Origin of the sequence: Duganella phyllosphaerae, from assembly GCF_001758785.1 — a bacterium.
Taxonomy (GTDB): domain Bacteria; phylum Pseudomonadota; class Gammaproteobacteria; order Burkholderiales; family Burkholderiaceae_D; genus Rugamonas; species Rugamonas phyllosphaerae.
Genome location: NZ_LROM01000072.1, coordinates 1 through 115,343, shown reverse-complemented (window position 1 = coordinate 115,343; position 115,343 = coordinate 1). Strand labels below are relative to the sequence as shown.

Sequence of the window (115,343 nt, the reverse complement as noted above, 5' to 3'; positions counted from 1 at the left end):
AAGCGCATCGCCATCGTGGCCGCTGGCCCGCTGGCCAATTTCCTGGTCGCCATCGTGCTGTTCGCCGGCCTGTACATGCATGGCGTGCAGGAGCCGGCCAGCAAGATCAGCGTGCGCGCGCCCGCCGGCCAGGACGCCGACCGCACGCCCGCCGCCATTGCCGGCCTGCGCAGCGGCGACCGCATCACGGCCGTCAACGGCGAGCCGGTTTCGGCCTGGTCCGAACTGCGCTGGAACTTGATGCAGGCGGCCGTTGACAAGCGCCAGGCCAGCCTGGCCGTGGAACGTTACGGCTATGGTCACATTACCGCCGTGGTGCCGGCTGCGACCATGGCCGCGCTCGACCTCGAAGGCGACATCGTCGGCAGCCTCGGCATCGATGTCTCGCGGCCGTCGCCGGTAGTGCAGCAAGTGCTGCCGGGCGGCGCCGCCGAGCGCGCCGGGCTGCAAGCGGGCGACCTGCTCAAAAGCGTCGATGGCGTGGCGGTGCAGGACGGTATCGCCTTCATCAACCTGGTCCGTGCGGCGCCTGGCAAGACCATGCAGGTCAATGTCGAGCGTGGCAGCGAGGTGCGCACGCTGGCGGTCACGCCGCAGGCCGAAGCACTGCAAGGCGCGGACGGCGAAAAGTCGGGTAAGCAAGCTGTAACAGTCGGTAAGATCGGCGCTTACGTTGCCTTGCAGCCGGATATGATCACCGTGCCCTCGGGCCCGGTCGCGGCGCTGGGCAAGGCGATCGAACGGGTATGGGATACCTGCGCGATGACGCTCAAGATGATCGGCAAGATGGTCACCGGCGAAGCGTCGCTCAAGAATGTCACCGGTCCGATTACAATTGCCGACTACGCCGGCCAGACTGCACGCATGGGCGTGGCCAGTTATTTAAGCTTCATTGCCTTCATCAGTATCAGCCTGGGCGTAATGAATTTGCTACCGATTCCCGTTCTAGACGGGGGGCATTTGCTGTATTATTCGCTGGAAGTTTTAACCGGGCGACCCGTGTCCGAGCGCGTGGCGGAATTTGCCCAGCGTATCGGCATCGGTTTATTGATGACATTGATGGTGCTGGCGGTATTTAACGACATCACCAGGCTCATGTAAGAATATATAAACCACCCGGTTGCAGTAATAACTAACAGTTACATGGTTACACGTAGTTCGTTGAATGAGACATTGAATAACCCCGATGAAATTATATTCTGACCGTATTACTCCATCTTCCATGCGCCGCAGTCTGATCGGCACCGCTGTATTGGCGCTTTGCGCCGGCAACGCCATGGCGATCGAACCCTTTGTGATCAAGGACATCCGCGTCGAGGGCATCCAGCGGACGGAAGCCGGTACGGTCTTCAGCTACCTGCCGGTGCGCGTGGGCGAGACCTTCAACGACGATAAGAGTATCAGCGCCATCAAGGCCCTGTATGCCACCGGTTTCTTCAAGGACGTGCGGCTGGAAGCGGACGGCCAGGTGCTGGTAGTGCTGGTCGAAGAGCGCCCGGCCATCTCCAAGGTGGAATTCACCGGTACCAAGGAATTCGAAAAGGACGTGCTGGTCAAGGCGCTGAAAGACATCGGCGTGGGCGAAGCGAAGATCTTCGACAAGGCGTCCGTGGACCGCGCCGAGCAGGAACTCAAGCGCCAGTACCTGTCGCGCGGCCTGTACGGCGTCAAGCTGGTCACCACCGTCACGCCGCTCGAACGCAATCGCGTCAACATCACGTTCGCGGTGGACGAGGGCGAAATCGCCAAGATCAAGCAGATCAACATCATCGGCAACAAGGTCTTCTCGGACAAGGAACTGCGCGAACAGCTGGCGCTCAACACCGGCGGCTGGTTCAGCTGGTACACCAAGGCCGACCAGTATTCCAAGACCAAGCTGACCGGCGATATCGAGTCGCTCAAATCGTTCTACCTCAATCGCGGCTACATCGAGATGAACATCGATTCCACCCAGGTCTCGATCACGCCCGATAAAAAAGACATCTACATCACCATCAACATCACCGAGGGTGAGAAGTACAACGTTGCCGACATCAAGTTCGAGGGCGAGACCTTCGGCCGCGAGGACGAGCTGCGTTCGCTGGTGTTGCTGCGCAAGGGCTCGGTGTATTCGGGCGAACTGCTCACCGCCACCAACAAGCTGATCTCCGATCGCCTGGGCACGTTCGGCTACGCCTTCGCCAACGTCAACGCCAACCCGGACATCAACCAGGAAAAGCGTGAAGTGAGCTTTACCTTCATGATCGATCCGGGCAAGCGTGCCTATGTGCGCCACATGAATATCGCCGGCAACACCACCTCGCGCGACGAAGTGATCCGCCGCGAGTTCCGCCAGTTCGAATCGTCCTGGTACGACGCCAACAAGATCAAGCTCTCGCGCGACCGCGTCGACCGCCTCGGCTACTTCAAGGACGTGACGATCGATACGCCGGAAGCGCAGGGCACTTCCGACCAGGTTGACGTCAACCTCACCGTGGTGGAAAAACCGACCGGTAACTTCACCATCGGCGGCGCTTTCTCGCAATCGGAAAAATTCACGTTCCAGGCGGCGATCCAGCAGGCCAACTTCGCCGGCTCGGGCACCACCGTGGGCATGGAGCTGAACACCTCCAAGTACAGCCGCACGATTTCGTTCTCGCAGTTCGACCCGTACTACACCGACGACGGCATTTCGCGTTCGTACGAGGTGTACCTGCGTACCCAGCGTCCGCCTGCGCTCAACATCGGTAGTTACACCATCAAGCAAAAGGGCGGCCGCATCAGCTATGGCGTACCGTTCTCGGAAACCGACACCGTGTTCCTCGGTATCGGCCTCGAGCGCTCGTCGATCGAAACCGACTCGACCTCGCCGACCCGGTTCCAGCAATACGTGACCGACGTCACCGGCAATCCGTCCGGCATCGGCAAGGCCGAGACCAACGCCGTGCCGCTCACGCTGGCATGGTCGCGCGACAGCCGCGACTCGGGCCTGACGCCGTCGATCGGCCGCTACCAGCGCCTGAACCTCGAACTGGACGTGATCGGCAAGCAGAAATACTACCGCGCCATCTACGAGCACCAGTACTACAAGCCGATGATCTGGAAGACCGTGCTGGCGCTCAAGGGTGAGCTCGATTACGGCCGCGGCCTCGGCGACACGCCGTACCCGGTGTTCAAGAACTTCTACGGCGGCGGTATCGGTTCGGTGCGCGGCTACGAGAGTTCGTCGCTGGGTGCGGTCGATTCCCGCTACGGCGATGCCCTGGGCGGCGCCGCGCGCGTGATCGGCAACGCCGAGCTGCAACTGCCGTTCCCCGGTTCGGGCAAGGACCGCAGCTTGCGCTGGTTCGGCTTCCTCGATGCTGGCCAGGTGTACCAGGAAGGCGAGAAGCTGCGCTACTCGCAGCTGCGCTACTCGGCCGGCCTCGGTATCAGCTGGATCTCGCCGGTGGGCCCGCTCAAGTTGAGTTATGCTAAGCCCCTGAACGCCAAGCCGACCGACCGCCTGGAACGCTTCCAGTTCCAGATGGGTAGCGGTTTCTGACCTGCACCCCGGCCCGGCACTCTATATTTAATCGGAGAATCAAGTTGAATACTGCATCCGCCACGATGACCAAATCTATTGCCGCCACGCTCGCCCTGGCGGCCATGGGCTGGTGCGCCGTCGCGCCGGCGCACGCGCAGACCTCGCTGTCGCGCATCGCCTGGCTCAGCCCGGAGCGCATCTATAACGAGTCCAAGCTGGCCAAGCTGGCCAGCGAAAAGCTGCAGGAAGAGTTCAAATCGCGCGAAAAAGCCATGTCCGAAATGGAAGGGCGCCTGAAGGCCGCTTCCGCCAAGCTGGAAAAAGACGCGCCGGCGCTGTCCGAAGCCGAACGCACGCGTCGCCAGCGCGACGTGTTCGATCTGGACAAGGAATTCCAGCGCCGCCAGCGCGAGTTCCGCGAAGACCTGAGCCAGCGCACCAACGAGGAACGCCAGGCCATTTCCGACCGCGCCACCAAGATCATCCGCCAGATGGCCGATACCGAAGGCTTCGATATCGTGCTGCAAGATGCGGTATGGGCCAGCAAGCGTATCGACATCACCGAAAAGGTGTTGGCAGCGCTCGACAAAGACAAGTAAAAAAGGACCATGATGGGCACTCGACTGGGCACATTGGTCGAACGCTTCGGTGGTGAGTTGATGGGGGACCCGGACCTGGAAGTGACCGGGATCGCTCCATTGGCCGATGCCGGCGTTTCGCACATCAGCTTTCTCAGCAATAGCAAACTGCGCGCCCAGGCGCGCGACAGCCACGCGGCGGCCCTGATCGTCGCCGCCAAGGATGACGAATTCATCGCCGCCGGTTACACCGGCGCGCGCATCGTTGTCCCCAACCCCTACGTGTATTTCGCCCGCGCGGCGCAGTATTTCGAATCGCTCACGGCCTTCGTGCCGGCCCCCGGCGTGCATCCGAGCGCGGTGGTGGCCGCTGACGCCCACGTTGCCGCCAGCGCCCACATCGGCGCGCGCGTGGTGATCGAAGCGGGCGCCGTGATCGGCGAGCACGCGGTGATCGACGCCGGCTGCTACATCGGCCGCGAAGCCGAAGTGGGCGAGGGCACGCATTTCTTTGCCAACGTCACGTTTCACGCCCATTGCATCATTGGCGCGCGCGGCATCATCCACTCGGGCGCCGTGATCGGCACCGACGGTTTCGGCTTCGCCAACGAGGCCGGCGTGTACATCAAGATCCCGCAAACCGGCCGCGTGGTGATCGGTGACGACGTCGACATCGGCGCCAACACCACCATCGACCGGGGCGCGCTGGCCGACACCATCATCGAAGACGGCGTCAAGCTCGACAACCAGATCCAGATCGGCCACAACTGCCATATCGGCGCCCACACGGCCATGGCCGGGTGCACCGGCGTGGCCGGCAGCGCCAAGATTGGCAAGTACTGCACCTTCGGCGGCGCGTCGATGGTGCTCGGCCACCTGACCATCGTCGACCGGGTGCACGTGGGCTCGGCGTCGATGGTGTCGCGCTCGATCCTGGAGCCGGGCCAGTACACGGGCTTTTATCCGCTGGCCAAAAACGCCGAATGGGAAAAGTCGGCCGCCATCGTGCGCAACCTGCCCGGCATGCGCGAGAAAATCCGCGCGCTGGAAAAAATTATCAAGACCAATAAAGAAAACGAATCATGACCACTACCCAGCCTGACACCGCCAAGACCATGGACATCTGCGAAATCAAGTCCTACCTGCCGCACCGCTACCCGATGCTGCTGGTGGACCGCGTGCTCGCGTACGAAGAAGGCAAGTCGATCACCGCGATCAAGAACGTCACCGTCAACGAAGAGTTCTTCAACGGCCACTTCCCGCACAAGCCGGTCATGCCTGGCGTGCTGATGATCGAAGCGATGGCGCAGACCGCTGCGCTGCTGTCGTTCAAGACCATGGGCATCAAGCCTGACGAAAGCTCGGTCGTGTACTTCGTCGGTATCGACGGCGCCCGCTTCAAGCGCCCGGTCGGTCCTGGCGACCAGCTGAAGATGGACGTGGAAATCCTGCGCAACGCGCGCGGCATCTGGAAATACAAGGCCGTGGGCACGGTCGATGGCCAGGTGGCCGTGGAAGCGGAACTGATGTGCACCATCCGCAGCGTTGCGGACGCCAGCCAGCCTGCGGGGCAGTAATCATGGGCACCATCCACGCCACCGCAGTCATCGATCCGAAAGCGCAGCTCGATAGCAGCGTCGACGTCGGCGCGTACACGGTCATCGGACCGCACGTGCAAATCGACGCCGGCACCGTGGTCGGTCCGCACGTGGTGATCGAAGGCCACACCACCATTGGCCGTGACAACAAGCTGTTCCAGTTCTCGTCGATCGGCGCTGCGCCGCAGGATAAAAAATGGGCGGGCGAACCCACCCGCCTGACCATCGGCGACCGCAACACGATCCGCGAATTTTGCACCTTCAACACCGGCACGGTGCAGGACAAGGGCGTCACGTCGCTGGGCAACGACAACTGGATCTCGGCGTACGTGCACCTGGCGCACGACTGCCAGGTGGGCAGCAACACCATCTTCTCGAACAATGCGCAGATCGCTGGCCACGTGGAAATCGGCGACTGGGTGATCATGAGCGGTTTCGCCAATGTCCACCAGTTCTGCAAGATCGGCGCCCATGCGTTCGTGGGCATGAGCACCAGCCTGACGCAGGACGTGCCGCCGTTCGTGCTGTTGAACGGTAACCCGGCGCAGGCGCACGGCGTCAATATCGAAGGCCTCAAGCGCCGCGGCTTTACGCGCGAAGAGATCAACGGCGTCCGCACCGCTTACAAGCTGCTGTACCGCTCGGGCCTGACGCTGGAAGAAGCCAAGGCCGCGTTGCTGGCCGAAGAGCAGGCCACGCCGGGCGCGGCAGTGCACATCCGCGCCATGCGCGAATTCCTCGATACGGCGTCCCGTGGCATCGTCCGCTGACAATCTGTCGCTGGCGATGGTCGCCGGAGAACCATCGGGCGACCTGTTGGCCGCCCGTTTGCTTTCCGGCCTCAAGCCGCACATCCCCGGCGCCCGTCTTCGCGGCATCGGCGGCGAGCATATGATCGCCCAGGGTTTCGAATCGCATGTGTCGATGGACAAGCTGACCGTGCGCGGCCTGCTGGCCGTGATACCACGGTACCGCGAGATCAAGGGTATCCAGAACCAGTTGCGCGACCAGTTGCTGGCCGACCCCCCGGCGGCCTTTATCGGCGCCGACTATCCCGGTTTTAACCTGGGGCTGGAAGAGCAGTTGAAGGCGGCGGGTATTCCCACCATCCACTACATCGGGCCGCAGATCTGGGCCTGGCGCGGTGGCCGCATCAAGAAAATCATCAGGGCCGTTTCGCACATGCTGGTGGTGTTCCCGTTCGAGGAAGAAATCTATCGCCAGGCCGGCGTGCCGGTGACTTACGTGGGCCATCCGCTGGCCGAGGTGATCCCGATGGCGCCGGACGAGGCGGGCGCGCGCGCCAAGCTCGGCTTGCCGCAGGACGCCAACGTGGTCACCATCATGCCCGGCAGCCGCATGTCCGAGCTCAAATACAATACGGTGGCCTTTGTGCAGGCGGCCAAATTGCTCAAGCAGCGCGACCGCTCGCTGCGATTTGTCGCGCCGATGGCCGGCGAACGCCAGCGCCGGTATTTCCTGGAACTGGTGGCGCAGGCGGGCTTGCAGGACGTGGAAATCGACCTGCTCGACGGCCAGTCGCACACGGCGATTGCCGCCGGCGACGCGGTGCTGGTGGCCTCCGGTACGGCGTCGCTGGAAGTGGCGCTGTTCAAGAAGCCGATGGTGATTGCCTATAAAATGATGGCGCTGGAGTGGCAGATACTGCGCCACTTCGGCTACCAGCCGTGGGTAGGGCTGCCCAACATCCTGGCGCGCGAATTCCTCGTGCCCGAGATGCTGCAGGACGCCGCCAACCCGCAAGCGCTGGCCGACGCCATGTGGCAGCAGCTGTCCGACGCGCCGCACCGGCTGCGGCTGGCGCAGCGTTTTACCGACATGCATCACAGCCTGCTGCGCAACAGCGCGGTGGAGAGTGCGGCGGCGGTGCTCAAAGTGATCGGCCGCGGCTAGCGCATTGGATTCCCGCCTGCGCGGGGATGACGGCGTTGAGGCCGCTGGCTCTGGTTCCGTCATCCCCGCGCAGCCGGGGATCTAATTTGTACGCATTAAATTGAATTAACAGTCAGAGTAAAACGTGAAAAACCCAACCCCCGGCCTGTTCGACGACATACCCGACTCCCCCGACGAAATCATCTGCGGGGTGGATGAAGCCGGCCGTGGGCCGCTGGCCGGCCCGGTGTTTGCCGCCGCCGTCATCCTCGACCCGAACCGCCCCATCCTGGGCCTGCGCGACTCCAAAAAACTCACCGAAGCCAAGCGCGATCTGCTGGCCCCGGTGATCAAGTCGCAGGCACTGGCGTGGGCGATTGCCCAGGCGTCGGAGGACGAGATCGACCAGCTCAATATTTTGCAGGCGTCGATGCTGGCCATGCGCCGCGCGGTCGAAGCGTTGTCCACTGTGCCCACGCTGGCCCTGATCGACGGCAACCGCTGCCCGGTCATGCGGATCCAGTCGATCGCCGTGATCGGCGGCGACGACAAGGTCGATGCCATCTCGGCCGCATCGATCCTGGCCAAGACCGCGCGCGACGCCGCGCTGGTGCAGCTGCACGCGCAGTATCCGCATTACTGCTTCGACCAGCACAAGGGCTACGGCACCGCGCTGCACCTGGCGCGTTTGCGTGAGCATGGCGCGTCGCCGGTGCATCGCCGCTCGTTCGCACCGGTACGCGCCGTGCTGGCCCTGCAAAGCGGCGTGACCATCCAGATCGAGGTGGGCGCATGAAGACCATCACCTCGCGCGACAATGCGCAGTACAAGGACCTGGTCAAACTGGCCGGCAGCGCCCAGGCGCGCCGCAAGTCGGGCCGCACCCTGCTCGACGGCGTGCACCTGTGCCAGTCGTACCTGCAACTGCGCGGCGCGCCCGAGCAGTGCATCGTCGGCGAAACCGCGCTGCACAACCGGGAAGTGATGGAGATCGTCGGCGCGCTGCAGGCGCAACACGCGCACGTACTGGCCTTGCCCGATGCGCTGTACAACGCGATTAGCCAGGTGGAGCACGGCGTGGGCGTGATGTTCTTGATCCCCACGCCGGAACGCGTTGTGACCGAGCCGCTCAAGGTCTCGGCGGTGCTGCTCGACGGCGTGCAGGACCCCGGCAACGTCGGCTCGATCCTGCGCAGCGCGGCAGCGGCTGGCATTACGCAAGTGTACTGCAGCGCCGGCACTGCGTTCTGCTGGTCGCCCAAGGTGCTGCGCGCGGCCATGGGCGCCCACTTCGTGCTTGATATCTTCGAGAATGTCGATCTGCCAGCGCTGGTGTCGAATTCGCAGGTGCTGTCGCTGGCCACCAGCGGCTACGCCACGCAGCGCCTGTATGATGTGAACCTGCGCCAGCCGGTGGCGTGGCTGTTCGGCCACGAAGGGCAGGGCGTGGCGCACGACCTGCTGGCGCTCGCTTCCCACCAGGTCGTGATTCCCCACGCGGGCCAGGTGGAGTCGCTCAACGTCGCCGCTTGCGCAGCAGTATGCTTTTTCGAACAACTCAGGCAGAATCAGGGCTAGGCAGTTTCCACCGGAGCAGTTATGGATATCGGGCAGTTGCATTTTCTGGTCGCTGAAGGAGACGACGCGCAGCGCCGTGTGCTGGTCGATATCCTGCAGCGCCTGGGCGCGGTCCAGATCACCGAGGCGGCCGACGGCGACACCGCGCTGCGCTGCCTGGGCCTGCGCCACCAGCCGGCCGTCAATGTCATCATCCTCGACTTGCAGGTGCCTGGTACCGACGCGCTGGAAGTCATCCGCCGCATGGGCGACCTGCAAAGCCGCTCCGGCCTGATCATCTTCGGTTCGCAAACCAATTCCGTGCTGTTCTCGATCGAGTCGATGGCCGACGCCTTCGGCCTCAATGTGCTGGGCGTGATGACCAAGCCGCTGATCGCCGGCCGCCTCGAGGCCGTAATCGCCAGCCATCTGAAACCGCCAGAAGTGCGGCCTGCGCGTACGCCCACGCTGTCGTTCGCGGAGGTGGGGCACGGCTTGAACAACAACGAGTTCGCGCCGCACTTCCAGCCCAAGATCGAACTCGAAACCGGGCGTGTGAAAGGGCTGGAGATGTTCGCGCGCTGGCGCCATTCGCGCTACGGCATTCTCGGCCCTGCGTCGTTCATGCCGGCGCTGGTGGAAAACCACCGCATCGATTTTCTGGACTGGGCGCTGATCGAAAAATCGGTGCAGGCCTGTCGCCGCCTGCACGACGACGGCATCCCGATTTCGTTCTCGGTCAACGTCGATCCCAGCACGCTGGCGCACCCGCAGTTCATGGAGCAGATCGACGCCTGCCTGGAGCGCCACCGCATCATGCCCGACTATCTCACCTTCGAGATGACGGAAAAAGCGGTGCTCACCACCACGCCGCACTTCCTGGAACGGCTGCTACGGCTGCGCATGAAGGGTTTTGGCCTGGCCATCGACGATTACGGCACCGGCCTGATCAACCTGCAACTGCTGGCGCGGGTGCCGTTCTCGGAGCTGAAAATCGATCGCAGCTTTGTCGATGGCGCGTTCCGCAAGCCGGCCATTGCCACCGTGCTGCGCTCGTGCCTGGGCCTGGCGCGCAGCCTGGAACGGCGCTCGGTGGCGGTGGGCGTTGAGACCAAGCAGGACTGGGATTTCCTGCAGGGACTGGGCTGCACGTATGCCCAGGGCTATTACATCGCCAAGCCCATGCCGGTCGAAGAATTTCCCGACTGGCTCTCCGACTGGCGCCATTTTTTCTAGTCGTTTTCCCCGGGAATTCCTGTTCTCCCCGCGCTTGACCGACATCAAGCGGCGTCAGCCTCAGAATCGCAAACTCGACCTCGGTCCTCCGTGTTGAGGGGACGCCAGACGAGGAGCGCGAGATGGCCAAACGTAAAAGCAATGGCGGCGATGTGGATGGTGCAGGCTCGGTCCTGAGCACTGTTGGCGGCCCGTCGAAGGCGCCGCGCCCGTCGCGCCTGGGACCACCCAACCCGATCGCCAGCCAGTTGATCGAGAAGGTCGTCAGCGACGCCCAGTCGGCCGCCGAGATGCCGTACAACACCACCAAGGCGCTCGAATACGGCGACGCCGCCTACGTGCCGCACGAGGGCGACACCGAAACCCCGACCTCGCCGCTGGCCACGGCCAGCACCAGCACCGAGACCGTGGCCTCGCCCAAGGTGGGCGCCGGCCAGCCCGACCTGGGCGACAATCCGCTCGACGGCCCGCTCGACCGGGTACGGGTGGACGACAGCGGCCGCATGCTCACCACCAACTTCGGCGTGCCGGTGGCGGATAACCAGCATAGTCTGAAAGCAGGCCTGCGCGGCCCGACGCTGATGGAAGACTTCATCCTGCGCGAAAAGCTCACCCACTTCGACCATGAACGGATACCCGAACGCGTGGTCCATGCGCGCGGCTCGGCGGCCCACGGCTACTTCGAGAGCTACGACGACCTGTCGGCGATCACCCGCGCCGCGCTGTTCGGCGCGCCGGGCAAGCGCACCCCGGTGTTCGTGCGGTTTTCCACGGCGGTGGGCGAGCGCGGTTCGGCCGATACCGTGCGCGACGTGCGCGGCTTTGCCGTCAAGTTTTATACGGAGCAGGGCAACTGGGACCTGGTGGGCAATAACATTCCGGTGTTCTTCATCCAGGACGCGATGAAGTTCCCGGACGTGGTGCACGCCCTGAAGCCGGAACCGCACCACGCCATGCCGCAGGCCCAGAGCGCGCACGATACCTACTGGGACTTCGCCTCGCTCAGTCCCGAAATCGCCCACATGCTGCTGTGGCAGATGTCGGACCGGGCCATCCCGCGCAGCTACCGCACCATGCAGGGCTTTGGCGTGCATACGTTCCGGCTGGTCAATGCACGTGGCGCGTCGGTGTTCTGCAAGTTCCACTGGACCCCGCTGGCCGGAACTCATTCTTTGGTGTGGGACGAGGCGTTGCGCATCGCCGGCGCCGATCCGGATTTTCACCGGCGCGACCTGTGGGAAGCGATCGACAGCGGCCAGTTCCCCGAGTGGGAGCTGGGCTTGCAGGTGTTTTCCGAAGCGCAGGCGGCGCGCCTGCCGTTCGATGTGCTCGACGCCACCAAGCTGGTGCCGGAAGAGCTGGTGCCGCTGCGCGCTGTGGGCAAGCTGGTGCTCAATCGCAACCCCGACAACTTTTTCGCCGAGACCGAGCAGGTGGCGTTTTGCGCTGCCCACGTGGTGCCGGGCATCGACTTTTCCAACGACCCGCTGCTGCAAGGCCGTCTGCACTCGTACATCGACACCCAGCTCACGCGCCTGGGTGGCCCCAACTTCCACGAGATTGCGATCAACAGCCCGGTGGCGCCCATCCACAACAACCAGCGCGAGGGTTTTCACCGCCAGCAGATCAACCGCGGCCGCGTCAACTACGACCCCAATTCTCTGGCGGGCGGCTGCCCGTTCCAGGCCGGCGCACGCGGCTTTGTCAGCGTGCCGGAAGCATCGCAGGGTAATCAGGTGCGCGGCAAGCCCGCGCTGTTCGCCGACCACTATTCACAGGCGCGCCTGTTCTGGATCAGCCAGGCGCCGGTCGAGCAGGACCACATCGTGCAGGCCTTCCGCTTCGAACTGACGCGGGTGCAGACGCCAGCGGTGCGTAAGCGGGTGCTGGCGTTGCTGGCCAGCGTGGACGAGGTGCTGGTCACGCGCGTGGCCGCCAGCCTGGGGATGGACGTCCCGGCGCCGCTGCCGCCCGCCACCGATCGCCCGCCGCATCCGTATTCGCCGTCGTCGCCGCTGTCGCTGCTCAGTCGTCCCGGCAGCGTGGGAATCGCCACGCGGCGGGTGGCGCTGCTGGTGGCGCCGGGCGTGGACGGTCCGCAAACGCGCAAGCTGTATGCGGCGCTGCTGGACCTGGGCGCGGCGCCACGGCTGGTGGGGGAACAGATCGGCAAGGTGGCCGCCAGCGACGACGCGCCGCTGGACGTGGAACTCAGTTTCGAGGCGGGACCGTCGGTGCTGTTCGATGCGGTGATCGTGCCCGATTATCCGGACGGCGAATGCACGCTATCGCGCGATGCGCGCGCGCTGGAATTTTTGAGGCTGCAGTTTCGCCACCTCAAACCCATGCTGGCGGTGGGCAGCGGCGCGGTGCTGCTGCGCACCGCGCGCATCCCGGACCGGCTGCCCGATGGTGAGGCGGATCCCGGAGTGATCGCGGCTGACAGTTGCGACCTGGCTGACGCGCTGGCGCAGTTCGTGGCTGTGCTGAGCCGCCACCGGGTTTACGTTCGCGATACCGATCCGCCGCGCTTGTAGGGAGCCCAGCCCGCGACCCCGGTAGGCCGTGCGGGTTCAATAATCGCGCCGGTCGGGCTTGATCTCCTGCAAAATCGTCGTGGAAATCTCCTCGATCGACTTGGTGGTGGACGACAGCCAGCGGATCCCCTCGCGCTTCATCATGGATTCCGCTTCGTTGACCTCGTAGCGGCAGTTCTCGATCGACGCGTACTTGCTGCCGGCGCGGCGTTCGTTGCGGATCTCGGTCAGGCGCTCCGGCGTGATGGTCAGGCCGAAAATCTTCGACTTGAATTCGTACAGCGACGACGGCAGGCGACCGCGCTCGAAGTCGTCGGGAATCAGCGGGTAATTGGCCGCCTTGATGCCGTACTGCATGGCCAGGTACAAGCTCGTTGGCGTTTTGCCCGAGCGCGACACGCCGACCAGGATGATGTCGGCCGAAGCGAGGTTCTTGTGCGACTGGCCGTCGTCGTGCGCCAGCGAGAAGTTGATCGCCTCGATGCGATTCTTGTATTCCTCGCTGTCGACGATATTGTGCGAGCGGCCGATGGTGTGGGTCGACTTGACATTCAATTCTTGCTCGAGCGGCGCCACGAAGGTCTGGAACAAGTCCATATACATGCCCTTGCAGCGGCTGATCACGTCCGACAACTCGGTTTGCACCAGCGTGGAAAAAATGATCGGGCGCTGGCCGTCGGTCACGAACGCCTCGTTGATTTTACGGGCGGCGTCGTGGGCCTTGTCGAGCGTGTCGATGAAGGGCAGGCGGATCTGGCGGAAGCGCAGCTCGAACTGGGTAAGCACCGAGTGACCAAAGGTTTCCGCCGTGATGCCGGTGCCGTCGGAAACGAAGAACACCGTGCGTGATGCTGTAGGGAAAGTTGAGCGTTGTTCTTGTGTCATGGTTTTGTATGCCTGTCTTGTTTGGGAATCGTCAATTATCGTTACAGGCTGTAGAATGGTTGCCAATAGCATGATTGTGGTGCACGACGACCAGAATAACAAGAACAAGCAAAACGGAGACGTCTGCACCCGGCTGAAAGATTTCTATCATCAAAAAGGTGTTTTTTATGTCTAACGCAGCATTGAAGGAGCAGGCTGGCGAAGCGGTTTACGTCGCATCGTTTGAAAATTTGCGCATGACCGACGTTGAGTCGGTCGGTGGCAAAAACGCGTCCCTGGGCGAAATGATCAGCCAGCTCGCTGGCGCCGGCGTGCGTGTGCCTGGCGGCTTTGCCACCACGGCGCAGGCATTCCGCGACTTCCTCACCCACAGCGTCGACGGCGGCAAGCCGCTGGCAGACCGCATCGCCGACCGCCTGGCCGACCTGAACATCGACGACGTGCGCGCGCTGGCGCAAGCGGGCTCCGAGATTCGTGGCTGGATCATCGAAACTCCGTTCCAGCCACGCCTGCAGGCCGATATCACGGCCTTCTACGAGCGCCTGGTCGCCGACTCCACCACCGAAATGTCGTTTGCCGTGCGTTCGTCGGCCACTGCCGAAGACTTGCCTGATGCGTCGTTCGCCGGTCAGCAGGAGTCGTTCCTGAACGTGGTCGGCATCGACAACGTGCTCGAAGCGATGAAGCACGTGTTCGCGTCGCTGTACAACGACCGCGCCATTTCGTACCGCGTGCACAAGGGCTTTACCCACGCCGAAGTGGCGTTGTCGGCCGGCGTGCAGCGCATGGTCCGTTCCGACCTGGGCGCCGCCGGCGTGATGTTTACCATCGATACCGAATCGGGCTTCAAGGACGTGGTGTTCGTCACCTCGAGCTATGGCCTGGGCGAGACCGTGGTGCAGGGCGCCGTCAACCCGGACGAATTCTACGTGCACAAGCCGATGCTGGAAAAAGGCAAATCGCCTGTCATCCGCCGCAACATCGGCTCCAAGCTGATCAAGATGGAATTCACCAACGAAGCCAAGGCTGGCCGCTCGGTGAAAACCGTGGACGTGCCGGTGGAACTGCGCAACCGCTACTCGCTCAACGACACCGAGGTGGTGGAGCTGGCCAAGTACGCTGTCATCATCGAAAACCACTACGGCCGTCCGATGGACATCGAGTGGGGCAAGGATGGCCGCGACGGCAAGCTGTACATCCTGCAGGCGCGTCCTGAAACCGTCAAATCGCAGCAGAAAGCGACCGACGTGCAGCAGCGCTTCAAGCTGAAATCGACCGGCACCGTGCTGACGTCCGGCCGCGCCATCGGCCAGAAGATCGGCGCCGGCCCGGTGCGCGTGATTACCGACCCGTCGGAAATGGAACGCGTGCAGCCTGGCGACGTGCTGGTGGCCGACATGACCGACCCGAACTGGGAACCGGTCATGAAGCGCGCCTCGGCGATTGTCACCAACCGTGGCGGCCGTACCTGCCACGCGGCGATCATCGCGCGCGAGCTGGGCGTGCCGGCAGTCGTCGGTTGCGGCGACGCCACCGAAGTGCTCAAGGACGGCACGTTTGTGACCGTCTCGTGCGCCGAGGGCGACGAAGGCAAGATCTACGACGGCCTGCTGGAAACCGAAATCTCGGAAGTGCAGCGCGGCGAACTGCCGAAACTGCCAACCAAGATCATGCTCAACGTCGGTAACCCGCAGTTGGCGTTCGATTTCCAGTCGGTGCCGAATGCCGGCGTGGGCCTGGCCCGCCTCGAGTTCATCATCAATAACAATATTGGTGTGCACCCGAAAGCGATCCTGGAATACCCGAACATCGACGCCGACCTGAAAAAAGCGGTGGAGTCGGTCGCGCGCGGCCACGCTTCGCCGAAAGCCTTCTACGTGGACAAGCTGGCCGAAGGTATCGCCACCATCGCTGCTGCCTTCTGGCCGAAAAAAGTCATTGTGCGCATGTCGGACTTCAAGTCCAACGAGTACAAGAAGCTGATCGGCGGTTCGCGCTACGAGCCGGACGAAGAAAACCCGATGCTGGGCTTCCGTGGCGCTGCGCGCTACCTGGCCGAAGATTTTGCCGGCGCCTTCGAGATGGAATGCCTGGCCATGAAGCGCGTGCGTAACGACATGGGCCTGACCAACGTCGAGATCATGGTGCCGTTCGTGCGCACCCTGGGCCAGGCCGAGAAGGTCGTGAACCTGCTGGCCAAGAACGGCCTGGTACGCGGCGAAAACGACCTGCGCCTGATCATGATGTGCGAAGTGCCATCGAACGCGATCCTGGCCGACCAGTTCCTCGAGTTCTTCGACGGCTTCTCGATCGGTTCCAACGACCTGACCCAGCTGACCCTGGGCCTGGACCGCGATTCGGGCATGGCGCTCTTGGCAGCCGATTTCGACGAGCGCGATCCGGCCGTCAAGGCCTTGCTGTCGCTGGCCATCAAGGCGTGCCGCGAAAAGGGCAAGTACATCGGCATCTGCGGCCAGGGTCCTTCCGACCACCCGGACTTCGCCGTGTGGCTGATGGAGCAGGGCATCGAATCGATGTCGTTGAACCCGGACTCGGTGATCGACACCTGGCAAAAGCTGGCGAGCCTGCAGCCTAAATAATGTAGCAACTAAGAGTTGACGCAAGACAAAAATGGTTTAGACTGGAGTTAATGAATTTAGTAGCTTTTTACTCCACACAAACCGCTCTTGCATCCGAGACCCTCGTGGCCCATATTGGGCTCCGGGGGTCTTTGTATTTAAAAACAGCTAACCACACGAGGAGACATCATGGCTGACTGGAGTTTCTGGCTGATCGCCGCCGGCGTCGCGGTAACCGTCGAACTGTTCATCGGGACCTTTTACCTCTTGATGATCGCCGTGGGCCTGGCGTTTGGCGCGCTGGCTGCTGCCATCGGGCTGGCGCTGCCGATCCAGACCATGCTGGCCGCCATCGTTGGCGTGGCCGCCACCATCGGCCTGCGCCGCAGCCGTTTCGGCAAGATGGGGTCGCGCACCGACGCCGAGCGCGATCCCAATGTCAACCTCGACATCGGCCAGGCCATCATCGTGCCGGCCTGGCAGGATGGCGTGGCCCGCGTGATGTATCGCGGCGCGCTGTGGGACGTGGAGCTCGACCGCGCTGCGGCTGCGGCAACGGCTACCCATGCGCCCGCACCTGGCAAGTACATCATCCGCGAAGTGCGCGGCAGCCGCTTGATCGTGACAGCGTAAATTAATTTCAAACGAAGGAGACGTAATGGATATCAGTTTCGGCAATGTGACCCTGGTGCTGTTTATATTGGCGCTGGTGTTTGTATTCAAGACCATCAACGTAGTGCCGCAGCAGCACGCGTGGGTGGTGGAGCGGCTTGGCAAATACCATGCGACGCTGGGACCGGGCCTCAATATCGTGATCCCGTTCGTCGACCGCATCGCCTACAAGCACGTATTGAAAGAGATCCCGCTCGACGTGCCGCCGCAGGTCTGCATCACGCGCGACAACACGCAGCTGCAAGTGGACGGCATCCTGTACTTCCAGGTGACCGACGCCATGCGCGCCTCGTACGGCTCGTCCAACTACATCGCCGCCATCACGCAGCTGGCGCAAACCACCCTGCGCTCGGTGATCGGCCGCATGGAACTCGACAAAACGTTTGAAGAGCGCGACCATATCAACACCACCATCGTCAACGCCATCGACGAATCGGCGTCCAACTGGGGCGTGAAGGTGTTGCGCTACGAGATCAAGGACTTGACGCCGCCAAAAGAGATCCTGCACGCGATGCAAGCGCAGATTACCGCCGAGCGCGAAAAGCGCGCGCTGATCGCTGCCTCGGAAGGCCGCAAGCAGGAGCAGATCAACATCGCCAACGGCGAACGCGAAGCGCAGATCGCCCGTTCCGAAGGCGACAAGCAGGCCGCCATCAACCGCGCCCAGGGCGAGGCGGCAGCCGTGGTGGCGCTGGCCGAAGCGAGCGCCAATGCGCTGCGCCAGGTGGGCGCCGCGATCCGCGAACCGGGCGGCGAAGACGCCGTCAACCTGAAGGTGGCCGAGCAGTACGTGGAAGCGTTCGGCAAGCTGGCCAAGACCAACAACTCGATCATCGTCCCGGCCAACCTGGGCGACATCAGCGGCTTGATCGCCACTGCGATGCAGGTCGTGAAGTCGCAAACGATGGCGCAAAAAGAGCTGCCGCTGGTCAAACCAGCGCGGCCATAAGGAGCAACGCATGGGTACCTGGGCGGTAGACGCTTTCGGCAACGACTTCGCCCAGGACTGGGCCGAGGATTTGCACGAGACAACCAATATGGACGCCATCGAGAACACGCTCGAGACGGCGCTGGCTGACGCTGGCGCCGAACTGGAAGCGCCGCTGGCGGCCGAAGCGCTGGCCGCGATCGAAGTGCTGGCGCGGCTGCAAGGCAAGGGCGGCGAGCGCACCGAGGACAGCGCGTCGGTGGACGAGTGGGTGGATGCGCGCAAGGCGGCGGCAGAGGCCAAGGCCAAGGCCAAGGGCCCAGTCAAAGCGCGCGCCGACCTGTTGGTCAAGGCGCAGCAGGCGCTGGCGCGCATCGTCTCCGAGCAATCGGAGCTGCGCCAGTTGTGGGAAGAGAGCGAGCATTATGCCGAATGGCGCGCCACCGTCGACGACCTGGCCGCGCGGCTGGCGTAAGGAACCAGGGAACATGGCGCTGCTTTGTCCCGCCGACGATACGCCGCTACAGGCGAGTGCCTCGAGTGGCTACGGCGTGCATCGGTGTCCGCAATGCCTGGGCGTGTCAGTCGCCGGCAGCGTTCTGCCGGCGGTGCGCGCTCACGCGGCGCTGACGCTGCACCAGCAGCCCGACCAGCCGGCGCGCGTGCGCCCCTGTCCCCACGACGGCAAGATGATGAAGCCTCTGCCGTACAAGGGCATCGAGATGGACGTCTGCCCCGAATGCCGGGGCCTGTGGCTGGAAGCAGGGCAGTTGCCGCGCTTGCTCGAAAAAGTGCAGATCGCCGCGCCAGTGAACCTGGGCCGCTTGGCGGATGGGACGGAAATACGGCAGGAAAAGTCGTCGCTTGACTGGCAAGACAAGGCCGAAGGGCTCTGGTTGGTGGGTGAGGTCGTCAGCGTTTTGTACAAGTTATGGAAGTGAACCTCATCATTACCATTAAAGACATCCGTTACAACAGGTAACAGCTTCCACCACAAGCTCCTGCTAATCTGCATTCATACTTTTAACGAAGAAGGATGTGGATTATGGATGCTCATCCCAGGATGTTCAAGCAAGCGGTGTCGTCGTCATTGATACTGAGCCTGCTGGTGCTGGCTGGCTGCAACAAGCCCGGCCAGCCCCCGGCACCGCAAACCGCCGCTCCCGCCGCTACTGCCGCCACGTCCCCTCAGCCGGCGCCTTACACGCCGCCGACCGCCGAGCAGTTGTCGCAGATGGTGGCGCCGATCGCGCTGTTTCCCGACAAGCTGGTGGGCCAGGTGCTGGCCGGCGCCACGTATCCCCAGCAAATCGCCGCCGCCAACCAGTGGCTGGGCCAGAATCCATCGTTAAAAGGCGACGCGCTGCAAAGTGCCGAAGCCGGCCAGCCCTGGGACGTCAGTGTCAAATCGCTGACCACGTTCCCCACCGTGCTGAACCAGATGGCCAGCAACATCGACTGGACCACGGCGCTCGGTGACGCCTACGTCAACGACCCCGCCGACGTGATGAACGCGATCCAGCTGTTGCGCTCGCGCGCCCAGCAGTCGGGCAACCTGAAAAACTCCTCGCACCTGCGGGTCTCGACCGTGGTCCATTCTTCCGCGCCTGCTTCTCCCGAACCTGCCTACGTGGCGCGGTCTTCCTCCGATCCCCTGGTGTATGACGGCCCGGCCGTGATACCGCCGCCGACCCAGACGATCGTCATCGAACCGGCCCAGCCCGACGTGGTCTATGTGCCGCAATACAATCCGACCGTGGTGTACGGCGCGCCGATGCAGGTGTATCCGGGCTGGGTCGAGCAACGGCCGGTGTATGCCACGCAAACGCTGGTGGAGACCGGCGCGCTGTCGTTCGGCATCGGTGTGCTGGTGGGGGCCGCGGTGAGCCATCACCACGACTGGGGCTGGAATTCCTGGGGCGTCAACTGGGGCGGCCCGGCGCCGCAATACGGCGGCCCTGGATATTCCGGCTACGGCGGCGGCTGGCATCGTCCGGCGGTGGTGTACAACAACACGACCTATGTGTCGAAGTCGGTTACCGTGGTCAATCGCGTCAACAATATCAACGTCACCAATAACAGCTACCGGACTGTCAACAACGTCAACAACGTGGTGAACCGGACGCAAAACTTTGCGGCTCCCAACGTCGCGCTCCGTCCGTCACCAAACTTCGCGCAGAACTTCGCTGCCAGTCCCGCCCACAACACCGCGCAGCAGCATCCAGTCGCGGCAATGACCATGCCGCATTTCACTCAGCGCGACGTGGTGCCCGGCGTGCTTCCGTTGCCGGCGACGGCATTGCAGCCGATGCATAACGCTGGCGCGCCGCAGATGCATCAATTCGCGCAAGCGCCGCACAATATGCCCGCGCCGACGTCGATGCAGCACCAGATACACCAGATGGAGCAGACGCAGCAGACGCACCAGATGCAGCAGACGCAGCAGAGGCAGCAGACTGCGCACGATCCGCTCCAGCAGCACCAGCCGTTCCAGCAGCACCAGCCGATCCAGCCGTTCCAGCAGCACCAGCCGATCCAGCCGTTCCAGCAACACCAGCCGCAGCAGGCCGAGCGTATAGTGCAAGCGTCAAGGATGGCGCCAATCGATGTCGGTCATGCAATGCATAACGAGCGCGGTGTCGACCGGGCAGCTGCCGAGGCGGAGATGGAACACCAGCATGCGGATGCCGCAGCCCAGCGCATGGCGCAGGAAAGAAACAGCGCGCCGGCGCACATGGCGCCGGTGCAGCACGTGAACCCGGTGATGCAGCCCGCACCATCGCCGCAACGCGAAGCCAATGCTGGCCATGGCCAATTTCAACCGCACCAGCAGATGATGGCCATGCACGCCGAACATGCCCACCCGGTCGAGCAACACGCGGCGCCCCATGTGGAAAGACACGAGCAGGCTGCCCATCATCGCGATGAGCATGGCAAGCACGATCCCCAGGAAAGGCATGGCTAACGAGCGGAAGCCGTCCGCTCGCCTGCCATGCCGGCCGACAGCGCCTGGAACCACCCGGCATATGGGGTATTCTTGACCATATGCCGATTCAAATCCGGCGCGCCATCGGTCCACCACACCGGCCCCCGTTCACCCAGCGCGCGCTTGGCCTGGTCTACCGCCGCCCGGGCGGCGCGCTCGCGTTGTTCGTCGCCATCCTTGAGTGCGGCGCCTACCTCGCGTCGCGCCGCCATCAGTTCCTTGACCAGCGCCTCGCGCCGGCCTGGCGCCAGGTCGGGATTACTCAGGCGCCAAAGTCTGCCTCTCACCACGAAATAACGCCCGTCGGGCGTGTGCGGATGCGGATCAGCGCCGGCCATGGCTGGACCTAGAACGCGTAACTCAGCCCCAGGCTCCACTGGCGTGGCGGATGCACCGGGTACATGGTGTAGCGGCGGCCGTCGTCCTGCACGTGTTCGCGCGCCAGTTGCAGGGTGTAGCGGCCGAACGGAATGCCGATGCCGATGCGGGCGTCGTAACGCCAGGCGTCGGGGATGCCTGGGAAGAAGCCGCCGCTGAGGTTGTGCATCAGGCCGATGTGGCCCACCAGGTTGAAGCGCGGGTGGATTGGGTAGAAGGCGTTGATTTCGCCGTACAGCACGCGCGCATCGTAGCCGAGATACCTGGGTGAATAATAAAGCCGGGCGCTGCCGCGCTCGAAACTGAGGCCGCCGTAGCATTCGCTGAAGTCGTTGTCGTGCGCCTGGGTGTAGGTGATGCGACTGCAACCGAGTTCCCAGCTGCCGCCGGAGCGCAGGCGCTGCGCATAGCCGGCATAGCCTTGCAGCTTGTAGCCTTCCAGGTCGCCGATGGTCATCGCGCTGGCGAAGGCGCCGCCATACCAGCCATGGTCGCTGTCGATGTTGACGGTAGCCTGCGGCACCGCGCTGCCCTGGCCGGGGTTCTGGCCCCGGTAGCGGTATTCCGACTGCACGGCCACGCTGCCGGTGATGTCGAGCTGGGCCAGCGCGGGCGCGGGCGCCAGCATCACGCTGAAAAATAAAAACGCTGCCCGGCGCCAGGTCACGGCACCGGTGCTGGCCGAGTGGCGGTCGCGGTTGCGGGCACGGGGCAGGTGCAACTGCATTGACGGATCAGGCGGGAAATAGTGGCGCATGCATCGATATTAGCAGTCTTGACCATGTCCGCAGGTTGCAACATGGTGCGCAATTGTGTGGGCGAGGCGTCGGGCCGCAGTTCTTCGAGCAGGGCCAGCATGCCGGAGACGTGCGCCGCCGCATACGAGCTGCCATTGACGAAGGCCCAGCGTGCGCCGGGCGAGGTGGTCGGGATGTCGTTGCCGGGGGCAAGCAGGCCGGTCGTCGCGCTATTTTTAGTCGAAGGCGCCATGCCCGGACGCGGTTGCGAGGCCACCGCCATCACGCCCCGATGGCTGGCGGGGAAGGCCGGGCCGCTGTCCTGCGGATCGACTGCGCCCACTACGCTGATGCCGCGTTCGAGCGCCACGTCGAGCAGGCGGTCGAGCAGCTTGTCCGGTGGACCCGACAGGCTCAGGTTGATGATCTTGGCGTTGTTGAGGATGGCGTAATTGAGCGCCTTCGACAGCGTGAAGCTGTTGCAGCGGGTGCGGGCGTTGTTGGTCTGCCAGCAGGCGCGCAGTCCCATCAGGCGGGCGCGCGGGGCCACGCCAACGATGCCGCCGTGGCCGCTGCGCGCGGCGATAATGCCGGCGACGGCGGTGCCGTGCAGCTCGGGCGGCGGCGGGCCGGCATCGACGAAGTTGGTGTTGACCGCGAGCTGGCCTGCCAGGTCGGGGTGTTCGCCATCGATGCCGCTATCGATCACCGCCACCCGCACTTCGCGCCCGGTGGCGTAGCGGTGCAGGTCGGCCACGTGCCAGTAGCGGGCGGCCGGCTGGACCTGGTACAGCGCATCGGCAGCGTCGGCGGCGGCCGAATCGGGCACCTGCGCCATGCCGTCGAAACGGGCCACGCTTTGCGCCCATTCCACCTGTGGATCATGGCTCAGTTGTTCGATCAGCAGCTGCGGATCGGCGTGGTCGTCGTACTGCATCACGTAGCAGTCGATGCCGAGCAGCGACATGGCCCAGCCTTCGACAACGGTCATGCCATGTTGGCGCGCCAGCGCTTCGGCGCGGCGGCGGCGCGCACCGTTGCCGTTGTCGTCCATGTACCGGCCGCCGTAGGTGGCGTCGGGACGGTAGTGGGTGGCGGGCAGGCGCAGCATGACCAGCAACTGGCGCTGGTTCGGATCGCCTGCACCATCGGCGTCCGCATGGTCGGCGCCGCCCACCGGCAGCACGCCGATGTCGTCGCCGGCCGGGGCGCCGATGGCGCTGTCCTGGACATTTTCGCGCCACGCATGGGCTGGCGCCGCCACGGTCATTGCGACCATTAACAGTGCGGCTGATGCCAGCGCTGCCAGCGAACGCGGCCAACGGCCTTGCGAGGTCTGCACCAGCGGGTGCGCTGTGGGCATTGCCAGGCCGCGCTGCCAGCGAGCGCTCATGGCGCGCCGCTGTCGTCGAGCGCTTCGGCCAGGCGCACCGCCGGGTCGTGGCGCAGCGCCTCGAGCGCGCGCTGGCGTTCGGCGTCGGGCACGCGCAGCAGGTAGGCATCGGTGACGGTGGGGCCGTCCACCACGCGCGCGCCATGGCGTTGCAGGATGCGGCGGAACTCGCGCTCCGTGGTCGCCGGTTCGAACATCACCACCAGGTTGCCGCCGGATGGCGCAGCGCCATTGCCGAGCGCATGATAGGAGGGCAGGTTGGCAGTGTCGGCCGCGTCGGGACGGGCCAGCATGGCGGCCATGCCGACGATCAGCACGCACTGGGCGGCAGCGGCCCAGCGCAGCCACGACGGCTCGTTGGCGGCCGCGCGGCGCCACCAGGGCAGCGTTGCGCGCAGCGGCGCCACGGCGGGGCTTGCGGCTGGCGGCGTTGGCCGATTGCTGTCGTCGGAATCGCTGGCATCGCCGGACTTGTCCTGTGCACCCAGTTGCGGCATCAGGCGCGCCAGCGCGGCGTCCATGTCCAGGCCCGGCGGCATGACGTCGTCGTCGTTGGCGGCGGCCAGCAGGGCGCGTTCGCGCGCCAGGTCGCGTCGGCAGGCGATGCAGTGTTGCAGGTGGCGCGCCACGCGCTGGCTTTCGTCGGTCGACAGGTTGTCCGCCGCGTACCATGGCAACAGCTCTTGCGCCGCCCGGTGTTCCGGGCCCGATCCATCGATATTGAAGACGCCCGCGTTCATCGGTTGTTCTCTCTTTCGTTCCACAACATATCCTTCAATTTCTGCCGCGCGTTGAACATGCGCGTCTTGACGGTATTGACCGGACACGCAACGATATCGGCGATGTCGCTGTAGGCCAGTTCGTGATAATACGTCAGCACCATCACCGCGCGTTGCGCTGCCGGCAACGCGTCGAGCGCGTCTGCCACGGTTTGCTGCAACTGCTGGCGGTGCATATGCTGCTCCGGTTGAAGCCCGCTTTCATCTTCGTACAGCGTGGCGTCCGATTCCAGCGGTTCGTCGCTGGCGCGCAGGCCTTTCAAGGTCTTGCGGTAGGCAATCGCAAACACCCAGGTGGACGGCTTGCAGGTGCCATCGTACGTGGCGGCCTTTTGCCATACCACCAGCATGGTGTCGTTGATTACTTCCTCGATCAGCGGCGTGCTGCGCGTCATGCGTCCGACAAACCGCGTCAGGCGAGAAAAATATATTTTATATAACTTTTCAAACGCACCTCTGTCCCCGCTGGACACCCTGGCCAGCAGGCACTTTTCGTCGTTGTCACTGTGAGAGCCCGTCGACAGGCCCAGTTGATGCTGCATCAGCGATCCTCCTTGTAACCGTTAATACCTTGCCGTTCACAAACGGTTCTACAAATCGGAAAATTCTTTTTGAACCGCGAATGGTAGCACTGTCCTTGTTCCCCGCCGGCATAACTATTAAGATGACAACATGAAAAATTTCCTGCTGCCGGCCGCCATGGCCACTTCCATCCTGTTCGCCGCGCCGGCACATGCCCAGCCGCTCGCCGGCCAGGGCGCTTTTGCTGGCCCCCAGGTGCGCGTTGACGTAGGCGGACGCAAGCTCAATATGTACTGCATGGGCAAGGGCTCGCCCACGGTGCTGTTCGAGGCTGATGCCGGTCGTGCCGGCTGGGACTGGTCGGCGGTGATGCCTCAGGTGGCCGCCCGCACCCGCGCCTGCGTCTATGACCGCGCCGGCATGGGCGCGAGCGACCCCATCATCCGTGCCGCCTCGGTCGGCAACGCCAGCCGCGACCTCGGCTTCTTGATCAAGAACGCCAGGATCGAGGCGCCGCTGGTGCTGGTGGGCGCCGGCTACGGTGCGCTGGTGGCGCAGCAGTACACCTGGCGTTCGCGCGGCGCCGTCACCGGCCTGGTGCTGATCGATGCGCTGCACGAAGACGCACTCCCGGCCGGCAACGCCGACCGCTTGCAGGCGGCGCTCGATTGCCTGGCAGCGGCCGAGTCGGGCAAAACCGGTGGCGGCTGCGCCTACTCGGCGGTGGCCTATAACGCCGAGCTTGGCCAGTCGCTGGCGGCGGCGCAGGCAGCCCAGGCGGTCAAGCCGGCCTACTGGCGCGCCCGCGCCTCCGAGCTCGACAGCCTGGAAGTGAGCGCCGGCCAGGTGCGCACCGCCCGCAAACCGTTCGGCGCCGTGCCGGTGGTGGCGGTGGAGCAGGGCGATGCCGCCGCCATCGTGGCGGCGGTACTGCAGGTGCTCGACCAGCAGTTGCCTGTTAAGTAATCTATAGCGCGCATCCTCTCGGCCGCCGTTTCAGCGGCCCGCCGTAAGTCCATTATCGGAAATAGATTATGTACAGAAAAGCAACGAACTGGCTTGTCCGCGCCCAAGCAAGCCGATCCGGGTGCTAACGCGCCGTTACCATCAGCGTCTAGCGGTCAGCCAGCGCCAGTCAAAGTGCCTGCGCTGTTGTCGATTGCCGTGCTGCTGGGGTCTCTCGCGATTGCGGCCTGGGTTGGAAGGGATCTGTATGCGATTGTTATCGAAGGCGAGATATGCAGACCTCGCTGTCAATCGTGGTCAACCAACCCGGTATCGCTAGTTGGTCAGTGCGTGGGTTGTATTGTGCTCATGACGATGTTTTTGGGTTTGGCGTACGGCGCGCTGAAATTTCTGATCGCGCCGGCAGGCGAAGATCGGGTATGACGGGTTTGCTGGGGGCCTAGCTCAGTGTACCCGTGTCCCCGACTATCAGAAACCTCCTGCTTGTTCTGCTTTTTTTGCTTGTTTTGGATGTCCGCGTTGCGATTGCCTCGGCCGCCGCTGCCCAGTGCCAGGCAGACTTGTCGAGTATTGCCCAATTCATAAAAGTGAACGATGCTGGCACTGACACGCACCTGGCCAGTCGTGGCGCGGGAATCGGCCCAGCATTGGCTCAGGCCCACGCTGCGGCTGGGCTGACGCCTGACGTGGCCGCTTGCGACCTGATTGCAGCGCTCTGTAAAGGCCTGGCAATGCATCGTCGGAACGGCGGCCCGACGCCAGCAGCCGGCCACCGCTGGGCCCCCATGGTGCTACCATAACGGCCATGAACCTCCATCCCCATCTCCCAGCTCAGATCGACCAGCTCCAGACCTTCCTGCACCAGCACCGCCGCGTGCTGGTACTGACCGGCGCCGGCCTGTCCACCGCCTCCGGCATTCCCGACTACCGCGACAAGGACGGCGTGCGTCGTGGCCGTGCGCCGATCCAGGGGCCGGACTTCCGGCGCGATGTGGCCGTGCAGCGGCGCTACTGGGCGCGCAGCATGGCCGGCTGGCCGGTGATGTCGAAGGCGGCACCCAATATCGGCCACCATGCGCTGGCCGAGCTGGAAGCGGCGGGGCGCATCGACGCCATCATCACCCAGAACGTGGACGGCCTGCACTACAAGGCGGGCAGCCAGAACGTGATCGAACTGCATGGCAATATCCACGGCGTGGTGTGCCTCGCGTGCCGCACCGTGCACCCGCGCGCCGAGATCCAGGCCTGGCTGGCGCGCGAGAATCCGCACATGGTCCATACCGGGCCGGTCGATGGCGTGGTGCCGGAGGCGCGGCCGGACGGGGACGCCGAGCTCGAACTCAATGGCCAAGATTTCCGGATGCCGGTCTGTTCGCACTGTGGCGGCGTGCTGCAGCCGGACGTGATTTTCTTCGGCGATAACATCCCCGTCGAGCGCACGGCGCGGGCATTGGCGCTGGCCGAGCAGGCCGATGCCTTGCTGGTGGTGGGGTCGTCGCTGATGGTGTTTTCAGGCTACCGCTTCTGCAAGCTGGCGGCAGCGGCCGGCAAGCCGATCGCGGCGATCAATCTGGGCAAAACCCGGGCCGATGACCTGATTGGGTTGAAGGTGGAGGCGTCGGCGATCGAGGTTTTGCCGCTGTTGTTGTGACAAACTGATCCCCGCCTGCGCAGCGGTCCGCCGGTGCGGGATGACGCAGGGATGACGCCAGGATAAACGGCGGCGAATCCTGGCCACGCACTGGATCCCCGCCCGCGTGGGGATGACGGCGCCCAGTATGGCGACCGTAATGCCGTCATTCCCGCGCAGGCGGGAAACCAATTTGAATCTAATTGCGCTGAAGCATGGAGCGCACCACCGCTTCCTTGGCCAGCACATAATCCTGCCCGGCCAGCACGAAATTGGTATTCGGCTGGATCACCTTGACGTTGATGAAGACCATGTCGCTGGTCTCGGCATACGACCCCACCACGATGGCCTGGGCGTTGTGGGCGGTGGCCACTTCGCCGATTTCGCGGGTGAGCATCAGTTCGCCCTGGTTGCGCTTGAAATACACGTTGCTGCGCAATTTCATTTCCACCATCGACAGCCCGCCCTGCGCCAGGCGCGTGGACAGCTGTTCCGAGACCAGCCGGCCGAGCGTGGTGGTCTGTTCCAGTTCGTCGATGTTGACCAGCGTGGCCATGATCAGCGGCTTGTCGCCGGCCAGTTTGCCGGTCAGCTGGCGCATCAGCGAATCGGCCGCCTTGTAGTTGGCCTCGATGAACTGGTTGGACGAGACGGTGGTGTAGTCGCGCTGCTCCTTGTCCTTGTTGGTGGCGCAGCCGGCCAGCAGCAGCGGCACGGTGAGCAGGAGGGCGCTAGCCAGTTTGGTGATCGGCATTTACAGGTCTCCGCGCACTTTGAATACGCGCGTCAGTTTGGTGTTTTCAGGTTCCGGCTCGGTGAGGCCGTACAGCGCATAGTCGGCGTCGGCGACGTAATAGGCCGACGTGCTGCGCGCCAGGTAGCGATATTGGTCCGACACCGAAATGGTGACGATGATTTCGGTGCGCGGCGTGGCGCCGGGGGCGAATTCCGAATCGAGCGGATCGAACGGTTCGTTTTCCAGGCGCGGCGCGCTCAGCTCCTTTGCCATCCACACGCCGTCGGCGAGCGGAAAGCGCTGGCCGAAGTTCTGCCGGTACTGTGGGCGATTGGCGGCAAAGGTCAGCGTTTGCACGTCGAGATCGATCTTGAGCGCGCCCGCCGGCGCGCGTGACACCGTAAAGCCGTCGTTCACCAGCGCCGTAGTGAGCTGGGTGGCCAGCGCGCGCTGGAACGGATTCGGTTCGGCAGGGGTGTTGATGAAGATTGGCCGGGTGGGCGTCTTTTTCAACGCCACCGCCAGTTGCCGCTCCACTGCATCGGCCACGATGCCCCAATGGTAGGTGGCCTGCAGCTTGGCCTGCTTGCTGGCCGGGAAATTGGCCGCCAGCGGCGCGGGCGTGTAGCGGGTTGCGCATCCGGACAGGATCACACCGGCTGCGACAGCCATTAGAAGTTTCAGCGCCATTGCTTGCCTCATCGTCAAAAAGTAGACTGTGTCATGTCTCCACGCCGCACCAGCGCAGGCCATGAATGACAAATCATCGTGACCAAGTGTAACATGGATGTTTCCGCTTAGAAATTACAAGGCAACAAAAAACCCGGCGCGGGGCCGGGTTTTGTCCTGAGGGCGCAACAGATCAGCGGTTGTGCGTCTTCATGGCGGCAGCCACTTCGCGCTTGCCGTCGCGGTCTTTTTCGGTGGCGCGCTTGTCGTGCTGCTTCTTGCCCTTGGCCAGGCCGATTTCACATTTGACGCGGCCTTCCTTGTAATGCAGGTTGAGCGGCACCAGCGTGTAGCCGGAACGCTCCACCTTGCCGATCAGCTTGTCGATCTGGGCGCGGTGCAGCAGCAGCTTGCGGGTGCGCACGGCTTCGGGGCTGATGTGGGTGGAGGCGGTGGGCAGGGCGCTGATGTGGGCGCCGAACAGGAACAGCTCGTCGCCACGGATGGTGACGTACGCTTCCTTGATCTGCACGCGGGCGTCGCGGATGGCTTTGACTTCCCAGCCTTCGAGCACGATGCCGGCCTCGAAACGGTCCTCGATGAAGTAGTCAAAAAATGCTTTTTTGTTATCAGCTATGGTCATGAATTCGGTAAATCGACGATAAACCCGTACCGGGTCGGTTAAATTTCGGTTTCGCGTATAAAATTAGGGCTTACAGCATCTTATTTCCACATCATAGCAAATGGTTAGACAATGGCAGTAGTGCACAAATCAGTTTTCCTCGGTTATAGCGCCCAGCAGATGTTCGAACTGGTCGCCCGCATCGAAGACTATCCCAAATTCCTGCCGTGGTGCGGTGGTGTTGACATCCGTGAGCGCACCGACAATCGCACCGTGGCGAGCATTGGCATCAACTACCACGGCGTCAAGCAGAGCTTCACCACGTCCAACGACAACGTGCCGTTCGAGACCATCCGCATGAAGCTCGTCGATGGTCCGTTCAAATGCCTCGATGGCGTGTGGACCTTCAAGGCCCTGCGCGAAGACGCCTGCAAGATCGAACTCGACCTGCGCTACGAATTTTCCAGCACCATCCTCGACAAGCTGGTGGGCCCGGTGTTCGGCATGATCGCCAACAGCATGGTCGATTCCTTCTGCAAGCGCGCGGAGACGGTCTATGGCAACGCACCCATCGGTGGTTGATCCGGCCGAGACTTTCGCGGTCCAGGTCTGCTACGCCAGCGACGCCGTGCAGTTCCTGCGCGTCTTGCAGGTGCCGGCGGGCACCACCATCGACCAGGCGCTGGCGCTGTCCGGCATCGCCGTCGAAGTGCCTGCAGTCGACCTGGCCGCCATGCAGACCGGCATCTACGGCAAAAAGAAGCCACGCGACACGCTGTTGCGACCCCACGACCGGGTGGAACTCTACCGCCCGCTGATCGCCGATCCCAAGAACGCGCGGCGCCGTCGCAAGAATCCTCCCCCACCTTCCGCTACCTGATGCTCGACACACAATCTGCTCCTTCCATCCTGCGCCGCGCCGGCGTGGTCCTGCTTGCGCTGTGCGCGTTCGAACTGGCCTGGATGGCCTGGCGCATCACCACCGGCGCCGACTATTCGTACAGCATGATCATCCCGGCCCTGGTCGGCGGCATCTACCTGCTGCGTGGCAGCCTGCGCGCCGCTTTCTTCTTGGTCTGGATCGCCAGCGTGTTGCTGCCGATGGCGCTGGCCATGATCGTGCTCACGCTGTTGCAGCCGTTCGACCTGACCCTCACGCAATGGCAGCTCGATCCCGGCGCGCAACTGGCGGTGCTGCTGCCGTTGCTGCTGTTCTGCGCCGTACTGCACTGGCTGCGCACCGAGCTGCTGCGCCAGCCAATACGCACCGCCATCCTGTCCGGTGGCCGGCGCGAGCCGTCTGCCCACCTGGCGCTGGGCGTGGGTATCGTCCTGGCGCTGCTGGCGCTGGGCGGTCACCAGCTGGGCCGCGATGCCGACCTGGTACGCAAGGCTGAATTTTTGGCGAAAGCCAAGCACGGCGAGGAGTATCACTACTACGCCAGCAAGATCACCGCGCGAGACGACATGGAAGGCACGTTCGTGGAAGCGAAAGTGCAGGCATGGCGCGCCGACCGGATCGACACCGTGGACGTGTTCTGGAAAGAGAAGTAATAATGACCGAGCCGGATTTCTCGAAATACAGCGCACAGCAGCTGCGCCAGGTGCTCGGACGTATCGACCGCGTGCGTTTTCCGGAACGCGTCGCCACAGTGGAGGCCTTGCTGGCGCAGCGCGAGCGCGACGGCGATCTCAATAACAATAACAATAACAGTAACAACGGCGCCGACAGTGCCGCGAAGGCACCGATGGCCGATCCTGCCAGCTACGTGCCGGTGCTACGACGCGTGGGCATGGTGCTGATTGCCGCCGGTCTGCTCCAGCTGGGCTACGGAATCTGGCAAATGCCCGCACAGGCGAATACCTTTTCGTTCAACTTCGGCGGGGCCATCATCGCGGGACTGCTGCTGTTGACCGGCAGCCTGCGGGTGGCGGCAGTGCTGCGCTGGCTGGGCTGGCTGACCTTGCCCGGCATGGTCGCCATGGGACTGGTGGCGTACGCGATACCGCTCGACCTGCTGGAAGTGGAGTTGCGGCTGGCGCCATGGCAGTTTGCCAGCGGGGTGCTGATGACATTATTCCCCATCGTCCTGGCTGCGTGGGTGCTGCGTGAGCTGGGCAGTGCGAAGATTGCAGCAGCGCGGGCGTTCGAAGGGCGACGTACCCACGACATGCGCATTGCGCTGGCGATCGGCGTGATTGGCACGCTGGTGCTGCAGGTATGGATGTTCAAAATACTCAACGGGCCCGATGCCGAGTATGCCGAGCAATTGGCCGCCGCCCAGGTGCAGGGCGCCAACAAGTACCGCGTGGTGCAGCTGAACTTCCTGAGCGGAACTTCGGGCACCCGGTACCAGGCAACGGTCCAGGTCTGGAACCATGAAGGCGTGGGCTATACGACCGTGAACTGGCAAGTGCCGAAGTAACGGCGCCAGCCGTCGCACCAGTTGCACTGGGCCGCAGCAAATGGTGCTGCGGCCCGGTCGTTACGCTTTCTTCATTGCAACTTCTTACTTGCCGTGGATGTCCATGGTTTGCGCATCGAGGCTCACCTTGACCGTGGCGGCAGGCTTGGCGCCTGCCGATTCGGCCAGCGTGACCACGTACTCGCCCGGTGCGATCTTCCAGGTCTTGCTGGCGCTGTCATACATGGCCAGCAGGCGAGGATCGACTTTGACCGTGGCCTTGCCGGTCGCGCCGGCTTTCACTTCCAGCTTGTCCCAGCCACCCAGGCGCTTCGGCGCTTCCCAGCCGCCCTTGGCCGGCGAGATGTACACCTGGCCCACCGTTTTGCCTTCACGCTTGCCGGTGTTTTTCACACTGAAGGTGACTTCGATCCCCTTGCCGGTCTTGTTGGCAGCCAGGTCCGACATGGCGAACGTGGTGTACGACAGGCCGTAACCGAACGGGAACAGCGGCTTGTGGCCTTTCAGGTCGAACCACTTGTAGCCAACCGCTGCGCCTTCGATGTTGTAGTCGGTGGTGAGCTTGTTGAGGATGTTTTCGTCCTTGGTCACGGCATCGCCATCGAGCACCGGACGCGGCAGCTGCGCCACGGAAGCAGGGAAGGTCGCCGGCAGGCGTCCGCTCGGATTGACTTCGCCGGTCAGCACGCGCGCAATGGCCGCGCCACCGTTGGTGCCCGGGTACCATGCTTCCAGCACCGCCGCGACGTTTTTCAGCCACGGCATCACGACCGGGCCGCCGGTTTGCAGCACTACCACGGTCTTGCCGTTGGCCTTGGCCACGGCGGCGATCAGGTCGTCCTGCTTGTTGGGCAGGTTCAGGTCCGGTGCGTCGATGCTCTCGGCGGTCCACTGGTTGCCGAACACGATCACCAGGTCGGAGCTCGCGGCCAGCTTGGCTGCAGCCTTGACGTCCTTGCCGTCGGCGTAGCTGATCTTGGCCTTGGTGCGCGAGGCCAGTTCCTGCATCGGCGACGAGCGGTGATAAACCATCGGGCCCGGGAAGTACTGCGGACCTTCGTTGGGCACTGGCGACAGGCCGATCGGATATACCTGGGCCGAACCGCCGCCCGACAATACGCCTACGTTGGCGTGGCCGCCGATAATCGCAATGGTGCGCACGGTGGACGCCAGCGGCAAGATGTCGCCGCTGTTCTTGAGCAGGACCATGCCTTCTTCCGAACCGGTCTGCGAGATTTTGCCATTGGCGGCGAAGTCGATGCCGGCGTCGCGGGTGGCGGCGGCTTTGACCGGGTGCTCGGCCAGGCCGTGGGCGAACATGGTGCGGGTGATGCGTTTGACCATGTCGTCGAGGCGCGACTGCGGCACGTGGCCGTTGACGACCGCTTCCTTCAGCGCTTCGTTAAAGTACGCCGACTTGTCGAACGGGTGGCCCGACTGCTGGTCCAGGCCCGCCATGGCGGCCGGAATGGTGGAGTGGGTGGCGCCCCAGTCGGACATGACGTAACCCTTGAACCCCCAGTCCTTCTTCAGCACTTCATTGAGCAGGTAGTCGCTCTCGCAGGCGTATGGGCCGTTCACGCGGTTGTACGCGCACATGACCGAGCCGGGATCGCCCACTTCGGTAGCAAACTGTAACGCCAGCAGGTCGGACATGCGGCCCGCTGCGTCGTCGATCTTGACATTGATGTGGAAACGGTTGGTTTCCTGGTCGTTGAAGGCGAAGTGCTTGAGCGTGGAAACCATGTGGTTGCTCTGGATGCCGCGAATTTGCTCGCCGACCATCACGCCGGCCAGCAGCGGGTCTTCGCCGCCGTATTCGAAATTGCGGCCGTTGCGCGGTTCGCGCATCAGGTTCACGCTACCGGCAAGCATGATGTTAAAGCCGCTCATGCGCGCTTCGCTGCCGATCATGTGGCCGCCGGCGAACGCCAGCTTGCGGTCCCAGGTGGCCGTGGTGGACAGGCCCGAGGGCAGGGAAGTGCGCTCGACCGGGCTCTTGGACGCAGCCTGCGTGGCCACGCCCATGCCGGCGTCGGCCTGCCATTGCGACGGCAGGCCAAGGCGTTCGATACCGGGCACGAAGCCGGCCGAATCCTTGCGGCCTTCTTTCGGGGCGATGTACTGCTTGGATTCGAAATCGGTGGAGAAGTAGCCGAACACGGTCTGGATCTTTTCATCCAGCGTCATCGCCTTGACCAGCTGTTCGGCGCGGGCGTCCGGCGACTGCTTGGCGTCGAGCCAGGGACGGTTGGTGTCGGCGGCGGCATGGGCCGCGCCAGTCATCATGAGGGGGTAGGCCAGGGCCAGCGACAACCAGAGACGCTTCTTCAATTTGTTTATCCTTGTAGTGTAGTTTCAGTCTTGAACGCGCTATCGTTAACGTGGAATAGTCACTTCCAGCGCGTGTACTCCACCCGCTACGATACCTGTCACTTTAGTATCAGGCAACCGTTTTCCGTCGAGTTTGACAACGATTTCATGAATATCTCCCCGTTGTATAACTACATGGAATGTCGCGCCCCGGAATTGCCGCGTTACGCGTATGCCATCCCAGTGCTTGGGTAGTTGCGGCGCGATGCGCAGGCCATCGACATCGCCCTGCAAACCGCACAGGCCTTCGACGAAGCAGCGGTACACCCACGACACGGTGCCGGTGTTGAACAACTGGCTCGAACGGCCGGCCGTGCGCGGATACTGGTGGTAGGCGCCGCGATAATAGTTGGGGATGAACACCGGCAGCTGGCCGCGCTGCAGGTAGTCTTCCTCGGTCGGACCGGGGATCATCTGGCGCAGCAGTTCGTAGGCGCGCTCGCCTTCACCGACTTGGTACAGGCTGTAGATATAAAAGATTGACGCGTGGTTGTACACCGCGCCGTTTTCCGCCGACCCCGGGTGCTTTTGCGTGACGCGGCCGACGTCGTCGCGCATGGCGCTGTACGGCGGCGCGAACATGGCCACGCCGTACGGCGTGTGCAGCTGCTGCTTCACCTGCTCGACAATCGACGCGCGCTGGCCGGCATTGGCCGCGCCGCCCAGCATGGCCCACGCTTGCGGGTTGAGGTAGATGCGGCCCTCGACATCTTTGGAGACGCCGAAGACCACGTTGTCATCGGTGATGCCGCGCGCGTACCAGTCGCCGTCCCACAGGTGTTCGTTGGCGGCGCGGTTGACTGCCTGCGCGCCGGTGCGGAAGTGCTTCGCCTTGTCGGCCAGCGCGCTGTCGCTGCGGGCGCTCTTTTCGCACATCTCGGCCCACAGGTTGAGCGCATACGCAGTGGCCACCGTCAGCCACCCCGACACGCCCTTGCCCTTGTAGCCCACCATGTTCATCGGGTCGCACCAGTCGCCCTGGGCGATGTAGCTGAGGCCACGTTCATCGCGCGCCTGCAGCAGCCAGTCCATCGCGGCGTGCATGCGTTCGGCCACGGTAAGCGTGACGCCGCTGTCTTTACCGGTGACCCGCGCGGCCAATACATCGTAGTCGCCGGTCTCGTCGAGATAGACCTTGAGCGCGATGGGCAGCCACACGCAGTGGTCGGTGTGCGGCACCTGGTTGATGTACTTGAGCTCCGCGCCCTCGACCAGCAGGATCCCGTCGGGCATGGCGCCGCTGTCTTCCTGCTGCGCCAGCGCGTGCAGCAGCGCTGCGCGCATCACGCCGGGCTTGATGAAGCTCATGCCCATATTGTCCTGCAGGTAGTTGCGGGTTTGCGGATCGGTGGACAGGCGGTTGACGTCGCCGTGGTAGAACACCTGGCGCGGTAGCCAGTGGTTGACGAAGTTGTCCAGTTCCTTGTCGGGCGTGTCGATCTGCAGGCAGCCGGCGCCGCTGGCGATGTACTGCGCGTAATCGGCGCGCGCCTTGGTAAAACCTTCGGCGTGCAGGTAGCGGGCGCGCATGGCGGCGATTTCGGCGTCGTCAAACGCGGGGCCGAAGATGAAGCGATAGTCGTGCGATTGACCGGCATCGAGCGCCAGTCGGTATTGCACCACGGCGGCGGGCGTCTCATAGCGGGCGTCGCCGTTGGCCAGGGTTTCCAGGTCGATGGCGGACGGGCGATGCAGGCCGCCTTCGCCCTCGAAGGCCTGCTGCTGCACTTCCCACGCCTGCGGCGCTTCTTCGCACAGGAAATAGGTCTTGTCCTTGAAGTCCTTTTGCTTGAAGTAGTCGGCCACCTTCTGGTACGGCGCCACGCAGCTGGCCACCACGCCGCCCAGGTCCGGCCGGTACTCGCCCGACTGGTTCATCCACGACATGTAACCGATCGGGAAGTAGGGGTACACGCTGAGCTTGCGGGCGCGGCCCGACAGGTCGGTCACGCGCAGCGACCACAGTTCCACCACGTCGGCGGTCGGAATCGAGAGCGTGAGTTCGACCCGCACGCCCAGGTGTTCGACGGTCCAGGCCAGGTCGTTCTTGCCGACCGAGAAAGCGAAACGGTCAACCGGCGCGCGCACCGGTTCGTACGGCGCCGAGAACAACTGGCCGGTTTCCTCGTCCTTGATATAGAAGAAGCGGCCCGGGTGGTGGGCATAGTAATTCTGCTCCGGCTGCATGAAGGTTTTCGCTTCGAGGTTCGGTGCATGGGCGTACTTGGCCGGTTCCGGCTGCATGAACTGGGCCACCGCGTAACCACGGCAGGTCACCTGGATCATCATCTTCTGGTTCCACAGGAAGCCGCCCGCGCGCGGCATGGCCGTGGGGCTGATCAGTTCGTAGCGGTCACCATTATCGGTAGGGCGTAACATGAAACGTGTCTCCATTTATTGAGTTTTGCGCGCTTGCAGGTCGGCCTGGATCTGCACCAGCTTGCGGTTGTCGAGGTTATAGAAAAACATGATGGCCACGGCCAGCACCGCAAAGGCGGCGGGGATGAACGACATCAGCCACACGATGCCGGCCTGCGAGCCGCTGTTCTGGGCCGAATTGGCCACGTAGCCAAGCACCGTGAACAGCCAGCCGATGACGGCCACCGCGATCGCGGTACCGAGCTTTTGCGAGAACGTGGCGGCGGCAAAGGTCATGGCGGTGGCGCGGCGGCCGGTACGCCATTCGTTGTAGTCGGCGGTGTCGGCATACATCGAAAAGGCCAGCGGCGACTTGGGACCGAGTGCCAGGCCCATGCCGATCTGCAGCGCGAACATCAGGGTGACCTGGTCGTTCGGCACGAAGAAGAAGGCCGAGGACAGCACGGCGGTGATGCTCATCAGGATGATCATCAGCTTCTTCTTGTCCACGAAACGCGTCATCAGCGGCGTGAGCGAGGCGCCGATGGCGGCCGAGATCATGTACGCCGGCACGAAACCCTGCATCAGCTCCGGGCGGCCCACCACGTACTTGAAGTAGTAGGCGGCGCTGGTGGTGCGCAGGGTGATGGTGATCATGATGATCAGCGCCAGGAAGAACAGCACCACCCATGGCCGGTTTTGCGACAGGTCGCGGATGTCCTGCATCACGTTGGACTTTTGCGACGGCGGCGGCGCGATCCGTTCGCGCGTGTTGAAGAAGGTGAGCACGAACAGCAGCGACGCGAAAATACTCCACACCAGCATGGTCAATTGCCAGCCCAGCTTGTCGTCGCCGTGGCCGAACCAGCTTACCATGGCCGGCGTGGCGGCCGTGACCAGGGTGCCGCCGGCAAACGCGAAAATGAAGCGCAGGCCGTTGACGGTGGAGCGCTCCTGCGGATCGGCCGACAGTACGCCGGACAGGGCGTTGTACGGGATGTTGATGCAGGTGTAGCACACCATCATCAGCAGGTAGGTGCCATAGGCCCAAACCAGCTTGCCGTCGTGCGACAGGTCGGGCGTGGTGTAGGTGAGGATGGCGGCGCAACCCAAAGGAATCGGCACCCACAGCAGGTAAGGGCGGAACTTGCCGAAGCGGGTGGAGGTGCGGTCGGCAGCGGCGCCAATCATGGGGTCGGTGAAGGCGTTGATGATCTTCACCGAAAACATCATCGAGGCGGCAGCGGCCGCCGAGATGCCGAACACGTCGGTATAAAAGATCAGCAGGAAGGTGGCGATATTGGTCCAATAAAAATTGAACCCCATATCGGCCACGCCGTAGCTGAATTTTTCGCGCCATGTCAGGGCAAGGGGAGGCGGGGGCGCAGTCTGGGTGGGGATCACAGTTGCCTTATCAAAAAGCGGGTTCGACATTAACCTATGTTAGCGCTAACAACAATGCTAGGCAGTGTAAGGGTTTGCCAAGATTTGTAAACAGAATTCCATGTTGCGGCGCAGCGGAGCCAACCGATATCGACGGATCCGTCATTGCCGCGCAGGCGGCAATCCCATCAGTCCAGGCTCAGGCACTCTCGCGCGCCATCAGCGTAAATCCCAGGTCGATCTGCCGCACCGCCGGCTCATCGCCCTTGATCACCGAGCGCAACAAGGTGGCCGCCTCGAAGCCGATGCGGTAGCGCGGCGTACCGATCGTGGTCAGCGACGGATTCATCCAGGCCGAGGCCGGCAAATCGTTGAAGCCGCAAACTGCCAGCTGCGCCGGCACCGCGATGCCGCGCCGCTGGCACTGGTAAATGGCGCCGTGGGCCAGGTCGTCGTTGCAGCAGAAGATGGCGTCGCAGTCGTGCGCCTGCGCCAGCATGCGGCCCACCAGCTCGGCGCCCAGGGCAAGCGTGGACGGATCGGGCACCATCACTTCCAGCCGAGGGTCGGCCAGGCCCGCTTCGTGCATGGCCTTGCGGTAGCCTTCGGCGCGGCGCAGCGTGCGCTCGTCCAGCTGCGCGCCGATGAAGCCGATGCGCTTGTGGCCCTTGTCGAGCAGGTAGCGGGTCATGGCGTGGCCGGCCTGGAATTGCGAGAAGCCCACGGTGAGCTGGGCCGGGTCGGTGGACATGTCCATCATCGACACCACCGGCACGCGCGAGGTGGTCAGTATCTGCTGCACGCGGTCGCTGTGCGACAGGCCCGAGAGCAGCATGCCGTCCGGGTTCGACTGCAAATACGTGTTGATCAGCTTTTCTTCCTCGCGGTCCGAGTAGCGGGTGTTGCCGATCAGGATCTGAAAGCCGTCGGCGTCGAGCGCATCCTGGATGCCGGCCAGCACTTCGGTAAATACCGCATTCGACAGCGACGGCACCAGCACCGCGATCACCTTCGATTGCGACGAGGCCAGCGCTCGCGCGGCGCGGTTGGGCACGTAGCCGAGTTCGAGCACCGCTTTATCAACGCGGTCGCGCAACGCCTGCGACACCATGTCGGGCTGGGTGATGGCGCGCGAAGCGGTCATCGTCGCGACGCCTGCATGCTGGGCCACCATTGCCAGAGTGATGCGCCCGCTGGCGCGGCTGCTAACCGCTTGTGATTTCGTCATTGAATATGGCTCAAGAACATTGATAGCGATATCATACGGCAGCCATGGCGAAAGTGACAGCAATCTCAACCAAAGCTATGCCTGACAGCAAGGCCGTTTTCCTGTACAATGCCGCTTTGCGCCTATAGGAAATACTATGCGTCTACTCCAAAAAGCACTCACGTTCGATGACGTGCTCCTCGTTCCAGCCTATTCCAACGTCTTGCCTGCAGATACGTCCCTCAAGACGCGCCTGACCCGCAATATCAGTCTCAACATCCCGCTGCTGTCCGCCGCGATGGATACCGTGACCGAAGGCCGCCTGGCCATCGCCATGGCACAAGAGGGCGGTATCGGCATCATCCACAAGAACCTGCGCCCGGCCGACCAGGCCCGCGAGGTTGCCAAGGTCAAGCGTTTCGAGGCTGGCGTGCTGCGCGATCCGATCACGATCCCGCCGGACATGAAAATCCGCGACGTCATCAAGCTCACCGAACTGCATGGTATTTCCGGTTTCCCTGTCGTTGAAGGCAAGGAAGTCGTCGGCATCATCACCAACCGCGACCTCCGTTTCGAGCAGGAACTGGACGCCGAAGTACGCGCCAAGATGACCCCGCGCGAAAAACTCGTCTACGTCAAGGACGACGAAGACCGCGACGAAGCCAAGCGCCTGATGAACAAGCACCGCCTCGAGCGCGTGCTGGTCGTTAACGACAGCTTCGAGCTGCGTGGCCTGATCACCGTCAAGGACATCCAGAAATCGACCGAGCACCCGAATGCGTCGAAGGACTCGCACGGCAAGCTGCTGGTCGGTGCAGCCGTCGGCGTGGGCGCCAAGGACGAAGAGCGCATCGACCTGCTGGTCGCGGCCGGCGTGGACGTGCTGGTGGTCGATACCGCCCACGGCCACTCGCAAGGCATTCTCGACCGCGTGAAGTGGATCAAGACCAAGTACCCGCACGTGGACGTTATCGGCGGCAACATCGCCACCGCCGCCGCAGCGCTGGCGCTGGTGGAATACGGCGCTGATGCGGTCAAGGTCGGCATCGGCCCGGGCTCGATCTGCACCACCCGTATCGTCGCCGGCGTCGGCGTGCCGCAAATTACCGCGATCTCCAACGTGGCCGAGGCACTGGAAGGCACGGGCGTGCCCTGCATCGCCGACGGCGGTATCCGCTTCTCGGGCGACATCTCCAAGGCGCTGGCCGCTGGCGCGTCGACCGTCATGATGGGGTCGATGTTTGCCGGTACCGAAGAAGCACCTGGCGAAGTGATCCTGTACCAGGGCCGTTCGTACAAGTCGTATCGCGGCATGGGCTCGCTGGGCGCCATGTCCGACGGTTCGGCCGACCGCTACTTCCAGGACGCTACCATGAAAGCCGACAAGTTCGTGCCTGAAGGTATCGAAGGCCGCGTTGCCTACAAGGGCTCGGTGCTGGCGATCATCTTCCAGCTGGTGGGCGGCGTGCGCCAGTCGATGGGTTACTGCGGCTGCGCCACCATCGAAGAACTGCGCAACAAGGCGGAGTTCGTCGAGATCACTTCGGCCGGCATGCGCGAATCGCACGTGCACGACGTACAAATCACCAAGGAAGCGCCGAACTACCGTTCCGGCGACTAAGTCCCTTGCAAACGCCGGCACGATGCCGGCGTTTTTCCATCCTTTAGCTCAAACACCCCATGCACTCAAAAATCCTCATTCTCGATTTCGGCTCACAGGTAACCCAGCTGATCGCGCGCCGCGTGCGCGATTCCGGCGTGTTCTCGGAAGTGTTCCCGTACGACGTCTCCGACGAGTTCGTGCGCAACTACGGCGCCGCCGGCGTGATCCTGTCGGGCAGCCACAGCTCCACCCTGGAAGGCGACGCCCCGCAGGCGCCGGCCGCCGTGTTCGAGCTGGGCGTGCCGGTACTGGGCATCTGCTACGGTATGCAAACCATGGCCGCGCAACTGGGCGGCAAGGTCGAAAACGGCCTGGTGCGTGAATTCGGCTACGCGGAAGTGCGCGCCCGCAGCCACACCAAGCTGCTCGACGGCATCAACGACTTCGTCACCGACGAAGGCCACGGCATGCTCAAGGTCTGGATGAGCCACGGCGACAAGGTGCTGGAAATGCCACCGGGCTTCGTCCTGATGGGCAACACTCCAAGCTGCCCCATCGCCGCCATGGCCAATGAAGAGAAGCATTTCTACGGCGTGCAGTGGCACCCGGAAGTGACCCACACGGTGCAGGGCAAGGCCATGCTGGGCCGCTTCGTGCACGAGATCTGCGGCTGCAAGTCCGACTGGAACATGCCCGACTACATCACCGAAGCCGTGGAAAAAATCCGCGCCCAAGTCGGTACCGATGAAGTGATCCTGGGCCTGTCCGGCGGCGTCGATTCGTCGGTCGCTGCTGCGCTGATCCACCGCGCCATCGGCGACCAGCTGACCTGCGTGTTCGTCGACCACGGCCTGCTGCGCCTGGACGAAGGCAAGATGGTCATGGACATGTTCGCCAAGAACCTGGGCGTCAAAGTCATCCGCATCGACGCCGAAGACCAGTTCATGGGCCACCTGGCCGGCGTGGCCGATCCGGAGCAGAAGCGCAAGATCATCGGCCGCGAATTCGTCGAAGTGTTCAACGCCGAATCGGGCAAGCTGGTCAATGCCAAGTGGCTGGCGCAAGGCACGATTTACCCGGACGTGATCGAGTCGGCCGGCAAGGGCAAAAAAGGTCAGACCATCAAGAGCCACCACAACGTGGGCGGCCTGCCGGAGCACATGAAGCTGTCGCTGCTCGAACCGCTGCGCGAACTGTTCAAGGACGAAGTGCGCAAGCTGGGAGTGGCCCTGGGCCTGCCGCACGACATGGTGTACCGCCACCCGTTCCCGGGCCCTGGCCTCGGTGTGCGCATCCTCGGCGAAGTGAAGAAAGACTTTGCCGACCTGCTGCGCCGCGCCGACGCGATCTTCATCGAAGAACTGCGCAACACGCCATACGAGTTCATCGCCGGCCAGGCCGTCGATTCGGACAACCTGCCGAAGAACTGGTACGAAGCGACGTCACAGGCGTTTGCGGTGTTCCTGCCGGTGAAATCGGTGGGCGTGATGGGCGACGGCCGCACCTACGAATACGTGGTGGCTTTGCGCGCGGTGCAGACGCAGGACTTCATGACGGCGCACTGGGCGCACTTGCCGCATGCGTTGCTGGGCAAGGTGTCCAACAGGATCATCAATGAAGTGCGCGGGATCAATCGCGTCGTTTATGATATTTCCGGGAAGCCGCCGGCGACGATCGAGTGGGAATGACGAGTCCGCTTAGTCAGCTATAACTAGCTGATTTTAAAGGATAAAATTTAAGGCCGTTGATGATCTGGTATAGATCATCAACGGCCTTTATTGGTTGTGTGTTGCATGGGAAGGGGCGGCATCACAGTCCACCGCTTCCGGTGATCGTTGCGCGACTGGTGCGCGGAGGCGCACTACAGGTCCAGCACCAGCAGCGCCGTCCAGGCACGCGAACAGCAGGGCGCGAACTGGTCGTTTTTCGCTTTCTCGTCGTCAGTCAGATAGACGTCGCGATGATCAGGAGTGCCCTGCAATACGCGCGTGATGCAGGTACCGCAGATGCCTTGCTCGCATGACACAGGAATATCGATGCCATGTTCCAGCAACGTCGACCAGACCGATCTATCGGCGGCAATCGTATAGCTTTTGCCACTGCTGGCAAGCTTGACCTCGAACGCTGTGTCGCCATCGGTATCCTGTGGCGCGTTGCCAAAATACTCCAGGTGGACACGGTCCGCAGGCCAGCCCCGGGCACGCGCGGTTTCCGTGACGAAACCGATGAAGCCGGATGGACCGCACACATAGATGTGGGTCCCCGGCGGCGCCGCGTCGATGATCTTGCCGAGATCCAGTCTTTCGCGCGCGGTTGCGTTATCGAAATACACATGGGACCGGGCGCTGAACTGCGAGGCGCCGATGCGATCGAGGAACGCCGCGCGCTCCGGCGACCGGGAACAGTAGTGCATGCTAAAGCTCGCGCCAACCGTCGCCAGGCGCTCGGCCATGCATAGAATCGGCGTGACGCCGATACCGCCGGCGAGCAGCAAATAATGATCAGCAGGCGTCAGGGGAAACAGATTGCGTGGCTCGCTGATCTGAACCACGTCGCCCACCTGGATCTGGTGCATCCCTGTCGAACCTCCGCGTGACTGCGGATCGCGCAGCACGGCGATCTGATAGCGATGGCGCTCCGCTGGATTGTTACACAGCGAGTACTGGCGTATCAAACCGCCTGGTACGTGGACATCGATATGGGAGCCGGCCGAAAATGGCGGGAGGGGATCGTCATCGATACTGGCTAATTCCAGGCTGACGATATCCTCCGCTTCCGTGGTTTTGTTGACGACTTTAACGACAATTGTGCTCATACTAAGCGCCTCGTACAACATTGGATACAGCCTCTGCCTCCTGCTTCACCCGCCTGCTCATCACCCGTTCGGCATGAACCACTGCCGCATCGTGCACTGTACTGATCATGGGAAGGGGTTTTCTCAGCAGGGATGCCTGTTGCGCCTCTAGGATATCTTCGTCTTCTTCGAAGGTTTTTCTCAGACCGGCGAACAGGGTCTTCGTCACCTCTGGCTCGTCCATGCGGTAACCGTGACATCCGGACCAGAAATAGAAACACGAAGTCTTTGTCTCTGGCGTGACATTATGGAACACGCGCAGCGCGAATCCACCTTGCCGCGGACCTTTCTCATACGCTTCCTCACCGACATTCAAGGCGCCGGTAAATTGCTTGACCGAGCCGGGCGCAGTGAACTCGAACTCCATCCAGCGGTCGATGCGTCCCTCGAAACCCACGGCGTCGACATACATTTGCGGAGGCTGCGTGTTCAATAACCACCGAATAAAGCTCACCCCGTTTTCGGAGGGGGATACTTCGAACTTTGCGGTGGTGTGCGCATCAGGATCCCCACCGATGGTGGACTTGTGAATGTAAGCGAGGTGGGTCAGATCCATCAGGTTCCCGATCATCAGTTTCCAGTCACACTTGACGTGCTGGGTGTGGGTCAGATGGGGCCATTCCTGATGAAATGGAAAACTGACGATCTGCGCTGGGTCGGCTTGCGCAACATCACCGGTCCAGATCCAGATCAGTTCGTCCTGTTCCACGACAGGATAACTGCGCACGGCCATCGCCGAAGGAATGCGTGCCTGGCCAGGAATCGCCACGCACTTTCCGGCGCAATTGAAGGTCGCGCCATGGTATCCGCAGACGATGTTGTTGCCTTCGATGGCGCCAAACTTCAGAGGCAGGCCGCGATGACAGCAGCGGTCTTCCAGTGCAGCGACCTTGCCGTCTTCGCCACGGAAGAAAACCACGGGCTCGCCGAGGATGGTCCTGGCAAAAGGCTGATCTTTGATATCGCTGGCCCAGGCGCCCACGTACCAGGCATTTCGAATAAACATATGAGAAGTCCTTGTTTTTAAGATGGCGTTTATTGTTTGGCGGCGTCAGAGTCAGCGCGTCCGTCTGTCACGGGCCAATGCACTTTTGGATAAATTCCCAATCGACCAAGCACATCGGCCGCAGCAATATCGACCGCAGCTTCTATTTCCTGATACAGAGCACTGTCGGTGAACTTTTTGTCCTCCATGACAATGACGCCGTTAATGACCACGGTCTGGGCATCGCTGCCGCTGCTGCCATAGACCAGGTCGGGAACCGGATTGGAGAATCGATTGGGCATCCATTGCGGACCGGAAGCGTCGAAGATAACCAGGTCGGCGGCCTTGCCCACTTCCAGCGAGCCGATACGATCGGACCAGCCCATGGCTTTGGCGCTGCCCAGGGTGGCCATCTCGAACACCTGGTAGGCCGGCATCAGCATCGGGTCGAGCCTGGCGTCCTTGTGTGCAGTGGAGGCCAGGTGCATCACGCGGACCATGTCCAGGAAGCGGCTGATGATCGCCGCGTCGGTTCCAAGCGCTACGTTGACGCCGGCGGCCAGCAGGTCCGGAATGACGCCATGGGTAACCCAACCATTGCCGCCGAGCAGGCTCGCTGATGGGCAGTGCGCGACATTGGTCCCTGTCTGTGCAAACACCTCGACATCTTCGGCAGGAATCCAGCCGATATGCGCCAGCGTCGTGCGCGGGCCCAGCAGGCCGAGATCCGCATACCGCTTGACGTCGGGGTTGCGATAGCCCGCCGCGTCGCCTGGAGCAGGTCGGCGTCCGATCAAGTGGCCGGTGATTGGGGCGTTGCGCTCGTGGGCGTGGTCCCGCACCAGTTGCGCCAGGGCGTCGCTGACGATCGGCGAGAAATCAATGTCATAGCCACCGCGGAGCAGGCCGTTGCCAGCGCCATTGAACTGATCGAAAGTCTTGTCAGCCAGCGCTATCATGTGCTGCGGATCGGCCGCTACGCCGCCGAACGGACCTGGTAAGTCGGCCATCTTGCAAGAGATGATGCCGCGCATGCCGACGCGTAGCGCCGCATTGCCGACGGCCGCCGGATGCGGACCCGCCGCATCCATGAAGCTGGTGGTGCCGTGCCGGATCATCTCGAAATACGTTGCCGCAGACGCCACATAGGCCTCTTGCTCAGTCAGACCGTCTTCAAAAGGAATCACCCGTTCCTTGAGCCGTTGCAGCTGCGGCAAGTCGTCAACCAGACCCTTGATCAGGTGGTCAATCGGATGGTTATGGACATCGACCAGCCCCGGTGTCAGCAGCCCGCGCGGCGCCTCGATGGTCTTGCGCCCGCGGTACCTGGCGCGAATACTTTGCGCGTCGCCGATTGCCACGATGTCCGAGCCATTGACGGCGACGGCGCCGTCGAGAATGATCTGACGCTCGGCATTCATCGTGATGATGCATCCGGCCGAGATCAGCAGATCGACTTCTTGAGTAGTGTTAGCGTGTTGTTGCATGATGCGGTCTCCTAGGGGGGCAGTTTTAAGATATTGGAATCAGGTTCGATTGAGCAGCTTGGCGCCGCCGCTAGCAAGGGCGTCGCTGGCGGTATCGTCGGTTCCCTGGACAGTGCTTGCAGTGCTCGCTGCACCCGCCGGGCGCACGTTATTTCTGAGCAGGTAGTGCGCCAGCGCCGGTAGCAGGATCAGCGCGCCAAGCATGTTCCACAAGAACATGAAAGCAAGCAGCAGTCCCATGTCAGCCTGGAACTTGATGGGGCTGGCGACCCAGGTGATCACGCCGATTGCCAGCGTCACACCGGTCAGCATCACCACCTTGCCGGTAAACAGCAGGGCGTCGTGGTAAGCCTCGAACAAACTTGCGCCCTGTCGCATACGCGCCAGCGTGACAGACAGGATGTACAGCGCATAGTCGACACCAATCCCCACGCCCAGGGCGATCACGGGCAAAGTGGCGACCTTGACGCCGATGCCAAGCGCCACCATCAGCGCTTCGGCCAGCACGGATGTCAGCACCAAGGGCAGCACCGCGACAACCACGGCCCGCCATGAACGGAATGTGACCAGGCACAACGCCACCACCACCCCGTAGACGACGAACAACATCAGCCGCCAGGCATCCTTCACGACGATGTTGGTGGCGACCTCGATGCCGGCAGAACCGGCCGCCAGCAAGAACTTCACATCGGCACTGTCGTTGTTATGGGCGAATTGCTCGACATGCGAGACCACCCGCGCCAGCGTGTCGGCCTTGTGATCGCGCAGGTAGACATTGAGCGTCAACAGGCCACAGCTTTCGCTGTACAAGTCGCGAGGTACATTGGCCGCAATGGTGTTGAGCATGTCCTGGTTGTGCAGGAATTCGTACCACTTCGGGTTGCCCTCGTTGAGCCCGGTCAGCACGCGCCGGATCAGCAATGCCAGCGAGCTGGTGCTTTCGACGCCGTCAAGCTGGCGCAACTCCCATTCCAGCTGATCGACCTTGTTCAGCGTGTCGTAGCGTGAACACTCGCCGTCGGGCGTCTTGACCATCACTGCCAGCACGTCGCTTGAAGCGCCATAGCCGGCGTTCATGAAACCGACATCACGGTTGTAGCGGCTGTCGGCGCGCAGCTCCGGCGCGCCCGGATCGAGGTCGCCGATCTTGAGTTGGGTACTGACGGCGAAGCCGGCAATTCCCAGCAGCACGGAAACTATCACTGCCAGCCTGGCCCACTTGCGCTGTGTGAAAAGATCGAAAAAGCGCCACAGCGGATGCGAACCGGCACTTTGTTGGGCGCGCAGGTTGCGCGCGGCGGCCTTTGCGCTGACGCCGGTGTAGCTGAGCAAGATCGGCAGCAGGATCAGATTGGTGAAGATCAGCGCCGCGACACCGATCGATGCGGCAATGGCGAGTTCGCGTATGACCTGGATGTCGATCAGCAGCAAGACCGCAAAGCCGACGGCGTCGGCCAGCAAGGCGGTGAGGCCCGCCATGAACAGGCGCCGGAAGGTGTAGCGTGCCGCCACCAGTTTGTGCGTGCCACGACCGATATCCTGCATGATGCCGTTCATCTTCTGCGCGCCGTGGCTCATGCCGATCGCAAAAACCAGGAACGGCACCAGCATCGAATAGGGATCGAGCGTATAGCCGAGTGCTGGCAACATGCCCAGCTGCCAAACCACCGCGACCAGCGAAGCGAGCACCACCAGCGCGGTCGAGCGCACGCAGCGGGTGTACCAGAACACCGCTGCCGCCGCGATCAGCACTGCCACAGCAAAGAACAGCAGCATGGCGCGCACGCCGTCGATCAGATCGCCGACTATCTTGGCGAAGCCGGTAATGTGCAGCGTCACGCCCTGCGCTTCATATTTGCTGCGCAAGGTTTCAAGTTGGCGCGACAGGGTCGCATAATCGAGCGCACGCCCTTGCGCATCGCTGGCCAGCAACGGCATGTAGATCACGCTGGAATTGCCGTCCAGCGCAACCAGTTGGCCCACTTCGCCCGAGCGCGCGATATTGGCGCGCAGTTGCTGCAGACTCTGCGGCCCGCCGTCGTAGCCTTCGGGAATCACCGGGCCACCATCGAGGCCATCCTCGGTCACGCCGACCCAGCGCGTGGTTGGCGTCCATAGCGATTTCATCTTCACGCGGTTGACACCCGGAATCACGAAGACGTCGTCACTGAGATGGCGCAAGGTCTCCAGGTACTTGGCATCGTAGATGTCTCCCTGTGGATTGGCCACGGCGATGCGCACCGCGTTGCCTAGGCCGGTCAAATCGTTCTGATAGCGCAAAAAATTCTGCACATACGGATGGTGCGTCGGGATGGTTTTCTCAAAGCTGGCGTTTACCTGCAGGCGCGTGGCCTGCCAGCCCAGCACCAAGGTCACCAGCACGCACAGCAGCATCACGATGCCGCGGTGATTGAATAGCGCGCGCTCAATGACGGAGCCTGACTTTGTATCGAAGTTGTTCAGCGATTTGGCGGTGGCCGTTTTGGCTTGAGTGAATGGCCTCATTTCACGGCACCCATCTTGAGCAGGGCAACGCCCTGGCCACCGACCGCCAGCACCTGCTCCGCATTGACCGACAACACCGCGTTCAGCGCCTGGTCGGTGCGCGCGCCAGTCTGCGAACGGGACGATGCGCCGGGAGCGATGCGCATCAGTTCTCCGGCGTGCGTGGTCAATAACACTTCGCCATCGGCACGCAGTAGCGATCCGGTGATCGACGCGCCCTGTGGCGTGGCAAACTGGGTCCAATTGACGCCGCCGTCGCGGGAACGCAAGATATTGCCGCGCATACCGGCGAGGATCATGTCTTGTGCGCCGTCCAGCTCGGCCGTGAAGAAGCTGCCGCGGTAGGGCGTAGCGATGCGACGGAAGGTCGCGCCCGCATCATCCGAGCGAAACACCAGGCCTTGTTCGCCGGCCAGCAGCAGCGTGTCGCCGCGCGCGCGTACCGCGTACAGATTCAGTGCCTTGGGATTGTCCAGCCTGGACATCCACGAATGCCAGTTGATGCCGCCGTCATCGGTGTAGAAGGCGAGGTTGTAAGCGCCCACCGCCAGCACGCGTTTGGTGTCGAAGACATACAGATCGAGCAACGGTTTATCGGCACCGTCAGTGACCAGTCGCTGTGCCTCCCGTAGTGCCGCAGCGTCGCCACTGGCCTGCGCCTGTTGCAAAACAATGCGCGCCGCCTGTATCCCATCGAGGCGACGCTGCCAGGTCCGCCCGCCGTCGTCGGTGGCCAGTACGACGCCGCCATGCCCGACTGCGAAACCATGCAACGCGTCCGCGAATCGAACTGCCGTCAGCGTCACCGCGACCGGTACCTGCGCCTGGGTCCAGCTCTTGCCGCTATCGTCGGACCAGATGATGATGCCGCGTTCGCCCACGGCGACCAGGCGAGCGCCAGCCTTTTCGGCACCGAGCAGTACCGACCGCTCGGCATGGCGCGACAGCACGGCCGCACGGTTGACCGCATCGAGCGCCGGGGAAGTTGCTGCGCCAGCAGCGAGCGTTCCTGCTGCGAGACACATCCCGGCGCAAACTTGCGCCGGCCATCGCGCCCGGCGCCACAGCTTCGCCAAAGATCTGCGCACCTGCGCACTTTCAATCCTGTTCAATTTCACGTCGTCTCCTGTGTTACGAATCTGTTCACATGCCCAACCTGGCGATATGCGCCTTCTGACTTCGGCGTTCAGAGGGGCGCAGTTGGTGTGTTGTTGTTCTACCTAAATGTGCCCAGTGTGCGGTGAGGTAGCGAAAATCCTCTTTCAAGAAACTGCGCATTTCTAATGGTGCCGCAAGGCATAGTCGGATCGCGCCGCACCAATTTTTGTCGCAGGATTTTGAAAGCCATCCGTGACAGCCGTTGCTAACCTGCCTGCAACGATCAGCTCATGGTCGAGAAAAAATATTCCGCAACCAAATAGCCGAGGCTAGAAAGAGAAGAGACATGACAAACGATACGCAGAACAGGAATCCGATGCGCGGTTCCAACCGCCTCAAGCTTGGCGTCTTTGGCGTCAACGGCGGCGCCGCTTTCACCAACCATCCGGACCGCTTTCAGGCGACCTGGGACAACAATGCCCGTATTGCAAAGATGGCGGATCGACTCGGCATCGAGGCGCTGGTGTCGGCGTCGCGCTGGAAGGCATTTTCCAAAGACAACCATTACTCCGGCGATCTGTTCGAAACCTTTACCTGGGCCGCTGCCGCAGCTGCAGTTACCGAACGCATCTCCATCATGAGCACGGTCCATCTGTCAGTGATTCATCCCATCATCGCAGCCAAGGCTGCGGCGACGGTGGACCTGATTTCGAAGGGCCGCTTCGGCATGAATCTGGTCTGCGGCTGGTATCGCGAAGAAATGGAAATGTTCGGCAGCCAAATGCTGGGCCACGACGATCGTTATGGACTTGCCGACGAATGGGTACAGGTGTTCAGCCGTCTTTGGGACGAACAGGCAGGCATCGATTTCAAAGGTGACTTCTATGACCTGAAGAAGGCGATCATTCAGCCAAAATCGCCGTATCCGAAGCCGATCCTGATGAATGCCGGCGGCTCTGACCGCGGACGCGAGTTCGCCGCAAAACAATGCGACGTCGCCTTCATCATTCCGCAAGATCCGCGTCCGGCGGCCCTGAAGAAACAGGTCGACCATTACCGCGATTTCGCACGGGAAAAATATGGCAAGGAGATCCAGGTCTGGATGTCCAGCTATGTCGTCCAGCGCGACAGCATGGAAGAAGCCCGTGCCTATGTCGAGGACTACGTGGTCACGCGCGGCGACGATGAGGGCGTCGATGCGTTCATTGCCAACAATATCGGCAACGCCAAGACCATGCCCGAAGGCGTGATTGAAAAGATGAAATTCGCCATCGCGGCGGGTTACGGCGGCTACCCGGTTCTGGGTACGGCGCAGGATATTGCAGGCACGCTTGCGATGATGTCCGAAGCAGGTGTCGATGGCGTGCTGTTGACCTGGCTGGACTACGAAGCAGGCCTGGCCAATTTCGGCGAGTCGGTGCTGCCGCTGCTGGAACAGGCAGGTCTGCGCGATCCAGCCAGCCCGCTGGGCTGAACCCAGGCGCCCGCAATGGCCCCATCCGCACCGCAGCTGGGGCCTTGCGCGGCACATCAACTTAGAGGTGACAGACGATGGACATGACTATGGAAACAGTACAGGCAGATTTCAAACAGGCAATGCGACGCCTGGCGGCGACGGTTGCGATCGTTACCTCGGGCACCGCCGACGACTGGACGGGGATGGCGGCCACCGCCGTGACGTCGGTCGCCACCGATCCACCGACGCTGCTGGTGGCGGTCAACCGCAACGCAAGCCTGTCACCGGTGTTGAAGCAGGAAGGGCGCTTCTGCGTCAATTTGCTGGCCGAACGGCATGCCGAAATCGTCGGTATCTTCAGCGGTCAAAAAAAGGGCCGTGAGCGATTCGAAGTCGGCGACTGGATTGCTGCGGGCAATGGCTTGCCGATCCTGAACGACGCGGTGGCCAGCCTGGTCTGCGTGGTCTCGGCGACCATGGAGGTGGCGACACATACCATTTTCATCGGGGAAGTGACGGAAGTCTATTGTCATCCCACCATCGATCCACTGCTGTGGGTCGACGGCCGCATGGCCTGCACCGGCGCGCTCCCTGCTTGAGCTTTCGGAACAATCAACACCCGGCGGGCCAAGGTTGGCCCGCTGCTAAAGGACTTATCGTGAACACTCGCGTTTCTCACCATCCCATCCTGCCCGTGATCCTGGAGCGCTGGTCCACCCGCGCCTTCGACCGCACTGCACCGGTTGACCGCAAAGAACTGGCCGCGCTGTTCGAAGCGGCGCGCTGGGCGCCGTCCGCCTTCAACATGCAGCCATGGCGCTTCGTTTTTGCCTTGCGCGGGGATGCCGGTTGGGATGCCATGCGTGATCTGCTGATCCCGTTCAACCAGGGCTGGGCCGGCGCGGCAGGTGCGTTGATCTGTATTTGCTCGGAAGTCGATGTCGCCACCAAGACGCCTGGCGAACGGCAGCCATCGTATAGCCACAGCTTTGATGCTGGCGCTGCTTGGGCGCTGCTGGCGCTGCAGGCGTCAAGCATCGGACTGAGCACGCACGCGATGACGGGCTTCGACGTCGAACGTGCGACGAGCGTGCTGCAATTGCCGTCTAATATGCGGCCGGAAGCGATCATTGCGGTTGGCAGGGAGGGCGCGCGCGCCGATTTGCCGGACGGACTGCGCGAGCGTGACGTGCCCAGCGACCGCCACCCGCTCGAGACCTTCGTCTATCAACATAGCTTCGGGACCGCTGCCCAATTGGGCGCTGCCAGCACCGAATGACATGGCTGAATTCAACATGACCACGACCGCATACCAGGACACCTACGCCAATGATAACTTGCCACCGCGCACACTGTGGCCCGAGCTGATTTTCGATGAGACGCTGCCAGCCTACCCGGCGCGCATCAACTGTGCCGTCGAACTGCTCGATACCATGGTTGCCGCCGGGCGTGGCGATGCACCGGCGATACATGGCGCGCACGGCAGCTGGAGCTATGCCATGTTGCAGGCGCAGGTCAGTCGCATCGCCCACGTGTTGCGCGAGGACTTGGGACTGCGCACCGGAAACCGCGTGCTGGTGCGCGGCGCCAACAATGCCATGATGGCCGCCAGCATACTGGCCATCTGGAAGGCCGGCCTGATCGCCGTGCCGACCATGCCGTTGTTGCGCGCCAAGGAACTGCACACCATCCTCGACCTGGCCGAAGTCAACGCCGTCCTGTGCGCCGGCGCGCTCAAGCAGGAAATGGTCTTGGGCATTGCACAAGCCGCCCGCCCACCTGCCGTCCTGTATTTCGACGATGACGGACCTGCCTCGCTGGAGGCGCTGATGGCAACCAGGCCCGGTAATTACACGGCAGTGGACACCGCCGCGGAAGATGTCTGCATTATCGGTTTCACCTCCGGCACCACCGGTCGGCCGAAAGGCACCATGCATTTCCATCGCGATGTGATGGCAATCTGCGATTGCTTTCCGCGCTCGACGCTGAAGGTGCAGGCAGACGATGTGTTCATCGGTACGCCACCGCTGGCATTCACCTTCGGACTGGGCGGCCTGCTGCTGTTCCCGATGCGTTTCGGTGCGGCCACGGTGCTGATGGAAAAACTGAGCCCGGACCTGCTGCTCAAGGCCATCACCGACTATCGCGTCACCATCTGTGTGACCGCGCCGACCTTTTACCGCCAGATGGCGCCGCTGGCTGTCAACCATGACCTGGGCAGTTTGCGCAAGTCGGTGTCGGCGGGCGAGGCCTTGTCGCTCGAGACACGCCAGCGCTCGCAGGAGGCCACCGGCCTGGCCATGATCGACGGCATCGGCGCCACCGAAATGCTGCACATTTTTATCTCCGCCGCCGACGACCAGATACGCCCCGGCGCCACCGGCAAACCTATCCCCGGCTACACCGCCTGTGTCCTGGACGCCGCCGGCCGGCAGGTGGGACCGGGCGTGCCCGGACGGCTGGCCGTGAAAGGCCCGACCGGCTGCCGCTACCTGGCCGATCCGCGTCAACGCGAGTATGTCGTCAATGGCTGGAATGTCACCGGCGATACCTACGAAATGGACCACGACGGTTATTTTTGGTACCGCGCGCGCACCGACGACATGATTATTTCGGCGGGCTACAACATCGCCGGTCCGGAGGTCGAAGAGGGGCTCATGCAGCACCCCGACGTGGCCGAGTGCGCCGTCGTGGCCTGTCCTGACGAGGAGCGCGGTCAAGTGGTGATGGCCTATGTGGTGCTCAAACAGGGAATCGCGCCCAGTGCCGAGATGGCTAAGACCTTGCAGGACTTCATCAAGCAGAATATCGCGCCATACAAGTATCCGCGCAAGATCGAATTTCGCACCAGGCTGCCGCGCACGGAAACGGGCAAGCTGCAACGCTTCAAACTTCGGCTGGAGGCGCAAGGGCAGTAACCACGCACAGCATGGAAATGCGCAGTTTCCTGAAAGAGAATAAGCGACTCCTCAAGGCAAACTACCTTTCGTAGTTCGTCAAAACAATAACCCCGAAACAGAGGAGATAACGTGAAATGCAAAAAAATGGGAAGTGCTGCCAACCGCCAGGCGTGTTGGCCGATCTTGGCGACTGCGTGCATGCTGGGGGCAGCGAATGTGCAAGCGGGCGAGTTGAGTGTAGCCGATCCTGACTGGTCGGTTCGCTTTGATAACACCGTCAAGGCAGGCACGACGTATCGCCTGAAGAACGCCGATCCGGCATTGGCAAATTCCTTTGCGGGACAAGCGCCAACCGGCCTCGGTTTCAACGCCGGCGACGATAACTTCCGCAAAAGCGGCTTCGTTTCCAACCGCCTCGACCTGTTGTCCGAATTCGATGCCATCTACCAGCGCAACTTCGGCGTGCGCGCCAGCATGGCGGCCTGGCAGGACTTTTCAATCCAGGGCCGCAGCGACGCGATCGACCGGATGAACGGGCAGACGCCTTATAACACCTTCAGCAATTACACCAAGGACGAAGCAGGGCGCAAAGCAGAACTGCTCGACGCCTTCGTGTTCGGTGGCTGGGACCTGGGCGAAGGTCGCAAAGCCACTGTTCGCCTCGGTAAACATTCGCTGCAATGGGGCGAAAGCCTGTTCTTTGGCGACAACGCCATCGCCCGTGCCCAAGGTCCGATTGACATCTTCAAGCTGCTCGCCTCGCCCAATGCGCAGTTCAAGGAGATCATCCGTCCGGTGCCCCAAATCTCGTCACTGGTTCAACTGTCTCCGGACGTTTCAGTCGGCGCTTACTACCAGTTCCGCTGGGAAGCCGACCGCCTGGCTCCGGCCGGCAGCTACTACTCCAACAGTAATCTGATCTGGGGCGGTTCCAACTTTCCCCAGCCGCTAGGCCTTGGTCCCGCCGGCACGTACACATTGGCACCAGGCGGCGACCACGAGCCCAAAAATTCGGGTCAGTTCGGTGTACAACTGAAGTGGCGGGTGGACGAGACCGACCTTGGCTTCTATTTTGCGCGGTTCCATGACAAGGATGGTCAACTGACCGCCCAACTCAATCCTGGCGGCGCACCCAATGCCGACGGCACGCTTGCGGGCACCTGGTATTACCAGTTCCCCCAGGATGTCAAGGTGGCGGGTGCGAGTGCGTCGCTTTCGGTGGGCGACCTCAACCTCTCGCTCGAGGGCTCCGTGCGCGACGACATGCCGCTGCGCAGCGGGCAGATGATCCATGGTTTCTTCCCCGGCCAGACCCCGCTTCGCCCCGCTACCGGACGCACCGCTCACCTCAATTTGTCGTGGCTGGCGACCTTCGGCCCAAGCTTCATTGCCCAAGAGGCGTCGATGATCGGCGAGATCGCCTCGAACCGCGTGCTGTCGAAGACAGATCCGGATCAAACGCTCGACTCCGGTCGCACGCGTAACGCGACCGCGATTCAAATGGTCTATACGCCGAGCTACCGCCAGGTCATGTCCGGGGTGGACCTCAACGTGCCGCTCGGCGTCCGTTATACGATCGACGGCAACTCCTCGGTCACATCCTGGGACGCCAAGGGCAACGGCAGCGTCACGGCAGGCCTGGACGCGACCTATCTGGGCGTGTGGCAGCTGTCGATGAACTACACGCATTACATCGGCAAGGCGGTGCCCTATATCGACTACACGCCGCAGGTTGGCACCAACCCCAATTTTGGATTGGGTAATTCCCTTGCCGACCGGGATAGCATTTCCCTGTCGATACGCCGCACGTTCTAATTATTCCGAAAAATACCAAGGAGAGACACAGAATGAACCACAAACCTATCGCAGTGGCAACTGGGCTGGCCACGCTGCTGGCCGCCTTTTCGTTGCCGAGCTTTGCTGGTGTCAGCCCTGAAGAAGCGGCCAAATTGAAAACCGTGTTGACCCCACTGGGCGCCGAGAAAGCCGGTAACGCCGATGGCTCGATTCCGGCCTGGACCGGTGGCTATACGACACCGATTAGCGGCGACAAGCCGGGTGGACGGCGCGGCGATCCATTCAAGGACGAGAAGCCATTGTTTTCCATCACCGGGAAAAACGTCCAGCAATATGCGGGCAAACTGGCAGAAGGAACCGTCGCGCTGCTGGCGAAATATCCCGACTACCGTCTCGACGTTTATCCGACCCATCGCACCGCAGCGGCGCCGGAATGGATGTATGAAAACACCTTCAAGAACGCTACCAGGGCCAGCTTCACCAAGGGCATGCCGTCAGGTGCTTATGGTGGCGTACCGTTTCCGATTCCAAAGCTTGCAGAAGAGGTCATCTGGAATCACATGCTGCGCTGGCAGGGTACGACAATGCGTTTTACCGGTACGCAGTACCAGTTCACCAGTGATGGTCGCACCGTATTGACCCTGGACGGCGGCGGCGATCAGCAGGCGCCATACTACTTCGAGGATGGCTCGCCAGAGCAATTCGCCAAGAGCGGTGACTTCCTGAACCTGCGTTTGCTCAATGCCGGGCCGCCGATCCGTGCCGGCGAAGCCATCGTCGTGCGCAACAACGTCGACAGCAGCAAGGACCAGAGCTGGATTTATCTGACCGGCCAACGCCGGGTGCGCAAGTTGCCGAACCCATGTTGCGACACGCCGACGCCAACCAGTTCCGGGCTGATGAGCTTTGACGAGGTGTTCGTCTGGTATGGCAGTTTGCATCGCTTTGACTGGAAGCTGGTCGGTAAAAAGGAAGTCTACATCCCGTACAACAACAACAAGATGCTGCAGCCGAAGACCGATGCCGAAATGCTCGGCTCGCATTTCGTCAATCCGGATCACGTGCGCTGGGAATTGCATCGCGTGTGGGTGGTCGAGGCAAGCCTGAAGGCGGGCCAGCGTCACCAGGCCGCGAAGAGCCGTTACTACTGTGACGAGGATACCTGGCAATGCGTGATCGGCGACCGCTGGGATGGCCAGGGCCAATTGTGGAAAACCGTCTGGTCGTCCAATTTCGTCGCCCCCGACCTGCCGGGCACTGTCACCTCCGGCTACGGTTACAACGATTTACTCTCCGGCGTTGCCTACTATGCCAACTTCCAGAACACCAAGGCGAGCCAGTATCCGCTGTTGAAACGGATGTCTGACAGCGTGTTTACGCCGGATGCAATGGCCGGTGAAGGCGTGCGCTGACGTCGAGCCTGGACTTTGACGCGTGAGCCACTATTCCAGAATCGAATAGTGGCTCACGATATTTTGAATTTTGTTTATGCAGCCGCCTACCTATACTCGGCTCTAGATTGCACCATCAACTACAGCGGGGACTTCATGGATCAGACCAGTCAGGCATCGACAGACAACGCCGCCCAAGGGCGTACGGTATTGCGCAATTACGTGGACGGTGAGTTCCTGTCATCGGACCGCACCTTCCTCAACATCAATCCAGTCGATGGCAGCGTCATCGCCGAGGTCAGCGAGGCTGACCAGGCCACCGTCGACCGCGCGGTACAGGCGGCGCAGCGCGCCTTGTCCGGTCCGTGGGGCAAACTCAGCGTGCAGGAGCGCGCTGCCATGCTGCACAAGGTCGCCGATGGTATCGAAGCGCGCTTCGAGGAGTTCGTCGCGGCGGAAGTGGCCGATACCGGGCGTCCGGTGCAGCAGGCCCGCACGCTCGACATAGCCAGGGCGGTGGCCAACTTCCGCACCTTTGCCGACCTGGCCAAGACAGCCAACACCGACCTGTACGAGATGCACACGGCCGACGGCGCCGGCGCTCTCAATTACACGGTGCGCAAGCCGCTGGGCGTGGTCGGTGTGATCTCGCCGTGGAACCTGCCACTGCTCCTGTTTACCTGGAAGGTGGCGCCGGCGCTCGCGTGCGGAAACACCGTGGTTGCCAAACCGTCGGAAGAGTCGCCGTCGTCGGCGACCCTGTTGGCCGAGGTGATGCGCGACGCCGGCATCCCGCCCGGTGTGTTCAATCTGGTGCACGGTTTCGGCAAAGATTCCGCCGGCGAGTTCCTGACCCGCCATCCCGGCATTGCCGCGCTGACCTTTACCGGTGAATCAAGTACCGGCAGCACGATCATGAAGGCTGTCGCCGACGGCGTCAAAGAGGTGTCGTTCGAGTTGGGAGGCAAGAATGCCGCCGTAGTCTTTGCCGACAGCGATTTCGATGCCGCCGTCGCCGGCGTGATGCGTTCCTCCTTCACCAATGCCGGACAGGTCTGCCTGTGCTCGGAGCGCGTCTATGTCGAGCGTCCCATTTTCGACCGCTTTGTCGCCGCCATGCGCGAACGAGTTGGCCAGCTCAAGCTGGGCTTCCCGCACGAGGACGGGGTGGACATGGGGCCGCTGATCTCGCACGGCCACCGCGACAAGGTGCTGTCGTACTACCGCCTGGCGCGGGAAGAGGGCGCCACTGTCGTGGCCGGCGGCGGCGTGCCGCGTTTTGGCGACGAGCGCGACCAGGGCGCCTATGTCGAACCCACCATCTGGACCGGATTGCCCGACACCGCGCGCTGCGTGCGGGAAGAGATTTTTGGCCCGGTGTGCCATATCGCGCCTTTCGACACCGAAGACGAAGTAGTGGCGCGCGTCAACGACAGCGACTATGGCCTCGCTTGTGCGCTCTGGACCAACAACCTGACACGTGCGCATCGCGCCGCGCGCCGCATCCATGTCGGCCTGGTGTGGGTCAATACCTGGTACCTGCGCGACCTGCGCACGCCGTTTGGCGGGGTCAAACTGTCGGGTCTTGGCCGTGAAGGGGGGCGCTATTCGCTCGACTTCTATTCGGACGTGTCGAATATCTGCATCAAGCTCTGAGGAGGCCGCCATGCGTATCACCATGCAGTCGCCGGCCATCCCGGCGCCGCGTTTCCGCTATAGCCCGTGCGTGCGCATCGGCCAGGTCTACCAGGTCTCCGGCATGGTGGCGCTCGATCCTGTCAGCGGGCAGCTGGAAGGCGGCGGGGTTGGCGCCGAGACCACGCGCATCCTGGCCAATTTGCTCGCGGCGCTGCCGGACTATGGTTTGACGCTCGATGACTTGCTGATCGCCCGCATCTTCACCACCCGGTTCGAACAATTCTCCGCCATCAATGCGGCCTGGGAAGCCGTGTTCGACGAGCGCGTGACGCCCCCTGCGCGCACCACGGTTGGCGTCAGCGCATTGCCGCTGAACGCCACGGTAGAAATCGAATTCTCCTTTGTAAAGTCCTCACTGCGGAAAGTGCACCAAAAATGAATAACGACATGATCAGACACGCGGCCGACTTGCTGTGGGATGCCGAGCGGCTCGGGCAACCTTGCGCGCCGGTGCGGGACTTGCCCGGTATCGCCGACGTGGCGGCCGCCTATGCCGTCCAGCAGATCAATACGGAGCGGCGCCTCGCTGCCGGACAACGCCTGGTCGGGCGCAAGATCGGCCTGACGTCCAAGGTTGTACAAACACAGCTGGGCGTAGACCAGCCGGACTTCGGCATGCTGTTCGCCGAGATGTGCCTGGGCGACGGCGAGGAAGTGGCGCAGGGGCGGGTAATGCAGGCAAAGGTGGAGGCCGAAATTGCCCTGGTGATCGAGCGGCCGTTGACGCACCGGCACAACACCGTGGCCGATATCATCGGCGCCACCGCCTATGCCCTGCCGGCCATCGAGATCGTCGGCAGCCGTATCGCCAACTGGAACATCAAATTGGTCGATACGGTGGCCGACAACGCCTCGAGCGGCTTGTTCGTGCTCGGCTCGCGTCCCGTCAAGCTCGATGCGCTGGACCTGGTCGGCTGCGGCATGCTGATGGAGCGGCGCGGTGAACAGGTCAGTGCCGGCGCCGGTTCGGCCTGCCTGGGCAATCCGCTGCTGGCGGCCGTCTGGCTGGCCAATATGATGGTCCATGTCGGCCAGCCGCTGCAGGCGGGCGACATCATTTTGACGGGGGCGCTGGGCCCGATGGTGCAAGCCGCCTCGGGCGATGTGTTCGATGCCCACATCGAAGGCCTGGGGCGAGTCCGCGCGGCTTTCGCATAAATCAACAAGGAACACGACATGAAACTTCAACCAAAACGGCTGGAGGTCGCCATCATCGGCTCCGGCAATATCGGCACCGATCTGATGATCAAGGTGATGCGTAATTCGAGCCACCTGCGCATGGGCGCGATGGTCGGCATCGACGCCGCCTCGGACGGCCTGGCGCGCGCCAGCCGGCTCGGCGTGCCGACCACGCACGAGGGCGTGGAAGGCCTGCTGGCGCTGCCCAATTTCGCCAATATCAAGATCGCCTTCGACGCCACTTCGGCACAGGCGCATGCCGGTCACAACGCGCTGCTCCAGCGCCACGGCGTGCGCGTGATCGACCTGACGCCCGCAGCGATCGGCCCTTACGTGGTACCGGTCGTAAACCTCGACGCCCATCTCGACAGCCCGAATATCAACATGGTGACCTGCGGCGGCCAGGCGACGATCCCGATGGTACGCGCGGTGTCGCGCGTGGCCAAGGTGCACTACGCCGAAATCGTGGCCTCGATCGCCAGCAAATCGGCCGGTCCCGGCACGCGGGCGAACATCGACGAATTCACCGAGACCACCTCGGCTGCCATCGTCAGCATCGGCGGCGCTGCGAGCGGCAAGGCGATCATCGTGCTCAATCCTGCCGAGCCGCCGATGATGATGCGCGACACGGTATTCTGCCTGGCTGCCGATGACGCCGACGAAAACCTGATCCGTGAATCGGTGCGTGCCATGGCGGCCGACGTGGCGGCCTATGTCCCCGGTTACCGCCTCAAACAGGAAGTCCAGTTCGAGCGCATTCCGGCCGATCGCCCAATCAATATTCCAGGCATGGGGCCGAGGTCGGGCCTGAAGGTGACGGTGTTCCTGGAAGTGGAGGGGGCCGCCCATTATTTGCCCGCTTACGCTGGCAACCTCGACATCATGACCTCGGCGGCGCTCGCCGCCGGCGATGCAATTGCCGCCAAACTGATGGCTGCCGCCGGAGGATACGCCCATGACTAAGCAGGACAAACTGTACATTTCGGACGTCACGCTGCGCGATGGCATGCATGCGATCCGCCACCAGTATTCGATCGAGCAGGCAGTGGCGATTGCCAGTGCGCTCGATGCGGCCAAGGTCGACAGCATCGAGGTGGCCCACGGCGACGGCCTGCGCGGCTCGAGCTTTAACTACGGCTTCGGCGCCCATACCGATCTCGAATGGATCGAGGCGGTGGCCGAGGTGCTAAACCATGCCAGCCTGGCTACCTTGCTGTTGCCTGGCATCGGAACCTTGCATGACCTGGACGCCGCCCACCGCGCTGGCGTGCGGACGGTGCGGGTTGCCACCCATTGCACCGAGGCGGACATCGCGCGCCAGCATGTCGAGCATGCACGCAAGCTGGGCATGGACACGGTCGGTTTCCTGATGATGTCGCACATGATCACGCCTCAGCAACTGGCGGAGCAGGCCAAGAAGATGGAGAGCTATGGCGCCAACTGCGTGTACGTCGTCGATTCCGGTGGCGCGCTGTCGATGCGCGACGTCGCCGAGCGTTTCAAGGCGTTCAAGGAGGTACTCAAGCCAGAGACCGAGACCGGTATCCACGCGCATCACAATCTCTCGCTGGGGGTGGCCAACTCGATCGTCGCTGTCGAACATGGCTGCGACCGGATCGATGCCTCGCTGGCCGGGATGGGCGCTGGCGCCGGTAACGCGCCGCTGGAAGTGTTCATCGCTGCGGCCGGCCGCCTGGGGTGGAATCACGGCACCGACCTGTTCGCGCTGATGAACGCTGCCGACGACCTGGTGCGCCCACTGCAGGACCGTCCGGTGCGGGTCGATCGCGAGACGCTCGCGCTCGGATACGCAGGGGTGTATTCAAGTTTCCTGCGTCATGCCGAGGCTGCCTCGGCACGCTACGGCATCGCAACCGTCGACATCCTGGTCGAGTTGGGGCGCAGGCGCATGGTCGGCGGGCAGGAAGACATGATCGTTGACGTCGCGCTCGACCTGCTCAAGTCTGGCCAGGCGGCAGCTGCCGCAGCGGGAGGTGCACGATGAGCACCATGAATACGATGAGCACACTCGATATTGGCGCGCTGGCACGCACCCTCGACGCCGCCGCCACCGACCGGCGCGCAATCGATCCTTTATTGCCTGAGCATGGATTCACGCTCGATGAGGCCTATGTCATTCAGCACGCCTCGATTGCTCTTCGTCACCTGCGCGGCGAACGGCCCATAGGCATCAAGCTCGGGTTCACCAGCCGCGCCAAGATGTTGCAGATGGGTGTGGACAGCCTGATCTGGGGTCTGCTGACCGACGCCATGCTCTACGAGGAAGGGGGCGATATTGATCTGGCCGACTTCATCCACGCCCGCGCCGAACCGGAATTGTGCTTCCTGACGCGGCGCGACATCGACCGCCCGCTGACGCTGATCGAAGCGGCCTCCTATCTCGACGGTGTGGCGCCTGCGATCGAGATCATCGACTCTCGCTATCGCAATTTCAAATTCGGCCTCGAGGATGTCGTGGCAGATAATTGTTCCTCTGCCGGCCTGGTGGTCGGCGCCATGAACCGACTGGACCGTAGCATGCGCAATTGCGGTGTGCACGTGCGCATCAACGGTCGCGCAGTGCAGATGGGCAGTACCGGGGCGATCCTGGGCGACCCGTTGCGCAGCGTGGTCCATGCTTCACGCCTCGCTTTCGGCGCCGGCATGGTGCTGCCGGCGGGATCGCTCATCATGGCCGGCGCCGCCACTGCCGCCGAAGCGCTCAGTCCAGGCATGCATGTGAGCCTGGAGATCGCCGGCCACGGCGGTGTCGAGTTCTTCACCAAGGGCGCGCAATGAAGGCGCGCGCCACCCTCGTCGCGGGCAAGGCGACACCGCGCGGCGCATTCCCGCACATCAAGCGTGCCGGCGACTTCCTGTTCGTCTCCGGCACCAGTTCGCGCCGCCCTGACAACAGCCTTGACGGTGTCGAGGTCGACGCCCTGGGCACCACCGCCCTCGACATCGCGGTCCAGACCCGCGCGGTGATCTCGAACATGCGCGACATCCTGGCCAGCGAGGGAGCCACCCTCGACGACCTGGTCGAGGTATCGACCTTCCTTGTGAACATGAACGATTTTGGCGGCTACAACCGGGTCTGGGCCGAGTTTTTCGACGCCACCGGGCCGACGCGCACCACCGTCGCGGTGCATCAGTTGCCGCACCCTCATTTGCTGATTGAAATGAAAGCCATCGCGTTTCGGCCGCTGGCCCTGTCACAGGAGAACGAATAATGTTCAAGTACGGAAAACCACTCAATTTTGCGCGTTGGCTCGATGAGCATTCTGACTTGCTCAAGCCGCCCGTCGGCAATCAGCAGATCTGGCAAGATGCCGATCTGCTGGTCACCGTGGTCGGTGGTCCGAACCGACGCACCGATTTTCATGACGACCCGCTGGAGGAGTTTTTCTACCAGTTCAAAGGTGACGCTTACCTGAACATCATGGACCGGGGCAAGCTTGAACGTATCGAGCTGCGCGAGGGCGATATCTTCCTGATGCCCCCGCACGTGCGCCATTCGCCCCAGCGTCCGGAGCGCGACAGCCGCTGCCTGGTGGTCGAGCGCCAGCGTCCTCCCGGCATGATCGATGCCTTCGAATGGTATTGCGCGAACTGCGCGAACCTGGTGCACCGCGCCGAGGTGCAACTGCACAGTATTGTTACTGACCTGCCGCCGCTGTTCGAACGGTTCTATGCGTCCGTGCCGTTGCGCACATGTCCGGCCTGCGGCACGGTCCATCCTGGCAGCGGCGCGCCGGTCCACGAGGGAGCGACTTCGTGAACGGCGCCAACCCCCGCATCGATATCCACTCACACTTCTTTCCACGCGTCTCGCAGCAGGATGCGGCGGGCTACCACGACGGCAGCGCGCCCTGGCTGCAGATCGATGACGGCGGCGCTACCGGATCGATCATGGTTGGCGACAAGGCGTTCCGGCCCGTGTACCAGGCCCTGTGGGATCCTGCTTTCCGGCTCGAGGAAATGGACCAGCAAGGGATCGATATCCAGATCGCTTGCGCCACCCCGGTCCTGTTCGGCTACACGTGGCAAGCTGCGCAGGCCGCCGACTGGGCGCGCCGGATGAATGACCTGGCACTCGAATTTGCGGCGCACAATCCCGACCGGCTCAAGGTCATGGCCCAGGTGCCGCTGCAGGATCTCGAGCTGGCGTGCGAAGAGGCCGATCGGGCCATGCGCAGCGGCCACGTTGGGGTCCAGATCGGCAATCACCTGGGCGACCGCGATCTCGATGATGCGCAGCTCGAGGCCTTTCTGACGCACTGCGCCCACCAGGACATTCCGCTGTTTGTTCATCCTTGGGACATGATGGGCGGCAACCGTATGAAGCGCTGGATGCTGCCGTGGCTGGTGGCCATGCCTGCCGAGACCCAGCTGGCGATCCTGTCGCTAATACTGTCCGGTGCGTTCGAGCGTATCCCGGAGAAGCTGAAGATCTGTTTCGGCCATGGCGGCGGCAGCTTCGCCTACTTGCTCGGCCGGGTCGACAACGCATGGAAACATCGCGATATCGTGCGCGAGGATTGCCCGCGTTTGCCATCGGAATACGTCAAGCGCTTTTTCGTCGATAGCGCGGTGTTCGATCCCGGCGCGCTGCGCCTGCTGGTCGACGTGATGGGCGATGACCGCGTGATGCTGGGTTCGGACTACCCGTTTCCCCTGGGCGAGCAGAAGATCGGTGACCTGGTGTTGTCGAGCGAGCTGAGCCTTGATGCCAAGCAGCGTATCTTGCACGGAAATGCGGCCAGTTTCTTCAACCTGGAGTAGAAGGCAGGAGTACGTCATGGACGTGTTGCCGATTTCAAACGTGACGCTCAGCCGCAAGCTGAAGTTTAACCAGTTGATGATTTTTGAGCTGGTGCTCGAGTCTGGCTCTTTCGTTCGCGCCGCCAACGCCATGGGCCTCACCCAGCCGGCCATCACGAAGGCCATCTACGATCTCGAGTCGTTTTTCGGCGCGCCCTTGTTTGAACGCTCCAACCGTGGCGTGACGCCAACCGAGTTCGGCGTGATGCTCGGCCGGCGCGTCAAGTCGATCATTGCCGAAACGCGTTACATGACCGAGGAAGTCAATGCCTATCGCAACGGCGCCGCCGGTCACGTGATTGTCGGCACATTGATTGCGGCAGCCGCCAAACTGTTGCCGCGCGCGCTGGTGAAGCTGCGTCAGGCCGCCCCTGGCGTGCAGATCACCGTTCGGGAAGGGACCACCGCGCATCTGTTCCCTGCATTGGCAACAGGTGACCTCGACATCGTGGTCGGTCGCCTGCCCGAGCAGGAACTGCCGCTGGCCCATGCCTTTCCACTGGTCCACGAGGTACTGTACGGTGAGTCATTCTGCGCGGTCGTCGGCAAGGGCAATCCGCTGGCATTGCAAGCCGGTCTGCGGCTGGCGGACCTGATGCTGCAGGACTGGATCTTTCCGCTGCAGGAATCACCTTCCTACAATGCCGTGGAAAAGTTGTTTCGTGGCGCAGGGCTGGGGCTGCCAGCCAGCCACGTCAACTCGCTGTCCATGCTGACCAATATCGGCATGTTGTTGGAGACCCACATGATCGCGCTGATGCCGCGCGCAGCCGCGATCCAGTTTGTCGATTCCGGCCTGCTTCAGATCCTCGACTTGCCCGATAGTGCACATTTCGGCGATGTCGGGTTTTCCATTCGGGCGGACAAGGAAGTCAATCCTGCTTGCCGCAATTTCATCCATTGTCTGCGGGAAGCGGCGCTCGAAATGCTGGCCTAGCGACACCCAGCAAGGCGCTCGCCGCCTTCTAATCAAACCAATAATAATTAACGGAGAAAAAATGAATTCTGCATCCATCAGAAAGTCCACTCAGGGCGCGGCGCGCCTCAAAAGCTTACCCTTGGCGCTCATGTTGGCGGCCGGGGCGGCGCAGGCGCAGGAGGCAGGCGATATGTTCTCGTTCAGTGGCTTTGGCACCATCGGCGCGGTGCACTCGAACTCGGACCGGGGAGATTTCGTCAGCACCTTGTATCAACCGTCCGGCGCCGGCGTCTCGCGCAGCTGGGATATCAATACCGACACCAAGGCTGGCGCCCAGCTCAGTGCGCGGTTCAACGACCAGTGGTCGGCCGTGGTGCAGGTGGTGTCGATGTCCCGCAGCGACAACACCTTCACGCCGCGCCTGGAATGGGCTAACGTGCAATACGCGATCACGCCGGACTTCAAAGTGCGCGTCGGCCGCACGGCGCTGGCCATGTTCATGGCATCCGACACGCGGCTGGTTGGCTATGCCAATACCTGGCTGCGTCCGCCGGTCGAGGCGTACAACGACACCCCCATGACCAATCTGGACGGCGTCGATATCTCCTATCGCATGCGCTTCGGTGGCGTCACCAACACGCTGCAAGTATTTACCGGCGTATCCGATCTCAGTGTCGTCGACGGCGCCGGTAAGGAACTCAACACCAACCATATCCGGTAGGCGCGCGGTTTCGCCAACCTGATCGAGTCCGGCGCATGGACGGGCCGGTTCAGCTATATGCAATCGAACATCAGCTTCGATTTTGGCGGCGGCACCGTGTTGAACGTGCCGCAAAGTTCGACGGCCGTCGGCGTCGGTTATGACCCCGGAGCGTGGTTCGTCCAGGCGGAATACACCGGTGTCAAGCTGCCCGGTATTACGCCGTCGGGCTGGGGAGCGTATGTGATCGGTGGCTATCGCATCGGCAATTTTACGCCTTACCTCATTCATGCGAAAAGCTGGACAGCCAATGTTCGCGGGCTGAGCACGTTCGACCAGCGCACGACTTCGCTCGGCTTGCGCTGGGACGCGATGAAAAATATCGCTGTCAAGATGCAGGTTGACCAGATCAAGCCGGACAGCGACAGCAACGGTTACTTCATCAACGTGCGGCCTGGATTGAGCGGCAGCAATGTGCGACTGGTCAGTCTTGCGGTCGATTTCGTTTTCTAAAGGGGGAACCATGTCCGAACTTAAAAAAATTTGCATCGCCGCGATCGTATCGAGCACGATGTTCGTCGCGTTGCCGGCGCTGGCTGAAATTGTTGTCATCGTCTCGGCGAAAAGCGCTGCCACCGCGCTGACCGAGGAACAGGCGTCCGATGCCTTCCTGGGCAAGAACAACACCTTGCCGGGCGGTGTACAGGCCGTGCCGGTCGACCAGGCCGACGGAACAGCGCTGCGCGAACAGTTCTACAGCAAGGTGTCGGGCAAGACCAGCGCCCAAATGAAGGCGTACTGGTCCAAGCAGATCTTCACCGGCAAGGGGCAGCCCCCCAAGGAGGCTGGCGACAGCGCGGCCATCAAAGCGCTGGTGGCGGCTAATCCGAACATCGTCGGGTATGTCGATAAAAGCGTGGTCGATGCCAGCGTCAAAGTCGTGCTGACATTGAAATAATCGAGTCGCCGGGCCTGGCGGTCAGCACCCAGCTCGTGCTCGATGCGCAAAAATCGATCCATAGCACATCATAAAACGCCATAGCCAACGTATGGCCCTTGAAAACCACTGTTTTCTGCTACGTTTTACGCATGATTTACGCATCCGTTACGTAGGAGGTGCATCAGGATCTGCCAGCTCACGCAGTGTGCCCAGGACCTGCTCGCGCAAGTCGGGCAACTTTCGCGCTACTGCGCGGTTGGCAGCTTGAAGAGGATGCCGAGGTCGGCCGTTAAGCGCACGCCCAACACCAAGGTGTCCGGGATGTCCCGCGGATGGCTGGGCGTGATGCGTGAGTCAGGATTGACCAGGTACTGCAGGTTGGGCGCGACCGTGATGCCGGGTGCCAGTGCATAATTGTAGGCCGCCTCGAACACATAGCCATGTTTAGGCACGGTACCGGTGCCACCGCCCTTGGCCCGACTCTCGGACAGGAACTTGACTTCCTTGTTCGAAAACTTCAGGTCGCTGACGACAATGCCGAGGCTGTCGTTGTCGCGCTCGGCAAAAGTGCCGGTCTTGACCAGGCCGATCTTGGCCGTATATTGCAGCGGTTCGAAGTCGCCGCGGTTATACAGGAAACTACCGAACACGGCCAGGTTGCGCTTCGAGTCCAGGTTCGGGCGCGAAATGACTTGGTCGCCCATCACGTACACGCCGTTGTCGTGCCGGTGCGTCAGACGCGTGCCGCCGAACTGGGCATAAGACTGGCCCTGGGTATTGAGATAGACGTCGTTGCGCGGCGAGTCGAGATACCAGCCACCCAGGCGGATATGGCGCGGCATGGCATCGGTGGAAAAGTCCGTTTCATATCCGGTTTCCAGCATGTAGTTCTGGCCCGTGATGTGGCTCGAGCCGATGTCCCACAGGTGGGTGTTCGGATCGCCCATGGCTGGATCGATGGCGAACGAGCCCGCATGCACATAGGTCTGGGCAGTCGGTTTCCAGGTCACGCGGCCACCCCAGGTTGCCAATGGCGCCAGCGCCGTGCCGGACGATTGACTGAAACCGTACAGTGCGCCGCTGTGCGCATGGTTCTGGAACAGGCCCGCGAACGGCGACCTGGCAAAAGTGTTGAAGGCACCCAAGCGCCCAACCAGGAAGCTCAGGTCGTTCTTGTTCCTGAGCGAGAAGTTCTGCTCGTAGAGCAGTTCCAGGAACCGCAGAAAGGTAAATGGCGCATAGTTTTCCTGCGCCGACGTACCGCCGCCGATATAACTCTCCGTCAAGCCCTTGCTCTTGATACCGATCAGGCTGACAGACAGCTTGCCACCGCTCCAGCCCATCATCTTATCGAGGTCGATATCGGCGCCTCCCGCGAGGTACTGCGAGGTGGTGATACCCTGCTTGATGCCGCCCGACGGATTGCCGGCGACCTCCTGGCTATACAAAAGGTTGAAATACACGCCGCGATCTGCCAGCGAGGCCAGTATGCCATCCTGCGCAGGCGACCGGACCGCAGTCTGTGCCGCCGGCGCGTCGATGCTGGTGACCGGCATCGTGCCGGCACCCTTGGCCGGATCTTCTTGTGGCGCCACCTGCGCCCATGCCGAGCCGGCGCACAGGGCGCCCACCATCAGCGAGGTAGCGCGAGCAAGTTGGCCGCGAGGCAGTTTTTTTACGTTGACCATCATGTTGACTCCATCAGTGAAAAACAGGGAAGGGTGCGCGGCTCAGGCCAGCGCGGCGGTAACTTCGATCTCGATCAGGAAATCGGGCAGTGCCAGCGCAGCGACGCCGACGACGGTATTGGCGGCCGGCTCTGCATCGCCGTAGAAGGCGGCGATCTCGGCGCAGATCGGCGCCAGTTTTTCAGGCGTGTGATTGACGATATAGGTACGCATGCGCACCACGTCGGCCGGCGTGGCGCCAGCCGCAGCCAGCACTTGTTTCAGATTGGCCAGCGCCTGGCGCGCCTGGGCGACGACATCGTCGCCGCCGACCACGGCATACTGGCTGTCCCACGCCACCTGGCCCGACAGGTGCAGCGTGCGGCCCGGCTGCTGTTCGACGGCGTGTGAAAAGGCGAACGGGGTGGTGGTGTACATGGTGGCGGGGTTGATCACACGGCGGGTCATGGCGTAGCTCCTGAAAAGAGGGGGGGTAAAGACAAACGATTACAAGCTCGATGGGGTGTGCCGGCACAGCTCGAAAATATTGCTCCACGGGTCGCGGAAGTAGCGGAAGGACGAGCCAGCCGTCGGACCGCTGTCAAGTTCGATACGCTCCAGAACCGTGCAGCCGTTGTCGAGCAGCACGCCGGCCGCCTGTTCCAGGTCGTCCACTTCGATGCCCAGGTGATGGCTGCCGATATGATTGCCGGGCAGTGGCGCGGTGCTGCTGCCCAATGGCTTCTGGTATTCGAACAACTCGAGCTTGAAACCGTCGGGGAACTGCAACATCGCCAGGCGGATGCGCGCACCGGGTATGCCCAGGTGCGTATCGGTCCAGTCTCGGCCCTGTTCGTCACGCCCCATATCGGCCGCGTCCAGCGGGCCCATCGCATACACGGCGGTGACGCCGAATACACGGTTGTAGAAAGCGATAACGGGTTCGAGTTCGGCGACGGTCCAGGAAGCGTGGTCGATGCGGCGAAAGCTGATTAATGGCTGGTTCATGGCGTGACTTCTCCTGACGCTTGCGCGTCCATGGTGACGAGGTATGATGCGAGGGGAATTCTGAGGCGCACTGCGCCTCAGCGGGGTCAGGGCTGGGCAGCCTTTGGGCCCAGCCTGAGCGCGGCCTGGCCCGGTGCTTGCGTGATCAGGCTCACGCCGACCATCACGACGGCATTGATCGCCATGGCCAGCAGACCAGGCTCCCATTCGGGCAGCGTGGCGGACCAGTAGCCCTTGGCGAACGGCGCCAGTAGCGCGATGAAGCCGGCCACGATGCCGCAAACGACACCGGCGGCGCTGGCGCGGCGCCACATAAAGGCCAGGAACACCCCCGGCGCCAGCATGCCGATGGCCGAATATGCACTCAACAGTATCGACATCAGCGAACCTTTCTGCAGCAGCGAGACGGCCACCGCGATCACGGCAAAGACCGCCAGCGCCACCCGCGAGAGCAGCAAGCCATCGCGCTCACTGAGGTTCGGCACCAGGGGCGTGACCACGTTGCGGGTAAAAATCGAGCCGGCGGTCAGCAGCAGCACCGACCCTGGCGCCAGCGCCAGCAGGAAACCGGTGCCCGCCAGCAGTCCAATGACCCAGTCCGGATATTTGTTCGACACGAACTGCAGCAGGGCCGCATTCATATTGCCCTCGGGCGGCTGGGTACCGGCCACCAGTGCCGCTACGCCCAGCACGATAATGAAGAAGAAAGCGAGCGAATACACGGGCTGCCAGATGGCGTTGCGGCGGATCGCGGTCGGGCTGTGAGCAGAATACGAAATCTGGAACAGGTGCGGAAACACCCAGTTGCCCAGCGCGATATTGAGGGCTGAGGTGATCAGCCAGACGCTAGTCGTCGGTGCGCCGAGGTCCATACCGGGCAGTTTGCCGATGCCGGGATGCATGGCTTCAGCCATGCCGAAGATGTCGAGCAGCGAACTGGCGCCCACCTTGGAAGCGACCGTCGATGCAAGGATTACCACCAGCACCACCATCAGCACATCCTTGACGGCCGCTGCGAATGCCGCCGAACGCAGCCCGGCAAACAACACGAAAGCTACCATCAGCAGGCCAGCCAGGATATGCGCCGTCAGCGGCGAGATGCTGTCGCCAAACGTCAGCGACACCACCAGCCCCAGGCTCACCAGCTGGATCTGTACGTACACGATCAGCGCGCCGATGCCGATCAGGCCCGTCACCACGCCCAGCCAGGGCGCGTCATAGCGGGCGGCGAAAAAATCGGCCTGCGTCACCAGGCCGGCGGAGCGTCCCGCCCGCCATATTTTCGGCATCAGCACATAACCGATCGCATACGACAGCGACACCGAGCAGAACGCCAGGTAGGCCGGCGCACCGAGCGCCCAGGCGTAACCGGCGATGCCGAACACCGCAAAGGTGGTATAGATTTCGCCGGCGTTCATGAACCAGAACAGCAAGGTACCCATGCCGCGCCCGCCGATGGCCCAGTCGGCCACGGTCTTGTTTTTCTTCGCCTTGGCGCGGCCAAAGCCGATTGCGCCAACCACGGTCACCAACAGCAATAACAGGGCAATGGTGATTTTCATGGTGCAGCCGCTTCCAGTTGCGCCTGCATTTGCCCTTCAGTGGTGTCGATCGCTGCCATGAAGGCGCGCTCTTCCTCTTCCAGTCCGGCGCGGCGGTCCAGTTCGAACACCAGCGCAAACACCAGCGTGGATAACAGCACGCCTGCCATTTGCCAGACCAGTGGGAAGGGCAGTCCCAGCGGCTTGAATGCCACCTCATTGGCCAGCGGCGCGAACCCGAGCTGCCAGGCGAAAGGCAAGCACAGCAGCCATAAATGGCGCCGGCGAACGACCCTGGTGGGTGGGCTGAGTGGCGGAACATGTCTCATTGCAATAACCTCTTTCGTTTGGGGTTTATTTTTTTTGTGCAGCATAACTGCACATACAAAAGTTATTTTAAGCATTGAATCAAGTCAAGTTATTTAAATCAAGGCGGCAAAATACGGCCTAAAGTGGCATGAATAGGACAAAAAATGCTTTTCATCAAATAATTGACAAGCCGATTGGCAGATGAAATAATCCAAAACAGTGCAGCGTAAATGCACAAATGCCTGGGTGGTGCGGCCACAATGTCTGCGGCACCCTGTACCTGATGAGGAGTTCTAGTGATTGGTAAACGACTGCATGATTTGCGCGTGGCGCGCGGTCTGTCCTTGCGCAAGCTGGCGGAGATCGCCAGCGTTTCACCCACCTTGCTGAGCCAGGTGGAGCGGGACGTAACCGAACCGAGCCTTACCACACTGCGCAGTCTGAGCGCGGTGTTCGGCGAATCCATGTCGGCCCTGTTTGCCGACCCGCAGGCGCCGTCGGTCTGGCTGAGCCGACCGGGCGAACGCCTGACCTTGATGGGACCGAAAGGCGGTGTCAGTTATGAGCGCCTGACGCGCGGCAATGGCCAGATGGAAGTGCTGCGCGCCGTTTTCGCGCCGGGACAGTTTTCGGCGGAGGACCCGCTGCGCCACCCCTCGCTCGAATGCGTGTATGTGATCAGCGGCACGCTGACGGCCGAAATCGGCGGCACCACCTACGCGGTCAATGCCGGTGAAAGCATCACCTTCGACGCCCAGCAGCCGCACCGCTATACCAACCAGGGCGACAGCGATGCCGAAGTGATCGTGTCGGTCACGCCGCCGGTGCCGTAAACACCCCGTTCCGCGCCCCTGCCTTTTCTGATCCGCTTTTTAACTGTGAGTGAATGCCATGAACCGTAACGATATCAACTGGACCGGCTATATTCCGGCCATCACCACCCCTTTTACGCGCGACGGCGAGATGGCCTGGGATGACCTGCCCAAGCAGCTGGAATGGTATATCGAGCAGCGTATGCACGGCGTGGTCCTGGCCGGCACGTCGGGCGAATGGTTCAGCTTGAGCGAGTCCGAACGCGCACAGCTGTTTCTCGAAGGCGGCCGCGCGATCGACAAGCGCATCACGGTGCTGGGCGGCTGCAATGCCTATACGGCGCTGGAAGCCATACGCCACGCGCGCGCGGCCGAAAAAGCGGGACTGGACGGCATCCTGCTCACGCCGCCGCCATATATCGTGCCGAGCCGCCGCGAGTTGCTGCAGTTCTACCAGGACGTGTCGGACGCCACCGATATTCCCATCTGCATCTACAACTGGCCGCGCGGCTGCGTGATAGACCTGGACACCGACCTTCTCAACGAGTTGGCCGATATCGACCACGTGGTGGCCATCAAGAACTCGACACCGAACTTCGCCGGTTTCCTCGACGGCCTGTATGCCTTGAGTGACAAGGTGCGCTACTTTAACGTGCCGACCTCGGAATTGGGCGCCGACCTGGTGGCGCTGGGGCGTGGCGACGGCCTGATGGGCGCCGGCGGCGTGCTGGGCTCGGACCATCCGGACTTCTGGCGCCTGATCGAGCAAGGCGACAAGGCCGGTGCCGTGGCGCTGGGCGCGCGCGACCGCGTCATCATGAAGGCCTGGTTCAACAAGGATTTCGCCGGCAATTACGGCAGCGCCCAGGCCATCCTCAAGACGGCGCTGCGCCTGCGCGGTGTGCCGGCCGGCCATGTGCGCCGTCCGCTGCTGGAGCTGTCGGCGGCCGAAGTCGAGATGGTGCGCGCCACGCTGGAAAGCCTGGGCATCGCCACTCAGGCGGCGTAAGCATGCCAGCGGCCATCGTTCCGGATTCCCCCGCCTACGGGCGCATTGTCGACACCCTGGTGATCGGTGGTGGCCTGCTGGGCAGCGCTGTCGCCTACTACCTGGCCCTGGCCGGCAGCAGCGTGCTGCTGGTCGAAAAAGACCAGATCAACCGGCAGGCTTCCGGCCAGAATGCGGGCAGCCTGCATTTCCAGCTCGAATACCGGATGATCGAAAACGGCGAAGAAGCAGCGAAAAAGGCGGCCGAAGCGATGCCATTGCACCTGCATGCGCAACAGGCGTGGGCGGGCCTCGAAGCGGAGCTGGGCGCCAGTGTCGGCGTGGTCCAGCACGGCGGCTTCATGGTGGCCGAAACGCCGCAGCAGGTCCAGCGTCTGGCCCGCAAGGTGGCGCTGGAACAGCAAAGCGGCCTGGAAACACGCATGCTCGACGGCGACGAAGTGCGCCACCGCGCCCCCTACATGGGGCCGTCAATCCTGGCGGCTGCCTTCTGCCCGTCCGAAGGCAAGGCTGATCCGCGCCGCTGCAGCCTGGCTTACGCCAACGCCGCCGTGCGGCTCGGGACCGAACTGCGCACCAAGTCGGGCGTAGCGGCGATTGCGCGCGCGCGCCACGGCTGGACGGTAACGCTGGACGATGGCAGCGTGCAGCGCGCCGCCACCATCGTCATCACGGCCGGGGCCTGGTCCGGCCGTGTGGCGCAGATGGCAGGCACGGTGCTGCCTGTCAGCCCGGTTGGCCTGACCATGACGGCCACCGCGCGCAGCGCGCCCTTGGTGCGCCACCTGGTGCAACATGCGGGACGGCGGCTGTCGATGAAGCAGACAATCGAGGGCAATGTGCTGATCGGCGGCGGCTGGCCCGCGCGCCTGCATCAGCAGCACGGCATTATCGACCTGGAACGCAAGCCGGAACTGTTATTGACTTCCCTGGCCGGCAACATGGCCGCTGCCGCTGCCGTGGTGCCGGGCGTGGCGCACCTGCCTGTGCTGCGGGTCTGGACCGGCATGACGGCGCTGGTGGCCGACCAGCTGCCGCTGATCGGCGAGGTGCCGCGCGCGCCGGGCGCCTTTATCGCCACCGGCGGCTCGGCGTTCACCCTCGGCCCGACCTATGCCCGCGTGCTGGCCAACAAGGTGCTGGGCCGGCCCGATGAATTCGATGTCAGCCGCTATGACCCCAACCGCTTCGGGAGTTTGACCTTTGCTTAATTCGCGCCGCACCACGCCCCATCACGCCGCCGGCGCAGAACCGATGCGCCCCGCCGCCGTCACCATCTACATCAATGGCGCGGCAGCGCCGGCCTACCCCGGCGAGACCGTCGCCACGGCGCTGCTGGCGGCCGGCACCCACCGTTTTCGCACGACCCAGGGCGGCGCACCGCGCGCGCCGGTGTGCAATATGGGCGTGTGCTTCGAGTGTGCCGTGACGGTCGACGGTCGCCCCGGCACGCGCAGCTGCATGACCCTGATCGCCCCCAATATGCATATCGAGACCGTCTGACATGAGCCCCGCAGAATCGCCAGAGACCCCGCCCTTCGACCTGATCGTGGTTGGCGCCGGCCCGGCCGGCCTGTCGGCCGCGCTGGACGCCGCCGACCATGGCCTGCGCGTGGTTGTCATCGACGAACAGTATGCGCCCGGCGGGCAGATTTTCCGTCAGCCACCGGCCACCTTCAGCCATCCCGCCGCCGCGCCGGCCTATCCCTTCGGCGCTGACCTGCTGCAGCGGGCGCGCGCCGACCAGCGTATCGACTGGCGCTATGGTCAGACGGCGTGGGGCGTGTTCCGCGACACTGACCGTGAGGGCTTGCGCCTGGGCGTTGCCAGCGCCGAACAGGCCGAACTGATCGCGGGCAAGGCCTTGCTGATCGCCACCGGCGCGTACGACCTGCCGGTGGCGTTTCCGGGCTGGACCCTGCCTGGCGTGATGAGCGCAGGTGGTGTGCAAACCTTGCTCAAAAGCCAGTTCCTGCGCCCCGGCAGCCGCTTCGTGCTGGCTGGCTCGCATCCGCTGCTGCTGCTGGTGGCCGACCTGCTGCTCAAAGCCGGCGCCGAGGTGGCGGAAGTGGCCATCGCCCGGCCGCGGCCCGGGGTGCGCGAACTGCTGGCCAGCTGGCGCGCCGTGCCCGGCCACGTCGGCCTGATGCTGCAGATGGCGCGCGCGCTGTGGAATCTGAAGCGCCACCGGGTGCCGCTGCGCTTTTCCACGTTGATCCAGTCCGCCGCCGGCGGGGAGGCGGTCAACAGCGTCACCCTGGCCGGGGTCGACGCCGACTGGAAAGCGCTGCCCGGTAGCGAGCGCACGCTGGCCGCCGATACGCTGGTGATCGGCTACGGCCTGCTGGCCTCGACCGAACTGGCGCGCCAGGCCGGCTGCGCTGTCGATTACCGCGAGGCGGCCGGCGGCTGGGTCGTAGTCCGCGACGCCGCCATGCGCAGCAGTGTGCGTGGCGTTTGGGTGGCGGGCGAACCTGGCGGTATCGGCGGCGCCGAAATGGCGCACCTGGAAGGCCGGCTGGCGGCGCTCGATATCGCGCGCGCACTGGGCTTTATCGCCACGCCAGCGCCACAGCAGGCCGATGCGGCGCTGTCCAGGCTGCAGCAGGCGCTGCGCCGCGCCCATCATTTCAGCGACGTGGTGTTGCGTTTCTTCGCGCCCAACATGGTGGCGCTGGCGCGCCTGGCCAGCGGCGACACCCTGATTTGCCGCTGCGAAGAAGTGGGCGCCGATACCGTGCGCGAGTTTTTAAGCGCGAATCCCCATGTCGGCGATATCAATAGCGTCAAACTGGCCTGCCGCACCGGCATGGGCATGTGCCAGGGCCGCTACTGCCAGCATACCAGCGCGCAGATCCTCGCCGAAGCCACCGGCAAGCCGGTCGACTGCCTCGGTCATTTCACCGCCCGCGCGCCCGTCAAGCCGGTCTCCGTCATCAGCCTGGCCAAGCTGCGGCTGCCGCACTGATCCGGCACAGGCAGGGAAACGGCGCTGATTCGAGCATCATCCGGGTCCCCGGCAGGTTACCGCTGGCGCCCGTCACCCGTGTTTTATGGAGGCTTTCATGCAAACCATCGGTGCATCAATCGATCTCGCACGCGTCGATCAAGGCTGCGTATTCCACGCTGACGAAAAGGTCGGCCCACACCTGCAGGCGGCCAGCGCCGCCAGGCGCCTCGATGCACTGGAGCGCTACATGCGCGCCAAGCTGTGCGCGCCGGTAGCGCTGGCCGACCTGGCGCACGCGGCGGGCACCAGTGTGCGCAGCCTCAATATCCTGTGCAACCGGCACCACGGCGTCTCGCCGATGGAATTGCTGCGCAACCTGCGCCTTGACGCCGCCCACGCGCAACTGGCGGCGCGACCGGAGACCAGCGTGGCCGAGCTCGCGCTGACCTTTGGCTTCGGGCATCCGGGGCGGTTTGCGGGGTATTACAAGTTACGGTTCGGGCAGTTGCCGAAGCACGCGGGGGCATTCTGGTAACCGATCGCGTTACCCAGGCAAGTGCTGTGAATCGCGGGCGATGGTGACCGAATGGTGCAATACGCGGGTAATGCACGTACTGCAGATGCCTTGCTCGCATGACACGGGAATATCGATTCCGTGTTCCCCCTGCCATCTCCGAATTGACAAGTTATCTGTCGGACTAATCCTGCTTCTAAATGCCATTTATTTGACTAATATTTCCCTCGATCACATACTGGATTTTGGTGTATGAGACCGAATTAAGCGCGCTCAAAGCCTGAGTCCTGGCCTGATCGGTTTAAGAAAATAACGAAATAGGAGATAACAATGGCAGTGCAGACATTACAGAGCAACAAGGAAGATCATGCTCTGGAGAGCGTTCCTAGCGGGGAACGACAGAACTGGCTCACCTTGAGCTGGAATACGGCGGGCATCGCCACCACCCTGGTGCAGTTGTTTTTCGGTGCCTTGATCACCTTCGTTGCCGGCTTTCAGATCGCCATGCTCGCTGGCCTGTTCGTCACCTGCGTCGGCGCTTTGATGGGCTGGTTGACCGGGCATGTGGCGTACAAGACGGGATTGTCGAGCACGGTTATGGCCCGCTATTTCGGCTTCGGCAATCAAGGTTCGGTCATCGCGTCGCTGATCTTCTCTTTCATGATTATCGGATTCCTGGCACTGGAAAACGCCCTGTTGTACAAGGGCCTGATTTTCTATTTCGGGGTGGAGGACACGCTGGTCATGAAAGTGATCATCTACGGGATCCTCACCGTGTGCTGGATTTTGCTGACCGCTTATGGTTTTGCCCTGGTGTCGAAGGTTTCTTCCATCACGCTGATTGCCTTTTTGTTGGTCCTGGTGTACATGACAGCGCGGGTGATGGAGCAATCGACGGCCGATGTCGGCACGCTGATGTCGTTTACTTCCCAGTTTCCCGCCGATGTCCTGAAGTCGATGGGCGCCGACAGCGATCTCGGTAAATTCATCTTTGCCGTCAACATCCTGATTGGTTCGGCCGGCGCCCTGGCGTTGGTCGATGCCGACATCGGCCGTTATGCAAAAAGCTCGTCGCAAATCGGCATCGCCGCCTTGATCGGCAACATCGCCATGGACGTGGTGATGGTGGGCATCGGCGGGGTGTTCATGTACGCCGGCGTGCCGGCCCTGGTCGAGTTCTATGTCGCCAAGGGCATGGCCCCCGACGTGGCGCACAAGATGGTGCTCGAGAGCCCCGATTCCATCGCCGCCGCCTTCATCGTGTTCGGTGGCGTCATCGGCAGCCTGCTCATGGTGCTGGCGCAGGGCAAGGCGCAAGTACTCAACACCTATAGCGCCTCGCTGTCGTTGTCGAATTTTTTCGACGCCACCGTCGGCTGGCGTCCGGGGCGCGTCACGTTCGTCATCCTGGCGAACATCATCGGCCTGGTCATGCTGTACGGTGAGCTGCTGGCGCTGGTGAATGCCTGGATCACGCTGCTCGGCGTGCTGACTACCTGTGTCAGCGCCATCATTATCTGCGACTTCTTCTTCTTCGCCGACCGCAGCGCCGCGCTCAAGCAGGGAGTCCAGTCCGTCAATTGGGCCGGCGTGATCACGACCATTGTCGCAACGGTGCTTGCGCACTATGTGCTCAAGGCCCATTTGCCGGTCGAATTCTTCACCGCCCTGGTTGCTTGCCTGGTCCTGTATCCGGTATTGCGTGCGTTCGTGTTTCGCCGCCCGCGCTGAGCCGGCGCCTTACGTCGCGCAATGAAGCAATTGCATGCGCCGCAACGTGACGTTGCGGCGCTACCAATCATGTGTGAGCTCGACCGATAAGCAGACGGGAAAACTGCATGCGATCGTGGCCGCGGCCGGGGTAGCGCAACTGCACGCTTCCCGGCTTTCGGCATCCTGTCGTCATTTTATCTTGGAACATCCATGTTCAATCATTTGACCATCCGTACGCGGCTTGTTGCTGGACTCGTGGTAACCGTCGCGCTATTTTTAGTCGCCGGTATGCTGACTTTATGGCAGTTGCAACAGGCTAACGCCAATTTGAATTTGGTAGTGAACGAAAACAATAGAAAGCTGTATCTGACACAGAGCCTGGCGGATTTACTTCATGTCGGCGTGGAATCGACAATGATTACGATGATCACCAATGACAGCGCGGCGGTCAAGGCGGCAGTGCAGGCGGGCGGTCAAGCGTATACGGTCTATAAAAAAGAGATCGAGGAGTTGCGCGTGTTGAGCCTCGACGATCCTGAAGGCAGTCGGCAGGTAAAGGGATTGCTCGAATGGACGCAGGCCCGGTCCGGCCCGGATTTCGATCGATTTATTGAACTGATCAATCAAGGCCAGCGCGACGAGGCTAGCGCCTGGTTGATTTCAAGGGCCAAGCCGGCCATGGCGGAGCTGCAGGCCAGGCTTAAAAAATTGGTGCAATACCAGTCGGATGAGAACCTGAAACTGCGTGACACGACGCAGAATAATTATCAGCTGGCGAAGCGCATCAGCGGCGGGGCGTTCCTGCTGGCGCTGATCAGCGGTGTCGTGGCGGCGGTGACCTCGTTGAGAGTGCTGCACAAGGAACTGGGCGCCGAACCGCGCGATTTGGCCCGCTATGCTGCGCAGATCGCGGCTGGCGATCTCGGCGAGCAGATCACGGTGCGGCCAGGCGATCGTGTCAGCGTGATGTCTAACATTGCGCGCATGCATGGCAGTTTGGCCGGCATTGTCGCGGGTGTGCGCGGTGCCAGTGACAACCTGGCCAGCGCCTCGGCAGAAATTGCCCAGGGCTCACTTGATCTCTCCAGTCGTACGGAACAGCAGGCCTGCGCGCTGGAAGAAACCACGGCATCAATGGATGAGCTTGGTAAAACGGTGGGTGACAACACCGAGAACGCCCGGAGCGCGAACCAGTTGGCGCAGACCGCCTGTTCCGTGGCAATTCGTGGTGGCGATGTGGTGGGACAAGTGGTGACCACCATGCAAAGCATCTCGGATTTCAGCCGCCAGATCGGCGATATTATCGGGGTCATCGATGGGATTGCCTTCCAGACCAATATCCTCGCGCTCAACGCCGCAGTGGAGGCGGCGCGCGCCGGCGAGCAGGGGCGTGGCTTTGCCGTGGTGGCGACGGAAGTGCGTTCGCTGGCCGGACGTAGCAGCGAGGCGGCCAAGGAAATTAAAAACATGATTACCCAAAAATAGGGAACAGGTCGCGCGTGGCGCCGTGCTGGCGGGGCAGGCGGGCGGCGCCATGCAGGAAACCGTCGACGCCATCAAACGCGTCGGCGACATCGTCGAGGAGATCAACGCGGCGACGCTGACGCAAAGTCATACCATCCGCCAGGTCAGCGGCGCCATCAGCCAAATGGACCAGATGACGCAACAAAACGCTGCGTTGGTGGAAGAGACGGCCGCCGCCTCGGCCAGCCAGCGCGCGCAGGCCGAGCAATTGGTACAGGCTGTCTCGGTGTTCAAGCTTGCGCCAGGCCGCTCCGCAAGGTAAGGGGAGGCGAAGGTAATCCTGGCATCGAACCAGGCTAGGATTGCCGAAGTCGCCCTGGCGTCACGCCGAAACGCTTGCAAAATGTGCTGGTCATATGCGCTTGGCTTGAGAAGCCAACGCAATAGGATATCTCGGCCAGGGATGACATGGTGTTGGTGATCAGTTGATGCGCCCGCGACACGCGCCGGTCCAGTATGTACTGATGCGGCGAGTAGCCGAGCATGGCGGTGAAAGCGTGAGCGAAGTAAAAGCCGCTCAGGCCGGTCGCCTCCTGCGCCAGGGTTGCGACCGACAGCGAGGTCGAAAGATTGTCGTTGATGAACTCAAGCGCGGTGCGGATTTGATGCGGGGTGAGCTGATAACGACAGGAACGGCGGCGCGTATCGGCGCATTGCAAAATGCGGCCGGCCGCATTGTGAACGAACTCGGACGCAAACAGGCCGACGTCGCGGTCGCGTTGCAAAAACATCCGGCGCAGCTGCCGCGCCTGGGCATACACCGTCGTGTCAAGCATGTTAAAGGCAAATCTTGGCGCCGCGCCGACGATACCGGCTTCCTCCATGAAACGGTCGAAATATTTTGGATCGATCGATGCCAGAACGAAGTCGATCGGTTGTTCCTTCTTGACTTCGAGCGCGGATCCGGCGCCGACGAAATAGAGCGCTCCCGAGAAGACGATGTCACTCGACCAGCGCGCGGAATTGAAGCGCGTGCGCACGATGCCCGGTGTCAGCTCAACCCCCATCATGTGGTGATTGACTTCGAGCTGTTCTTCTACCTGGTGCGCCGCGCAATAGAAAATGGTGCCGTAATCGTACGCAATCTGCCACGGTGTTTGCGAGAAGGGTGCTGCATCCTCTTCTTCTGCGTGTACGCGCATGGAACGCAGCCCATGAACGGGCACCGAGGCAAGCGTAGATGGGCTTGGTTGAATTTCCGAAGGCTGATTTGGCTGATGCACGGAACCTCGCTGACGCCACCTCAAGATGCCATGTCCGCCAACAATGGCGGACCTGGTTTATGAGCGAGACGAATAAATTTCTTTAAGAAACTACGGGTAAGCGAAACCTGTCGGTCTGCCTGCAAAGCGTTGCAACGTTGTTCAGTAAGATGCAAAGATGTCCTCAAAGATAGTATTCGCAGGGGCGGTATAGGTCAAATAGATAAATATTATTGACCGCATGAATATCACGGATACGGCCGGGGCTTGACCTCGACAAGGTCTCGACATACTCGTTGATTGCCGCTCCGGCGTTGGCCCGTCTGCCTTACTTTCGATGATGAATCATCTCATTGTTTAAACTCCCCCACAAGTTCTGCGTCGGCGCATCGCCGAGTAAGTTCCTTTTCCGCAACATCAATGTCTGCTTGACATACAGCGCGGCCAGCTTGCGCTAGTCATGGGCGCCATATCGGCATGATGCGTTCGACCCTCCCGGTTTATGAATGAAACACCGCCAACGTATTGTTCAGTGCCCAGGATTGCCCGGTCAGCTCGGCCGCGGTGGCCGATAGCTCTTCGACATGGGCGGCATTGCGCTGGGTCGCTTCGTCTATGTTCGCCACCGCCTGGTGCAACTGGGCGATGCCGTCGCTTTGCTCTGCCGAGGCGATGGCGATCTGGCCGCCCAGGTCCGAGACGACATGCGCGGCCTGCACCACTTCGCGCAAGGTCAGCGTGGCTTGCGCGCCGAGGCGCCTGGCCTCGGCGATCTGCTCCGTCTCACTCTTGATGAGGATGCCGATCTGCTGTGCTGCTGCCGCGCTGCGCTGCGCCAGGTTGCGCACTTCCGCCGCCACCACGGCGAAGCCGCGCCCCTCCTGGCCGGCCCGGGCCGCTTCCACCGCCGCGTTCAGTGCCAGCACATTGGTCTGGAACGCCACGCCGTCGATCACATCGATGAATTCGGCGATTCCGGCCGCGCCTGCGGCCATTTGCTCGATCTGGACAGCCAGCAATTGCACGGCATCGCTACCACGCGTGGCCAGCGCCACGGTCGCGCCTGCCAGCCGTGTCGCCTCGCCGGCGCCGGCGGCGTTTTGTCTTACCGTGTCAGCCAGTTCGGCCATCGTCGCGGCCGCCTGTTGCAACGCGGCCGCTTGCTGTTCGGTCTGGCCCGACAGGCTGCGGTTGCCTTCGTCGATCGCCCGTGCGGCGGCGGCGACCGAGGCGCTGCCAGCGCCAACCTGGCGCACCACTTCGCGCAGGCTTTGTTGCATGATGCTGAGGCTGGCGGCAAGACCATCGAGGGCGCCACGCGGTGGCGCCTTCACTGGCAGGCCCAGGTCGCCAGCGCTAAGCTTGCGACACAGCGCGTGCGCCGGAAGCAAGTGCTGCAGAGCGCATCGCAGGCGCCAGGCGGCGCCCAACTGGGCGGCGAACAGCAGCGCCGCCAGCGACGCGGCGACCGCGCCGGAGTAGGGCAGCGCCGCCAGGCAAAGCAGCCCGGCTGCGGCACAGGCCATCACCATGGTCGAGCGCGCGGCCAGTGTCGGACGGGCGATGCGGTCGAGGCAGCCGGCCAGGCCGGTGCGCTGCAGCGCGCCGCCATGCAGGCGCAAGCCGCGCGCACGACCGCTCTTGCGCAGGAGCGTGTAGAAGGCGGCGGTCCGGTGCAGCAAGGCCGGTTCGGGCCGGGTGCGCACGGTGGTGTAGCCGAGCAGGCGGCCATTGGCCAACATGGGCGAGATGGTCGCCTGCACCCAAAAAAAGCCGCCGCCTTTGCGCCGGTGTTTCATGATGCCAGACCAGATCCCACCACCCTTGAGTGTCTTCCAGATATCGGCGAAGACGGCGTCCGGCATGTCGGGATGGCGGAACAGATCGTTGGTCGCGCCCAGTAATTCGGCTTCGCTGAAGCCGCTAACGTCGAGGAATGTCCGGTTGACATAACTGATCTTGCTCGCGGCGTCGGTACGGGAAATCAAAAACTGGTCTGCCAACAAGGGAACTTCGACATCGACCGGGGACTTGGCAGGCACGGGAACTCCGATTGCGGCACCCGGACCGGCCGCTGCGGCAGCGACGGTCCGGGCCACCTGGGTGGGTGAAGCGGCTTAGGCTGGCAGGATGCTGGCCCGCTTGAGGTTGATCTCGAACTGTTGTCGAGCCACCTCGTAGGCCGCCGGCCATGGCTGCTGGCGGTAGTCCAGCGCAGCGGCTGCACGCAGCGTCCAGGCCGGGTCGGCCAGGTGCGGCCGGCCGATGGCGCACAGGTCGGCACGGCCTGAGGCAATGATGCTGTTGACGTGGTCGGCCTCGAAGATGGCGCCGACGGCGATGGTCGGCACGCCCGCCTCGTTGCGGATGCGGTCGGCGAACGGCGTCTGGTACATGCGCCCGTACACCGGCTTCTGGTGTTCGCTGACCTCGCCCGAGGAACAATCGATCAGGTCGACGCCAGCGTCCTTGAAGCTGCGCGCGATGGCCACTGCGTCGTCGGGCGTGATGCCGCCCTCGACCCAGTCGTGCGCCGAAATGCGCACCGAGATCGGCTTGTCCTGCGGCCAGGCGCGGCGCACGGCGGCAAATACCTGCAACGGCAAGCGCAGGCGGTTTTCCAGGCTGCCGCCGTATTCGTCGTCGCGCTGGTTGGTCAGCGGCGAAATAAAGCTCGACAGCAGATTGCCGTGGCCGCATTGCAGCTCGAGCCAGTCGAAGCCGGCGGCGGCGGCGCGTTCGGCGGCGGCCGCGAAGTCCTGGCAGAGGCGCGCCATGTCGCTGCGGTCCATCGGCTTGGGCAGTGCAGAGACGCCGGCGTGATAGGGCAGCGCCGAGGCAGCCAGCAGCGGCCAGTTGCCGTCGCCAAGCGGCTGGCCACCGTCGCCGGGCTCGGTCGCGCCGCGGGGACCGGCGTGTCCCAGTTGCAAGCCCATTTTGGCGGAAGAATTGGCGTGGGCGAAATCGACGATGCGGGCGAATGCCTGTTGCTGGGCGTCGTTCCACAGGCCCGGGCAGGCCGGCGTCGTCAAGCCATCCGGCGACACTGCCGTCATTTCCACCATCACCATGCCGGCGCCGCCCAGCGCGCGGGCGCCCAGGTGCACCAGGTGGAAGTCGCCCGGCACGCCTTCGCTGCACGAGTAGGTCAGCATCGGCGACACCACCACGCGGTTTTGCAAGGTGGTGCCGCGCAGCGTATAGGGTGTAAACATCGGTGGTACCGGTGCCGCCGATGTCGCCTGTGGCGCCATGCCGGAGCGCTCTGCCAGCCAGTTTTCCAGGCCGGCGACGTAGTCGGGGTCGCGCACGCGCAGGTTTTCGTGCGAGATGCGCTGCGAGCGCGTCAACATCGAATAGGCGAACTGCTCCGGCTCCAGCGCAGCGTAGCGCGACACGTTCTCGAACCATTCGGTCGAGTTGCGTGCGGCGTTTTGTATCTTCAGCACCTCGACGCTGCGCACGGCGTCGTAGCGCTTCAGCGCCGCCTGCATCACGTCGATCGGCGGCGCGGCTGCGTCGGCCTGTGGCTGGTTATAGGCGTCCAGGCAGCGGCTCAGTTCGATGGCATCCTCCAACGCCAGCTTGGTGCCGGAGCCGATTGAGAAGTGCGCGGTGTGGGCGGCATCGCCCATCAGGATCACCGGTACCTGGCGGGTTCCGGTCGCTGTGGCCAGTTCGTTCCAGTGCACCCAGCTCTGGCAGATTACGCGCGGGAAGCGGATCCAGTTGGCTGAGCCGCGCAGGTGGGTGGCGTTGCTGATCAGCGGCTGGCCGTCGAGCCACGGGGCGAACAGGCGCTCGCAATAGGCCACACCGTCGGCCTGCGACATGTCTTCGATGCCGGCGGCGCGCCAGACTTCCTCCGGCGCCTCGACGATGAAGGTCGAGGTGTCGGCGTCGAAGCGGTAGGCATGGGCCTGGAACCAGCCATGTTTGGTCTCGGCAAAAGCGAAGGTAAACGCGTCGAACAGCTTGCGCGTGCCGAGCCAGACGAAGCGGCAACGACGCAGGTCGATGTCGGGCTCAAAGGTCTCGGCATAGCGGGTGCGCACCCGGCTGTTCAAGCCGTCCGAGGCGATCACCAGGTCGGCGTCGTATTCCAGCGCCAGGGCCTGGTCGTCGCTGACGTCGGTTTCGAATACCAGCTTCACGCCCAGCGCCTCGCAGCGCGACTGCAGGATGTTGAGCAGGCGCTTGCGTCCGATGCCGATGAAGCCGTGGCCGCCGGAAGTGATGGTGCGGCCCTTGAAATGCACGTCGATGTCATCCCAGCGGTTGAAAGCGGCGTAGATGGTCTCGGCGCTGACCGGATCGGCCTGGCGCAGATTGTCCATGGTCGCATCGGAGAAGACCACGCCCCAGCCGAAGGTATCGTAGGGGCGGTTGCGTTCGACCACAGTGATCTCGTGGGCTGGATTGCGCAGCTTCATCAACAGGCTGAAATACAGGCCGGCAGGTCCGCCACCTATGCAGAGAATCTTCATTTTTCTACCTCGTTTCCAGTTATCTAAATACTTTAAGCTTCAAATATATTGGATAAAAATTTGTGCCACAAGAAAAAAACCATTGCGCATCGCAGAAATAAGGAGGGTCGATTTGCACTATGTTTATGGCCGATTTGACGTTGCGCCCAGCCCAATTTATGCTGTCCAAATTACCGGGTGCGGGCCTTGCCGCGCGCGTCGGCGCCGCTCCCGTGTCCCCATCATTTACTGCCAAGGTCGAACCATGAACATGCCTGTTACCGCCCAGCCCAATCTGTTCCGCCAGACGCGCAAGGTGCGTTTTTCACACTGCGATCCGGCTGGCATGGTGTTTTTTCCGCGCTACCTGGTGCAGTTGAACGACCTGGTGGAGGACTGGTTCGACGAGGCGCTCGGGATCAACTATGCCGAGTTCATCACGACGCGCAAGTTCGGCCTGCCCACCGTCAAGCTGGACTGCTCGTTCCAGTCGCCCGGCGTCTTTGGCAGCGAGATCGAGTGGCAGTTGTCAGTGGAGCGGATTGGCAATTCTTCAATCGGTCTGATGGTGCGCGGCGTCGACGGCGACCAGCTCCGCTTTGAATTGCACAGCGTGTTGGTGGCGACCTCGGTGCACCAGGGTGGCGCGATGGCGCTGCCAGAGGATCTGCGCGCAGCGCTGCTGCGTTTCCGCGGAACCCAGGCGGCAGAGTAGGACACCCGGGTCAGGCTGTTGCGCGGCGGCTGCGGCGTCGCGCCATAGAGTAAATTCAGCCCATCAAGGCGCTGTAGAAGGTGGCGCGCAGCGGCGCTACGCCGTCGCTCTGGTCGCTTGCGGCGACAGCCTTGGTGCAGTCCATCACGCGCCCGCCTGCTGCCAGGCGCTGCGTCATCGCATGCCAGGTGCCGTCGGCCAGCCAGCGCTCGAAGTGGCGCCGGCAGGTGCTCGGCGACGGATAGTGCGGCGGCAGCGTCAGCCAGCCGGCGCCGCTCCACAATATCCACAGCGCGGCGTTGACCATGGCGCGCGGCGCTGCGCGGGGCCGGCCGCGCTGGGGGGCACCGCCGTCGCCGGCATGGTGCAAGGCGGAGACCAGGCGCCATTCTTCGTCGTTGAGTTCCCTGAACGCGGTCGCGCCGGACCGATCGATTGCCGCTTGAGTGCTGCCTGCCTTATTCATGATGAACGACTCCTTCAAAGTCATTGTGGGTGCCTGCGCGCGACGCGCTATCCGATAGCGGCGCTGGATCAGGTGGACAGGGTTTCGATCAGCAGCTTGCGCAGCCAGCGATTTGCCTGGCTCTCGTCGAAGTCTGCATGCCAGTGCACGGTCACCTCGACCTCCGGTATCGCCACGGGGAGCTCGAAGATCGAGAAGTGGCGTCCGTTGTTGAGGTTTTGCGCCGCCCGGCGCGGCAAGGTCACCGCCCAGTCGGTACGCTGGAGCAGTTGCGGCACCACGCTGAAATGCGGTATCTGCAACACGATGTTGCGGTGGATGTTGTGTTCGCGCAAAAAATCTTCGATCAGCCGGTGGCTGTTGTCGGCCGAGGCCACGAACACGTGCGCCATGGCCGTGTATTCCGCGACCGTTAACTTGCGCCGGGTCTCGCCGGCCCGCTTGCGGCTGATGCAGACGTAGGCTTCGTGGAACAGCGCATGCCACTGGGTAGCCGGTTTCAGCGTCGGCAGGTTGCCGACCGCAAGGTCGACCCGGCCGCTGCGCAACGCTTCCTCGATCTGCCCCAGCGGCAACTGGCTGACTTCCAGGCGCACATGCGGCGCTACCTCGAGCAGCCGCTCGCACACGGGCGGCAGGAACACCATCTCGCCGATGTCCGACATCGTCAGGTGGAAGGTGCGGGTGCTGGTGGCCGGATCAAAATCCTCGCCGTGGCGCAGCGCGTCCTGGATCGCCGACATGGCGCGCCGGATCGGCTCGCGCAGCGCCAGCGCCGCGGAAGTCGGTTGCATGGTGTTGCCCGACCGTACGAACAGGGGATCGTTGAACATCGCCCGCAACCGTCCCAGCGCGTAACTGACACCTGGTTGCGACAGGCGCAGGCGGTTGCCCGCCTGGGTCAGGCTTTGCTCTTCGGCGATCGCGTGGAACACGCGCAGCAAGTTCAGGTCGGCTTCAAGGATATCCATGCTACCTATTCTCCATAGTTTATTTATTTATTTGACTGATATTCTAACCCGCCAATACACTCGGTCACAAGGTGTATTCAAGCCCGTTCAACCGCCCTTCAAGAAAGGCGGAGACGGAGGGGATCAGGTTTATTCAGCGGGAGATATTCGTGGCAGAAAGATCATTTAAGAAAGAAGTGCAGAAACTGCGCGCCAAGGAGGGCGAAGTCTTTGCCGGAGAAGGCATCCTGGCCGTTACCAAGGCCTTGCTGCAATCGGGCGTGTCGTATGTGGCCGGCTATCAAGGCTCGCCGATCTCGCATTTGATGGATGTGCTGGCGGACGCCAGCGACATCATGGAAGAGCTGGGCGTGCACTTCGAGAGCAGCGCCAGCGAGGCAACGGCGGCGGCGACGCTGGCGGCGTCGGTGAATTACCCGCTGCGCGGCGCCATCACCTTCAAGGCCACGGCCGGCACCAACGTTGCCTCGGACCCGCTGTCGAACCTGTCGTCGGGCGGCGTCACCGGCGGCGCCCTGATCATCGTCGGCGAAGACTATGGCGAAGGTTCCAGCATCATGCAGGAGCGTTCGCACGCGTTTGCCATGAAGTCGCAGATGTGGCTGCTTGATCCGCGGCCGAACCTGCCGTCGATCGTCCGTGCCGTCGAAAAAAGCTTCGAGCTGTCGGAGGCGAGCAACACCCCGGTGATGCTGCAGATGCGCATCCGCGCCTGCCACATGCATGGCCATTTCATCGCCCGCGACAATGTGCGTCCCGCCTTCACGCTGGCCGACGCCATGAACAAGCCGTCGCGCGATATCAGCCGCATCGTCCTGCCACCTGCCAGCTTCGTCCACGAAGACGAAAAGATCAACAAGCGCTGGCCGGCGGCGGTGGAGTTCATCCGCCGCGAGCAGCTCAACGAGTTCTTCGGCGATCCCGACGGCGCCGACGGCCTGGTGATCCAGGGCGGCATGTACAACACGGTCATCCGCGCATTGCAACTGATCGGCCTGGCCGATGTGGAAGGCAATACCGAAGTGCCGCTGTATGTGATGAACGTCGCCTACCCGCTGATCGACGAGGAATTGCGCGGCTTCTGCCAGGGCAAGGCGGCGGTGCTGATGATCGAGGAGGGCCAGCCGGAGTTCATCGAGCAGGAGGTTAATACCAGCCTGCGCCGCGTCGACATGCAGACCCGCGTGCACGGCAAGGACTTCCTGCCGCGCGTGGGCGATTACACGACGACGGTGGTGCTGAAGGCGCTGGTCAAGTTCTTCGACCGCTACCGGCCCGAACTGGCGGTGCGCGAGCGCCTGCCGGAAGGCGTGCGCGCCGCGCTGGCGCCACGCCCGCTGACGATTCCGGTGCGCGTGGCCAGCGCCGCCGAGATGGCGTCGGCGGCGCCGTCGCAGGCGTCCGCACCGGTTGCAGCTCTTGCGCCAGTGCCAGTGAAAGTAACGGCGCCGGTCGCCATGGAAGTACTGGACCCGGTGATGGACGTGCATGCACGGCCGCCGTCGTTCTGTACCGGTTGCCCGGAGCGGCCGATCTTTACCGCGATGAAGCTGGTGCAGCGCGAAATCGGCGCCCACCATATCAGCTGCGACATCGGCTGCCACCTGTTTTCGATCCTGCCGCCGTTCAACCTCGGCGCCACCACCATGGGCTACGGCCTGGGCTGGGCCGGCGCCTCGGCCTTCAACACCACTGAAACCTCGCGCCGCACCATCAGCATCATGGGCGATGGCGGCTTCTGGCACAACGGCCTGACCAGCGGCGTCGGCAACGCGGTGTTCAACAAGAGCGACAACGTGCTCGTCATCATCGACAACGGCTATTCGGCCGCGACCGGTGGCCAGGACATCCTGTCGTCGAAGGCCGAGAATGATCATCGCATCACCAACCTGCCGATCGAGAAGGCGGTGCGCGGCGTCGGTGTCGAGTGGGTCCGCGTGATTACCAACACCTATGGCATCGCCACCATGCGCGATACGCTGCGCGAGGCGCTGACCACCAAGGTCAGCGGTCCGAAGGTGATCATTGCCCAGTCCGAGTGCATGCTCAACAAGCAGCGCCGCGTCAAGCCGCTGATGCGCAAGCTCGCCGGCGAGGGCAAGCGCGTGGTGCGCGAACGCTTCGGTGTCGATTCCGACACCTGCACTGGCGACCACTCCTGCATCCGCCTGTCCGGTTGCCCCTCGCTGTCGGTCAAGGACAACCCCGATCCGCTGCGGCGCGACCCGGTCGCCACCGTGCTCGATAGCTGCGTCGGCTGCGGCGTGTGCGGCGAAGTGGCGCACGCGGCCGTTCTTTGTCCGTCCTTCTATCGCGCCCAGATCATCAGCAATCCGACCCGCCTCGACAAGCTCAGCAAGCGCGTCGCCACGGCCGTGATCGGCTTCCTGCAACGGCGCCTTGCCACCCGGGAGTTGAGCCATGCATAACACCATGCCAAACCAGACTACCTTCACCGAAGCCCGTTACGCGGGCGAGTCCGCCAAGCCGGCGCCCCAGGTGCGGCCGATCTGCATCGCCATCCTCGCCATGGGCGGCGAGGGCGGCGGTGTGTTGGCCGACTGGATCGTCGACCTTGCCGAGCAGCAGGGCTATCCGGCGCAGAGCACTTCGGTGCCCGGCGTGGCCCAGCGCACCGGCACCACCATCTACTATGTCGAGTTCCTGCCGCAGGCGGCGTCGGCCAACGGCCACGCGCCAGCGCCGGTGCTGTCGCTGATGCCGGTGCCGGGCGACGTCGACATCGTGGTCGCCTCCGAGCTGATGGAAATGGGGCGCGCCGTGCAGCGCGGCCTGGTCAGCCCCGGCGAGACCACCCTGGTCGCGTCCACCAACCGGGTCTATTCGATGACCGAGAAGAGCGCGATGGGCGACGGCCGCGTCGATCCCGCGCCCTTTATCGCGGCGGCGCAAAAGGCGGCCAAGCGTTTCGTCTACGGCGATTTCGCCGTGCTGGCCGAGCGCAACGGCAGCGTCATCAGCGCGGCCCTGTTCGGCGCGCTGGCCGGCACCGGCGCCTTGCCCTTCAGCCGCGAGCAGTTCGAAGCGGCGATCCGCCGCGCCGGCGTTGGCGTCGACAGCAGCCTGAAAGCCTTCGGCGCCGGCTTCGACCTGGCGCAAAATGGCCCGGCCCCGCAGACCCCGGCAGCGCGTCCGGCGGTTGTCGAGCGCACCCAGGGCCTGCTCAAGGCGATGGATGAGCGCATCGCCGCCGAGTTCCCGGCGGTGGCCGGCACGGTCCTGAAGGCCGCCGTGCGGCGCCTGGCCGACTACCAGAGCCTGGCTTATGCCGAGCTCTACCTGAAACGGCTGGCGCCGCTGCGCGACATCGACCAGCGGCGCGGCGACAGCAACGCGCCGCTGCTGGTCGAGACCGCGCGCTACCTGGCGCTGTGGATGTCGTACGAGGACACGGTGCGGGTGGCGGACCTGAAAATCCGCGCCACCCGCTTCGAGCGCGTCAACAAGGAAGTCAAGGCCAAGGCCGACCAGGTCTTGCACATCAACGAGTATTTCCATCCGCGCCTCGACGAGATCGCCGACACCTTGCCGGTCTGGCTGGGCACATTGCTGATGCGTCCGGGCGCGCTGCGCAACGCTCTGGAACGCGCTACCAGCAAGGGGCGCGTGGTGCGCACCACCTCGCTGCGCGGCTTCCTGCTGCTGTACGGCGTGGCGGCGCTGCGCGGCACCCGGCCGAAGTCGCTGCGCTACCAGCGCGAACACGCGGAAATGTGCAACTGGCTCGCGCATATCGAGCAGAACGCCGGCTCGCACTACGCGATGGCGCTGGAAATCGCCGAATGTCAGCGCCTGGTGAAGGGCTACGGCGATACCCACGCGCGCGGCATGCGCAATTTCAAGCTGATCGAGGGATTGCTGCCGAAACTGCTGGCTAATGACGACGGCGTCAGCCGCATCCGGCAATTGCGCGAGGCGGCCCTGAAGGACGAGGAGGGCGTGCAGCTGGCCACCTTGCTGCAGGGCTGGAACTGGTCCGACGCCACGCTGGCGGCGCACTAAAAAACTTTTTGGAGGAAATACCATGCTTGAATTACCGAAGTTCATCGCCGCGGCGGTGCAGGCCGCGCCGGTGTTCCTGGACACGGCGGCGACCGTCGACAAGGCGGTCTCGCTGATCCACCAGGCCGCTGCCGGCGGCGCCCGCCTGGTGGCCTTCCCCGAAGTGTTCATCGCCGGCTACCCGTACTGGAGCTGGATCATGACGCCGCTCGAGGGCAGCGCCTGGTTCGAACGGCTGTACCGCAGCGCCATCCTGGTGCCGGGGCCGGAAGTGGACGCCCTGTGCAGCGCCGCGCGCAAGGCCAACATCAATGTCGTCATCGGCGTCAACGAGCGCGCCGCGCACAGCCTGGGAACCATCTACAACACCGTGCTGACGATCGGCGCCGACGGCCGCCTGCTGGGCCGCCACCGCAAGCTGGTGCCGACCTGGGCGGAAAAACTGACCTGGGCGCCGGGCGACGCCAGCGGCCTCAAGGTGCATCAGACCGACATCGGTCCGCTGGGCGCGCTGGCCTGCGGCGAGAACACCAATACGCTGGCGCGCTACGCGCTGCTGGCGCAGGGCGAGCTGGTCCACGTGGCCAACTATATCTCGCTGCCGGTGGCGCCGCCCGACTACGACATGGCCGAGGCCATCAAGGTGCGGGCGATGGCGCACAGCTTCGAGGGCAAGGTATTTACCGTGGTCTCTTGCTCGACGGTGTCGGAGGAAATCATCGCCGCGATGGAGCGCGCCAAGCCGGGCGTGCGTGCTTTGCTCGAACGCAAGAACAGCGCGTTCTCGGCCATCATCGGCCCCGACGGCCGCGTCGTTGGCGAACCGCTGCTCGACGAAGAGGGCATCGTCTACGGCGAAATCGACCTGGGACGCTGCATCCAGCTCAAGCAGATGCACGACATCGTTGGCCACTACAACCGCTTCGACATTTTCGAGCTGAAGGTCAACACTGCGCCGCAGCGCCCGATCACCCTGTACGGCGCCGCGCCTGCCAGCAGCGAGGCCGGCCGCGCGCACCCCGATGAAACCGACGGCGCCGCCGCCGACTTGCAAGCAGGAGAACGTCATGCGTGAAAATATGATCGGCCGGGCCAACGTCGAGGACACCCCTGAACTGCAGGAATATTACCGCCAGCTGGCGCAGCACGAGGCCGGCGCGCTGTGGACCGTGGCCAACAAGATCGAGCCGTGGTTCCCGAAATCGTCGTCGCAAGCGACGCTGTGGCGCTACCGCGACCTGCGCGAACTGGTGTTGCGCTCGGTCGACCTGGTGACGCCAGAGCAGGCCGGCCGGCGCGTCGTGATGCTGACCAATCCGGGCCGGCGCGACGTCAGCGCCAGCGTCGGCTGGCTGTATTCCGGGCTGCAGGTGATGCGGCCCGGCGAGGAGGCCAGCGCGCACTGCCATTCTGCTTCGGCGCTGCGCTTCATCATGGAAGGCGCCGGCGCCTACACGGTGGTCGACGGCCACAAGATGACGCTCAACGCGCGCGACTTCGTGCTGACGCCGAACGGCACCTGGCACCAGCACGGGGTCGAGGAGTCCGGTGAGTGGTGCGTGTGGCAGGACGGCCTCGACATCCCGCTGGTCAACGCCCTGGAGGCCAATTTTTACGCCGTGCATCCGGACCTGGTGCAAAAGCCCACCTTCCCGGTGGACGATTCGACGCTGACCTTCGGCGGCCCCGGCCTGATGCCCGTCAATTTCAAGTGGGACAAGCCGTATTCGCCGCTGTTCAAGTACCAGTGGGACGCCACCTACGAGGCGCTGCAGAACTACGCCAGGGTCAGCGACGGCTCACCCTACGACGGCATTATCCAGCAGTTCGTCAACCCGGTGACGGGCGGGCCGGTCATGCCGACCATGGGCGCCAGCATGCAGATGCTGCGCCCGGGCGAACACACCAGGGCGCACCGCCACACCGGCAGCGTGATGTACCAGGTGGCCAAGGGCAGCGGCTATTCCATCGTCGGCGGCAAACGCCTCGACTGGCAGGAGAAGGACATCTTCTGCGTGCCTTCGTGGGAAGTGCACGAGCACGCCAACGGCTCGGCCAGCGAGGACGCCTGCCTGTTTTCCTTCAACGATTTTCCCGTCATGCGTGCGCTCGGCCTGTATCGCGAAGAGGCATGGGACGACAACGGCGGCCACCAGCGTGTGACAGCGCAACAGTAGTTCAATCAAAAGAAAAGAGAACAACATGAAACTGATTACCTTCCAGACCCGTAAGCTGCAGACCCGCCTTGGCGCACTGGTCGATGGCTTTGCCATCGATATCGAGCGCCTGGGCGCCGCCGCCGGCGTCACGCTGCCCGACAATATGCTCGACTTCATCGACGCCGCGCCGGCCTCGCTCGATCGCACCCGCGAGCTGGTCAGCAAGTTCGCCGGCAACTGGCCGGTAGGCGTGGCCACGCCGGCAGCCAATGTGCGCCTGCTGGCGCCGATTCCGCGTCCGCGCAAGAACATCTTCGGCATCGGACTGAACTACGTCGAGCACGTCGCCGAGTCGGCCCGCACGCTCGACACCTCGTCCGATCTGCCCAAACAACCGGTGGTGTTCTCCAAGCCGCCAACCAGCGTGATCGGCCCTGGCGACGCCATCGAACACAACGCCAAGATCACCCAGCAGCTGGACTGGGAAGTCGAGCTGGCCGTGGTCATGGGCGCCACTTGCCGCCGCGTCAGCCAGGAAAACGCCATGGATGCCGTGTTCGGGTACACCGTCATCAACGACGTCAGCGCGCGCGACTGCCGCCGCGCCGGTCAATGGATCTTCTCCAAGGGCCAGGACACGTTCGCGCCGATGGGCCCGTGCATCGTCACCGCCGACGAAGTGACCGATCCGCACAACCTCGACCTGTGGCTGAAAGTTAACGGCCAGATCAAGCAGCAGTCGAATACCCGCCACCTGCTCTTCAACATCCCGACCCTGATCGCCGACATCAGCTCGGCCATCACCCTGGAGCCGGGCGACATCATCGCCACCGGCACGCCGTCGGGTGTGGGCGCCGGCCGCAGTCCGCAGGAGTGGCTGTGGCCCGGCGACGTGGTGGAACTGGGTGTCGAGTCGATCGGCGAGCTGCGCAACCCTGTCGTGGCGGTGTGAGATGACGACCAATATGAACCAGCAAGCCGCCAAGCGCTTCCGTATCGGCCAGATCGTGCCCAGTTCGAACACCACGATGGAAACCGAGATCCCGGCGATGCTGCGCGCGCGCGAATTGATCCTGCCTGAGCGCTTCACCTTCCATTCCAGCCGCATGCGCATGAAAAAGGTCACCAAGGAGGAACTGGAGGCGATGGACCGCGACTCCGACCGCTGCGCCGACGAGCTCTCCGACGCCCGCGTCGACGTGATGGGCTATGCCTGCCTGGTCGCCATCATGAGCATGGGCACCGGCTACCACCGCCAGTCGGAGCAGCGTTTGCATGCGCGCACGGTGCAAAACGGTGGCGCCGCGCCGGTGGTGAGCAGCGCCGGCGCGCTGATCGAGGGTTTGCACGCGATGGGCGCCAAGCGCGTCTCGGTGATCTGCCCCTACATGAAGCCGCTGACCAAGCTGGTGGTCGATTACATCGAGAGCGAGGAGATCCACGTGCACGACTACTGTGCGCTGGAGATCCCCGACAACCTCGAAGTGGGCGCGCGCGACCCGCTGGCGTTGCTGGACATCTACAAGAACGTCTCGCTGCAGGGCATCGACGCGCTGGTGATTTCGGCCTGCGTGCAGATGCCGTCGCTGGCCGCGGTGCCGCTGGTCGAGGCGCAGGCCGGCATCCCGGTGGTGTCGGCAGCGGTGTGCACGACCTGGAAAATGCTCACCATGCTGGGCCTGGAAACCCGGGTGCCGGACGCCGGCAGCTTGCTGACCGGGCGTTACTGAGATGGCCGCGCCGGACTGCGGTGGCATCCGCGTCGCCGTGATTTTCCATAGCGGCGAGGGACACACCGCAACCCTGGCGCAGGCGGTGTTGCGCGGGGTCGAGGAGAGCGGCGCGAACGGCGAGCTGTTCGACGCCGCCACGGCGATCCTGCGCATGCAGGAGTTGCAGCGCTTCGACGCCCTGGTGTTCGGTTCGCCGACCTACATGGGCAGCGTGTCGGCCGGCTTCAAGGCCTTCATGGAAGAGAGCCGGTTGGCGCGCGGCCAGTGGCGCGACAAGCTGGCCGCCGGCTTCACCAACTCGGCCAGCCAGAGTGGGGACAAGCTCAACACCCTGGTGCAACTGGCGATTTTCGCCGCCCAGCACGGCATGCTGTGGGTCAGCCTCGGGCTGCGGGCGGGCAACAACTCGACCCAGGGCAGCGTCGATGATCTGAACCGGCTGGGCAGCTTCCTCGGCGCGATGGCGCAGTCGAATGTCGACCAGGGCGCCGAACAGGCGCCGCCGGAAAGCGACCGCGCCACGGCATTCTGCCTGGGCCAGCGGGTTGCCACGGTGGCGCGGCAAATGCGCTACGGGGTGACGCAATAAGAAAGTTGGAGCGCATGGGAGACATGGAATGCAAACAATTAAAAAGACCACGGATGTTCCTGCCAGAACCACCTACCTGACCCTGTTTTTATGCTGGCTCGGGATTTTTGCGGAAGGCTATGACGTCGGCGTCATCGGCGCGATCCTGCCGTCGTTGTCGGTGGACCCGGCGTGGCAGCTTACCCCGCTGCAACTTGGCGCGTTCGGCGCCTACACCATCGTCGGCATGCTGGTCGGCGGGCTGGTGATCGCCACCATGAGCGACGTCTACGGGCGCAAACCGATGTTTGTCGGCTGCCTCGCGCTGTTTACGCTGAGCATGGTCGGTGTCGCCATGGCGCCGACGCCGCTGTGGTTCGGCGTCAGCCGCTTACTGGGCGGCCTGGGCCTGGGCGGCATCATTCCGATCGCTGCCGCCTTGACCACCGAGTATTCGCCGGCGTCGCGCAAGAGCTTCAACTATGGCCTGATGTATTCGGGCTACTCGCTGGGCATCTTCGCCGCCGCGCTGACGGCAAAAGGCTTGCTGCCGATCTATGGCTGGCGCGGCGTGGTGGCCGTCGGCGTGTTTCCACTGTTCTTTATCCCCTTGATCGTCTGGTTGCTGCCGGAATCGATCGAGTTCCTGCGCGCCAGGGGACTGCACCAGCGCGCCAGGGCCCTGGCCACCCGGCTGGGCGTCGCCGGTAGCCACGGCGGTGCGTCCAGGATTGCGACGCAGTTGGGCTGGCGCCCGGGCGTGAAGGAAATTTTCGCCCGGCCCAACATCTTCGCCACCGCCTGTTTCTGGGTGGCGCTGTTCATGGGCCTGCTGCTGGTGTGCGGCCTGACGCAATGGCTGCCGCAAATCATGCGCAAGAGTGGCTACGACCTCGGCGACAGCCTGTCGTTCCTGGCGGTCTTCAGTTTCGCCTCGGCGGTCGGCGGTATTTTGCTCGGCCGCATTGCCGACGCCTTCGGCGTGCGCGCCGTGGTCGCGGGGTCGTACCTGCTTGGCGCCGCCGGCATCGCGGCGCTGGCCTTCAGTGGATCGCTGTGGACCAACTACGCGCTGGTGGCGGTCGCCGGCTTCGGCAGCGTGTCGGCGTCGCTGATCCTGACCGCCTACCTGGCCAACTACGTGGCGCCGTTTGCCCGCGCCACCGCTACCGGCTGGGCCTTGAGCTTCGGCCGCATCGGCGCGCTGTGCGGCCCCTTGCTGGGCGGCTTCATTGCCAGCCTCGCCATCGGGTCGCACTGGAACTTTTATGGCTTCTCGATTGCCGCCTTGATCGCGGCCGGCGCCGTGTTGATGATACCTGCGCGCACCCCCGCGAAATAAGAGCGGTCAACAAAACCACCATAGCGGCGTTGCAGCTCCCATGCGCCATATTTATTCTGAAGATATTAATAATCTATTGGACTGATATGTTGCCACTTAATAATATCTATATGCGGTACATGCAATGAATACTTTCACGCCGTAGCGCGGCGGCCAGTTACAACCATAAGCGGCCCCTGGAGGCTGCACAGGAGACTTATCTTGGAAGAAGTAGACTATGTGATCGTCGGGACCGGCATCAACGCGCTGGTGGCAGCCGCCATGCTGGCCAGGCAAGGCCAGCGCGTTGCGCTGTACGAACGCAACGACCGCATCGGCGGCTGCATACGCAGCGAGGAGATGATCGCGCCGGGCTACATCCACGACGTGATGGCGACCACCTTTGCGCTGTTCATCACCTCGCCTGCCTATGCCGAACTGGGCCCCGACCTGGAGCGGCGCGGCCTGCGCTTCGCGCACACGCAGACGCCGACCGGGGCGCTGATGCCGGACGGCCGCTACACCATCCTGTCGACCCGGCGCGACCAGAACATCGCCCGCATGGAGGCGCTGGCGCCGGGCGACGGCACCCGCTGGGGCCAGGAAATGGGCAAGCTCGACAGGGATGCGCCGTTCCTGTTTGCACTGCTGGGTGGCCCGCTGTGGTCGTTCGCTACGTTGCGACTGCTGGCGCGCCAGGCCTGGCGGCGCGGGCCGCGCGGACTGGTTGCGTTCTTCGGTGAGGCGCTCGGCACGGTGCGCGGCTGGCTCGACGCACGCTTCCAGTCCGACCTGGTCAAGGCGCTGCTGGCGCCGTGGGTGTTGCACGCCGGGCTCACGCCGGAGAGCGCATTCTCGGCGCAGATGGCCAAGGTCATCGTCTACGCGGTGGAGGGCGCCGGCGCGCCGGTGGTCTGCGGCGGCGCGCAGCAATTCCTGCTGGCCTTCGAAAAACTGATCGGCGACCACGGCGGCGCGATCCATCTGAACGCCGACGTCGCCTCGGTGCTGTTGGACGGCAAGGGCAACGCGCGCGGCCTCACGCTGGCCGACGGCCGTACCGTGCGCGCCCGCAAGGGCGTCATCTGCGGCGTCACCCCGGCACAGTTGTACGGGCGGCTGCTGACGCCCGACCTGGTCGCCCCCGCAGTGGCCGAGGCCACCGCAGCTTACCGCCTTGGCAAGGGCTGTATGCAAATCCACTATGCGCTGTCCGCTGCACCGGCGTGGTCTGCGGCGGAACTGGGCCAGGTGGCGCTGATCCACATCAGCGGCGGCATCGACAGCGTATCGAAGGCGTGCAATGAGGCCGAACGGGGCATGTTGCCGGCTGAACCGACGATTTGCCTCGGCCAGCCCAGCGTGGTGGACCCGAGCCGCTGCCCGCCGGGCGGCGCGATCCTGTGGCTGCAACTGCTCGAAATGCCGCACCGCATAGTGGGCGACGCCAAGGGTGAACTGGCGGTGCCCGAAGATGGCGCCTGGGGCACCCGCATCACGGAAGAGTATGCCGACCGGGTCGAGCAGATCCTGTGCCGGCATCTGCCTGGCTTCCGCGCGACGGTAATCGGCCGCAAGGTGTACTCGCCGGCCGACCTGGCGGCCTTCAATGTCAACCTGGTCGACGGCGACCCTTACGGCGGCGCCTGCGACCTCGACCAGTTCCTCGTGTGGCGGCCGTTCCCCGGCACGGTCAACCACCGTACCCATATACCCGGGCTGTACCACATTGGCGCCTCGACCCATCCCGGTCCGGGCTTGAGCGGCAGCTCGGGCTATCTGCTGGCCAAGGCGCTGCGTTGAACGCCGATCCGCTCAACGATCCACTCAACGTTTCGATCAACCACGAGGAGTGTCCCATGCAGGTTCAACACCACGACTATGATGCAGTGGTGGTCGGGGCCGGGATCAATGGGCTGGCTGCGGCGCTGCACCTCGCCACCAAGGGGTGGCGCGTGCTGGTGCTGGAAAAAAGCGACATGGCCGGTGGCGCCGTGAAGACGCGCGAGCTGACCTTGCCGGGTTTTCGACACGACCTCTACGCCATGAACCTGAGCATGTTCGCCGGTTCGCCATTCTTCGCCGAACACCAGCAACTGCTGGTGGCGCACGGGCTGCGCCTGTGCCCCGCCGAGCGCACTTTCGCCAGCGCATTTCCGGACGGCCGCTGGCTTGGCGTCGAACGCGACCTGGAGGCGACTGCCGGCCGCATCGAGGCCTTGAGCGCCACGGATGCCCGCCGCTGGCGCCAACTGGCGGCCGCCTTCGGCGCGGACGCGCCGCCGCTGTTCCAGCTGCTGGCCGCGCCGATGCCCTCGCTGGCGCTGCTGCGCGTGCTGTGGCGTGCCTGGCGCGACCGGGGTACGGCCTGGGTCGCAGGCATGGTGCGGCTGCTGACCCTGTCGCCGCGGACCTGGCTGGACCGGCACTTTGAAAACGATCAGCTCAAGACGACCCTGGCGGTGTGGGGCATGCACCTGGACTTTCCGCCCGACATGGCCGGCGGCGCCTTGTTTCCCTACCTTGAAGCGATGGCTTGCCAGAGCGCCGGCATGGTCATCGGGCAGGGTGGGGCGGACACGGTGATCGAGGCGATGCTGTCGGCCTTGCGGGCACTCGGCGGCGACGTGCTGCTCGGTACCGAGGCGCGCGAGATCCTGACGCAGGACGGTCGCGCCTGCGGTGTACTGCTGGCGGACGGACGGCGCATGCTCGCGCGCCGCGCCGTCATCGCCAATCTCGGCCCGAAAGTGCTGTACGGCGCGCTGCTGAAGTCCCCCAACGCCGCCGCCCGGCGCCAGCGTGCAAAGTTCCGCCATGGGCCCGGCACGATGATGATCCACCTGGCGCTGGACGCCTTGCCGCAATGGCGTGCCGGCGCGGAGCTGCAGCAGTACGCCTACGTCCACCTGGCGCCGTCGATGGCGGCGATGACGGCCGCCTACGCCGAGGCCATCGACGGCCTGCTGCCGCGCGTGCCGGTCATCGTGGTCGGGCAAGCGAGCGCCATCGATCCTACGCGCGCACCACCGGGCAAGCACGTACTCTGGATACAGGTGCGGGTGCTGCCTGCAACGGTGCGCGGCGACGCCGCCGGGGAGATCGCCGGCAGGCAGTGGGACGATATCAAGGAAGCCTATGCCGACCGGGTGCTGGCGCTGCTCGAGACCTATGCGCCGGGCCTGTCGCGAAACGTGCTGGCGCGGGCGGTGCTGTCGCCGCAAGACCTGGAACGCGACAATCCGAACCTGGTGGGCGGCGACAGCCTGGGCGGCAGCCACCACCTCGACCAGAACATGCTGTTCCGCCCGGCCTTCGGCTACTCGCGCTACCGCACCCCCGTCGCCGACCTGTACATGGTCGGCGCCTCCACCTGGCCCGGTGCCGGCACCGGCGCCGGTTCCGGCTTCCTGTGCGCCAAGTTGCTAACGCACAAACAACGCTAGGAGAGTTGACACGATGAACTGAAGACGCAGGAAGCGCTGAAAAAAATAATATCAATTTACCTGGAGGAGTAATGAAGAATTCAAGCGTAGTAGCAGCTTGCCTGGCACTGTGCGGCGTGGCGCAGGCGCAGAGCAACGTGAACATTTACGGTGTCATCGACACTGGTGTGAGCCACGTGTCTAACATCGGGGGCAACTCCAACACCACGCTGGCGACCGGCGTGTTGTCGCCGAATCTGATTGGCTTCACCGGCAGGGAAGACCTGGGCGGCGGCCTGTCCGCCGTCTTCAAGCTGGAAAACCAGTTCGCCGCCGACGACGGCCAATCCGTGGGCGGCCTGTTTTCCCACCAGGCCTATGTCGGCTTGCAGAGCCAGCAATGGGGTTCCATCAAGGCGGGCAGCCAGTCCGACTTCATGTTTACCGAACTGGCGCTGAAGCGCTACGGACCGATGTTCCGCTTCATCTCGCTGCAAAACCTGCGCCAGGGGCCGTTCAATGCGCTTGGCATACCGAACGTGCCGGGCGGCTCGTTCGACTTCGACCGCGTCGGCGACGCCCAGCATCTCGCCAACGCGGTGCGCTATGACAGTCCGGCGCTCGGTAACCTCAGCTTCGGCATGCTGTACGCCTTCGGCGAGCAGGCCGGCGGCGGTTCGCGCAGCGGCGCCAAGAGTGCAGGCGCCAGCTACAGCACTGGCGCGCTGAGCCTGAACGCGGCCTATACCGATGTGAAATACGCCAGCATCAACGGCGGCAGTGACGGCATCCGCAACTGGGGTGCAGGCGGGCGCTACGATGTCGGTAGCGGGGTCTCGCTCGACGCGCTCTACACCAACACCAAGAACACGTTGAGCGGCGCCGAGATCGACGCCATCGAGGCCGGGGCGCTGTTCCCGGTGGCGGCCGCGCTCAACGTCGTCGCGGCGTACACGTATATGAAAGGGAATGCGGCGCTGTCGGACAACAAGGCGCACCAGTTCAATCTCACGCTGCACCAGACGCTGTCGAAACGCACCGCCCTGTATCTGGCGGCGGTGTACCAGAAGGCCGACGGCGGCGCCTCGGCCAAGGCTTGGCTGCCGATTGCCGGCGGCGAATCCTCGACCGGCACGCAATCTATCTTCCGGCTGGGCCTGCAGCACGGTTTCTAGTACGCGGTGAGGGCGCCGGCGGCAGCGCGGGCCGGCCCCGATCCACTTTCTGGCGTCAGGCCGATGCCCGGCCTGGCGCATTTCAATAGCCTGTATATTGAGCAAGTAGAGCAAGTAGAGCAAGTTAACTCTTAGGAGATGAAATTGAGCGCACAAGACATGATGAATTTCGCCAAATCGCTGGCGTCCGGAGCGATCCGCGTGGTCGACCTGACGCAACCGCTGCACGCCAGCACGCCGACCCTGCCGCTGCCGCTGGAACTGGGGCAATCCTGGCCATTCCGCATGGAGGAAATTTCGAAGTACGACGACCGTGGCCCGGCCTGGTACTGGAATAATTTCGCCTGCGGCGAGCACACCGGCACCCACTTCGACGCCCCGATACACTGGGTAACGGGCAAGGACTTGCCGGAAAACGCGACTGACACCATTTCACCGCAGAAATTCATCGCGCCTGCCTGCGTCATCGACGTCGTCCGTGAAGCATCGGCCAACCACGATTTCCTGCTGACCAAGGAGCATGTGCTGGCCTGGGAAGAGCAACATGGACGCATTCCGGCCGGCTCCTGGGTGCTGATGCGCTCCGATTGGAGCAAACGCAGCATGGACAAGGACTTCCTCAATTTGCATGAAGACGGTTGCCACGTTCCCGGACCGCACCCCGACCTGGTGACCTTCCTGGTCGAAGAGCGCGACGTGATCGGCTGGGGGACAGAAGGGGTGGGCACCGACGCCGGCCAGGCCTTTGCGTTCTCGCCACCGTTTCCGTGCCACGCCGGCATGCACGGCTCGAACCGTTTCGGCCTGGCCAGCCTGATTAATCTCGACCAGTTGCCTCCGACCGGTGCCATCGTGATCGCGGCGCCGCTGAAGATCGTCAACGGCTCGGGCAGCCCCTGCCGAGCGCTGGCGCTGGTATCGGTCGCTAGCTGACGCTGCGGGGCATGGTTACGGCATTGCTGCGGGCGGGCCCGCAGCAATGCCCTGTTACGTGGTAGCGCACGTTGTGCCGCAAGCTCGTGGTGCCGCTACACGCGCCAGTCTTCCACGCGCAGCCCCGGCACACGGTCAAATTCTCGCTGATTACGGGAACTCGTAAGCCAGCTTTGGATATCAATGAGATGATTTTCCATCCTTTGCGAGCAGATCTCCTGCCATCTCCATTGCTTGCTCACGTGAATCAGCAAGAACTAGAGGGTAGCCCCAGAACTTGGCAAAAACCACCGCAAACGCCTTGAAACCAAGACGTTTGGCCGCGTTGGGTTCGATCATGATCGTTGCCAGCACCAGCTTTCGCAATTGAACCTTGTGCTTTTTCATCCAGAGCGCGCTGCGTTTCTTTTCTTCCGGCGAGTGCTCATGGTCTTCGGCAGGAACGGTATCGGTCAAGATGACGAAAGGCTCGCCGCGCTGCAAATTGGCCTCGAACTCGTCGAAGTCCTTTTGGTGATCATGTCCTGGTTCTTGCGTAAAATTCATCCAGACCAAGGGGAAGTTGGAACTATTGATAGACATGATTATTGCCTTTACTGTTGATGCGACGCCAGGTGGCCGCGATGGAGAACACGCCGGGTAACGTGATGAAGAATACTGCCGAGAAGGCAATGTGCCAGCCGTCGCGCAAGCCATCGGCGATCCCCCCCATGGTATTGAGGACGACCATCAAACTGCCAAGGACCAGGACAACCCACAGGGCCGTTCGGGTTCCGATCAATGCGACGAGTACCGTGACGATCCAGCAACCATAGAACGCGGAAAACATCCACAGTATGTCGGGTTCGAACGTAATCGCCGGTGTCGCGCCATGCGCCCTCACGAAGTCGTTTACATAGAAGAACAATTGGAAGGTTACAAACAGCACGGCGCCGGCCGCTGTCGTCAACCAGAACAAGGCCACCTTGTTCGGGTTGTGCATGGCCAGGTCCTGGGTGGGGCTGATGGGGGTCTGAACGGGCATGGGAACTTTCTCGATAATCAATGGATGTATGGGCAAATCAATACCTGTAGTTCAGCGTCACCATCACGTTGCGTGGTGCGCCATAACTGACGGTGTCGAAATCGCCCTTCTGGAGCGCGTACTTCTTGTCGAACAAATTGTTGAGGTTGACGGCCAGGCTGGTCTTCTGCGTGATGGCGTATTGCCCCGTCAGTGATCCCAGCGCATAAGAACCTTGTTCCCCGCCCAGCGAACTGGTGCCAGTGTTGGGCGCCTGGTAAAAGCGGCTTTGCCATTTGACGCCGCCACCGAGCGACAACTTGCGCCACCCGCCGGGCAACTGCCAGGTGGTGAAAAGCTGGGCCGTGGTACGCGGTATTTGCGCATTCAAACGGGCGCCGTCGCCGTCTTGCGCGGTGAAGTGGGCGATACCGGCGTAGATGTTCCAGTTACGCGCCAGCTGGCCCTGCAAGTCCAGTTCGATCCCGCGCGACTTCGTCCCATCCGCGCCTTGATAGGCCTGGGCGCCGGCTGGCGTAGTGGTTCCGGCGACCATCTGTGCCGCGTTGTCCAACGCGGTCTCGAAAAGGGCTACCGAGGCGTTTAGGCGCCCGTCCAGGTACGCGCCTTTGAGGCCGATTTCTGCGGTTTTTCCGTTTGACGGCGTCAGCACGTTGCCCTTGCTGTCCCGATAGTCGGTTTGCGGATTGAAGATGCCGGTGTAGCTGGCGTAGGCCGAATAGGTCTTGTCGATGTCGTAGACCACGCCGGCATACGGTGTGAATTTCCCGTTCTTTTTGTAGTTCAACGACGTGCCTCCGGCGGCGTCGTCGATTTCAACATTGCTGAAGCGGCCGCCGACGATGAGTTTCAAAGGCTCGGCCAGCGAGAACCGGGCTGCGCTATAGATACCACTCTGCTTGATTCTGGTGCGGGTCGGTATCGACGCCATGGCATCGAAGTCAGGGCGGGGATAGGCCGGACTCAGGTCATAGACATTGACCGGGATAAAGCCCAGAGAGAACGGCGCGGCATCCTGGTTGGCCATGCGGCGCGAACTCGTCGCCCCCACCACCAGGTCATGCTGGCGGCCCAACAGTTCGAAAGGGCCGCTCGCCATCAGGTCAACGGTGTTCTGACGGCTGCGACCTTCGAACGCGAGTGCCACCGGATAAGCCCCGTTGGGAAAAGTGCCCAATCCCGTGGCGCGATCGGGGCGGCCGATCAGGCCTAGCAGTTCGGCATCGTATTGCGTGCGGTACTGGTTAGCGACGGCCCGGAAGTTCCAGCCGTTGTTGAAGCGGTGCTCGATCCCGGCAAACGCCGTCTTGAGGTTGTTGTTCCAATGGCTCCAGTCCTGCGCGTAGTCCTTGGAGCGTGCATACTGCGCCTGCGTGCCATCACTGAACCATAGAGGTAGACCTCCCCAGGTGGAGCCCTTCGGCGTGATGTCCTGGTGGTCGTAGCCCAGGCTCACCGTCGTGCCTGGTGTCAGGTCCGCCTCGACGATTCCGTAGAACGCCTTCCTCTGCGGCTTGTAGCCGTCGATGTACGAGTGTCCGTCCTGGTACGTTCCCACCATGCGCGCGCGGATGCGGCCGTCCTCGGTCAACGGCGTCGAGATGTCGCCCATGCCACGGTAGGTGTCCCAACTCCCGGCACCAAGTGAGGCCGCTCCCGCGAACTCACGGCTCGGCCGTTTGCGCACCAGGTTGATGGCGGCCGACGGATTGCCGGTACCGGTCAGCAAACCGGAGCCGCCGCGCACGACCTCGACACGATCATAGAACGCCGTATCGAGAGAACCGATGCCGCTACCGTTGACGATGTCGCCGACCACGGTGGGGATGCCGTCGTACTGTACGTTGTTGATCAAGAAACCACGCGAATAGAAACTCGTCCGGTCGCTGTCAGATTGGGTCGACGAGACGCCCGTGGTGTTGTCCAGCACGCCCTGCACCGAATTCAATTGCTGGTCGTCCATGCGCTGGCGCGTGATCACCGTTACCGACTGCGGTGTCTCGCGCAGCGACAGCGGCAGGTGCGTTGCCGCCGCCGTCTGGGCCGTGGTGTAGGAGCCGGTACCTTCGGTGGTCGCCGACTCCATGCGCCCCGTTACGGTGATGGCCGGCAAGGCCACCTCCTGTTGAGACGTCTCCTCTGCCCTGGTTTGTATCTGCGTTGACTCGGCGGCGAATGCGCCCTGTCCACCAAGGAGAACTGCCGCCGCAAATGCCGAGCCCATCACGGTGCGGGGCGCGTTCCAGATGGCGCCCTTGGACCAGCCGTCGAGATGATGATAGAAGGCGGCGTCTGCGCGCCTATCGATTGACCAACGGAACTTCCCAGCAACAGTGATGATTAACATGAACAAGACTCATTTGCATTTAGATGGGATATTAAACGATGTAGTCAGGGTCAGGTAATAGTGAAATTTGGCCAGAATGTTATTCGATTCGGCCAATCTCGATAATTCCCGGCACAATGGCCGTATTGCGTAATATTTTGACTTGATATCACAACACGGCAGGCTGCCAACGTGGGTAGGCTGCGCTCAGCCCAGCGTGCCTGCTAGGACAGCGGGCGCTAGACGGCAGTGGGCGCTCCGGCTCAGGACCGCCTGGCCAGCCTAGATTGAGTTGTCATCGGGGAGTATGATGCCAGGCACGGGAGCAAGCTCCCCGCCACTGATGCGGTCCGAAAGGTATCGCGCTGGAGGTTTGCCCACCGCCTTGCGGAACATGGTGACGAACCCGCTGGCGTTTTCATATCCCAGCTCCAACGCCACCGTTTGCACGCTGTCTCCCCTGGTCAAACATTGCAGCGCAAGAATCACGTGCAACTGCCGACGCCAGCGCCCGAAGCTCATTCCAATTTCGTGCAACAGAAGACGGCTCATGCTTCGCTCGCTCATGCCAATGCGAGTAGCCCAATCGGCCCTCGAAGTTTTGTCCTTGGGTTCGGCCAGCATCATTTCTGCGAGGTGTCGCAAGCGCGGATCGCGCGGCATGGGCAAATGCAAGTCTTCCACCGGCGCCGCCACCAATTCATCAAGCAATACGGCAACAAGCCGGTCTTCCGGCCCTCCCAGTGCGTATAACTCAGGAATACCGGCCACCTTCATCAGCAACTCGCGTAGCAATGGCGATACTGAAATAGTGCAACAGCTTTGCGGAAGATCCGGCGCTGCGTCAGGTTCGACGAACAGACAATAGATTTCCGTTTCACCGGCCCCCCGTGCCGAGTGCGGCAAGTCTCCCGGTATCCAGACCGCGCACTGCGGCGGCACGATCCAGACGCCGTCTTCGATTTCGCAGTTGAGGATGCCGCGCGCGGAGTAGATCAGCTGCGCCTTGCGATGCTGATGCCTTGCATTTTCCCAATTTTTTGTTACCGATGTGGCACTCAAAGCCATAACAGGACGCGAGACGGTGTCGATGTCCCTGGGCACAGTTAGACCGGTAATGGCAATGCTCGACATGATGTGTAGAGCCTCACAGGTAAGGTGAGGCGATGGCCTGATTGCGAAATATTATGTCAAACCTACTCAACAGCGTCCAGCTCTCATGTCGGAGACTCTCGAATTAGCGATAATCAACCTCAGGGCGGCTCCGTAGTTTTATTCTTCCTCAATAAAACCGGTCGCAGCGAACTTGGCGACAACGCAAGCAATTGAATTGAACGCAGAACCGGTACGTGTCAAGGCAGTTGTCGCATAAAGCTGTTTTAGAATGCGTCGGTTTGTCCTTTCCTCAGCGGGTCATGCGGCGCGACGCTGGTCAAGTTTGGACGGCGGATTGAGCCAAACCTCGTCAGCCACCTGCCACGCGCGTGGCGGCCGTTTCCAGCGTAACGGATGGCGCTCCCGCGCCTGCGCGTAGACCTCCCGCCGCGGCCGCAGAACGACATCGGCAACGCCGCTGTGGCGCTGTTCTGGCGTCACGAACGACAGGCCGCTATGCAAATGCTCGCCGTTGTACCACGTGACAAATTTCAGCACCCATTGCCGCGCCCGTTCGATGTCCTCGAAGCCATTCGGCGGATAGCCTGGCGTGTACTTGCAAGTGCGGAACCAGGCTTCGATATGGGCGTTGTCGTCCGAGACGCCGGGGCGGCTATGCGAAGGCGTGATGCCCAGCGTCTCCAGCTTGGACTTGAGCGTATGCGCCTTTTGCGCCGCGCCATTGTCGGCGTGCAGCACCAGCGGCTTGTTGTGGGGGCGGTGTTCGCGCCAGCAAGCCCGCTCCATCAACGCGGCCGCCTCGTCGCCGCCCTCGCGCGCATGCACCTCCCAGGCGACCAGCTTGCGGCTGAACAGGTCGATGACGGCGTACAGATAGAAGAACATGCCGCGCACCTGGCTGGGCAAATAGGTCACGTCCCAGCTCCACACCTCGTTGGGGCCGTGGGCCACATGGCGCTGCGGCTCGGTGATCTGCGGCGCCTTGGCCCTGCCGCGATGCTGCTGCTCCTGTGCCGCGCGCAGTATCCGATAGAACGACGACTCGGACGCCAGATAGGTTCCCTCGTCGGCCGGACGCGGCACGATTTGTGCCGGAGGCAAGTCCGCGAAGCGCGCCTCGTGGCAGACGTCGAGCACGCGCTGGCGCTCCTGCTCGCTCAGCTTGTGCGCCGGTGCCGGTCGGGCCGCAGCCGGTCTCGCATCGGCTCGGACCTCACCTGTGCGGCGCCAGCGCTCGACGGTGCGCGCACTCAAGCCCAGTTCGGCACAAGCCAAACCAAGAGGGGCGCCATTCTGGCAGGCTTGCTCAATATCGGCGACCAACTCCTGGCGCTGCGGCAACGCAATCATGCGTCCTCGCCGTCGGTCCACAGCGCTTCGTACTTTCGGGACAGCACCAGCAGTGCCGCTGTCTCGGCCAATGCCTTCTCCTTGCGGCGCAAATCCCTTTCCAGCTCGCGGATGCGCTTCTTGTCCGTCGCGCGTTCGGTGGCGCCAGTGCGGTTCTGTCCAGCCGACAAAGCCGTGTGGACTTCAGTGCGCCAGCGTTCCAACTGTTCCACCAGCAATCCCTTGCGACGGCAGTACGCCGCCAATTCTGCCTCGTTCAGCGGGGCCGCTTCCAGAACCACTGCGAACTTGTCGGCGGAACTCCATTGCTCAGGATTTTGTCCATCGCCAGGCACCGCGCGGCCTTGCTCGCGTGCCTGCTTGCGCCACAGGTAGAGCGTGGCCTCCGGCACTCCGGTTAGCTGCGCCACTGCGGCCACAGGCTTGTTATGCGGTGCACTCATTTGGCTGAGCGCGTGCTCTTTCTTCTCGTTGGTGTATTTTGTCATCGTCAAATCCATCGCCCCAGGGCAGATTAGAACTCCAATTGCTGGAGGCGACAACTATTTTGACAGAGGGGGGCTGGCCCGCAGCACGGTCGGGGCAATCGGCGGTGACCTGACCTTGAGCGCCCATAATGCGCTCAAGGTCAGCGGCAGCGACGTGATGGCAGGCGCTGACCTCAACCTCGCCGGTCGCAGCGTGCTGATCGATCCGGGCCAGGACGACGTCAAGGGCAAGTACGAGACGCGCATGGCCCAGACCGGCTTTACTGCCGCAGTGGGCGGCAGCGTGGTCGGTGCGATCCAGACCATGCAATCGATGAGCTCCGCAGCGGGCAATGCCAAGGATGGACGCGTGACCGCCATGGCGGCAGCCACTGCCGCGATGGCTGCCAAGAACGCGTATAAGGACGTGGCAGGCAAGGACGCCAGTCCCAGCATCAGCGTCAGCCTGACCTACGGCCACTTGGAGAGCAAGCAGACCCAGACCACGGAAAACCTGACCCATAGTGGCAGCGTCTTAAACGGAAATAACATCAACATCACCGCCACGGGCGGCGGTCAAGACAGCAACATCAACATCATCGGGAGCGAACTGCACGCGGCAAAGTCGGTCCGTCTGCAAGCGGACAACAACATCAATCTGCTGGCCGCGCAGGACACGGAAAGCCAGCACAGCAAGAGTTCGAGCACGAGCGCCTCGGCTGGCGTCGCGGCGACCGTGAGCACGAGCGGCACCTCGTTCGGCATCACGGCCAGCGTCGGTGCGAGCAAAGGGCATGAAGACGGCAGCGGCACCAGCCAACTCAACACCCACGTCAACGCGGGCGACAAGCTCGAGCTCATCAGCGGCGGCGACACGACCATCAAGGGCGCCGTGGCCAGCGCCAACCAGGTGATCGCGACAGTCAATGGCAATCTGAACCTGGAAAGCTTGCAGGACCTGGCCAGGTTCGACAGCAAAAACCAGAGCGTCTCCGCCAGCGGGACCGTGGGCTTCGGGGCGAGCGTGAGCGGCAGTTACAGCCAGAGCAATATCCACAACGACTACGCCAGCGTGCAGGAACAAAGCGGCATCCGGGCCGGCGACGGCGGTTTCCAGATCGCCGTGGGCGGCAACACCGACCTCAAGGGTGCTGTCATCAGCAGCACCGGCGCGGGCAAGCAGGGCAGCAGCCTGACCACGGGCACGCTGACCACCAGCGACATCGCCAACCACGCTGTTTCCGCAGGCAGCAGCATGGGCGTGTCGGGAGGTTACTCGGTGGCAGGCAAGGGCACCCAGGACAAGAACCAGACCAATGTCGGCGGCAAGGGCGGCGCCACCGGCGGCATGCCTGCGATGGCGGCAGTGAACGAGAACGACAGCAGTTCCACGCGCAGCGGCATTGGCGGTGGTGCGGTGGTCATCACCGACGATGCCGCGCAGCGCGCGCTGGCCGGCAAGGGCGCGGCTGACAGCGTCGCGGGTCTGAACCGCGAGGTGACGACGGGCGTCGACAGCAGCGGCAAGATCGCCAACAACCTCGACAAGCAGGCGATGCAGGCGACGATGGAGGTGACCAAAGCCTTTGCACAAGCTGCGGCATTCGAGATCGGCGAGTACGCGCAGAGCAAGCTGGACGACGCCGATAAATTGGAGCGAAACGCGCGTGCGGAGACCGACCCAGGGAAAAAAGAAGAACTGCTTCGTGAAAGCGAACAGCTGAGAGAAGACTGGAAAGAGGACGGTGCTGCTCGCGTCGCTCTGCATACGGCCGTGGGCGCGCTTGCCGGTGGAACTAGCGGAGCGCTGGGCGCTGGCGCGGCGGCGCTATCGACGGACACCATCGCCAAAAAACTGAACGAACTCGACATCCCTGAGACTTTACGTGACGCACTCACCCTGGGAGCAGGTGCTGCTGTCGGCGCCATGGTCGGAGGGGAGGCCGGGGCGAAAAGCGCCGCCAATGAGGTCGGAAATAACTACCTTAAGCACAAAGGAGTGGGCACAAAAAAATCCGAGCAGGAGATGCTGAAGATCGCGACAGAGGAATGCCTCGCATCTGGCGCTGGCTCGCAAGCTTGCGCAACGCGCACCTCATTGCTGCAACTTTCCGCCGTACGGGACCAGGCGATCACAGCCGCGTGCTCGGGTGGACCAAGCGCTGATTGTAGCGCTGCAGTCAGCGGCGCAACTGCTGAGGGATATCAGGTGCTGTTCACCAAGGAGCGAAAGGCATCTGTATCTTTAACCTCGGATCCGACGTGGAGTTTGCCTCCAAATTATCGTGCGGATTCTTTTGAACAAGTGACGGCTGCCAGTGCATTAGACGCAGGTAAGCTTGCTGCAGAAAACGCCGTCATAGGAAAAGTCCTGGGGGTGGTTGCCTCAGGAACGAAGTATCTTACGTCAACCGCATCTTCGCTATTCAAGACTACCGATCAAGTCTTCCCGATGCTGAACGGCGAGGTCATAAGCGCTGAGGGAACGATACTAGCCCGTCAAAATATCTCTACTGGAGCATATGAGGCTGTCTCGACTCCGTTGACGCTACCGGGTGTAAAAACGCTGGAGGACTTGTATAGTAGCGTGCCAAATGTTTCGCTCTACACATACACAAACTCCACCGTTAAATCGGCGGCGGCGGGAGGTACAGCGCCAATAGTTGTTGCAGGTGTGGAAATGGACAGCCGACTGCCTGTTCCTGTGGCAGGGTATGATTATGCTCCCAAGATGGGCAGCCCTCTTTCCGATAACCGGTATTGGTCGGGGTGGGTCGGCTATCAGTCAGAATTGAATTTGGCCAATGATATCGCGAGAACCCCAAATCAGGTTGTTGTAAAATATGGAGCAGGAGACGGTACTAATGGTGCGGATATCATCTCGGTTGACACAGCTAATGCGACTGTTACGCTTTGGGATTCAAAATTTCGCAGTGCAAAAAGAATTATTGATGAATCTTCAACGTTTGCTAATATTAAGTCCAGAAACACTGCGTTGGCATAAGCTATCGATTATTTGAAGAATTCTAATCTTTCACCAAAAATTAAAGATGACGCAATAAGAAATTTGGAGTCGGGTAATTTTAAGGCTAATACCGTCGGCTTTGGGGATGTAAAGAATTCCGCTCCTGCAACATATTGCAATAATAAAAAATGTTAAGGTGAAATATGATTTTTAATTACTCTGTAAGTTCTCATTATGCTTCTGAAACGTTAGCTTTTCTTTCGGAAACAAAATATTCGAAAAATAGACCTATGGGAAACGTTTCACTGTTGCAACTCCATCGAATAGTTGGTTTGTGTCTAATTGGAATGGATAAAGAAGTTAAGGGTCTGTTGCCGGACAGGCTTTTATGGATCGAAACCGCTATTGATGAGCAGGAGGAGTTTGGAGGTAATATTGATTATCATTTAATGGAGCTTCACTCTTCGGCGGCTGTTTACTCCTGGATGATCACGTCAAAAATTGATAGTCCTCATTGGCATTTTGCTAGAATTCATAATGAGATTGCCGCCAAAGGTAAAAATGTATATTCTAAGAATGATTTGTCAACTGAGCGGATAGACGAGTACATGCTTTACTGTTATTTTGCTGGTGAATATAATTTGGCAATAATAGAATTTGAGAAAATTAAAAAGTTATCGGGCTCTGATATAAAGATTTTATTCCCGCGTGATCTGGTCTACGCACTTTGTCTTCATAAAGCAGCCAGGACGATTCCGGGCAATGAAATTCTTTCTGCCGGACGTAAAGTTATGAGGAGATATCTTCAATCCAAGTGGATCGGTGCTGGGAGAGCAGGATATGCAGCAATGTGGTTAAGTCTGTTGTATGGGGTATTTCAGCCTGAACTCAGCCCTAGGGAGGTGATCCTTAAAGCTTACGACGATATGCCAAAAGTTGAGCGGCCAGCCTTCGTTAATGAATGAGCACATCAAGCCGATCTTGGGGTTGATCTAGCCGACTCATGAACTTTTTTTGGCAGTGTGTTGTGCCAGATTACCGGCCTCGGAAAACGAACTTAAGGTGATTTCTGCGAGGGGGGCAAGGGTAAGGTACGCCTTTTGAAGCTGAAGGCCACCTTTAAAAACCTCAATTTTCACCAAAATTAAGCGCAAGTCATTGATTCGCATAGCGCCGTTTTTTGGAAAAGCAAGTTATTCGAAGTGCCCTTATGTCGAAGAGGGGCCCAAAGGAAAGCCTGCGGCGCAGGACTTTCAGGCGGGGACCAATAGTGAATTCTCTGATTTAGCGACAGGAAAAGGCGCGGTTCCGGCCTTGCGCTACACTAACTCGAATGAAAAAGGCCTCAATTTTGTGAAGTTTGACGGAATTGAGGCGGGGGCGGATGGCTCATCTGTTATGCAAATTGATGCGAAGACAAAGTTGGCCATTTGGAGTCCTTCAGCGGAAGAGTCAGTCTTGAAAACTTTGAGGTGTTTAAAATCTTCCATAGAGCAGAATCCCGGGAATAAAGTCGTGTATGATTTTCCAAGCGAGAAAGTGGCCTTGCAAGCTAGAGAATTCATTGAAGTTAATGGTTTTGATGATATTGTTACTACCAAGGTAAGAAATCCATGATTTCAGCAGATATAGAGTTAAGGTTTTTTGCGCGTCCTGACAAAACTGTTTCCATAGATCAGCGTCATGCTGAAATCATGGAAAGGATGTCCAGGGTTGGTGCTCCTTTAGGATTGGCGGGTATTGAGCTTCCAGTTGCTCCGAGTTGCGGAGACGGAGTGATTGCTACCTATGGCATTAAATTTCCCATCAAAGGGCTCCGATTTGTGGGTGACTATAAATATCGCGGTGCTCGATATATATATGAGGACAGAGCCTCCTATGACGAACACATGCGCTTCGGATTTAAGTCATCGAACAAGGTCATCGATTACAGGGAGGTTGTGAACGAGCACTTTCCAAAGGTGGCTGAGGCATTTAAGGGGTATAAGGCAAACGTAGTCTACAATCTATATGGTTTTTATTATCAAGGTGGATTGAATGATGAGAATCCGGTTTATAATGGGTTGCGTGAGGATAAAAATCTAAATATTGATGGACGCAACAATATTTATACGCTCTATCCTGCCCAGTTCTGGGATGCAGAACTTTGTCAGCGTGCTCTAGGTTACGGGCCCGACGAAGTGATTTCACGGCTGCAAGGTAACTGTCGAATGGCGGTGCGATTGCTGGATGGGGTCTATGTCGTTCTTAATGATGACCCGCACCTGTCCTATGAAGATTTTGTTCAAATGAATGAGCACATCAAGCCGATCTTGGGGCTGATCTAGCCGGCTCATGAAAGACTTCTTTGGCAGTGTGTTGTGCCAGGGTAATCCCCCCTGCAAATGATCGCCATCAGAAGTAGAATTTTCTCAATTAGTTT

At 62.6% G+C, this 115,343-nt stretch carries 104 protein-coding genes (1 of these 104 running past the window's edge); 70 read left to right on the top strand and 34 right to left on the bottom strand.

The genetic code is table 11. The features are described 5' to 3' along the window. The 11 genes from rseP to DUPY_RS09565 all read left to right on the top strand — a co-directional run. Positions 1–1,101, top strand: the 3' portion of a protein-coding gene (gene rseP / locus DUPY_RS09615) for an RIP metalloprotease RseP (RefSeq protein WP_070247600.1). It extends 294 nt beyond the left edge of the window; 1,101 of the gene's 1,395 nt are visible here — the last part of the coding sequence; its start codon lies beyond the left edge, outside the window; the stop codon is at positions 1,099–1,101. Between the two features lie 85 nt (positions 1,102–1,186). Further along, positions 1,187–3,523 (top strand): outer membrane protein assembly factor BamA, encoded by a 2,337-nt coding sequence (gene bamA / locus DUPY_RS09610; RefSeq protein WP_070247599.1) that lies wholly within the window; start codon positions 1,187–1,189, stop codon positions 3,521–3,523. Positions 3,524–3,588: 65 nt separating this feature from the next. Beyond that, positions 3,589–4,104 (top strand): OmpH/Skp family outer membrane protein, encoded by a 516-nt coding sequence (locus DUPY_RS09605; protein WP_070247598.1) that lies wholly within the window; start codon positions 3,589–3,591, stop codon positions 4,102–4,104. Positions 4,105–4,116: 12 nt separating this feature from the next. Beyond that, a complete protein-coding gene (gene lpxD, locus DUPY_RS09600) occupies positions 4,117–5,169 on the top strand; it encodes a UDP-3-O-(3-hydroxymyristoyl)glucosamine N-acyltransferase (protein WP_070247635.1) in 1,053 nt (350 codons plus the stop codon). Then, on the top strand, positions 5,166–5,660 hold the full coding sequence (gene fabZ / locus DUPY_RS09595; RefSeq protein ID WP_070247597.1) for a 3-hydroxyacyl-ACP dehydratase FabZ: 495 nt from the start codon (positions 5,166–5,168) through the stop codon (positions 5,658–5,660). The genes lpxD and fabZ overlap by 4 nt, the downstream gene beginning before the upstream one ends. Positions 5,661–5,662: 2 nt before the next feature. Next, positions 5,663–6,451, top strand: coding sequence for an acyl-ACP--UDP-N-acetylglucosamine O-acyltransferase (gene lpxA / locus DUPY_RS09590; RefSeq protein ID WP_070247596.1), 789 nt, complete (start codon positions 5,663–5,665; stop codon positions 6,449–6,451). Continuing rightward, positions 6,435–7,595 carry a lipid-A-disaccharide synthase gene (lpxB, locus tag DUPY_RS09585; protein WP_070247595.1) on the top strand — a complete coding sequence of 387 codons (1,161 nt, stop codon included), beginning with the start codon at positions 6,435–6,437 and terminating at the stop codon, positions 7,593–7,595. The genes lpxA and lpxB overlap by 17 nt, the downstream gene beginning before the upstream one ends. A gap of 124 nt (positions 7,596–7,719) precedes the next feature. Further along, entirely contained in the window at positions 7,720–8,370 is a 651-nt protein-coding gene (gene rnhB, locus DUPY_RS09580; RefSeq protein WP_070247594.1) for a ribonuclease HII, read from the top strand. After that, positions 8,367–9,152, top strand: coding sequence for a TrmH family RNA methyltransferase (locus tag DUPY_RS09575; protein WP_070247593.1), 786 nt, complete (start codon positions 8,367–8,369; stop codon positions 9,150–9,152). Before rnhB ends, DUPY_RS09575 begins: the two co-directional genes overlap by 4 nt. Before the next feature lie 21 nt (positions 9,153–9,173). Beyond that, positions 9,174–10,367 carry an EAL domain-containing response regulator gene (locus tag DUPY_RS09570; RefSeq protein ID WP_070247592.1) on the top strand — a complete coding sequence of 398 codons (1,194 nt, stop codon included), beginning with the start codon at positions 9,174–9,176 and terminating at the stop codon, positions 10,365–10,367. 122 nt (positions 10,368–10,489) lie between these two features. Further along, entirely contained in the window at positions 10,490–12,904 is a 2,415-nt protein-coding gene (locus tag DUPY_RS09565; protein WP_070247591.1) for a catalase, read from the top strand. A 36-nt stretch (positions 12,905–12,940) separates the two neighbouring features. Here DUPY_RS09565 and ppsR read toward each other — a convergent pair whose 3' ends face one another. Next, positions 12,941–13,789 (bottom strand): posphoenolpyruvate synthetase regulatory kinase/phosphorylase PpsR, encoded by an 849-nt coding sequence (gene ppsR, locus DUPY_RS09560; RefSeq protein ID WP_070247590.1) that lies wholly within the window; start codon positions 13,787–13,789, stop codon positions 12,941–12,943. A gap of 167 nt (positions 13,790–13,956) precedes the next feature. On the opposite strand from ppsR, the gene ppsA reads away from it, so the two are divergent. The 6 genes from ppsA to DUPY_RS28625 all read left to right on the top strand — a co-directional run bounded on the left by ppsA (position 13,957) and on the right by DUPY_RS28625 (position 20,933). Next, positions 13,957–16,389, top strand: a complete 2,433-nt coding sequence (gene ppsA, locus DUPY_RS09555; RefSeq protein WP_070247589.1) for a phosphoenolpyruvate synthase — start codon at positions 13,957–13,959, stop codon at positions 16,387–16,389. 168 nt (positions 16,390–16,557) lie between these two features. Then, the gene (locus DUPY_RS09550) at positions 16,558–17,001 is read left to right on the top strand and encodes an NfeD family protein (RefSeq protein WP_070247588.1); all 444 of its coding nucleotides are present in this window, start codon (positions 16,558–16,560) and stop codon (positions 16,999–17,001) included. Positions 17,002–17,026: 25 nt separating this feature from the next. After that, the gene (locus tag DUPY_RS09545) at positions 17,027–17,989 is read left to right on the top strand and encodes an SPFH domain-containing protein (RefSeq protein WP_070247587.1); all 963 of its coding nucleotides are present in this window, start codon (positions 17,027–17,029) and stop codon (positions 17,987–17,989) included. Positions 17,990–17,999: 10 nt separating this feature from the next. After that, the gene (locus tag DUPY_RS09540; RefSeq protein ID WP_070247586.1) at positions 18,000–18,443 is read left to right on the top strand and encodes a DUF4259 domain-containing protein; all 444 of its coding nucleotides are present in this window, start codon (positions 18,000–18,002) and stop codon (positions 18,441–18,443) included. Between the two features lie 13 nt (positions 18,444–18,456). Further along, positions 18,457–18,909 carry a TFIIB-type zinc ribbon-containing protein gene (locus DUPY_RS09535; protein WP_070247585.1) on the top strand — a complete coding sequence of 151 codons (453 nt, stop codon included), beginning with the start codon at positions 18,457–18,459 and terminating at the stop codon, positions 18,907–18,909. A 104-nt stretch (positions 18,910–19,013) separates the two neighbouring features. Further along, the gene (locus DUPY_RS28625; protein ID WP_229255313.1) at positions 19,014–20,933 is read left to right on the top strand and encodes a DUF3300 domain-containing protein; all 1,920 of its coding nucleotides are present in this window, start codon (positions 19,014–19,016) and stop codon (positions 20,931–20,933) included. Here the strand turns inward: DUPY_RS28625 and DUPY_RS09525 are convergent. The 5 genes from DUPY_RS09525 to DUPY_RS09505 are packed head-to-tail and all read right to left on the bottom strand — an operon-like array spanning position 20,930 to position 24,783. Continuing rightward, positions 20,930–21,241 (bottom strand): hypothetical protein, encoded by a 312-nt coding sequence (locus DUPY_RS09525; RefSeq protein WP_229255312.1) that lies wholly within the window; start codon positions 21,239–21,241, stop codon positions 20,930–20,932. The genes DUPY_RS28625 and DUPY_RS09525 overlap by 4 nt on opposite strands. Positions 21,242–21,300: 59 nt before the next feature. Continuing rightward, positions 21,301–22,059 carry a TorF family putative porin gene (locus tag DUPY_RS09520; protein ID WP_070247582.1) on the bottom strand — a complete coding sequence of 253 codons (759 nt, stop codon included), beginning with the start codon at positions 22,057–22,059 and terminating at the stop codon, positions 21,301–21,303. Then, complete coding sequence (locus DUPY_RS09515; RefSeq protein ID WP_229255311.1) at positions 21,996–23,462, bottom strand: S8 family peptidase; 1,467 nt, start codon at positions 23,460–23,462, stop codon at positions 21,996–21,998. Before DUPY_RS09515 ends, DUPY_RS09520 begins: the two co-directional genes overlap by 64 nt. Beyond that, the gene (locus DUPY_RS09510; RefSeq protein ID WP_229255310.1) at positions 23,459–24,226 is read right to left on the bottom strand and encodes a zf-HC2 domain-containing protein; all 768 of its coding nucleotides are present in this window, start codon (positions 24,224–24,226) and stop codon (positions 23,459–23,461) included. Before DUPY_RS09510 ends, DUPY_RS09515 begins: the two co-directional genes overlap by 4 nt. Continuing rightward, complete coding sequence (locus tag DUPY_RS09505) at positions 24,199–24,783, bottom strand: RNA polymerase sigma factor (protein ID WP_070247580.1); 585 nt, start codon at positions 24,781–24,783, stop codon at positions 24,199–24,201. The genes DUPY_RS09510 and DUPY_RS09505 overlap by 28 nt, the downstream gene beginning before the upstream one ends. A 130-nt stretch (positions 24,784–24,913) precedes the next feature. Between DUPY_RS09505 and DUPY_RS09500 the strand changes: the two genes are divergently transcribed. Continuing rightward, positions 24,914–25,729: an alpha/beta fold hydrolase gene (locus DUPY_RS09500; protein ID WP_070247579.1), complete on the top strand. Its 816-nt coding sequence runs from the start codon at positions 24,914–24,916 to the stop codon at positions 25,727–25,729. 805 nt (positions 25,730–26,534) lie between these two features. Next, positions 26,535–27,380 (top strand): NAD-dependent protein deacetylase, encoded by an 846-nt coding sequence (locus tag DUPY_RS09495; RefSeq protein ID WP_070247578.1) that lies wholly within the window; start codon positions 26,535–26,537, stop codon positions 27,378–27,380. A gap of 178 nt (positions 27,381–27,558) precedes the next feature. Here the strand turns inward: DUPY_RS09495 and DUPY_RS09490 are convergent, their stop codons facing one another. The 3 genes from DUPY_RS09490 to smpB all read right to left on the bottom strand — a co-directional run bounded on the left by DUPY_RS09490 (position 27,559) and on the right by smpB (position 29,407). Next, positions 27,559–28,113 carry a FlgO family outer membrane protein gene (locus DUPY_RS09490; protein WP_070247577.1) on the bottom strand — a complete coding sequence of 185 codons (555 nt, stop codon included), beginning with the start codon at positions 28,111–28,113 and terminating at the stop codon, positions 27,559–27,561. Further along, entirely contained in the window at positions 28,114–28,767 is a 654-nt protein-coding gene (locus DUPY_RS09485) for a hypothetical protein (RefSeq protein ID WP_229255309.1), read from the bottom strand. A 190-nt stretch (positions 28,768–28,957) separates the two neighbouring features. Continuing rightward, positions 28,958–29,407, bottom strand: coding sequence for an SsrA-binding protein SmpB (smpB, locus tag DUPY_RS09480; protein ID WP_019919646.1), 450 nt, complete (start codon positions 29,405–29,407; stop codon positions 28,958–28,960). 111 nt (positions 29,408–29,518) lie between these two features. Between smpB and DUPY_RS09475 the strand changes: the two genes are divergently transcribed. From DUPY_RS09475 to DUPY_RS09460, 4 genes are read left to right on the top strand one after another with little or no spacing between them, the layout of a single operon-like run. Continuing rightward, positions 29,519–29,968: a type II toxin-antitoxin system RatA family toxin gene (locus DUPY_RS09475; RefSeq protein WP_070247575.1), complete on the top strand. Its 450-nt coding sequence runs from the start codon at positions 29,519–29,521 to the stop codon at positions 29,966–29,968. Then, entirely contained in the window at positions 29,943–30,266 is a 324-nt protein-coding gene (locus tag DUPY_RS09470) for an RnfH family protein (RefSeq protein ID WP_070247574.1), read from the top strand. The genes DUPY_RS09475 and DUPY_RS09470 overlap by 26 nt, the downstream gene beginning before the upstream one ends. Next, positions 30,266–30,940: a hypothetical protein gene (locus DUPY_RS09465; RefSeq protein ID WP_070247573.1), complete on the top strand. Its 675-nt coding sequence runs from the start codon at positions 30,266–30,268 to the stop codon at positions 30,938–30,940. Before DUPY_RS09470 ends, DUPY_RS09465 begins: the two co-directional genes overlap by 1 nt. Positions 30,941–30,942: 2 nt before the next feature. Further along, positions 30,943–31,812: a hypothetical protein gene (locus DUPY_RS09460; protein WP_070247572.1), complete on the top strand. Its 870-nt coding sequence runs from the start codon at positions 30,943–30,945 to the stop codon at positions 31,810–31,812. 84 nt (positions 31,813–31,896) lie between these two features. Here the strand turns inward: DUPY_RS09460 and DUPY_RS09455 are convergent, their stop codons facing one another. From DUPY_RS09455 to gntR, 4 genes are all read right to left on the bottom strand, one after another. Further along, entirely contained in the window at positions 31,897–34,101 is a 2,205-nt protein-coding gene (locus tag DUPY_RS09455; protein WP_070247633.1) for a glycoside hydrolase family 3 C-terminal domain-containing protein, read from the bottom strand. Between the two features lie 90 nt (positions 34,102–34,191). Beyond that, positions 34,192–36,564: a GH36-type glycosyl hydrolase domain-containing protein gene (locus tag DUPY_RS09450; RefSeq protein WP_070247571.1), complete on the bottom strand. Its 2,373-nt coding sequence runs from the start codon at positions 36,562–36,564 to the stop codon at positions 34,192–34,194. A gap of 15 nt (positions 36,565–36,579) precedes the next feature. Continuing rightward, a complete protein-coding gene (locus tag DUPY_RS09445; RefSeq protein ID WP_267875809.1) occupies positions 36,580–37,977 on the bottom strand; it encodes an MFS transporter in 1,398 nt (465 codons plus the stop codon). A 148-nt stretch (positions 37,978–38,125) separates the two neighbouring features. Beyond that, positions 38,126–39,154 (bottom strand): HTH-type transcriptional regulator GntR, encoded by a 1,029-nt coding sequence (gene gntR / locus DUPY_RS09440; protein WP_070247569.1) that lies wholly within the window; start codon positions 39,152–39,154, stop codon positions 38,126–38,128. Between the two features lie 136 nt (positions 39,155–39,290). Here gntR and guaB point away from each other — a divergent pair, with 136 nt between their 5' ends. Next, a complete protein-coding gene (gene guaB, locus DUPY_RS09435) occupies positions 39,291–40,754 on the top strand; it encodes an IMP dehydrogenase (RefSeq protein WP_070247568.1) in 1,464 nt (487 codons plus the stop codon). A gap of 59 nt (positions 40,755–40,813) precedes the next feature. Then, entirely contained in the window at positions 40,814–42,424 is a 1,611-nt protein-coding gene (gene guaA, locus DUPY_RS09430; protein WP_070247567.1) for a glutamine-hydrolyzing GMP synthase, read from the top strand. A gap of 173 nt (positions 42,425–42,597) precedes the next feature. On the opposite strand, the gene DUPY_RS09425 is transcribed toward guaA, so the two are convergent. Genes DUPY_RS09425 through DUPY_RS09405 form a run of 5 tightly spaced genes read right to left on the bottom strand, consistent with a single transcriptional unit; the run spans position 42,598 to position 49,592 of the window. Continuing rightward, on the bottom strand, positions 42,598–43,551 hold the full coding sequence (locus tag DUPY_RS09425) for a PDR/VanB family oxidoreductase (protein ID WP_070247566.1): 954 nt from the start codon (positions 43,549–43,551) through the stop codon (positions 42,598–42,600). A gap of 1 nt (position 43,552) precedes the next feature. Beyond that, positions 43,553–44,596, bottom strand: a complete 1,044-nt coding sequence (locus DUPY_RS09420; protein ID WP_070247565.1) for a Rieske 2Fe-2S domain-containing protein — start codon at positions 44,594–44,596, stop codon at positions 43,553–43,555. Positions 44,597–44,625: 29 nt separating this feature from the next. Further along, positions 44,626–46,062 (bottom strand): amidohydrolase family protein, encoded by a 1,437-nt coding sequence (locus tag DUPY_RS09415; RefSeq protein ID WP_070247564.1) that lies wholly within the window; start codon positions 46,060–46,062, stop codon positions 44,626–44,628. Positions 46,063–46,101: 39 nt separating this feature from the next. Further along, a complete protein-coding gene (locus tag DUPY_RS09410) occupies positions 46,102–48,567 on the bottom strand; it encodes an efflux RND transporter permease subunit (protein ID WP_071651612.1) in 2,466 nt (821 codons plus the stop codon). After that, entirely contained in the window at positions 48,564–49,592 is a 1,029-nt protein-coding gene (locus tag DUPY_RS09405; RefSeq protein WP_070247563.1) for a WD40/YVTN/BNR-like repeat-containing protein, read from the bottom strand. Before DUPY_RS09405 ends, DUPY_RS09410 begins: the two co-directional genes overlap by 4 nt. Positions 49,593–50,011: 419 nt before the next feature. Here DUPY_RS09405 and DUPY_RS09400 point away from each other — a divergent pair, with 419 nt between their 5' ends. From DUPY_RS09400 to DUPY_RS09315, 19 genes are all read left to right on the top strand, one after another. Beyond that, the gene (locus DUPY_RS09400) at positions 50,012–51,139 is read left to right on the top strand and encodes an LLM class flavin-dependent oxidoreductase (RefSeq protein ID WP_070247562.1); all 1,128 of its coding nucleotides are present in this window, start codon (positions 50,012–50,014) and stop codon (positions 51,137–51,139) included. Positions 51,140–51,228: 89 nt separating this feature from the next. After that, positions 51,229–51,720, top strand: a complete 492-nt coding sequence (locus DUPY_RS09395; RefSeq protein WP_208600018.1) for a flavin reductase family protein — start codon at positions 51,229–51,231, stop codon at positions 51,718–51,720. Between the two features lie 59 nt (positions 51,721–51,779). Next, positions 51,780–52,400, top strand: a complete 621-nt coding sequence (locus DUPY_RS09390; RefSeq protein ID WP_084640637.1) for a nitroreductase family protein — start codon at positions 51,780–51,782, stop codon at positions 52,398–52,400. Between the two features lie 16 nt (positions 52,401–52,416). Next, complete coding sequence (locus DUPY_RS09385) at positions 52,417–54,039, top strand: AMP-binding protein (protein WP_070247630.1); 1,623 nt, start codon at positions 52,417–52,419, stop codon at positions 54,037–54,039. A gap of 111 nt (positions 54,040–54,150) precedes the next feature. Beyond that, positions 54,151–55,836: a DUF1302 domain-containing protein gene (locus DUPY_RS09380; protein WP_141749486.1), complete on the top strand. Its 1,686-nt coding sequence runs from the start codon at positions 54,151–54,153 to the stop codon at positions 55,834–55,836. A gap of 32 nt (positions 55,837–55,868) precedes the next feature. After that, positions 55,869–57,230, top strand: a complete 1,362-nt coding sequence (locus DUPY_RS09375) for a DUF1329 domain-containing protein (RefSeq protein ID WP_070247560.1) — start codon at positions 55,869–55,871, stop codon at positions 57,228–57,230. Positions 57,231–57,365: 135 nt separating this feature from the next. Then, entirely contained in the window at positions 57,366–58,865 is a 1,500-nt protein-coding gene (locus tag DUPY_RS09370) for a 2-hydroxymuconic semialdehyde dehydrogenase (RefSeq protein WP_070247559.1), read from the top strand. Positions 58,866–58,875: 10 nt separating this feature from the next. Beyond that, complete coding sequence (locus tag DUPY_RS09365) at positions 58,876–59,286, top strand: RidA family protein (RefSeq protein ID WP_070247558.1); 411 nt, start codon at positions 58,876–58,878, stop codon at positions 59,284–59,286. Beyond that, positions 59,283–60,065, top strand: a complete 783-nt coding sequence (locus DUPY_RS09360; RefSeq protein WP_070247557.1) for a 2-keto-4-pentenoate hydratase — start codon at positions 59,283–59,285, stop codon at positions 60,063–60,065. The genes DUPY_RS09365 and DUPY_RS09360 overlap by 4 nt, the downstream gene beginning before the upstream one ends. A gap of 18 nt (positions 60,066–60,083) precedes the next feature. Then, positions 60,084–61,049, top strand: coding sequence for an acetaldehyde dehydrogenase (acetylating) (locus DUPY_RS09355; protein ID WP_070247556.1), 966 nt, complete (start codon positions 60,084–60,086; stop codon positions 61,047–61,049). Continuing rightward, positions 61,042–62,091 carry a 4-hydroxy-2-oxovalerate aldolase gene (dmpG, locus tag DUPY_RS09350; RefSeq protein WP_070247555.1) on the top strand — a complete coding sequence of 350 codons (1,050 nt, stop codon included), beginning with the start codon at positions 61,042–61,044 and terminating at the stop codon, positions 62,089–62,091. Before DUPY_RS09355 ends, dmpG begins: the two co-directional genes overlap by 8 nt. A 5-nt stretch (positions 62,092–62,096) precedes the next feature. Then, a complete protein-coding gene (locus tag DUPY_RS09345) occupies positions 62,097–62,885 on the top strand; it encodes a 2-keto-4-pentenoate hydratase (RefSeq protein WP_371851771.1) in 789 nt (262 codons plus the stop codon). Further along, on the top strand, positions 62,882–63,319 hold the full coding sequence (locus tag DUPY_RS09340; protein ID WP_070247554.1) for a RidA family protein: 438 nt from the start codon (positions 62,882–62,884) through the stop codon (positions 63,317–63,319). Before DUPY_RS09345 ends, DUPY_RS09340 begins: the two co-directional genes overlap by 4 nt. Next, positions 63,319–63,867 (top strand): 3-hydroxyanthranilate 3,4-dioxygenase, encoded by a 549-nt coding sequence (locus tag DUPY_RS09335; protein WP_070247553.1) that lies wholly within the window; start codon positions 63,319–63,321, stop codon positions 63,865–63,867. The genes DUPY_RS09340 and DUPY_RS09335 overlap by 1 nt, the downstream gene beginning before the upstream one ends. After that, on the top strand, positions 63,864–64,871 hold the full coding sequence (locus DUPY_RS09330; protein ID WP_229255306.1) for an amidohydrolase family protein: 1,008 nt from the start codon (positions 63,864–63,866) through the stop codon (positions 64,869–64,871). The genes DUPY_RS09335 and DUPY_RS09330 overlap by 4 nt, the downstream gene beginning before the upstream one ends. 16 nt (positions 64,872–64,887) lie before the next feature. Then, positions 64,888–65,847: a LysR family transcriptional regulator gene (locus DUPY_RS09325; RefSeq protein WP_070247552.1), complete on the top strand. Its 960-nt coding sequence runs from the start codon at positions 64,888–64,890 to the stop codon at positions 65,845–65,847. 121 nt (positions 65,848–65,968) lie between these two features. Next, complete coding sequence (locus DUPY_RS27520) at positions 65,969–66,550, top strand: hypothetical protein (RefSeq protein WP_141749485.1); 582 nt, start codon at positions 65,969–65,971, stop codon at positions 66,548–66,550. A 57-nt stretch (positions 66,551–66,607) separates the two neighbouring features. Beyond that, positions 66,608–67,042 carry a hypothetical protein gene (locus DUPY_RS27515; protein WP_084640634.1) on the top strand — a complete coding sequence of 145 codons (435 nt, stop codon included), beginning with the start codon at positions 66,608–66,610 and terminating at the stop codon, positions 67,040–67,042. Positions 67,043–67,052: 10 nt separating this feature from the next. Beyond that, on the top strand, positions 67,053–67,487 hold the full coding sequence (locus DUPY_RS09315; protein ID WP_070247551.1) for a type 2 periplasmic-binding domain-containing protein: 435 nt from the start codon (positions 67,053–67,055) through the stop codon (positions 67,485–67,487). Between the two features lie 227 nt (positions 67,488–67,714). On the opposite strand, the gene DUPY_RS09310 is transcribed toward DUPY_RS09315, so the two are convergent. The 5 genes from DUPY_RS09310 to DUPY_RS09290 form a co-directional block, all read right to left on the bottom strand. After that, the gene (locus DUPY_RS09310; protein WP_070247550.1) at positions 67,715–69,160 is read right to left on the bottom strand and encodes a carbohydrate porin; all 1,446 of its coding nucleotides are present in this window, start codon (positions 69,158–69,160) and stop codon (positions 67,715–67,717) included. 39 nt (positions 69,161–69,199) lie between these two features. Then, the gene (locus tag DUPY_RS09305) at positions 69,200–69,604 is read right to left on the bottom strand and encodes a RidA family protein (protein ID WP_070247549.1); all 405 of its coding nucleotides are present in this window, start codon (positions 69,602–69,604) and stop codon (positions 69,200–69,202) included. Positions 69,605–69,643: 39 nt separating this feature from the next. Further along, positions 69,644–70,144: a VOC family protein gene (locus DUPY_RS09300; RefSeq protein WP_070247548.1), complete on the bottom strand. Its 501-nt coding sequence runs from the start codon at positions 70,142–70,144 to the stop codon at positions 69,644–69,646. Between the two features lie 86 nt (positions 70,145–70,230). Continuing rightward, on the bottom strand, positions 70,231–71,706 hold the full coding sequence (locus DUPY_RS09295) for a sodium:solute symporter family protein (RefSeq protein ID WP_070247547.1): 1,476 nt from the start codon (positions 71,704–71,706) through the stop codon (positions 70,231–70,233). After that, a complete protein-coding gene (locus DUPY_RS09290) occupies positions 71,703–71,945 on the bottom strand; it encodes a DUF3311 domain-containing protein (RefSeq protein ID WP_229255305.1) in 243 nt (80 codons plus the stop codon). Before DUPY_RS09290 ends, DUPY_RS09295 begins: the two co-directional genes overlap by 4 nt. A 345-nt stretch (positions 71,946–72,290) precedes the next feature. Here DUPY_RS09290 and DUPY_RS09285 point away from each other — a divergent pair, with 345 nt between their 5' ends. The 6 genes from DUPY_RS09285 to DUPY_RS09260 all read left to right on the top strand — a co-directional run bounded on the left by DUPY_RS09285 (position 72,291) and on the right by DUPY_RS09260 (position 77,300). Beyond that, positions 72,291–72,827, top strand: coding sequence for a helix-turn-helix domain-containing protein (locus DUPY_RS09285; protein WP_070247546.1), 537 nt, complete (start codon positions 72,291–72,293; stop codon positions 72,825–72,827). Between the two features lie 58 nt (positions 72,828–72,885). Then, on the top strand, positions 72,886–73,815 hold the full coding sequence (locus tag DUPY_RS09280; protein ID WP_070247545.1) for a dihydrodipicolinate synthase family protein: 930 nt from the start codon (positions 72,886–72,888) through the stop codon (positions 73,813–73,815). Between the two features lie 2 nt (positions 73,816–73,817). After that, on the top strand, positions 73,818–75,026 hold the full coding sequence (locus DUPY_RS09275) for an NAD(P)/FAD-dependent oxidoreductase (RefSeq protein ID WP_070247544.1): 1,209 nt from the start codon (positions 73,818–73,820) through the stop codon (positions 75,024–75,026). Continuing rightward, on the top strand, positions 75,019–75,318 hold the full coding sequence (locus tag DUPY_RS09270; RefSeq protein ID WP_371851769.1) for a (2Fe-2S)-binding protein: 300 nt from the start codon (positions 75,019–75,021) through the stop codon (positions 75,316–75,318). The genes DUPY_RS09275 and DUPY_RS09270 overlap by 8 nt, the downstream gene beginning before the upstream one ends. A 1-nt stretch (position 75,319) precedes the next feature. Further along, positions 75,320–76,783 (top strand): FAD-dependent oxidoreductase, encoded by a 1,464-nt coding sequence (locus DUPY_RS09265; protein ID WP_070247542.1) that lies wholly within the window; start codon positions 75,320–75,322, stop codon positions 76,781–76,783. 97 nt (positions 76,784–76,880) lie between these two features. Continuing rightward, positions 76,881–77,300 carry a helix-turn-helix domain-containing protein gene (locus tag DUPY_RS09260; protein ID WP_229255304.1) on the top strand — a complete coding sequence of 140 codons (420 nt, stop codon included), beginning with the start codon at positions 76,881–76,883 and terminating at the stop codon, positions 77,298–77,300. Between the two features lie 9 nt (positions 77,301–77,309). Here DUPY_RS09260 and DUPY_RS29230 read toward each other — a convergent pair whose 3' ends face one another. Next, positions 77,310–77,486 carry a 2Fe-2S iron-sulfur cluster binding domain-containing protein gene (locus DUPY_RS29230; RefSeq protein ID WP_084640633.1) on the bottom strand — a complete coding sequence of 59 codons (177 nt, stop codon included), beginning with the start codon at positions 77,484–77,486 and terminating at the stop codon, positions 77,310–77,312. A gap of 123 nt (positions 77,487–77,609) precedes the next feature. Between DUPY_RS29230 and DUPY_RS09255 the strand changes: the two genes are divergently transcribed. The 3 genes from DUPY_RS09255 (at position 77,610) to DUPY_RS29055 (ending at position 80,778) form a co-directional block, all read left to right on the top strand. Then, entirely contained in the window at positions 77,610–79,010 is a 1,401-nt protein-coding gene (locus DUPY_RS09255) for a purine-cytosine permease family protein (protein WP_070247540.1), read from the top strand. 192 nt (positions 79,011–79,202) lie between these two features. Further along, on the top strand, positions 79,203–80,477 hold the full coding sequence (locus DUPY_RS28360; protein ID WP_084640632.1) for a methyl-accepting chemotaxis protein: 1,275 nt from the start codon (positions 79,203–79,205) through the stop codon (positions 80,475–80,477). Positions 80,478–80,526: 49 nt separating this feature from the next. Beyond that, on the top strand, positions 80,527–80,778 hold the full coding sequence (locus DUPY_RS29055) for a hypothetical protein (protein ID WP_267875808.1): 252 nt from the start codon (positions 80,527–80,529) through the stop codon (positions 80,776–80,778). A 34-nt stretch (positions 80,779–80,812) separates the two neighbouring features. Here DUPY_RS29055 and DUPY_RS09240 read toward each other — a convergent pair whose 3' ends face one another. From DUPY_RS09240 to DUPY_RS09230, 3 genes are all read right to left on the bottom strand, one after another. Further along, positions 80,813–81,658 carry a helix-turn-helix transcriptional regulator gene (locus tag DUPY_RS09240; protein ID WP_070247537.1) on the bottom strand — a complete coding sequence of 282 codons (846 nt, stop codon included), beginning with the start codon at positions 81,656–81,658 and terminating at the stop codon, positions 80,813–80,815. Positions 81,659–82,218: 560 nt separating this feature from the next. Continuing rightward, complete coding sequence (locus DUPY_RS09235) at positions 82,219–83,760, bottom strand: methyl-accepting chemotaxis protein (protein WP_070247536.1); 1,542 nt, start codon at positions 83,758–83,760, stop codon at positions 82,219–82,221. Positions 83,761–83,835: 75 nt separating this feature from the next. Further along, positions 83,836–86,205 (bottom strand): bifunctional salicylyl-CoA 5-hydroxylase/oxidoreductase, encoded by a 2,370-nt coding sequence (locus DUPY_RS09230; protein WP_070247535.1) that lies wholly within the window; start codon positions 86,203–86,205, stop codon positions 83,836–83,838. A 244-nt stretch (positions 86,206–86,449) separates the two neighbouring features. On the opposite strand from DUPY_RS09230, the gene DUPY_RS09225 reads away from it, so the two are divergent. Next, on the top strand, positions 86,450–86,899 hold the full coding sequence (locus tag DUPY_RS09225) for an acyl-CoA thioesterase (RefSeq protein WP_229255303.1): 450 nt from the start codon (positions 86,450–86,452) through the stop codon (positions 86,897–86,899). A gap of 55 nt (positions 86,900–86,954) precedes the next feature. Here DUPY_RS09225 and DUPY_RS09220 read toward each other — a convergent pair whose 3' ends face one another. Both DUPY_RS09220 and DUPY_RS09215 read right to left on the bottom strand, forming a co-directional pair. Then, the gene (locus DUPY_RS09220; RefSeq protein ID WP_167359056.1) at positions 86,955–87,365 is read right to left on the bottom strand and encodes a transposase; all 411 of its coding nucleotides are present in this window, start codon (positions 87,363–87,365) and stop codon (positions 86,955–86,957) included. 68 nt (positions 87,366–87,433) lie between these two features. Beyond that, on the bottom strand, positions 87,434–88,336 hold the full coding sequence (locus tag DUPY_RS09215; RefSeq protein WP_070247533.1) for a LysR family transcriptional regulator: 903 nt from the start codon (positions 88,334–88,336) through the stop codon (positions 87,434–87,436). A gap of 149 nt (positions 88,337–88,485) precedes the next feature. Between DUPY_RS09215 and DUPY_RS09210 the strand changes: the two genes are divergently transcribed. The 12 genes from DUPY_RS09210 to DUPY_RS09155 all read left to right on the top strand — a co-directional run bounded on the left by DUPY_RS09210 (position 88,486) and on the right by DUPY_RS09155 (position 103,673). Then, positions 88,486–90,765, top strand: a complete 2,280-nt coding sequence (locus DUPY_RS09210) for a thiamine pyrophosphate-dependent enzyme (protein WP_070247532.1) — start codon at positions 88,486–88,488, stop codon at positions 90,763–90,765. Between the two features lie 4 nt (positions 90,766–90,769). Next, a complete protein-coding gene (locus DUPY_RS09205; RefSeq protein WP_084640640.1) occupies positions 90,770–92,359 on the top strand; it encodes an indolepyruvate oxidoreductase subunit beta family protein in 1,590 nt (529 codons plus the stop codon). Between the two features lie 22 nt (positions 92,360–92,381). After that, complete coding sequence (locus tag DUPY_RS09200; protein ID WP_070247531.1) at positions 92,382–93,434, top strand: carbon-nitrogen hydrolase family protein; 1,053 nt, start codon at positions 92,382–92,384, stop codon at positions 93,432–93,434. Beyond that, a complete protein-coding gene (locus tag DUPY_RS09195) occupies positions 93,427–94,536 on the top strand; it encodes a cupin domain-containing protein (RefSeq protein ID WP_070247530.1) in 1,110 nt (369 codons plus the stop codon). Before DUPY_RS09200 ends, DUPY_RS09195 begins: the two co-directional genes overlap by 8 nt. Positions 94,537–94,561: 25 nt before the next feature. Then, the gene (locus tag DUPY_RS09190; protein WP_070247529.1) at positions 94,562–95,470 is read left to right on the top strand and encodes a fumarylacetoacetate hydrolase family protein; all 909 of its coding nucleotides are present in this window, start codon (positions 94,562–94,564) and stop codon (positions 95,468–95,470) included. Position 95,471: 1 nt separating this feature from the next. Next, positions 95,472–96,248 carry a maleate cis-trans isomerase family protein gene (locus DUPY_RS09185; RefSeq protein WP_275531533.1) on the top strand — a complete coding sequence of 259 codons (777 nt, stop codon included), beginning with the start codon at positions 95,472–95,474 and terminating at the stop codon, positions 96,246–96,248. A gap of 1 nt (position 96,249) precedes the next feature. Further along, positions 96,250–96,840 (top strand): flavodoxin family protein, encoded by a 591-nt coding sequence (locus DUPY_RS09180; protein WP_070247528.1) that lies wholly within the window; start codon positions 96,250–96,252, stop codon positions 96,838–96,840. Between the two features lie 28 nt (positions 96,841–96,868). Further along, a complete protein-coding gene (locus DUPY_RS09175; RefSeq protein WP_070247527.1) occupies positions 96,869–98,161 on the top strand; it encodes an MFS transporter in 1,293 nt (430 codons plus the stop codon). A 201-nt stretch (positions 98,162–98,362) separates the two neighbouring features. Continuing rightward, positions 98,363–99,943 (top strand): phytoene desaturase family protein, encoded by a 1,581-nt coding sequence (locus DUPY_RS09170; protein ID WP_071651611.1) that lies wholly within the window; start codon positions 98,363–98,365, stop codon positions 99,941–99,943. A gap of 56 nt (positions 99,944–99,999) precedes the next feature. Then, entirely contained in the window at positions 100,000–101,586 is a 1,587-nt protein-coding gene (locus DUPY_RS09165) for a phytoene desaturase family protein (RefSeq protein WP_070247622.1), read from the top strand. A gap of 71 nt (positions 101,587–101,657) precedes the next feature. Next, entirely contained in the window at positions 101,658–102,740 is a 1,083-nt protein-coding gene (locus DUPY_RS09160) for a porin (protein WP_070247526.1), read from the top strand. A 138-nt stretch (positions 102,741–102,878) separates the two neighbouring features. Then, positions 102,879–103,673 (top strand): cyclase family protein, encoded by a 795-nt coding sequence (locus DUPY_RS09155; RefSeq protein WP_371851768.1) that lies wholly within the window; start codon positions 102,879–102,881, stop codon positions 103,671–103,673. A 180-nt stretch (positions 103,674–103,853) separates the two neighbouring features. On the opposite strand, the gene DUPY_RS09150 is transcribed toward DUPY_RS09155, so the two are convergent. From DUPY_RS09150 to DUPY_RS09130, 5 genes are all read right to left on the bottom strand, one after another. Further along, positions 103,854–104,255 (bottom strand): hypothetical protein, encoded by a 402-nt coding sequence (locus DUPY_RS09150; RefSeq protein WP_070247524.1) that lies wholly within the window; start codon positions 104,253–104,255, stop codon positions 103,854–103,856. Then, positions 104,242–104,697 (bottom strand): hypothetical protein, encoded by a 456-nt coding sequence (locus DUPY_RS09145; protein ID WP_070247621.1) that lies wholly within the window; start codon positions 104,695–104,697, stop codon positions 104,242–104,244. Before DUPY_RS09145 ends, DUPY_RS09150 begins: the two co-directional genes overlap by 14 nt. 37 nt (positions 104,698–104,734) lie before the next feature. Beyond that, a complete protein-coding gene (locus DUPY_RS09140; RefSeq protein ID WP_070247620.1) occupies positions 104,735–107,044 on the bottom strand; it encodes a TonB-dependent siderophore receptor in 2,310 nt (769 codons plus the stop codon). Between the two features lie 261 nt (positions 107,045–107,305). Next, positions 107,306–108,157, bottom strand: coding sequence for an AraC family transcriptional regulator (locus DUPY_RS09135; RefSeq protein ID WP_070247523.1), 852 nt, complete (start codon positions 108,155–108,157; stop codon positions 107,306–107,308). Between the two features lie 279 nt (positions 108,158–108,436). Continuing rightward, positions 108,437–109,977 (bottom strand): IS3 family transposase gene (locus tag DUPY_RS09130; RefSeq protein ID WP_371851767.1). Its coding sequence is split into 2 segments (ribosomal slippage): positions 108,437–109,521 and positions 109,521–109,977, totalling 1,542 coding nucleotides; the frame shifts between segments, so codons are not numbered across the junction. Between the two features lie 115 nt (positions 109,978–110,092). On the opposite strand from DUPY_RS09130, the gene DUPY_RS09120 reads away from it, so the two are divergent. The 4 genes from DUPY_RS09120 to DUPY_RS09115 all read left to right on the top strand — a co-directional run bounded on the left by DUPY_RS09120 (position 110,093) and on the right by DUPY_RS09115 (position 115,248). Further along, a complete protein-coding gene (locus tag DUPY_RS09120) occupies positions 110,093–112,960 on the top strand; it encodes a hemagglutinin repeat-containing protein (protein ID WP_070247521.1) in 2,868 nt (955 codons plus the stop codon). A gap of 164 nt (positions 112,961–113,124) precedes the next feature. Continuing rightward, positions 113,125–113,886, top strand: a complete 762-nt coding sequence (locus DUPY_RS27865; protein ID WP_141749483.1) for a hypothetical protein — start codon at positions 113,125–113,127, stop codon at positions 113,884–113,886. 193 nt (positions 113,887–114,079) lie between these two features. Continuing rightward, positions 114,080–114,538: a hypothetical protein gene (locus tag DUPY_RS27860; RefSeq protein ID WP_141749482.1), complete on the top strand. Its 459-nt coding sequence runs from the start codon at positions 114,080–114,082 to the stop codon at positions 114,536–114,538. Then, complete coding sequence (locus DUPY_RS09115) at positions 114,535–115,248, top strand: hypothetical protein (RefSeq protein ID WP_141749481.1); 714 nt, start codon at positions 114,535–114,537, stop codon at positions 115,246–115,248. The genes DUPY_RS27860 and DUPY_RS09115 overlap by 4 nt, the downstream gene beginning before the upstream one ends. Positions 115,249–115,343 lie beyond the last annotated feature (95 nt).

What these genes read in the sequence shown, in the direction of transcription:
- bamA (WP_070247599.1), top strand. Translation starts at nt 1,187, where the DNA reads ATGAAATTATATTCTGACCGTATTACTCCATCTTCCATGCGCCGCAGT.
- DUPY_RS09605 (WP_070247598.1), top strand. Translation starts at nt 3,589, where the DNA reads ATGACCAAATCTATTGCCGCCACGCTCGCCCTGGCGGCCATGGGCTGG.
- lpxD (WP_070247635.1), top strand. Translation starts at nt 4,117, where the DNA reads ATGGGCACTCGACTGGGCACATTGGTCGAACGCTTCGGTGGTGAGTTG.
- fabZ (WP_070247597.1), top strand. Translation starts at nt 5,166, where the DNA reads ATGACCACTACCCAGCCTGACACCGCCAAGACCATGGACATCTGCGAA.
- lpxA (WP_070247596.1), top strand. Translation starts at nt 5,663, where the DNA reads ATGGGCACCATCCACGCCACCGCAGTCATCGATCCGAAAGCGCAGCTC.
- DUPY_RS09575 (WP_070247593.1), top strand. Translation starts at nt 8,367, where the DNA reads ATGAAGACCATCACCTCGCGCGACAATGCGCAGTACAAGGACCTGGTC.
- DUPY_RS09570 (WP_070247592.1), top strand. Translation starts at nt 9,174, where the DNA reads ATGGATATCGGGCAGTTGCATTTTCTGGTCGCTGAAGGAGACGACGCG.
- DUPY_RS09565 (WP_070247591.1), top strand. Translation starts at nt 10,490, where the DNA reads ATGGCCAAACGTAAAAGCAATGGCGGCGATGTGGATGGTGCAGGCTCG.
- ppsR (WP_070247590.1), bottom strand. Translation starts at nt 13,789, where the DNA reads ATGACACAAGAACAACGCTCAACTTTCCCTACAGCATCACGCACGGTG.
- ppsA (WP_070247589.1), top strand. Translation starts at nt 13,957, where the DNA reads ATGTCTAACGCAGCATTGAAGGAGCAGGCTGGCGAAGCGGTTTACGTC.
- DUPY_RS09550 (WP_070247588.1), top strand. Translation starts at nt 16,558, where the DNA reads ATGGCTGACTGGAGTTTCTGGCTGATCGCCGCCGGCGTCGCGGTAACC.
- DUPY_RS09545 (WP_070247587.1), top strand. Translation starts at nt 17,027, where the DNA reads ATGGATATCAGTTTCGGCAATGTGACCCTGGTGCTGTTTATATTGGCG.
- DUPY_RS09540 (WP_070247586.1), top strand. Translation starts at nt 18,000, where the DNA reads ATGGGTACCTGGGCGGTAGACGCTTTCGGCAACGACTTCGCCCAGGAC.
- DUPY_RS09535 (WP_070247585.1), top strand. Translation starts at nt 18,457, where the DNA reads ATGGCGCTGCTTTGTCCCGCCGACGATACGCCGCTACAGGCGAGTGCC.
- DUPY_RS28625 (WP_229255313.1), top strand. Translation starts at nt 19,014, where the DNA reads ATGGATGCTCATCCCAGGATGTTCAAGCAAGCGGTGTCGTCGTCATTG.
- DUPY_RS09520 (WP_070247582.1), bottom strand. Translation starts at nt 22,059, where the DNA reads ATGCAGTTGCACCTGCCCCGTGCCCGCAACCGCGACCGCCACTCGGCC.
- DUPY_RS09515 (WP_229255311.1), bottom strand. Translation starts at nt 23,462, where the DNA reads ATGAGCGCTCGCTGGCAGCGCGGCCTGGCAATGCCCACAGCGCACCCG.
- DUPY_RS09505 (WP_070247580.1), bottom strand. Translation starts at nt 24,783, where the DNA reads ATGCAGCATCAACTGGGCCTGTCGACGGGCTCTCACAGTGACAACGAC.
- DUPY_RS09500 (WP_070247579.1), top strand. Translation starts at nt 24,914, where the DNA reads ATGAAAAATTTCCTGCTGCCGGCCGCCATGGCCACTTCCATCCTGTTC.
- DUPY_RS09495 (WP_070247578.1), top strand. Translation starts at nt 26,535, where the DNA reads ATGAACCTCCATCCCCATCTCCCAGCTCAGATCGACCAGCTCCAGACC.
- DUPY_RS09490 (WP_070247577.1), bottom strand. Translation starts at nt 28,113, where the DNA reads ATGCCGATCACCAAACTGGCTAGCGCCCTCCTGCTCACCGTGCCGCTG.
- DUPY_RS09485 (WP_229255309.1), bottom strand. Translation starts at nt 28,767, where the DNA reads ATGGCTGTCGCAGCCGGTGTGATCCTGTCCGGATGCGCAACCCGCTAC.
- smpB (WP_019919646.1), bottom strand. Translation starts at nt 29,407, where the DNA reads ATGACCATAGCTGATAACAAAAAAGCATTTTTTGACTACTTCATCGAG.
- DUPY_RS09475 (WP_070247575.1), top strand. Translation starts at nt 29,519, where the DNA reads ATGGCAGTAGTGCACAAATCAGTTTTCCTCGGTTATAGCGCCCAGCAG.
- DUPY_RS09470 (WP_070247574.1), top strand. Translation starts at nt 29,943, where the DNA reads ATGGCAACGCACCCATCGGTGGTTGATCCGGCCGAGACTTTCGCGGTC.
- DUPY_RS09465 (WP_070247573.1), top strand. Translation starts at nt 30,266, where the DNA reads ATGCTCGACACACAATCTGCTCCTTCCATCCTGCGCCGCGCCGGCGTG.
- DUPY_RS09460 (WP_070247572.1), top strand. Translation starts at nt 30,943, where the DNA reads ATGACCGAGCCGGATTTCTCGAAATACAGCGCACAGCAGCTGCGCCAG.
- DUPY_RS09455 (WP_070247633.1), bottom strand. Translation starts at nt 34,101, where the DNA reads ATGATGACTGGCGCGGCCCATGCCGCCGCCGACACCAACCGTCCCTGG.
- DUPY_RS09450 (WP_070247571.1), bottom strand. Translation starts at nt 36,564, where the DNA reads ATGTTACGCCCTACCGATAATGGTGACCGCTACGAACTGATCAGCCCC.
- DUPY_RS09445 (WP_267875809.1), bottom strand. Translation starts at nt 37,977, where the DNA reads ATGTCGAACCCGCTTTTTGATAAGGCAACTGTGATCCCCACCCAGACT.
- gntR (WP_070247569.1), bottom strand. Translation starts at nt 39,154, where the DNA reads ATGACGAAATCACAAGCGGTTAGCAGCCGCGCCAGCGGGCGCATCACT.
- guaB (WP_070247568.1), top strand. Translation starts at nt 39,291, where the DNA reads ATGCGTCTACTCCAAAAAGCACTCACGTTCGATGACGTGCTCCTCGTT.
- guaA (WP_070247567.1), top strand. Translation starts at nt 40,814, where the DNA reads ATGCACTCAAAAATCCTCATTCTCGATTTCGGCTCACAGGTAACCCAG.
- DUPY_RS09425 (WP_070247566.1), bottom strand. Translation starts at nt 43,551, where the DNA reads ATGAGCACAATTGTCGTTAAAGTCGTCAACAAAACCACGGAAGCGGAG.
- DUPY_RS09420 (WP_070247565.1), bottom strand. Translation starts at nt 44,596, where the DNA reads ATGTTTATTCGAAATGCCTGGTACGTGGGCGCCTGGGCCAGCGATATC.
- DUPY_RS09415 (WP_070247564.1), bottom strand. Translation starts at nt 46,062, where the DNA reads ATGCAACAACACGCTAACACTACTCAAGAAGTCGATCTGCTGATCTCG.
- DUPY_RS09410 (WP_071651612.1), bottom strand. Translation starts at nt 48,567, where the DNA reads ATGAGGCCATTCACTCAAGCCAAAACGGCCACCGCCAAATCGCTGAAC.
- DUPY_RS09405 (WP_070247563.1), bottom strand. Translation starts at nt 49,592, where the DNA reads ATGTGTCTCGCAGCAGGAACGCTCGCTGCTGGCGCAGCAACTTCCCCG.
- DUPY_RS09400 (WP_070247562.1), top strand. Translation starts at nt 50,012, where the DNA reads ATGACAAACGATACGCAGAACAGGAATCCGATGCGCGGTTCCAACCGC.
- DUPY_RS09395 (WP_208600018.1), top strand. Translation starts at nt 51,229, where the DNA reads ATGGAAACAGTACAGGCAGATTTCAAACAGGCAATGCGACGCCTGGCG.
- DUPY_RS09385 (WP_070247630.1), top strand. Translation starts at nt 52,417, where the DNA reads ATGACCACGACCGCATACCAGGACACCTACGCCAATGATAACTTGCCA.
- DUPY_RS09375 (WP_070247560.1), top strand. Translation starts at nt 55,869, where the DNA reads ATGAACCACAAACCTATCGCAGTGGCAACTGGGCTGGCCACGCTGCTG.
- DUPY_RS09370 (WP_070247559.1), top strand. Translation starts at nt 57,366, where the DNA reads ATGGATCAGACCAGTCAGGCATCGACAGACAACGCCGCCCAAGGGCGT.
- DUPY_RS09365 (WP_070247558.1), top strand. Translation starts at nt 58,876, where the DNA reads ATGCGTATCACCATGCAGTCGCCGGCCATCCCGGCGCCGCGTTTCCGC.
- DUPY_RS09360 (WP_070247557.1), top strand. Translation starts at nt 59,283, where the DNA reads ATGAATAACGACATGATCAGACACGCGGCCGACTTGCTGTGGGATGCC.
- DUPY_RS09355 (WP_070247556.1), top strand. Translation starts at nt 60,084, where the DNA reads ATGAAACTTCAACCAAAACGGCTGGAGGTCGCCATCATCGGCTCCGGC.
- dmpG (WP_070247555.1), top strand. Translation starts at nt 61,042, where the DNA reads ATGACTAAGCAGGACAAACTGTACATTTCGGACGTCACGCTGCGCGAT.
- DUPY_RS09345 (WP_371851771.1), top strand. Translation starts at nt 62,097, where the DNA reads ATGAATACGATGAGCACACTCGATATTGGCGCGCTGGCACGCACCCTC.
- DUPY_RS09340 (WP_070247554.1), top strand. Translation starts at nt 62,882, where the DNA reads ATGAAGGCGCGCGCCACCCTCGTCGCGGGCAAGGCGACACCGCGCGGC.
- DUPY_RS09335 (WP_070247553.1), top strand. Translation starts at nt 63,319, where the DNA reads ATGTTCAAGTACGGAAAACCACTCAATTTTGCGCGTTGGCTCGATGAG.
- DUPY_RS09325 (WP_070247552.1), top strand. Translation starts at nt 64,888, where the DNA reads ATGGACGTGTTGCCGATTTCAAACGTGACGCTCAGCCGCAAGCTGAAG.
- DUPY_RS27515 (WP_084640634.1), top strand. Translation starts at nt 66,608, where the DNA reads ATGCAATCGAACATCAGCTTCGATTTTGGCGGCGGCACCGTGTTGAAC.
- DUPY_RS09315 (WP_070247551.1), top strand. Translation starts at nt 67,053, where the DNA reads ATGTCCGAACTTAAAAAAATTTGCATCGCCGCGATCGTATCGAGCACG.
- DUPY_RS09310 (WP_070247550.1), bottom strand. Translation starts at nt 69,160, where the DNA reads ATGATGGTCAACGTAAAAAAACTGCCTCGCGGCCAACTTGCTCGCGCT.
- DUPY_RS09305 (WP_070247549.1), bottom strand. Translation starts at nt 69,604, where the DNA reads ATGACCCGCCGTGTGATCAACCCCGCCACCATGTACACCACCACCCCG.
- DUPY_RS09300 (WP_070247548.1), bottom strand. Translation starts at nt 70,144, where the DNA reads ATGAACCAGCCATTAATCAGCTTTCGCCGCATCGACCACGCTTCCTGG.
- DUPY_RS09295 (WP_070247547.1), bottom strand. Translation starts at nt 71,706, where the DNA reads ATGAAAATCACCATTGCCCTGTTATTGCTGTTGGTGACCGTGGTTGGC.
- DUPY_RS09280 (WP_070247545.1), top strand. Translation starts at nt 72,886, where the DNA reads ATGAACCGTAACGATATCAACTGGACCGGCTATATTCCGGCCATCACC.
- DUPY_RS09275 (WP_070247544.1), top strand. Translation starts at nt 73,818, where the DNA reads ATGCCAGCGGCCATCGTTCCGGATTCCCCCGCCTACGGGCGCATTGTC.
- DUPY_RS09265 (WP_070247542.1), top strand. Translation starts at nt 75,320, where the DNA reads ATGAGCCCCGCAGAATCGCCAGAGACCCCGCCCTTCGACCTGATCGTG.
- DUPY_RS09260 (WP_229255304.1), top strand. Translation starts at nt 76,881, where the DNA reads ATGCAAACCATCGGTGCATCAATCGATCTCGCACGCGTCGATCAAGGC.
- DUPY_RS29230 (WP_084640633.1), bottom strand. Translation starts at nt 77,486, where the DNA reads ATGGCATTTAGAAGCAGGATTAGTCCGACAGATAACTTGTCAATTCGG.
- DUPY_RS09255 (WP_070247540.1), top strand. Translation starts at nt 77,610, where the DNA reads ATGGCAGTGCAGACATTACAGAGCAACAAGGAAGATCATGCTCTGGAG.
- DUPY_RS28360 (WP_084640632.1), top strand. Translation starts at nt 79,203, where the DNA reads ATGTTCAATCATTTGACCATCCGTACGCGGCTTGTTGCTGGACTCGTG.
- DUPY_RS29055 (WP_267875808.1), top strand. Translation starts at nt 80,527, where the DNA reads ATGCAGGAAACCGTCGACGCCATCAAACGCGTCGGCGACATCGTCGAG.
- DUPY_RS09240 (WP_070247537.1), bottom strand. Translation starts at nt 81,658, where the DNA reads ATGCGCGTACACGCAGAAGAAGAGGATGCAGCACCCTTCTCGCAAACA.
- DUPY_RS09230 (WP_070247535.1), bottom strand. Translation starts at nt 86,205, where the DNA reads ATGAAGATTCTCTGCATAGGTGGCGGACCTGCCGGCCTGTATTTCAGC.
- DUPY_RS09225 (WP_229255303.1), top strand. Translation starts at nt 86,450, where the DNA reads ATGAACATGCCTGTTACCGCCCAGCCCAATCTGTTCCGCCAGACGCGC.
- DUPY_RS09220 (WP_167359056.1), bottom strand. Translation starts at nt 87,365, where the DNA reads ATGAATAAGGCAGGCAGCACTCAAGCGGCAATCGATCGGTCCGGCGCG.
- DUPY_RS09215 (WP_070247533.1), bottom strand. Translation starts at nt 88,336, where the DNA reads ATGGATATCCTTGAAGCCGACCTGAACTTGCTGCGCGTGTTCCACGCG.
- DUPY_RS09205 (WP_084640640.1), top strand. Translation starts at nt 90,770, where the DNA reads ATGCCAAACCAGACTACCTTCACCGAAGCCCGTTACGCGGGCGAGTCC.
- DUPY_RS09200 (WP_070247531.1), top strand. Translation starts at nt 92,382, where the DNA reads ATGCTTGAATTACCGAAGTTCATCGCCGCGGCGGTGCAGGCCGCGCCG.
- DUPY_RS09195 (WP_070247530.1), top strand. Translation starts at nt 93,427, where the DNA reads ATGCGTGAAAATATGATCGGCCGGGCCAACGTCGAGGACACCCCTGAA.
- DUPY_RS09190 (WP_070247529.1), top strand. Translation starts at nt 94,562, where the DNA reads ATGAAACTGATTACCTTCCAGACCCGTAAGCTGCAGACCCGCCTTGGC.
- DUPY_RS09185 (WP_275531533.1), top strand. Translation starts at nt 95,472, where the DNA reads ATGACGACCAATATGAACCAGCAAGCCGCCAAGCGCTTCCGTATCGGC.
- DUPY_RS09180 (WP_070247528.1), top strand. Translation starts at nt 96,250, where the DNA reads ATGGCCGCGCCGGACTGCGGTGGCATCCGCGTCGCCGTGATTTTCCAT.
- DUPY_RS09175 (WP_070247527.1), top strand. Translation starts at nt 96,869, where the DNA reads ATGCAAACAATTAAAAAGACCACGGATGTTCCTGCCAGAACCACCTAC.
- DUPY_RS09165 (WP_070247622.1), top strand. Translation starts at nt 100,000, where the DNA reads ATGCAGGTTCAACACCACGACTATGATGCAGTGGTGGTCGGGGCCGGG.
- DUPY_RS09160 (WP_070247526.1), top strand. Translation starts at nt 101,658, where the DNA reads ATGAAGAATTCAAGCGTAGTAGCAGCTTGCCTGGCACTGTGCGGCGTG.
- DUPY_RS09155 (WP_371851768.1), top strand. Translation starts at nt 102,879, where the DNA reads ATGAAATTGAGCGCACAAGACATGATGAATTTCGCCAAATCGCTGGCG.
- DUPY_RS09150 (WP_070247524.1), bottom strand. Translation starts at nt 104,255, where the DNA reads ATGTCTATCAATAGTTCCAACTTCCCCTTGGTCTGGATGAATTTTACG.
- DUPY_RS09145 (WP_070247621.1), bottom strand. Translation starts at nt 104,697, where the DNA reads ATGCCCGTTCAGACCCCCATCAGCCCCACCCAGGACCTGGCCATGCAC.
- DUPY_RS09140 (WP_070247620.1), bottom strand. Translation starts at nt 107,044, where the DNA reads ATGTTAATCATCACTGTTGCTGGGAAGTTCCGTTGGTCAATCGATAGG.
- DUPY_RS09135 (WP_070247523.1), bottom strand. Translation starts at nt 108,157, where the DNA reads ATGTCGAGCATTGCCATTACCGGTCTAACTGTGCCCAGGGACATCGAC.
- DUPY_RS27865 (WP_141749483.1), top strand. Translation starts at nt 113,125, where the DNA reads ATGATTTTTAATTACTCTGTAAGTTCTCATTATGCTTCTGAAACGTTA.
- DUPY_RS09115 (WP_141749481.1), top strand. Translation starts at nt 114,535, where the DNA reads ATGATTTCAGCAGATATAGAGTTAAGGTTTTTTGCGCGTCCTGACAAA.